Source organism: Hyphomicrobium sp. (assembly GCF_019744875.1).
Classification (GTDB): domain Bacteria; phylum Pseudomonadota; class Alphaproteobacteria; order Rhizobiales; family Hyphomicrobiaceae; genus Hyphomicrobium_C.
On record NZ_JAIETU010000017.1, the window covers coordinates 1 to 113,066 of the forward strand.

The following is a 113,066-nucleotide window of genomic DNA, read 5'->3' on the forward strand; positions in this document are numbered from 1 at the left end:
TCCTCGTGGACGGGTACGTAATCGCGGCCGTCGGCAGTCTTGGCCGGGTTGGCCGCATAAGCGGGCTTGCCGTCGGGGTCCTTCCAGTAGAGAACCCGACGCTTTGCTTGCGGCATTGTGGCAGCAGGCTCAACCTGAGACGCGCCCTCGCTTATCTGCAAGGATGAGGAATTAGGCCAATGCCCCTTGCCGATCCGGTACCCGACCGCGGTCGGCACCAAAACGATCAAAAGACCTGCCAGCACGAACACCAACTTGCGCATGGGTAGGTCCTCAGTCCTTCGCGGTGAAGACGACGGTGCCCTGCACGGTTTCGGGCTCGCTCTGTATCTTGGCCTGAAGCTTCAGGGCCCAGCCGCCGGCCATCGTGAAGTCAGCCCGGAATTTGTAGACGCCGGGCTCGCTCTCGGTCAGCGGCTCGATCTTCGTCGCCATGCCCTCCATGTTCTCAGGAGACATGTCGAGCCGCGTTCGAAAGATGATCGCGTCCTTGACCGGGGTGGCGCTTGGTTTGTGGACGAGCCGAACAGCGATTTCGCTGCCAGGACCGTTGTGCACCTCGGCCTTGATCGCCTCGAAGGCATAGTCCTGAGCCGCTGCGAAAGCTGCCATGGGGCTGGAAGCCACCATAAGGCCAGCGAGCAGCCGCGCTCTGATGTCGGTTCTCATCTCAATCTTCCCTGATTATGTAAAGGCAACGGCGATGCGCTGCGCACGCGATCAGCAGCGGACGCGCTCGGAAAGCGGCCGCGGACTCGCGCGATTGATCAGGAGATTAGACGATGGGTATGGGTGGGGGAGGCCCAGCTACAAACGGGTTGTAGGCATCTGCATCCCAGAGGAGGACTTGCGCACTTGCACCCTGCACAAGCTGCGCAGTGTCCGGTAACAGGGCCGCACCAAACGGCACCGAGCACTTGACGGAGCAGCCTGCCATGGCACCCGTGCAATCACCCTTGCAGCACGGGTTATCCGCGCCCTGATCATGCATTGGACAGGGCTGAGCGAAGGCCTGCTCAGTGGCCAAAGTCACGCCAATGATGGACCCCAGGGTAAACCCCACGGTCAGCAGCAACACAGCGATGGCGCGCCTTAACGACATGAAAGACTCTATTTGTGCCCCTGACATGATGGGGTAGGGACGTGGTTTCGTCAATTCCGGAGTTCATTCACTTAAGAGCATGGATTGCCTGAGTTTTACGTTCCATCTTGAATTAGAAGGATAACATTCATTTTTCAGCAATCTCACAGCGCCTATCGAGCAGGTCCGGGCCAAATGCGAGCGACCAATCGGCGCCCGCAATGGAAAGCGGAACGGCCACAGAGCCACTAAGTGACCACGGCGAGGCTGTCGCCAGCCATGGCTGCAGGAGGACGATAGCCCTCCTGCCTTGTTTGTTACATTTCACCGATAGCGGCTGGATGATCGGTAATGATCATGCCGCGTATTGGGATGATCTTCGTGGAAATCTCCGTGCAGATCTTTAAGAGCTCGATGATAGGCCCGGTGTTCTCGCCTGCTATAGAACCCGTCCTCGTGGGCGCGCGCATGGGTTTCGCCAACGCCGCTGTGGAACTGGTAGTGCTTCCGGTGATTGCGAGTATGCCTGTCATAGTCGTCGTGCGCGAATGCAGACACAAGGGGTGTGGTCACCAACAACAGCAATACGCTGCTTGCCAGAATAGTCTTGTTCATGAATTTATCTCCTTTGCTCGACTGATCGTTCCGGCGCGTCGCACACACTTACTGCCGGTGTGCCCACCGGTTCCCGCAGTCAATCTGCCAGCAAAGAAGAGCGCACGTGAAGCAGACCCGAACGTTGCGTTCATACGCGGTTCAGGTCGATGTCTGGCACAAACGCTCGTCGAGCGTGTGAAGAGATTTGGTTGGCAAGTGAGTGCTATCCGTCGGCTAACGGACATGTGTGGCAGTTGGAGGCCCCGTGGCAGTTCAGAAGGCAGCCTTTGTTCCGCGTAATCAGAGCCGAGCTTCCGAATGCGGCTATCGTCTCCTCGGCCATCCCTCCACATTGATCTCCCGCATCACTGCACAGCTGATCTCAGTCGGCAATTTGCACTCGCCGAGTACGCACGCTCGATGCTTTACCAATCAGCGGTTACGTCCTGGGTTTCGGTAGTTGCGGTACCTGCGGCGTTACTGGACACCCTACACTGAAGATGCCCGGTATGCAGTGCCCAACCTTGTGGTGAGCCTGCGTTACTACTTCAAATCCCGTGACCGTTAGCGTGCTCACGAGAAAAGTGATCTTTAGAGTTTTCAGCATTGCCTATTACTCCCGAGTTTTTGAATGACTTGGCCGCGCAGACTTGAGCCGCGCTGCGCGCCAGGCCCGCAGCTTGGCCACGGGCCTGGCGTACCGGCAGCTACTTGCGTGGCGGCTTGGGCAGCGTCGGACCCGGCTGCGGCGCCGGTATCCATATTGTGCAACCACCCTTCGTGATGGGCATTGCGCACTGCTTACCTGGCTGATAGTGCGCCTGCGCCAGCCCGGCGGAGCCCGCAATGGCCACCGAGGCCAATGCCAAGGCAACGGCTAAAGATTTCAGCATTGTTGTTACTCCAGAGTTTGGAAGGTCTTCACTCGCCGCGCAGCGGCGAGCTGCGCAGCGTCAATGCCGAGCGTCGCCGCTCGCATTTTTCATGTGTGAAGGATCAAGCTCGAGGAGGCGGAGTAGGGGGCTGCCAATTGAGCCCGTCGTGCAAGTATGGCACGCAACCACGCAGCGCGTAGCGGGTTAGGGCCAGACCGAAGGTGAAATCGGAAGCCGGGGCCGGTTGCACGCAGTGCGTAGCGCACATGTTCACGGGGCACCGGATTCACGGGGCACCGGACGTTGACGTCGCAACAGAAACATTCTTGATCGGTCAGCGGTGTCGCGTCGGCCGCATTTTCCATGGACGTCATCGGCACCATGCGCATTCCATACGCAGCTTGCACCGGCGCCAGAGCGAGCCCCGCGCTGATAAAAACAGCAAGGATGGTGCGAACGAGCTTCATGCGCACTGCCTCGGCGGGCGCGGATCCAGCGCCCCAGAGTAGAGATAGTCTCCGCCACGCGCGTAGGCAAGATCACGGCCGCAATCTCGCGCCTGCGAGACGTGCAGTATGATCTCATCCTTGCCGCGGTTGATCGTTTTGCGTCGATGCTGAGCCTGGAGCGACTGACAGAACGGGAGAGAAGGCGCGGCATCCGGGCACTGCGTTTTGACGATCTCCCAAACGAGCACTTTTCAAGCGTATCCGTGATGACGGTCAGGCCCAGACCGGCGAGGATGGAGCGAACCAGCGGGCGGGTTTCCATGCCGTTGGGCCAGTGAATGCTGGGCCAGTCTTTCCGTGACGGGCGAGGCGGGGTTTTGGTGGTCGCTAGGATGATTCCTGCTGTCAACGGTTGATGGACGATCCGTAGAGGTAGTGCTCACAGCCGGGCACGGCGCAAAGGCAGCGGCCCCAAAAGGCACAGTGCTGCCAGCCGGCCATACAGGCCTGGGATATGGCGAGTTCGTAACGATCATGAGAAACGCGCTTGCCATCGTGCGCGCCGTTTTGCGGCCGCCGTAGCTGTGTTTGATGAGATTCATGCGGCGGCCTCCCCGGCGGGTTTCGGGTCAAAGCCTGGAGCTTGTTGTTGATGGCCACGATCAGCGGCGTATGCGGTGCGGCGGCGCGCCGGCCGCGGGAGGGCTGACGGAAATCGCTGGAGGTCAGAAAATCCTTGACGGCCGGAGAGCGCGTCATCGGAGCAGGCGCGTTGGGGAACAATGCGGCCAGCATATCGGCGCGTGTGGCAGCAAGCTCGTTGAGGACGAGCTTGGCCTGCAGGGCGTGCGCGTGAACAGCCAGCATGCCGGTTCCGGCTGAGGGTTCGAGCACTTTGTCCGTCTCAGTGATGGCGGCGGCCTCGGCGGTGATGAAGGCGAGTTCGAGGGGTGTGGAGAATTGCTGGAAGGCCTGGCTGTCTTCCGAGCGGCGGGTGTGCGTTGGGATGAGATCGGCAAGGGAGCGCAGCATCGGCAGAATATTGCGCGGCGCGCCGGCGCCTTGACGCATGGCGGGAAGGTACGTCTGCAGGAAGATGATGAGTGCGGCTTCGCAGGCCTCGCACGCATCCTTCCATTGCCATAGGCCTTCATTGTTGTTTGCCTGAAATACGCTACGCATCGTATCGCGCAGGGCGTGGGTTTCGATCTTGGTCCCCTGCTCGAGGAGCGGGACAAGCAGCTGGGCCGCCTCAAGGATGCGGGTGCCTTTGGCTTGCGCGGGGACGTGTGTGTTGGACTGGGTGCGTGCAGGGCTCTCCTGAAGGATGTTGGATTTTTGCATGATGGCTCCATCGTTGCGGTTTGAGCCGCTGGAGCTGCCTTGCCCTCTGCAAAGCCGCTCTGCGGCGCCGCATGCGATGCCATCCTCTTCTTTTCAGGGAGCATGTTGGGATGGGGCCGGCGGGTCCGCGTCTTGTGGCGAAGAACCAGCAGGGATTATTTTGAGGTATCTGTACGATTAGAGAACCCGTCGCAAACGACCAAGGCAGGAGCAATGCACAAAATACGCGCGGTGGCAAAGTCGACCAGAGATATTGACCACATAAGCTCTACAAAATCAGAATTCCACTAAGTAAAAAACATCTGCACGCCGTGGGTGCCGAGGGAATAACCTGTCCATGCGTGAAATGGCTCGCCCTCCGCAATCCCGGATTGGAGTACGTAACAATGTGGAACGAGAAAAGACAACGCCGCAATAAAGCGAACTACGAAGTTGTTCTGGTCGGGCTGCAGGATCTCTTGCAGCCGGAATACACACTTTTAGTCCGGGTCGCCAAAGCTCGGCGTTTTCAATCTTTTCTGTGCAACTGGGCATTCTCCAGCAATACCTGCCGAGAGCATGCCAATTCGCAGCGGGCCGGTTAACGTGAGGTTGCGAAGAGGAGGTCCCGCGGAGTCGAGCCGGCGTTAGCCGAGGCAGTGCAGGATGAACAGTGTCTGGCAATCCTTGCATTCGCAAGTTCTGACATCTCCGACGATGACGCTGATCATTGCAGGACCGTTACAAATTATTGCGCCGTTGATGCCGATCAACCATTGGCAAGACGATGCTTGCTATGAACCGGACAAGCGTGCGAGCAGATCGCTTGTTTGACTGCCTGAATTATCGGAGGGGCGAGGTGCCGCAAGCTTTCAAGTACGGATATGGTGTCGTTTCCACAGCGCCAGCGCGCCAGCTCCGCGCCCAGTCAGTGGCCACAATCTAAGTGTTTCGAAGTGCCTTCTAGGATCCCAACTGTAGAGGCCTCAATGACTGGCTTGAGAATCTGTGCGGGCAAGGGGTGCGTCGGGGGTAACCGAGAAATGCGAGCCAGCTCGCCCGATAAAATGGCAGCGATCCGAAGTCCTGCTTCGATTGCAACCGCAGTATCAATTCTTCTCGGCAACACGTCTTCGGCTGCGCCCGCGCAAGTCGGCGCAGATCGTGAACAGCATCATACTCAAGTTGCTCCTCCGCCGGCCGCTGGATCTGAGCTGGCACCTGCCGACAAAGGCAATAGCCCGTCCGAGATGCCAAAAGGTGGAATGTTCGGGGATGGCACGATGGATAGCGGCATGATGCAGTTGATGCAGCGCTGCCCGATGATAGGCGGGAAGATAGGTAGCGGTGAAGCTGCGGCCCACTCCCGGAGACGCATTGCCTTCCTTAAGGCCGAGCTTGCCATCACAGAAGCCCAGACCGGCGTTTGGGACACTTACGCTGCCGCACTCAGGAAGAACCTCGAAGGCAAGCGGTCAGCGCGCGAAGTCAGGAAGAAGATGATTTATGCCAAGTCGCCGGTCGGGCGACTCGAGCTGCACGTCACGGCCATGGAAAGCAGGGTTGGGGCATTGAAGGAGATGAAGCCGGCACTCGCGGACCTAATGCCGTGCTGAGCGATGACCAGAAGAAGACGGCACACGAGCTGCTCATTGGCATGGACTGCATGATGTTAGTCTAAAGGGAGAGCTCAAATGTGGAGAGATGAAGGTATGAAAGCTCTCGACCTCAAGGGCCGCAAGGTCCTGGTCGGTGTTGCAATTGCCGACTGTCTTGCCAGGTGGGCCGCCAAGCACTTTCGTCAAGCCTACCTGAGCGACAAGGCCAGACCGCATGCCTCGCGCTGGCCGCAGAGATCTTTTTTCGCCGTGCGAAGTGTCCCACGTAGCGGCCATGGTCTTTCACTGAGGGCAGGCCGGTCGAAGGAGAGCGAGACGGAGTACTTCGGACAGAGGTGGTGTGCGAGCGGCATCGATGATCATGGTCCATTTTTGTGAAGCGATTGGCTTACAGGCCTACGAAAATAGGGTGTGTCCCTCGGCTAAAGGAGCGAAAGGATGAAGACTGTCAATCTGCATGTGGGAGATCTTCTTTCGCCTCTCGGAGCCCATGGCGTTGAGAGGCAATTGACAAAGCTGGCCGGTGTCAGAGCGGCGGCTGTCAACTCTGTTTCCGGTTGCGCCACGGTCACATACGACGAGCAACAGATCAATGTGCCTGCAATAGAGCAGGCTATCGAGCGCTGCGGTCACCATTGTGTTGGCGCGTTGGACCCGAAGCATCTATGCGAGGGTCGCAAAACAGCTCGCCAAGAATTTGCTCTAGGGAAGAAACACGACGACCATACGCATGGTGATCACGACATGCAGCGTGAAAGCCGCCAAACACAGCACGGCCACGCTCCCGCGAACGATCTCGGGCAAAAGCGACTCCCTGATCACGATGGCGGTCATGAGAAGATGGACGCTATGTCTCATGAAATGGGGCACGGCGCCGGCATGGATATGCAGGACATGGTCCGCGACATGCGGAACCGGTTCTTCATCAGCCTCATCTTCACCATTCCTATCTTTGCTCTTTCGCCGATGGGAATGGAGATCGCGCCATTGAAGCCGCCATTTGGCCTTGAGCTCAATCTCGTCCTGTTCTTCCTGGCGAGCGGCGCGATCCTCTATCCGGTATGGCCTTTCCTCGTCGCCGCCTACCGGGCGCTGAGGAACGGCGTCCTCAACATGGCGGTGCTGGTCGTTCTCAGCGTCGGCACGGGCTATCTGTTCTCTGTCGGAGCGACCTTCTTGTTCGATGGTGAGCAGTTTTACGAAGCCTCTGCCGTGCTGCTCGTCTTCATTCTCCTTGGACACTGGCTTGAGATGCGTGCCCGCGCCGGGGCCTCGGCAGCCATCCGCGCTCTCTTGGATCTTGCGCCGCCAAAGGCAAACGTTTTCCGGGGTGGACGCGAAGTTGAGGTGCCGACAGCGGAGGTCGCGGTGGACGACATCGTCGTGATCCGCCCCGGCAACAAGATCCCGGTAGACGGGAAAGTCATCGAAGGGCGATCGACGGTCGATGAGTCGATGCTGACTGGTGAGTCGATGCCGGTCGACAAGAAGCCCGGCGACACGGTCATCGGCGCCACGATCAACAAGAGCGGGACTTTCCGCTACACGGCCACCAAGGTCGGCGCCGATACGGCGCTGGCGCAAATCGTCAAGCTGGTGCAGGAGGCGCAGAACTCGAAGGCGCCGGCACAGCTGCTCGCGGATCGGGCCTCCCAATGGCTTGTGCTTGCAGCAGTCGTTATTGGGCTTCTCACCTTTGTGGTCTGGTTCTGGTGGATTGGCCAGCCGCTTCTTTTCGCACTCACGCTTACGATCACGGTGTTCGTCATCGCGTGTCCGGATGCGTTGGGACTCGCGACGCCGATGGCCGTCATGGTCGGCACGGGGCTCGGCGCAATGAACGGCATCCTGTTCAAAAACGCTTCCGCACTCGAGGATGCAACCAAGCTCGATGTCATCGTCTTCGATAAGACCGGAACACTCACGATGGGGAAGCCTGAGGTGGTCGAGATTGTCACGGCAAGTGGGACCAGCGAGCAGCTGGTGCTGGCAACAGCGGCCTCGGTCGAGGCTGGCTCAGATCATCCGCTGGCTCAGGCCATTCTGCGGCGAGCGGAAGGCATTGCGACAGCAAAAGCTGAAAGCTTCGTCAATCTCGAAGGCATGGGCGCCAAGGCGATGATCGCGGGAGCGGAGGTGTTTCTCGGCAATCGCCGGCTGATGGATTCCCAGAAGATCGATGTTGGACTTCTCAAGCCCGACGCCGAACGGCTGCAAGGCGCGGGTCGGACCGTTGTCCATCTCGCTAGCGACACGAAGATTCTTGGTCTCATCGCCATCGCCGACGCGCCGCGCCCAACTGCGACCGCAACCATCAAGAAGCTGCAGGAGCGCGGTGTTCTGGTTGCCATGCTGACCGGCGACAACAAAGGAACAGCGGAGCGCATAGGCCGCGAGCTCGGTATCGACATCGTGCTTGCTGACGTACTGCCGGGCCAGAAAGCGGCGAAGGTCAAGGAGCTGCAAGCGCAGGGCAGGAAGGTGGGCATGGTGGGTGACGGCATCAACGACGCACCGGCACTGATCCAGGCCGACGTCGGCTTCGCGATCGGCGCGGGCACGGACGTTGCCCTGGAAAGCGCCGATGTCGTTCTGATGAAAAGCGATCCCTACGACGTCGTGGGCGCGATCGAGCTGTCGCGTGCCACCTTGCGCAAGATGCACCAGAACCTCTGGTGGGCCGTTGGCTACAACATCATTGCCTTCCCGCTTGCTGCGGGGATCTTCTACCCGTTCCTGCTCAGCCCAGAGATCGCCGCACTCGCAATGTCGGGCAGCTCGGCACTGGTCGCGATCAACGCGCTCATGCTCAAGCGCACAAAGCTGTCGGGTATCAAGCAAAGCAGCAGCCCAGCCCCGATCCCGGCTTTAGAAGAGGCCCGCGCATGATAGATGCGCGGGCAGAACCGCAGTTTTCTGCCCCGGCACTGGCAGCGATGCTCCTGGCCGTGTCTACGGTCTCGGCAGGCTACGGTATCGTGTTGCCGATCTTGCCTCTGATGCTCCAGGTCATCGATGGCCCAAACGCAGCCGTCGAAATATCGCGGCATACCGGTCTTCTGACGGGCCTTCACGCGCTTGCCCTCTTTCTATTTGCGCCTGTCTGGGGACGCCTCTCGGACCAGTATGGGCGGAGGATAATCTTGTGTATTGGTCTTTTCGGCTTCGGCGCGAGCCTGCTTTTGGCTACCCTAAAGCTAAGTATTGGCCTGCTTTATGTTGAGCGCTTCGTTACCGGTGTCTTCGCGGCGGGGATCACTCCGGTTGCGTCGGCCGTGATCGCCGATCAAGGCGGAAGCGATGAATGGCGTGCGCGGCGCATCGCGTGGGTGAGTATGGCGGCGATCTCGGGTTTCCTGCTCGGGCCGATGCTCAGTGGCTTTCTAGCAACCCTCTCGAAGGCAACGTCCTCAGGAGAGAGCGTTCGATCGTATGAACTTCCATTCCTCGTTATTGCCGGCGTTGCCCTGATCGCGGCCACAACGGTCCATTTATTCGTGCCGAATAAGGCGACAGAAGTTTCAGCGAGCGCAGAACGAAAGCGCCCATCCAGCTCTTCAGGAAGCACCCAAACTCTCCTGCCCCTTCGCGCGATTAGCTTTCTGGTTGCGGCGGGAGTCGGCGTGTTCGAGGTCGGTCTTGCGCTGCGCGGCAATCAAGAACTCGGCATGGCGCCTGCGCAAGTCGCAATGATGTTCGCGGCGTGCAGCCTGGTCATGTTCGTAGTCCAGGCCGTCGTGTTCTTGCCGAGGGTCAAGCCGGCCTGGACCCGATGGCTTTTTGCACCGGCCCTCGGCGTCATGGCCCTTTCGCTTCTGCTCGTTCCACGCATGACCGGATTCGCGCCTCTCCTTGCGACGGTCGCCGCCGTGGCCGCCAGCGCTGGAATCCTGTCTCCGGTCCTCACTTACTGGACCTCGCTCGAGAGTGGCAATACCAAAGGTGCCGGGCTCGGAAAGCAAGCAGCCGTCGTGAGTCTCGGGCAGGCGCTCGGCTCCGTCGCCGGCGGATCGCTTTATACGATTGCGGCCTTACCCGCGGCACCATTCGTCGTGACCGCGATCCTGCTCGCGGGTGCGGCCGTTTCAGGGTTTGGATTATCTCGACACCTTAAGGATGACCACGCGCCGCCGAGCGGCGTCGCGCCTCGCGAAGGCTCGTGCGTCTCAGCGGCGACCCCTAACTCGGAACGATAACAAACGGGAGATCCTTCCATGCCCCAGTCCAATGTTGTTCTTTGCGCTCCCGTACGTACGGCGATCGGAACCTATGGCGGGTCATTGAGGGGCATCGCGGCCTCGGACCTCGGCGCGGCAGTTATCAAAGAGACGCTTGAGCGCGCGAAGTTGAAAGGGTCCGATGTGGACGCTGTCGTCATGGGGCAGGTCGTCCAGGCCGGCTCCAAGATGAACCCGGCGCGTCAAGCCATGCGCGCGGCAGGCCTACCCGTTGAAGTGCCCGCCATGACTGTGAACCGGGTCTGCGGCTCGGGCGCCCAAGCGATTGCTTCGGCTGCCCAGGAGGTCATGCTTGGCCACGTCTCATGCGCCGTCGCAGGTGGCATGGAGAACATGGACCAAGCGCCGTACCTGTTGCCAGGTGGTCGCTGGGGCTACCGCATGGGGGACGCGCAGGTTTACGATAGTATGCTCCGGGACGGCCTGAATGACGCCTTCTCTGACCAGCATTCCGGATGGCACACCGAGGACCTTGTCGCCAAGTACCAAGTTACGCGTGAGGCTCAGGACACATGGGCCCTCAGAACACAGAAACGGTTTGCCGAGGCGCAAGCCGCCGGTCGGTTCGCGGACGAGATCGTATCCATGGAAGTGTCAGGCTCAAAAAAACCTATCGTTTTCGATAAGGACGAGCACAATCGGCCCGATACGACGGCGGAGTCGCTGGCCAAGCTCAAGCCCGCATTCCGCAAGGACGGCACGATCACCGCCGGGAACGCCCCCGGTCTCAACAGTGGCGCAGCCGCTCTGGTCGTCGCCGACCGCAAATGGGCTGAAAAGCGCGGCCTAGAGCCGTTCGCTCGCCTCGTGTCCTACGGCGTTGGCGCGGTGGATCCCGGCATGTTTGGTCTCGGGCCCGTACCCGCGGTCCGGCAAGCGCTCGAGCGCGCGGGCTGGCGCGTCGGCGATGTCGAGCGCGCGGAAGTGAACGAGGCCTTCGCCGCCATCGTGATCGCGTTGATCAAGGAGATCGGTCTGCCTGAAGACATCGTCAATGTCGAGGGCGGCGCCATCGCCCATGGTCATCCGATCGGGGCAACCGGGGCGGTCCTGACAACGCGGCTTCTTCATGCGATGCGCCGCGACGGCATCAAACGCGGTCTCGTCACGCTGTGTATCGGTGGCGGCCAGGGCATAGCGCTGGCACTCGAACGGTCATGACGCGATCTCACCGGGAACTACAAGGTACCCAATGTTCATGAATCGGCGCGTTGTCCTGGTGGTTGGCTCGTTGCTCGGAACAGCTCCTTGCGGTGGCGCTGCGAGTGCGGCGGCCGATGGCCTATACCAGAGTGCTTCGGGGGTCGCGGCATACCTCGGTGTGGTTCCCGCAGAGATCACCAAGGGTCACGAGCCGACCCAGCCTCAGGGTCCGATGCACGGCGGAGTGAGGGATGGCGGGTATCAGTATCACCTCGTGGCCGCAGTATTTGACGCCAGCAGCGGGGAAAGGATTACAGACGCCACTGTAACTGCGCAGGTATCGGCACTAGGCGTCGGGGGCCCCACCAAGGCGCTCGAGCCCATGACCATCGCGGGGGCCATTACTTATGGTGCTTACTTCAACTTGCGAACCCGCGACCTCTACATAATCGTGCTCGCGATCAAGCGGCCGGAGGCCGGGCAACCGATCACTCTCAAGTTCACTTACGACCATCGCAATCGCTGAGATCCGCGGCAGACTCCGCTGAAAGCCGCTCTCGTTTCAATTGGAGTTTGAGAGGATGACTCACACACCGAAAGACGATGACGTGGATTACGAGGGAGCCTTTCACCGCGCTCAGATCGAGCTCGTGAAGTTCCAGAAACACGTCATCAAGCACGGGCAGAAGGTTCTCTTGATCTTCGAGGGCCGCGACGCCGCTGGCAAGGACGGAACGATCAAACGTATCGTCGAGCACCTTAGCCCGCGCGAGACGCGCGTCGTTGCGCTCGGCGCGCCCTCCGATCGCGATCGTAAGGCCTGGTATTTTCAGCGTTATGTTGAGCATCTCCCCATAGCCGGCGAGACAGTTCTCTTTAATCGCAGCTGGTACAACCGCGCAGGCGTTGAGCGCGTAATGGGTTTTTGCACCGAGCAGGAATATGAGGAGTTCATGAAGACCGTGCCGATGTTCGAGCAATTGCTCGTGCATTGCGGCTTCACGATCCTCAAATATTACCTCGACATTGGTCGCGAGGAACAGGAAAAGCGCCTAACGCGCCGCAGGAAGGACCCGCTTCGTCAGTGGAAGCTAAGTCCGATCGATGCCAAAGCGACAAAGCATTGGGAGCACTATTCCAAAGCTCGGAATGCGATGTTCTCGCAGACCCATGGCGTGCTTACCCCATGGATCATTGTGCGGGCAGACGATAAGCGAGCGGCAAGGTTGAATGTCATCCGCGATCTTCTTTCGCGCTGTGAGTTTCACGGCAAGAACCGTCATGGGGAGTTGCCGGATCCCAATCTCGTGTTTCTGTTCGATGAGCGCCATCTGAAGACCGGCATGATAGCGGAATGAAAAAAGGGGTTCGCTTTTGCGCCAGAACAAAGATTCGTCTCGAGCCCTGATGTCCACCTACATTAGGCTGCTGCGCGTTTATGGATAGGAGAAGGGGGCCATGAGCCTATTTAGCGATCGACGAGTGCTCGGAATCGGTCTGGCCATTCTAGCTCTTGGACTTGCAACGTGGGGCGGACTGTTTGGCTTTCAATCCGATGACAGCGGCGTCATCGTCCTGCAGGGCAACGTCGACGTCCGCCAGGTCAACTTAGGATTCAAGGTCGCTGGCCGAATTGCCGATATGAAGGTCGATGAGGGCGATCGGGTCGACGCCGGCAAGATCGTCGCCTCGCTTGACAAGTCCTACTTTGCCGACGAGGTGCGCCTGGCGCGTGCTCGGGTGGCTGCTCAAACCGCCATCGTTACGAGGCTCGAGAATGGTACCCGGCCTGAGGAGATTGCCCAAGCACGTGCCGTCGTCGCCGAGCGTGAGGCCACAGTCGCGCTAGCCGAGGCGACGCTGAACCGGCAACAAGACCTCGCGGGTCGTGGCGTTTCTCCCCACCAGCGGCACGATGAGGCGACCGCTGCGTCCGAGCAGGCGCGAGCGGCGCTTAAATCGGCGCAGGAGACCCTGAAGCTCGCCGAGATCGGACCGCGACGCGAGGACATCGATGCAGCCAAGGCACAGCAGGAGGCCGAGAATGCGGCGCTCGCACAGGCGGAACGCAGGTTGGCCGACGCCGATCTGAGTGCCCCGAATGAGGGCGTGGTGCTGACGCGTGTCCGCGAGCCTGGCGCCATCGTCGGTGCGGGCGAGACGGTTTATGCTGTGTCTATCACCTCACCCGTATGGGTGCGCACCTATGTTGCGGAGCCTGACCTTGGACGCATTCTCCCCGGGATGTCTGTGGAGGTGCAAACGGACGGGGGGAAGATCTATCGGGGGCAGATCGGCTTCATCTCGCCAGTCGCCGAGTTCACGCCAAAGTCGGTCGAGACCAAGGAACTGCGCACGAGCCTCGTCTACCGGCTCCGTATCGTGGTCGAGGGAGATACGGCGGGACTTCTCCAAGGAATGCCGGTCACGGCTCTGGTGAAGAGTGGGAAGGAAAGCTGAGCCATGAGCGAGGCACTCGTCCAACTCAATCGGCTCGTGAAACGGTTCGATGGCATGCCCCATCCGGCGGTCGCCGAAATCACGACCGCAATCATGGGCGGAGGGATCACGGGGCTTGCGGGCCCGGACGGCGCGGGCAAGACCACGCTGCTTCGCTTGATCCTGGGTTTGCTCAAAGCCGATTCGGGCACGCTCAGCGTCTGCGGGCGCGACCCTCTCTCGGAGGCTGCCGAGGTGCGCGATCTCGTAGCCTACATGCCGCAGCGGTTCGGCCTCTATGAGGATCTGACGGTCATCGAGAACCTGACGCTCTATGCCGACCTCCGCGCTGTTGTGGGTGAAGAGAGGCGCGCGGCCTTCGAGCGACTTCTTTCCTTCACAAACCTTGCTCCATTCGGGGGCCGCCTCGCGGGTGCGCTTTCTGGAGGCATGAAGCAGAAGCTTGGGCTGGCCTGCGCGCTCATTCGGACTCCGCGCCTGCTGCTCCTCGACGAGCCGAGCGCTGGCGTCGATCCAGTCTCGCGCCGCGAGCTCTGGCGCATGGTTCGGACGCTCACCGATGAAGGCATTGGCGTTGTCTGGAGCACCGCTTATCTCGACGAGGCGGAGCGATGCGAGCGGGTGCTCCTAATGAATGACGGCAGGTTGATCTACGAAGGCTCGCCGTCTGGGCTCACAAACCGCATGGTCGGGCGCAGCTTTCACGTCCGCAATGCCGGAGAGGGGCGCCGGGGGGTTCTCGCCTCCGCCGCCAAGATGCCCGGCGTCATCGACGGCGTGATCCAGGGCGCAAACGTTCGCATCGTCATGGCGGCTGGGGCGGCACCGCTTTCGGCCGAAGACTTCAAAGGCGTGTCACAAGTTGAGGTCACCCCAGTGCCGCCCCGCTTCGAGGATGCGTTCGTCAACCTCCTTGGCAGTGCCACCCCTGCCGTGTCTCGCCTTGCCGCGGGTACGCGTCGAGCGAAGCCGGATGCGGGCCCAGTGGTGGAGGCTAAGGAGCTGACCCGCCGGTTCGGTTCTTTTACGGCAGCCGACCGGATCTCATTCTCGATCGGCAGGGGCGAGATCTTCGGTCTGCTAGGGCCAAATGGTGCCGGGAAATCGACGACATTCAAGATGCTGTGCGGCCTCCTGCGCCCGACCTCAGGCGAGGCGCGTGTCGCTGGTCTCGACGTCGCGGTGCAGACGTCCGCAGCGCGGAATAGGCTCGGCTACATGGCGCAGAAGTTTTCGCTATACGGAGACCTTAGCGTCGCCCAGAATCTCGCATTCTTCGCCGGTGTCTATGGCCTTGCTGGCGCAAGGCGCCGGCGCGCCGTCGAGCGGGTGACGGAAGCATTCAGTCTACAACGGTACTTGAACACAAACGCGGGAATGCTGCCGGCCGGCTTTAAGCAGCGCTTGGCGCTTTGCTGCGCGGTCATGCACGAGCCGCCGGTCCTTTTTCTCGACGAGCCGACGTCGGGCGTCGACCCGCTGACACGTCGGGAATTTTGGGCCCATATCAATGCATTTGTGCAGAGCGGCGTCACGGTGATGGTGACGACGCATTTTCTCGACGAGGCCGAGTATTGTGATCGCATTGCGCTCGTTTATCGTGCGCGCGTGATTGCGGCCGGAACTCCGGACGATCTGAAGGACAGCGTACGGACACACGCGCTTCCCGACCCAACGCTTGAGGATGCATTCATCGCTCTCGTCGAGGCTGACGACAAAAAGGTGGCCGCATGAGCGTGCCGGAGGCCGCGTCCGCAGATCGCCTTCGCCGCATCATTGCGCTGATCCGCAAGGAGACGCGCCAGATCCTACGTGACCCGAGTACGGTCATCATCGCGATTGTCCTCCCTCTGACCCTCCTCTTCCTGTTCGGCTACGGCGTGTCCTTCGATGCGCGGCGTATCGAAATTGGCCTGGTCATCGAGGATCCCACGCCGGAGACGGGCAGCTTCACGGCCTCGCTCACGAACTCGTCCCTCTTTGCAGCGCGCACGGCTCGTGATCGGCGTAACTTTGAGAGTGACCTCGTCGCCGGACGGATCGATGGGATCGTCGTTCTTGGATCCGCCTTTTCCGCGCAGGGCGCGCGCGGCGACCGCGCGCCCATCCAGGTCATCGTCGACGGCAGTGACCCGAACAAGGCGACCCTGGTGCGCAACTACCTCCAGGGTGCCTGGGGCAACTGGCTCATCCAGGAGGCGATCACGCGCGGCGAGCGCATGACTTTCCCGATCTCAGTTGAACCGCGTGTCTGGTTCAACCCCGAGATCGCCAGCCATCACTACCTCGTACCGGGCTCGATCGCGATCATCCTGATGCTGATTGGCGCGCTCCTTACGGCGCTCGTGATTGCGCGTGAATGGGAGCGCGGCACGATGGAGGCGCTTCTCGCGACGCCCGTAGGCATCATCGACCTCCTGGCAGGCAAGCTCATTCCCTATTTCGTTCTCGGCATGATCACCATGGCCCTAGCGACCGGCACGGCCCTCTTCCTGTTCGGTGTTCCCTTCCGTGGCTCGTTCTCCGTGCTCGCGCTCATGACGGCCGTGTTCCTCACCACGGCATTGGCCCAGGGCCTTTTGATCTCCACGCTGGCTCGCAATCAACTCGTCGCAGCCCAGAGCACGCTGATTTCGGCGTTCCTGCCGAGCTTCTTTCTGTCGGGCTTCGTGTTCGAGATCGCCGGCATGCCCTTGCCGCTCCGGATCATCTCTTATGCAGTTCCCGCAAGATACTTTGTCTCCGGCCTTCAAACGCTCTTCCTTGCCGGCGACGTGTGGAGCGTCATCTGGCCGAACCTCGCCGGGATGGCGGTTATTGCCGTCGTCTACATCACCTTGACTGCCGTCAAGACCAAAACAAGGCTCGATTGAACCATGCGTTCTTCCCTGTGGTCGCTGATCGTCAAAGAGCTTCTCGCCAATTGGCGCGATCGTCGCAATCGGATCATCCTCCTAATTTCACCGATGATCCAAGTGCTGATCTTTTCCTTTGCCGCGACGCAAGAGGTTAAGAACGTGACGCTTGCCGTGTTGGACGAGAACCGTAGCGTCCTGTCGCGCGAGCTTATCTCGCGTTTTGAGGGCTCGCCCCAGTTCTCGCAGGTCATACGCCTCCAGGGTGTGACCGACATTGCGCCGACAATCGACTCTCGCACCGCGCTCGCGGTCCTGCACATCGGGCAAGAGTTTTCCCGCAATCTTTCGGCCAGGCAGCCGGCTAAGGTCCAACTCATTCTCGACGGCCGCAGTTCGAACGCGGCGCAAATTACCCAAGGTTACGCGGTCGAGATCATCGATCGTCTGAATGCGGAGATCGCCCAGGGAGCCGGCCTTCGCGGTCCGCCTAGCGTTGTGGTGGCGCGCACATGGTTCAACCCCAATTCGGATACGCTGTGGTCGACGGTGCCTGGCTTGTTCGCGGTCCTCACGACCACCGTTGGCATGATGGTATCCGCCCTATCGGTCGCGCGAGAGCGGGAGCTCGGGTCTTTCGAGCAACTCCTCGTCTCACCCCTGACGTCGTTGGAAATTCTCGCCGGCAAAGCCTTATCGGCGCTGCTAATTGCTATCGCCGAAACCACCATCATCATGGTGATCGCCATGTACGTGCTCGGCGTCCCGATGGAAGGATCGATGGTGCTACTCTATGGCGCGATGATCGTTTATCTCCTCTCCATCATAGGAATCGGACTGTTCATTTCCTCACTGTCCTCGACCCAGCAGCAGGCCATCATTGGGGTCTTCATGTTTCTCGCTCCAGCAATACTTCTTTCCGGATATGCCACCCCTGTCTCGAACATGCCGGACTGGCTGCAGACGTTGACACTCGTGAACCCGGTTCGGCATTTCGTTGTCATCGCGAAAGGCGCGTTCTTGAAGGATCTGCCTATCGACGTGATCGCGGCTCACCTCTGGCCGCTGGCCCTAATTGCAGCGGCGACACTTTCCGCTGCAACCTGGCTCTTTCGGCACAAGACAGCGTAGGTGTCTTGGGATTTGTCAGAGCGCGGTCGATATCGGTGCGCCTCAGGTAACTCGCGACATCCATCGGAGACCCCAAGTCTGGACAAGCGCGTGGAGGTGAGGCTCTATGTCGCCAGCGCCCAACGCTGCCAGCGGACGGCCAGTCTATTGGGGCAACAAGCTCCGCAGCGACTAACACGGGCGAGAACTCTGCATGTGTTTTTCGGCAGAAGCCAGCTACACGGCCGCCGCGGTTCTTCTGCCTGCCGGCGGCTTCGCAATCCAGAGAGCGTACCATACAAATCAAAACTACCTGCCGATCGCCGCGCTGCCGCTGTTCTTCGGCTTACAGCAGCTCTTCGAGGGTCTCGTCTGGACCGGCAACGCCATCTCCAGCGACAGCATGGTCCAGCGGTACTCATTGGCTTACATGTTCTTTTCGTGGCTAGCCTGGCCTGTCTGGGTTCCGTTCTCGACATACTTCCTGGAGCCATGCCGCCGACGATACATCTATCTGATCTTCGCCATTATGGGCGGCATGCTCGGCGCCATGCAATACTTCCCCTATTTCGCGCATGACGGATGGTTGGTAACAAAATTCTTTCCAAATGCGATCAGCTATCAGGGGGCTGTGCTCTTTGACTACATTGTGCGGCGCGAATTCACGTATGCGATCTATCTCTTCGTAATCATCGTCCCGCTCCTGTCATCTTCGGATCGGCACGCTCAGCTTTTCGGCGTTCTGATAGCAATTGTAGTGGCCATAACGTACCTATTTTTCAAATTTGCGTATATCTCGGTATTCTGCTTCGGCGGGGCCCTGATGTCGCTTTATGTTGTTTACATGGTTCTTGACGAACCCGGGCCTGCGAGGGACACCGAAACGGTACACTGAAAAAATCGCCTACGGCTCGCGATCCGCCTTGTCCGCAATCTACATTGGGCGGGATTTAACTATCCGCACGCCTGAGATGAAGGTGACGAAGTGGGGCTGGATTTTGGTCACGCTTTACATGGGGCCGGTTGCCTTCATCGTGTACTGGTTCTCTGGGTCATTGGCAGCAGGCGCAGTCACTCGGAGACTGGACACTGGTCGGATGCACGGTGTCCCCAGCCTTCGAATTTGCGGGCTTCGAACTCGCCCCTGACGGCTTTGAACCGCCACATTCATAGCCTTGCGGGCGCAAGAGCCACACTTGCCGCGAACCCGCCCGGCACACACGAGAAGTTCATCCTGCCGCTCTGGAAGCAGGCGGTCGGCTGATATGCCGATGTCAATGCCGATGCCAAATTTGAGAGAAGGTATCGGCTGCCTGGTGACGACAGATGATTTGGCATTTCGGCCATTGAGGCCGACTGGACCGTGAGGAGGTCGATCTGTAGCATTCTCTACGCTGTCGAAAACGTAACCGGATTTGGTAGTCATGAGCATCGAGACGCAGCACGAGATCGAACGACTCAACGCTGACTGCACGTGCATCACGCTCGATCGGGAGCAGCTTTGCCGAGCCTTCGAGCAAGTTGTCGGGGACCCGGCCTTTTGTCACGACCTCGCGGTGACTCATCCGTTTCTGTTATCCGCACAGCCGATGTTTCTCTCCGCCGCTCATGCTGAGCGCATGCAGGAGATCATCAGCAGCATCGAGGCTGTCGCGAGCCGACCATCGTACCAGTCAGCCGTTTTCGAACATGCGCCCGAGATCGCTCGGTTCCAGCCGGGTCCCGTCGGCGTTTTCATGGGCTATGACTTCCACCTGGAGCGCGACGGACCAAGGCTCATCGAAATCAATACCAACGCCGGTGGGGCATTGATCAATGCCTACCTCTTGCAGGCACAGCGCGCTTGCTGCAGAGACATGGCAGTGGGCGCCGCCATGCATTTCAACCTGAGCGCGCTCCTCACCAAATTCATGTCCAACTTCGAAATGGAGTGGCAACGGCAAGGTCGCGCGGCTCCGCTCCGCTCGATCGCGATCATCGACCAATCACCGGGGCAGCAATATCTATATCCGGAATTTGTGCTGTTCCAGCGGCTATTTGAGGCGCACGGCATTGCAGCCGTCATCGCAGCGCCCGAGGATCTATCGCATTGCGACAATGCGCTGTGGTGCGGAGAAAAGCGCATCGACCTCGTCTACAACCGGCTTACGGATTTCTATTTCGAACAACCCGAGAGCAAGATGTTGCGAGCGGCCTATTTGGCAGGCGATGTTCTCGTGACACCTTCGCCAAGGGTTCATGCTCTTGTTGCCAACAAGCAGAACCTCACCCTTCTAACGGACGAGAATACGCTGCGGAAATGGGGTGTGGCGGACGGCGTGATCTCCACCTTGCTGCGCGGCATCCCCCAGACGGTGCTGCTAACGCCCAACAACGCCGACGCGTGTTGGACTCGCCGCAACCAGCTATTCTTCAAGCCGAGCGCGGGTTTCGGTGGTAAGGCGGCCTATCGTGGCGACAAGATCACGCGCAAGGTGTGGAGTGACATCCTGAATGGGCCGGCGCCCTATGTGGCCCAGGAAATAGTGCCGCCCAGTGCTCGGACCATTGCTATCGATGGCGCGTTGCGGACGATGAAGGCCGATTTGCGCAGCTACACCTACGACGGCAAGGTGGAGCTGGTTGCCGCGCGGTTGTATCAAGGCCAAACCACCAACCTTCGCACTCCAGGCGGCGGCTTCGCGCCGGTCTTCATCGGTGACGGCGCCCCGGCAAAATCATGTCGATGAGCGAAGGCACAAAGCGCGGATTCAATTGCGTCGGCACAAAAGCCCTACTAGCGGGAATTGATGTCAGCGTTCGATCGCGTCGGGAATTGGTGCGCGGTCAAATCAAGAGTCGCGAGATGGCTTGGACGGCCATCATGCCGAAATCGCTGCTGAGCCCTTCGCGGCGATCAAGCCAACGAAATGTTTGAACCTCATTTCATTTTTCAAACGTTCCGCGGATGAGTTCCACCGAGGGCTACCTCAAGTATGTTTTCTGATTGCGACATCGCCCCGCCATTCAGAGTGTGCGAGTGCTACCAGTGCCCAGCTCATCCAGAATTGGGCAGTCTGGGCGGTCATCACCCTTACAGGCGTCAACGAGGCGGCTCAGCACGTCAATAATCGTCCGATGTGCTTCCATGCGGGTCGTGACGGCCTTCTGGTGGCGCTCGGCCAGGACTCGAACTTTTCGGCTCGGTCGCTTCGTATCGCGCCAGAGCCCAAGCAGCTCACCGATCTGCTTGATGGCGAAACCAAGGCTTCGGGCGCGCTTGATGAAGCGCAGCTCGTGCACGTTGCGCTCGTCAAAGACCCGGTAGCCATTCGCGCCCCGGCCGGCCGGGCTCAGCAATCCTATGCTTTCGTAATACCGGATCAGCTTAGCTGAGACACCGGAAAGGCGCGCCGCGTTAGCGATACGCATCGTTAGAGCCTCCAAAGTTCGCGATTGACCTTCCAACCGCTGGAACGTCTAGCGTCGCAGATGGTGGCCGTTCCGTCAGCGCATCGAACGCTGCAATAATTTGTAACAAAACCAGGGGCGAGCGTCTGATTTGAATCAAATGCGTGGTGGCTTGTACTTGGGTACAAATCGGTCTGAAGAAAACAAGAGTCAGCGCGCAGGCGAGTGTTTGCAATCACCACCAGATGCACACCGCCCGCCATTTAGCGAGGAGCAAGCATGACAACCTTCATCCGTGAGCCCGCATCGGCGACGTACTCGGTGCCTGTTCCCTTGGTTGCGGTTGGCCTAAGTCTCAGCCTGTTTTTCGCCATTACATTTGTCCTTTGCGTCCTTTTCGGGCTGCTCGTCTCAGAGCGGGGGGTACACGAGCTTTTCCCGACAATCTTTCCCGGGTTCGTTTGGCTGACCGGACCGGGGTTTCTCATCGGCCTTGTCGAGAGCTTCTTTTACGGCTGGTACGCGGCGCTTCTTTTCGGGTGGCTGTTCAACTTCTTCGCGTCTAAGCGCGTGTAACAGGAGACTCTCATGGCCGTTGCAAGGAAGAAATCCGCATTCGAGACGCCCCGACCCACATTGCCGGTTACGTCCCCGGCGTATCACGCTGGTGTGCGCTCGTCGCACATGGGGCGGGATAAAGAGCAGCCGGGTAAAGAAGCTTTCAGCGCCGCCCCGTCTTTGTGGAACTCGGCCCTACCGTCTCCCTTCGACGTTCTCGCCTATCAGCGCGACGTGCTCGAACGCACAATCCTGTTCTTCGATACCTTGCGCCGGCGCGCAAACAACATGCTTGACCACGAGCGAGCGGGCCTCCCGCCTGTCCTCAACTTTAAATATGAGATGTTGCTTGACGCGCGTCAGTTCGAGCGCCCGGCGAACTATGCGCTGTTACGCATCACCGAGGTGGGCGAAGACTGCTGGGACGATTGCGTCGACCCGGCCAAGCCACCGGTGATTGTCTTCGATCCGCGGGCGGGCCATGGCCCGGGCCTTGGTGGCTTTAAGCGCGAGTCCGAAGTCGGCGTGGCGCTGCACACCGGCCACCCGGTCTATTTCGTCGTGTTCTTCCCCGAACCCTCGCCCCATCAAACGCTCTCCGACGTGCTCGCCGCGCTCCGCCGCTTTGTTGAAGACGTGGCCGCTCGCCACGACGGCAAGGCACCGGTGCTTTACGGCAATTGTCAAGCGGGTTGGGCAGCGACGTTGCTGTCTGCCGACTGCAAGGGTCTGGTTGGGCCGGCAGTTCTGAATGGATCGCCATTGTCGTACTGGGCCGGCGAGGCTGGCGTAAACCCGATGCGCGTTATGGGTGGTTTCGTTGGCGGTGTCTGGCTGACCCATTTCCTCGCCGATCTCAATCAAGACCGTTTCGATGGCGCATGGCTCGTTCAGAACTTCGAGAACCTCAAACCGGGCAATGCCGTTTGGGACAAGTACGCCAATCTGTTTACCAAGATCGACACCGAGACCGATCGCTTCCTTGACTTCGAACGCTGGTGGAATGGCTTCTACCGGCTGAGCGGGGAGGAGATCGTATCAATCGTCGAGGACTTGTTCATTGGCAACAAGCTGGAGCAGGGGCAGGTGCGGATCGACGACCACTGCACCGTCGATCTCACCACCATAAAGAACCCGCTCGTGATCTTCGCCTCCTACGGCGACAACATCACGCCGCCGCACCAAGCACTCGGGTGGGTCCCTGCCGTCTACAAGAATACTGACGCCCTGAAGAAGGCGGGGCAGCGCATCGTCTATCTGACCAACCCGCACGTCGGGCATCTCGGCATCTTCGTCTCGGCCAGTGTCGCCCGCTTTGAGCACCGCGCGATTTTGGAAAACCTCGCCGAGATCGAGGCGCTCCAACCCGGCCTCTACGAGATGAAGATCAACAATCCGACGGGCGACCCGGATTGTGAGCGAGAGCAGTACTCCGTGCGCTTTGAGCCGCGCAACGTTGAGGATCTGCTCTTCGACTATCCGCGCAAAACGTTCGAGCGCGTGCAGCAGCTCTCGGAGCTTAACGAGACATTCTATCGCACGTTCATGAGGCCCTGGGTGCAAGCCATCGCCAACCCGTGGCTCGCGCAGTCAATACAGTGGCTGCATCCCATGCGGATGAAGAGCTACCTTTGGTCGGAGCAATTCATGCCCTGGATGGGCGCCTTCGCGGTGCTCGCAGACGCGGTCGCCAAGAACCGGCATGCCGTTCCGGACGATCATCCGCTGATGGCGCAGGAGCGCAAACTGATCGCTGAGATCTCAGCCTTCTGGGATACGGCACGCAGGATCCGCGATGCCGCGCAGGAACGGACGTTCACGAACATATACGGAGATTGACATGGTTCCGGCTCTGCGAGCTTTTCTGAAGGGGATCGTGCAAGAAGGCACGCTTGAGGTCGAGACGGCAGCCGGTACGCGGTTCGCCGTCGGCGACGGAACGGGTGAGGCTATTGCGATCCGCTTCACGGACCGGGCCGCCGAGCGTCAGATCGTCCTCAATCCGGCACTCGCGTTCGGTGAGCTCTTCATGGACGGCCGCCTCGCCGTCACGCAGGGCTCGATCTATGACGTGCTCGCGCTCGCGTCGTCCAATCTTGCTCTACGGGACCCGCCCGGGATCGCCAAATCGCTCAGCAGGCTTCGCACCGCGGTCCGCACGCTCAAGCAACGGAACAACGCGCAGCGCGCCAAGCGCAACGTTGCGCACCACTACGACCTCGATAGCCGCCTCTACGATCTCTTCCTCGATCCGGACCTGCAGTACTCCTGCGCCTATTTCGAGCGCTCGGACCAAAGCCTGGAAGATGCGCAGACCGCCAAAAAGCGCCATATCGCCGCCAAGCTCCTCGCTGAGCCCGGACATCGTGTTCTCGACATCGGCTGCGGCTGGGGCGGTCTCGCGCTGTATCTCGCCGACCTCTGCGGTGCTGGGGTGACGGGCGTCACCCTCTCCGAAGAGCAGCTCGGAATCGCAAAGGGGCGCGCTCGAGAGCGCGGACTCGACACACGTGTCAAGTTCCGCCTGCAAGATTACCGGGCGGTAGCAGAACAGTTCGACCGGATCGTATCTGTCGGCATGTTCGAGCATGTGGGCGTCGGCTACTACAGCGCCTTTTTCAGCAAAGTAACGGAAATCCTGGCCGACGACGGCGTGATGCTGCTCCACTCGATTGGACGCGTGGACGGGCCAGGCGCGACCAATCCTTGGATGGAAAAATATATCTTCCCCGGAGGCTGTGTTCCCGCGCTTTCTGAGGTGCTCCCCGCCGTAGAGCGCGCGGGTCTTGTCGTCACCGATATTGAGATCCTGCGTCTGCACTATGCGGAAACTTTGAGAGCATGGCGGGAGCGCTTTCTCGCCCGGCGCGAGGAAGCGAAGACGCTCTATGATGAACGCTTTTGCCGCCTGTGGGAATTCTACCTTGCCGCCTCCGAATGCGCGTTCCGCCACTCGGGCCTCATGGTCTTCCAGATCCAGCTCGTCAAGCGTCAGGAGTCGGTTCCACTGACGCGCGACTACATTGGCCAGCGTGAGGCGGCGCTGAGGGCCAAAGAGTGTTGCCAGCCGGGCCTGAGGATCGCCGCCGAGTGAACACGGACCTTGGAAAGTTGGAGGATTGACATGGAATGGCTTGCCAACAACTGGATCATGATTGCGCTTGGCATCGCGATCTTTGCCTTGCACGGGCTCATGCGTGGCGGACATGGCCACGGAGGAGGACACAGCCGCCACGGTCAGCGACCTGACCGGCGCGACACGGAACCCGCCCGAGAAGGAGCAGAGCTGTCGGCGGGAACCAGTCACGCGGGACACGGTGGCGCCCCCGCGCCTGAACGAGAGAAGCGGCACCGTCACGGATGCTGATCTCAATCTCTTTACAGCGCAGAACTGAAACATGAGGAGACTTGATATGTCGAAGCCCACAGTCGCGCACGAGCACTCGTCACCTAAGTCGAAAAGCCACGCCTGCTGCGGCGGAGATCATACGAAAGCCCGAAAGGCGCAGCCGGGTCAGACTGAACAGGCCGTGCCGTCCAATGATCCCAAGCATGAGCACGCCCATCAAGCAGGCGGCCACTCGGGCTGTTGCGGCGGTGGCAAGGCGAGCAGGTAGCTGACGGCGTGTATTGGCGCAGGAGAATGATCATGATGAAGCCTATAAAGCGCTTGTCGATCGCGACGGCAGGTGCAGGTCTCTCAGTGGCTTTGGTCACTGGAGCACTCGCGCAAGAGCCTGCGGATCCTCACCATCCGCAGAGCGCTCCAGCGGCTAGCGCTGCCGATCCTCCGTGGCACATGATGCAGGGTGGGCCCGCACTGGGAGGGATGGGCGGCAACTGTCCAACGATGGGCACGGTAATGTACGGCGAGGACGTGCCCTCTTACAGCGAAGGCCGCCTGGCATTCCTCAAGACTGAACTCGTGATCACCGACACACAAGAGAGTCTCTGGGACGCCTATGCAGGCGCGCTGAGGAGCAATTTCGAGAGCATGCATGACATGCGGCGGACGATGAAGACCCGCATGTCGGACATGACATCAGTCGAGCGGCTCGACGCACACCTCACAGCCATGCGCGGAAGGGTCAAGGCTCTCGAGAATGTCAAATCGCCTTTGGCCGCTCTCTACGCTGCGTTGAGCGCAGATCAGAAGAAGAAGGCGGATCAGCTTCTCACGCAAATGGGTTGCATGATGTGACGCCGGGCACTGGCGTTACTGCGCCAGCGTTTGCGTACATCAATCCAGTTGACCTGAAGGTCGTTTCCGAAGCTTTCGATGCTCACAGGAGGTTCACAGTGGCTTGGAATGTGCGTCGATCATTCTCGGAGTGGCTCGAAAGAGCCGAACAGGACCCTTCTATGAAGATGACCGGTATCGGAGGCGCGGTGTTCCTCGCGCTCGCTATGATGGCGCTTCTTATCGCGCAATACTGAAGTCGGGTGAGTTGCTCAGCGCCAGAATGGCATTCTGGGATGCGAGTACGATTGGGCAGAATTTACAAGGAAGAGCGAGCGTGGCGGCTCAGAGTGGCGCAATTCTGGTCATCAACAGCGGTTCGTCCAGCGTGAAGTTCGCGCTGTTCGCCGCACACCAGCAGTTGCCGCGACTTAACTCGGGCGCACTCGAGCAGATTGGGCTCGTGCATGGTCGCTTTTACCTTAAGGATTCGACTGGAAAGACCCTTTTCGAACAAGAACCCGTGCTCGAGAACCACAAGGCAGCCCTCAAGCTTCTGATCAAAGCGGTCAAACAGCAACTCGCTGGTCGCCCGCTGTGCGCCGTCGGGCACCGCGTTGTGCACGGCGGTGCGGACTGCGATTGTCCGCTCCCGATGACGAGAGAGCTTGAAACGCGGCTGCAGTGGCTCATCCCGCTTGCGCCCCTGCATCTACCTCACAATCTCGCCGGCTTGGCCGCCGTGCGGGAGCTACAGCCGGACCTGCCCCAGATCGCCTGCTTCGACACGGCCTTCCATCACAGCCTGCCTCGGATTGCCAAGCTCACAACCTTGCCGCGCGAATTTCAGGACGCGGGAATCCAGCGATATGGATTTCACGGCCTGTCGTACGAATATGTGGTCGATGCACTCCGCAAAGACGGCGTGGACGTCGAGCACGAGCGCATAGTCGTTGCACACCTCGGAAACGGCGCCTCCTTGTGCGCGCTCCGAAACGGACGGAGCGTAGAAACCACGATGGGTTTCAGTACGCTCGCGGGCTTGATGATGGGTACGCGCTCCGGCGACGTCGACCCTGGTGCCGTCCTTCACCTTCTGACGGCAAAGGGTATGAGTGCGGACGAGGTGCAAAAGCTGCTCTACGAGCGCTCGGGACTCCATGGTGTCTCTGGAATCTCAAGCGACATGCGCGAACTCCTGAGCCGTCGCGATGACCCCGCGGCGCGCGAGGCGATCGATCTATTCTGCTATCGCGCCCGACAGCACCTTGGAGCGCTGACCACGGCGCTCGGCGGCCTCGACCGTTTTGTATTCACCGGTGGTATGGGCGCGAATGCTCCTGAGATCCGGAGTCGCATCTGCGAAGGGCTCTCCTATCTCGGCATAACTTTAGATTCCAAGGCTAACGGCGCGGGAGCCAAAACGATCTCGGCTCCCGGGGCCGCCTTGACAGTGCAGGCCTTGCTCTCGGACGAGGAATACATGATCGCACGCCACGTTTTACGCGTGACGACCGGTCAGCTGGCGAAAGTGGAGGCATGACGCTCATGAGGCACGCGCACAAGCTCCAAGAGCTCATCGATCGGAGCAAGCTCGTGCAGCCTATTCGGGTTGCCGTCGTGAACGCGGCGCAAGGGGTACTGCTCGAAACGCTGCGCGAGGCAGTCGACCTCGGTTTTGTCGAACCGACCCTTATTGGCGAGTCTAAAGCCATCTGCGACCTTGCAGCTTTGGCCGGGATCCGCGACGCGGCGGATCGCGTCATGGAGGCGAAGAGCGACACTGCGGCGGCCGCGGCCGGTGTCACGCTTGTTCGCGAGGGAAAGGTCGACGTCGTCATGAAAGGGCTTATCCACACCGATACCTTCATGCGTCCGCTCCTCGACGCGGAGCATGGCCTCCGCTTGCCCGGACGTCGGGTGAGCCATGCGTTCCTGTGCGACATTCCCTCGTACTCAAAGCTCCTGGTCATTACCGACGCTGCGATCAACATCGGGCCAGATCTCAACGCCAAAGCACAAATACTACAGAATGCCATCGATCTCTGTCATATGCTCGGTGTCGAGAATCCGAATGTCGCCGTGCTGTCGGCTGTCGAGACGGTCAATCCGGCGATTCCCTCGACGCTCGATGCTGCCTCGCTCACGCTGATGGCGCAACGGGGCCAGATCACCGGTGCGGTCGTTGACGGTCCGCTCGCATTCGACAACGCGATTTCGCTGAGGGCGGCCAGGGAAAAAGGGATTACGTCCGCGGTCGCCGGCCACTGCGACATCCTGCTCGTGCCGGATCTCGTTTCCGGAAACATCCTGGCGAAAAACCTAGAATACCTCGCCGACGCCGTCGCAGCCGGTATCGTACTCGGACTGTCCGCGCCGGTAGTGCTGAACTCGCGTTCCGAGTCCGTGCCTGCGCGCCTCGCTGCCCTCGCGCTGGCCGCGCACATCCATCACCGAAGTGCAAAGATTGTCGGTCCGAAGGCCACTCCCGTCGAGGGGACACTGCAATGCGCGCCACAGCCCGAGTCGGCTTGTTGTCCGCTGCCACGGTGAAGTCATGCAAAAACTGACGCCAGCAATGGATAAGCAGGGCTCGGATCACGGGGATCCGCCGCGCTTCTCATTCGATCGCCCGCTGCACGCGGCAATTGCACGCGCAACCGCGGGACAGTCTCCCGCGGCCTTGGTTCAGGCTTACACCGATTGGGCGCAGCACCTGCTGTTCTCGCCGGACAAACAGATTGAACTCGCGGAGGAGGCTTTCCAAAATTGGATGCATTTTCTGCAGTACTGCCCCGAGGCCGTTCTCGATCCAGACTGCGAGGCGTGCGTCGAACTCACGCCGAATGACAAGCGATTCGCGGGCGACGCTTGGCACAGTTGGCCGTTCAACGCCATCTCGCAGGGCTTCCTGTTGACGCAGCAATGGTGGCATCACGCGACGATCGGCGTGAAGGGCGTCTCCGCCCATCATGAGGACATCGCATCCTTCGTGGCGCGCCAAATGCTCGATGTGGTTTCGCCCGCGAACTTCCTGCTCACAAACCCCGAAGTGCTTGAGACCACCTTTCAACAAGGCGGCATAAACCTCGTGCGCGGTGTCATGAACTTCTTTGAAGACCAGCAGCGTGTTGTCGAAGGAAAGAAGCCTATCGGTGCAGACGCATTCCAAGTTGGCCGCGACGTTGCGGTCACGCCGGGCAAGGTCGTGGCGCGCAACGGCCTGATGGAGCTTATTCAATACGCGCCTGCGACGGACAGGGTCTATCGCGAGCCGGTCTTGATCGTGCCGGCCTGGATCATGAAGTACTACATCCTCGACCTTTCGCCGGCCAACTCGTTGGTCAAGTTCCTGGTCGACCGGGGGCATACTGTCTTCATTCTCTCTTGGAAAAATCCGACCGGGGAGGAGCGCGACCTCGGTATGGACGACTACCGCAGGCTCGGCGTGATGGCCGCCCTCGAGGCCGTCTCAGCGATGGTCCCCGGCCAGCTGATTCACGCCGCTGGGTATTGCCTAGGCGGCACGCTGCTCGCCATCGCCGCGGCCGCCATGGCCCGCGATGGGGACAAGCGGCTCGGCTCGCTATCACTGCTCGCGGCCCAGACCGACTTCACCGAGGCGGGCGAGCTGATGCTGTTCATCGACGAGGCCCAGGTGAGCTTCCTCGAGGATATGATGGCCGAGCAGGGCTATCTCGACACAAGACAGATGGCCGGCGCCTTCCAGCTGCTGCGCTCCAACGACTTGATTTGGTCGACAATGGTGCAGAGTTACCTCAAGGGAGAACGGCCACCAATGTTCGACCTTATGGCGTGGAATGCCGATGCCACCCGTATGCCCTACCGCATGCATTCAGAATACCTCCGCCGCCTGTTCCTCGACAATGCCTTGGCAACTGGACATTTCGAGGTCGACGGTCGGCCGGTTTCCTTGCGCGACATTCGAGTGCCAATCTTTGCCGTGAGCACGATCTCGGACCACGTAGCACCCTGGCGATCCGTCTACAAAATCCAGGCGCTGACCGACGCCGATGTGACCTTCGTTTTGTCGAACGGGGGGCACAATGCCGGGATCGTCAATCCTCCCGGGCGTCCCAACCGGAAGCACCAGATTGCGACGCACATCGAGAACGAAAACTATGTGGCACCGGATGTTTGGCAGCAGAACGCTGTCCACCACGATGGCTCCTGGTGGCCGTGCTGGCAGGGTTGGCTGGTGAAACACTCTTCGGCTGATCGCGCACCGGTAGGGACGATGGGTGCGCCTTCAAATGCACACGCGCCTCTAGCCGATGCGCCTGGCACCTATGTGCTGAGCTCCTGAGCGCAGCAGAAATCCGAGACAAGAGGAACGCACACAGTGGAAAGCATCGATCTCAAGGGACGAAAGGCGCTGGTCGTCGGAATCGCAAATGCCGATAGCCTCGCCTGGTGGGCTGCAAAGCACTTTCACGGCGCCGGCGCGGACCTCGCAATGACCTATCTGAACGACAAGGCCAAGCCCCACGTGGCGCCACTTGCCGCCGAACTCGGTGCTGAGATGCTCTTGCCCTGTAACGTCGCTATGCCGGGTCAGCTCGAGGCTGTCTTCGATGCCGTCAAGGCGAAATGGGGCCGCGTCGACGTTGTTTTTCATGCCATTGCGTGGGCGCGGAAGGAGGACCTCCACGGGCGGCTGACCGACTGTTCGGCCGACGGTTTCGCTGAGTCGATGCTGATCTCCTGCCACTCCTTCCTGCACATGGCGCGACTTGCCGAGCCGCTGATGGACCAGGGCGGCAGCCTCATCACGTTGAGCTACTACGGAGCCGAGAAGGTGGTCGACCACTACAACGTCATGGGTCCCGTGAAAGCGGCGCTCGAAGCTTCGGTGCGCTACCTTGCCCACGAGCTCGGACCGAAAGGCATTCGCGTCAACGCCATCTCGGCAGGACCCATCAAAACGCGCGCGGCCTCAGGTATCGAGCATTTTGACGAACTCCTCACGGAGGCCGCAGCAAAGGCTCCACTGCGACGCACCGTCGATGCGTGCGAAATCGGACGTGTCTCTGTGCTGCTCGCTAGCGACTACGGAGCCTCCATCACGGGCGAGGTCCTGCATGCGGATGCGGGCTTCCACGTGGCCGGCATGGTGTTCCACTGAAGGGTGGGCGGGATGATCAGGGGCAAAACACCGTTTGCGGAAAAGCGCTTGATCTTCACGACGTACAAGCCCACGTGCACATGCTGGCTACGCCATTTTTCCCCTCCTGTATGTATGTTCTGTGGCCGAATAGGTTGAATAAGTCGAATAGGAGAGAGACATCATGCACCACGATCTTTCGAATCAACACTCTGACGCAAGAGGCAGTTTCTGGACCTCACGCGGCGGCCTCGTCCTCCTCGCATTCCTGGTCATTGGTGGGACGCTTCTCTTTACCGAGCATCGAGCTCACGTCCTCGGTTATCTGCCGTTCCTATTCCTTCTCGCCTGCCCCCTGCTGCACATGTTCGGACACGGAGCCCATGGTGGGCATACCGGTCATGGCACCGGCAATCAGACTGAGGCGGATCCACGAGGATCGACGGGAACAAGGGGTTTATCCAAGGGAGAGAAGTCATGACCGAGCAAGCACCTGCCTATGGATTGTGGAGCCTGGTCTTCATAAACTCCGTAATCTTCATCTTCTTCGCCTTCACCTTCTTCAAGCCGCAGACGCCGCGTGACTGGCGCTCCTTCGGTGCGTTCAGCGCATTTCTCGTTGCGCTGTTCACCGAGATGTACGGCTTTCCACTCACAATCTACTTCCTCTCTGGGTGGCTGCAGAGTCGATTTCCTGACATCGATTGGTTCTCGCACGATGCCGGGCATATCCTCGAAATGCTATTCGGTTGGAAGGCAAACCCGCATTTTGGACCATTCCACCTCCTAAGCTTCGCATTTATCGGCGGCGGCTTCATTCTCATCTCAAGAGCCTGGGCGGTGCTCTACGAAGCGCAGAAGAGGCGCGTGCTCGCCACGACCGGTCCCTACACTTATGTGCGCCATCCTCAGTACGTCGGCTTCATCATGGTGATGTTCGGCTTCCTGCTCCAGTGGCCGACCGTCCTTACGCTGCTCATGTTCCCGGTTCTGGTGTGGATGTATGTGCGCTTGGCGCGCGAGGAGGAGCGTGAGGCCATCGCGGAGTTCGGTGATACCTACCGGAGGTATATGGAGAGCGTGCCAGGGTTCATGCCGAAGCTCGATCGGCTATTCGGCTATCGCAAAGGCGAGGGAGCGTGATCATATTCCACAACGACAAGTCGCAGTTGATTTAGCCGCCGGGCAATGCAACGCGAAATTATCGGTTTCGCTGCCGTAACGCCCTTCGAGGCGGTTCGATGATCACTATCGAGCAGGTGCCGCTGACCGGCACGGACGGCGCGTCAGCACGAGCAGATGCAAAACAAGAGTAAGGTGCAACATGACAGCAGTTGCGAATAGACAAAACGCCAAGAGCGTCCTGGGTGGAACAGCGGGCTTTATAGCCAGACACGGAGCACCGATCGCTTTCGCCGGATTTCTTTGGTACGTACTCTGGTGGGGTCACTCACCAGACCTGCGGACCGTAGATGCCGCTATGTGGCACGTTTCGGGGATTGGCATCGTTGCCCTCTTCTACGTCGCGCTACAGGCACGCTCCGTTCTTACCCAGCCGCGAAGTGGTGTAGCGCACGCAATGATTGAGATCTTAATCTCGCTGTTGCCACTCTTTGTAGTTGTCTACGCATTCGTGGACTGGATGCGCGGCGCAAATGCTCTTTCCGTGTTCCAGACCATTGTTATGGTACAGGCCATAATGGCAACCCTGATCGATGTCGTCATCTTTACTTTGTTCTCGCTCAAGCTCAACAAGCTGTCGATTCAAGCTCTTCACGCTCAGAATTTTTGAATCCTGCTTGGGCCACCGCAGACAGGCAACGAGGGCTCTCAATCCTCAACTGGCAGCGAGAAGTGCAAACACAGACAATGTGTTTACGCTGACCAGAAGTCGCACTGCGCTGGGCCCATCGGAGCTGTCGAATGTTCAGCGTCCATAGTGGCCATGAGCGCCGGCAACGCTCGTCGAACGGTCAGCGGGCGGTTGTGCGCCGGGGATGAACTCGGCGAATTTTTTTTGCAGCGGCTCGCCGGGGCGTGCGGCGTGCTTCACCTAAAATATGCATCATTTTACATAAGATACATTATCACACTTTGCGATAGAATATATTACGAATGTGTATGTTTTCACTTTATTTGGCGCGCTATTTTTTATTTTAAATGGCACATAGTTTATGGTCTAGCGAAGGACATTACGTCACGCGACCCCATATAAAAGCAAAAGCGCGCAATGATTGGCAATATTCCTTGCGAGGAATATGGGGTTGCGATAGATTCGTTACAGTACTTTGGGGGCGCGCGATGACAGATATCAAAAACAAGGTGATTCGGGCGGTGAAGCTCGGTGATAGCGACACAGGGCGCATCATCGGTCATTCGCTCAAGCGCTTGCGTGAGCTTGCGGGCGTGACCCAAGAAGAAATGGCTGAACGCCTGGAGATTGGTCAAGGGTCCGTATCCAAGATCGAGCAGCGTGGGGATGTCCACTTGCTCTCCTTGCAGCGCTATGTGGCTGCGCTCGGCGCTACCCTCAGGATAGAGGCGGCGTTCCCGGCAACACGGGAATATGCGAATCAGTTCAATCTGGCGTTTGACCCGAACACGCCCGACGAGAATCAGCTTGTGTTCCCGATCTTTGGGGACGACGTGTTTCCGCGGCAGCGGGACGTGGTGCTGAGTATCCGGCCGCAATACTCGACGAGAATCCTGGAGGGTCGGAAGACGGTGGAGCTCAGGCGGCGCTTTCCGCTGTCGGCACCGCGCGGGACTATTGCATACATTTATTCGACGTCGCCCGTGCGCGCGATGGTGGGACGAGCGGAGATCGCGGACGTGATCAAGCTCCCGGTCAAGGACATCTGGCGGCAATACTCCAAAACTGCCTTTATCAAGCGGCCTGATTTTGACGCCTACTTTGAGGGTGTGGACGAAGGTTTCGCGCTTGAGTTTGCAAATGCCCGCCCCTTCACCCGCCCGTTAACACTTTCCGAGCTTCGCGATCGGTTCGGCTTTGAGCCGCCGCAGTCCTTCCTCTATGCGACGCCGATCCTGAGAAAGGCCCTGCATGACGAGTTCCCAAACGTATCTGATTGATACGAACGTCATCATCGGCCTTGAGGACGATCTCGCCGTTCAGCCCGCCTTCTCAGCCCTGCTCTCGGTTGCCGCCAAGCATAAGGTTGATGTCCTTGTCCATGAGGCGGCCAAGGATGATCTCAAGCGCGATCGCAATACGCGGCGGCGCGACGTGTCGCTCAGCAAGCTTGACAAGTACCATATCCTAAAGAAGGTGCGCGGCCTTACGGCGGCTGATCTCGAGGCGAAGTTCGGGCCGCTTGCAAAAGCCAACGATGTCGTTGATGCGACATTGCTTGATGCGCTTGATCGTGGCGCCGCGGATTTCGTTGTCACACAAGACCGGAAATTGCACGAGCGGGCGCGGCGGCATAGCCCGGAGCTTGGGCGGCGCGTGCTTTTTGTTCCCGACGCGGTTCAGCTCCTTAAGACGACCTATGAGCCGAAGAGCGCGCCGATCCGCTACATCGAGGAGGTCTCGGCCAACGAGATTCCGTTGGATGATCCCATCTTCGATAGCCTGCGGCAGGGGTATCCCGATTTCAACAAATGGTGGACCGAGAAATGCGTGCGGGAGCGGCGGCCATGCTGGATTGTCGATGACAATGGTCTCGCCGGGATCGTCGTCATCAAGGATGAGACGGGCACCAAGACCGATGCGACGATCAAGGCCGCCAAGATCCTCAAGATATGCACGTTCAAGGTAAGCCCGGACAAGCGCGGGGTGAAGCTTGGAGAGCTGTTGCTGAAGAAGGCGCTCTGGTTCGCGCAGGCCAATGGTTACAAGCTGGCCTATGTGACCACGTACGAGGATCAGGTCTCGCTGATCGACCTGCTGGAATATTACGGTTTTGCCCATACGGCGACCAAGCCGGACGGGGAGCTCATTTATGAGAAGTCCTTCTCTGCGGCGAAGCTCGATCGGGTCGACGGCTTGAGTGATTTCGAGCTCGATCGCCTCAACTATCCCCGTTTCCTTGTGGGGCCGGACGTGCGTGCTTTCGGGGTGCCGATCGTCGAGGACTATCACGATACGCTCTATCCCGATCTCAAGCAGGATAGAGGACTGTTCGATTGCGCGGGTCAGCCGGGGAATACGATTCGTAAGGTGTACTTGTGCCGCGCTCAATCAAAGCTGGGGCCCGCGGGGTCACTGCTCTTCTTCTACAAGAGCAAGTCCAAAAGTCCGCCGTCACAGGCGATGACGGCCCTTGGCGTGTTCGAGGAGGTTCAGAGCGCGACATCGACCAAGGAGTTAATGCAGATGACGGGCGGACGGTCCGTCTACAGCGAGGCAGAGCTTGCCGCCTGGGGTGCCAGCGCGGAGCGCCCGGTCAAAGTTATCAATTACCTGCTGGCGGGGTACATCGATCCGGCGATCAGCTACGCCGATCTTCAGAAGGCCGGCATCATCGGGGGCCATCCGCCGCAGTCGATTTTCGAAATCAGGGGGGCGAAGCTTGCCGATCTCCTGAGCCGCCTGCGCCTTGGGTTTGCGACATGACGCAGACGGTCGTTGCACTCGTCGGGGTTTCGGGGGTCGGCAAGTCAACGGTGCTGCGCGCCGTTGCCGAGACGCTTGTGTTTCAGCATCTTCAGGCCAGCGCGTTGATCAAGGACGCGCGCAATGCGCTTGAAGCGGGTGCGGTTGGGCACGACGATCTGCGCCAGGTCGATATCGGGGACAATCAGGCGCTTTTAGTGGAAGGATTTCGGGCGGCCCGCGATTTGGCGATGGGCACCGTCATTTTGGATGGCCATACGGTTATCGATACGCCGAACGGTCTGGTGAGGATTGAGCCTTCAGTTTTCGGGGCGCTTGGCATCCAGAAAATCGTACTGGTGGTGGACGGTCCGGATGCCATTCTTCGGCGCAGGGCGGCGGACACGACCCGCAAGCGCCCTGTTCGATCGGCCGCTGAACTGGACAAGCATCAAAACGAAGCCTTGCTCGCGGCGTACGCAGCCGCGTGCTTGCTCGGAATACCCCTTCATGTGTTTCCGATTTCAGATCTGGCAGGCATTCTGAGCGTGATCAGAAATGATCGAGATTGAGCAGGCGCGTTCGCGGCCCTTTGACCCGCTCAGGCCGATGATTATTTGCCCTGCCTTTCGGCGATGAACGTAGCAAAGGGTCGAATATCCCCTGGGCGTGCTCGATTCCGTCGGAGCCATCACAAAGAGAGCGAAGAGGCCGGGAGCCATCGGCGTGCTGCGGCGTGACCCAATGTGCGTGAGACCGCTGCGAAAGTACCTTCCGGCGAGAGCCAGCGCGGCTGTCCGACGAAAGATTGAATCAGCGCAAGTTCTAGGGCGTCGGGTGGCCGGCCCTCCTGGACGTTGAACTCCGTGATGAGTTGATCGAGTGTTCCGGCGAAGCCGCCGTACAAATGGATCGTTGCGCGGTCGAGGGAACCAAGCTCGAGAACAACTTCCTGCTGCCCGTTGCCGTAATCGCCAATACCGGAATAATAGCCGGTGATCTCCGACTTGCGGGCTTGGGCACTCTCTAGAAACACAGCATCGGCATAGAGGGCTGCGATGTTGGCGATGACCTGATGAGGCTCGGGCGCGATCTGAAAGATGATCCCCCGCTGATCGGGCGGAGGTATGCCGCCCTTGAAAGTCTGCACAACATCCAAGGAGAGCGACCATGCGGCGATCGTTTCCGGGAGTTCGTTGTCAATGAGCAGTTGCCAGGTGCGGTCTTCTTTATGGGATTCCTGGCGGTAGCAAAGAGCCGGCGGCTGTCGGTATTGTGCGGGAAGGCTCAGGCATGCGGCTTTGAGAGCGTTGCCGCGCCGGATTTTTTGGTTGTGATCGCCGCCGCGCTGCCAGTCGTTGCGGCTTGAAGCAGGATCAGGGTAAAAACTGGGTGCTCGGTCATGCCTGCGCGAATTTTATCAGGGGTTCAAGATCGTGGTTGTCGGCGGCTTTAAGCGCGTCAACATACGCGGTTCTCGCTGCGCTCGTCTCGGCGAGGGAGACGGCGCCCCACGTGAAGGGCTTAGCACCGAGTCGCTTGCCCGCAATGTCCGCGATCAGGCGCGTGCTTCGGCCGTTTCCGTTGACGAAGGGATGAACCAGGACAAGGCGGTGATGCAGCCGTAAGGCCAGTTCTGCGGGCTCGTAGGCCTTGTATTCGATCCAGGCCTTTGCATCGTCGAAAGCCTGATGGACGGCGACCTCAATCTCGTGAGGCTTGGTATTGCCGATGTTGACTTCATGGGTACGGTAGCGTCCGGCCCAGCTCCAGACGGTGCTGAACATACGGCTGTGCAGTCCGATCAGGAACACAGGGGTGAAACAATCCTTGCGACTGTTCATGCCCCAGCGGCGGCCATGCGCCACGTTCGTGGATTCGAGCTCATTGAGCTGGGCCCGCGAGACGGCGGCCACGCGCAGATTTGCGATCTCGTCCGGACCGAGCGGCGTAGCGTTGGGCGGTTGCTCAAAGAGGTTATCGCTCATCGCGCCACAAATCGCGTTCGGAGATGTAACGCGTTGCATAATCGCGAATGCGCTGATCGTTGAGTGGTGTTTCCTGATCCTCAAGCTGCATGGAGCGCTCGACAGCGGCGAGTTCCTGGCGGGCGAGCGCGTAGGCGCGCCGAGAGACGGTTTCCTCGAGCGGCGTTCTGGGGACAAACGCATAGACAAAATCACAGCCCAGGGCATCGGCGGCATCGCGCATCTGAGCGAGTGTCGTTTCGCCGGTGATCTCGCGCGCTTCGAGCTGAGAGACGCGCTGCTTGGCGACCTGCAGCCTGTTTGCGAGGACGTTTTGCGACATGCCGAGGGCAGAACGCACAGTGGCGATCCAGCCGAGCGGAGGCTTCGGCATCTGCCTCAGGGGCAGCAGAACCGCGCGCTGGGCATCCAGGGCATCACGAATAGTGCGAAGCGTTTCCTTCAAGGTGTCATCCAATCACTTGTCAACATAGCATATACTGACAAGTAAATAATAGTCAAGATAATTGACAATGACAAGCGTGTCAATGTCAATCGATCTTCATGCCTTGGAAGCGGGCAAGGGCTATCGTCGCGTTCACGATCACTCTCAGGGCAATATTCGCTGTGCAGCGAATAGGCCGTTAACGACGAATATACAACCGTATGCATTGATACAAAAGGGAAAATCATAATCTATGAGCATGGCGTCCGTCCTGTTGTTCTTATTTTGTTCTTCACTTATGGTTCCCCTTTGGGTACCGAAAGGAGAAGGACGATGAAGGAAGGGCAGCGGCTACATGAAGTTTTGTTCGACGAGCTCGAGCGGCAGCGCGTCTTCGCTGTGGATGTGGGCCGGCTGACGGCTGCCGTTCTCAAGGCGCTTGAGATCACCAGCACGACAAGCGAGATGCGGCGGCCTTATCAGCGCTGTGTCAACGGGGCGTGTGAGTAAGGGCGCATGCATAAGCTGCCGGAGCGCTGGGACGATTTCATGCGCTATGAGATCATGCTCACACCGCGGGCATCGCACCGCAAGCCGGTGTCCCTGCCCCGCACATTGCAAGACGTGCGGCGGTGTCATCTATGGCTTTGGGCCGGATGCGGACGGAGCGGTTGCCGCGCAGTTCTGTCGATGCCGATTGCGCCCCTGATCATCCGGTTCGGGACGGAGGCCGATCCGGAGCGCGTAGCGGCCGTGATGCGCTGTTCACAATGCGGCTATCGGGGAGTTCGGCTGAACGAGCCGAGCGGTGCGGGCGGCGATATGAAGACGATCTATGAACCACGGCGCTGGACCGGGAAGCAGGACTGGCACCCGGCGCTGGGAGCCTTTAGCGTGGACACCATGTGCAATCTCTATAGCCAGACCAGAAGCCGTGAAGCGGTGCGCGGGTTGTTCCGGCTTTCCGACAATCGCTGCGGGGAGATCAATGCGCAGCCCTCGATTTTCCCGAAGAGCGTAGCGCCTGTGGTGCGGCTTGCCCCCGATGGGGAGCGCGAACTTGTGCCGATGATGTGGGGCTTTCCCCTTATCCGCAAAGGGTATGCACCCAAACCTGTAACCAATGTCAGGGACGACACGGTGCTGACCTCGCCGTTCTGGCGGCCGAGTTTTGAATCGCGGCGCTGTCTTGTGCCGGCGAGTTCGTATTGCGAACCGGACGACAAGTCCCCGGCAGGCTGGCACTGGTTTGCGTTGACGCCGCCGGAAGAGCGGCCGCTTTTTGCCTTTGCCGGGATATGGAAACGGTATTCTGGCCCGGTGAAGAAGGATGGGCCGAGCATTGAGATCGATGTGTTTGCGTTTATGACGACAAAGCCCAATGCGCTCACCAGCACCATCATGCACGACCGGATGCCGGTTCTTTTGAGCGAGCCTGAAGAGTTCGACACCTGGCTGAACGGGTCGCCTGATGCCGCATACGGACTAGTGCGCCCTTATGATGCTGCTCGCATGTGCATCGTACAGTCAGGCAGCGAGAAAGCGGATCGCCTCGGAGAGCGGCGGATTTCTGCGGATATCGATTGAAACGGTAAGGCGTTGAGTTTCTGGATAAAATTCGTATATAATTGATAGGTAAAGGCTGCGCCGGACGAATCACGATATGTGAGCTTATCGGGCCAGTTGGAAAGCGGGATGCGATGGCCAAGGCCGACCAGATCAAGCGCCTGATTGGGAGTTTCGGGCGGCCTTCCGAATTCAGGGCCGCGGCGCTCAAGATTATCGAAGAAGAGCAGCGTAAGGGCCATATGCCACTTGCGGCGAGCCTGAAGCGTGTTCTCGATGCGAGTGTCCAGGTTGAGGAAGGCTCCAAGCGGGGCTTGACAGCGCTGTCGAATGCTCCTGAGAGTGCCGTCGATCTCGTCGAAATCCTGGAACCTGCGCGGTCTCTCAAGCAGGTGGTTTTGTTCGCGGAAGCCCGCTCGGCGATCGAACGCGTCCTTGAGGAGCAACGCCGTGGCGACGAACTGCGCCAGCACCGTCTGCCCGTCCGGTCAAAGGTGCTTTTGCACGGACCGCCCGGTTGCGGAAAGACGCTGACGGCGGAGGTTCTGGCGCGCGAGCTGGGCTTGCCGCTCTACGTTGCCAAGATCGATGTGATTATTTCCTCCCTGCTCGGCCAGACGGCAAGCAATCTGCGGCGGTTATTCGATTTCGCGGGCCGGTCTCCGTGCGTGCTTTTCCTGGATGAGTTCGACGCTGTCGCGCGAGCGCGCAGCGATTCCAGCGAACACAACGAGCTTCGCCGTGTGGTCAATTCGCTGCTTGTGATGATCGACCGGCATCAGCCGCGCGGGTTGTTGGTTGCGGCCACCAATCTGCATGAGTCGCTCGATACGGCGATCTGGCGGCGATTTGACGAGATTGTCGAACTTGATTTGCCGGACAGCCGGCAGATCGAGGCGATGCTTCATTTGCAATTTAAGAATTACCAGACGAATTTCGATCTAGGTGAGCAGGTGTCGAAGCTTGCCGGGCAGTCCTTCGCCGATATCGAACGTATTTGCCTCGATGCGATCAAGAACGCGGTGATGAAGCGCCGCAAGATCGTAAGCGAGACGGAGTTTGCGGCAGCCGTGAAGCACGCCAGCAAGCGCAGACCGTCAAGGCCTCACAAATGAAAGCCTGCCCACACGTGAACCATGCCGGCCTATGACCACCTCCCCCTTCTGCGATATGTCCGCGACGAGCTGAGGCGCAAAAAGCCAGGCTTCTCGGTTCCGATCACCCGCAATCCCGGGACGCACGGCGCCAAGCTTCGAACAGAGCTTGAGGATGTGATTCAAAGCGCGGCAGCGGCCCCGCGGGTCGAAGGTGTTGATCCGGCGCTGATCCTTAAAGTGGAGTTGGTCGGAGCCGTCGAAGAAGATGTCTGGCGCCGGAATGGCTTTCAGGTCCTAGCGCAAAATCCGGGCAACATTTACGTGCTGTTTGCGACCGACACCGAGCTCAAGGACTTCAAGGCGAAGTTGAATTCGTTTCAGGGCGGGGCGCAAGGCACGGTCAATGCGCCCTTTGCCAGCCTTTTCAACACGATCGAGCGGGCGAGCGGGATAGAGCCGAGTGATCGTCTCGGCTCACGGCTCAAATTGCAGGGGCTGTCGGGGCCGGGCGACATCGACGGCCGAGAGTCCTTTGTGATCGATATTGAGATCTGGGACGCTGAAACGTCGTTGGACCGACGGGTGCGGGTCGATCGAGTGGTCAAGCATATTGAGAAGGCAGGCGGCGAAATTCTCGGCGCGCCCTATATCGGCGATTACGGGCTTATTCTGATCCGGGCCAAGATGAAGGGTACGGTTCTCAAGGGCCTGTTGGAGCTTACGGACGTGGCCGCCGTAGACGTCCCGCCGATACCGGATTTAGGCGAGGATAGCCTTGAGGACATTGTCCTCGGCACGGCCCCGCCGGTTGGGTTTCCGGCAGCGGATGTGCCGCTTATCGGGATTATTGATTCAGGCCTCAACGCCCATCCGTTTCTGGACGGTCTTGTCGCTGAACGGCTCTCGGTTCCGGCCGATCTGGGCGGTGCTGACACTAGCGGCCACGGCACACGCGTTGCCGGGATTGCGGCCTACGGCGATGTCCGGGAATGCATCGATCGCAATACCTTCGCCGCGCCCGTGCGCATCTTGAGCGTGCGCGTCGTCAACGACCAAGGGGCGTTTGACGACAAGCAGAAGGTACCGGAGCAGATGCGCAATGCCGTAAGGCTTCTGGCGGAGCGCGGTTGCCGCATTATTAACATCTCTCTGGGGGACTCGGCCTTCATTCCCTATGACGATGGCCGCGCCAGCCCCTGGGCCGCCGAGCTGGATACGCTGGTGCGAGAATTTGGTGTTGTGATCGTTGTCTCGGCCGGCAATCAGAGCCGGCGCGCGCCTGGCTGGGGACAGCCTGAGCAACTTGCGACAGCCTACCCTGGCTATCTCCTCAGTCCTCAAAGCCGCCTGATCGATCCGGCCTATGCGGCGAATGTGATTACCGTTGGCGCTTTAGCGCATGGAAACGGACTGCGGGTCGACGAATTTGATGGTGTTGGAGTGAGAGCGATCACGGCGGCGGAGGAGCCGTCCCCGTTGACACGATGCGGGCCGGGTATCAATGGCGCTGTAAAACCTGACTTCGCGGATCTCGGCGGGACCTGTGTTTACGATGGCGGTGCGGCGCGTGTGGTCACAGGCGCGCACTGGGAGAGTGCCGGCATGGCGACGTTATCGCCAAACTATCGGCAGGCTTTGTTCACAGCTGCATCTGGAACGTCCTATGCCGCACCCCGGCTTGCTTTCAAGGCGGCGCTGATCGCCGCGCGCTTTCCGCATGCGTCGAGCAATTTGCTGCGCTGTCTACTGGGGCTTTCCGCAAACGTCCCGCCCGCGAGCGTCGCGCGGCTGACACCGCCAGCGTACAAGAAGAAAAAACCCCTGCATAAGGACGTGCGCAAGGTCGTCGGGTACGGCATAGCCGACCCGGGCCGGGTGCTGGCCTCAGACGACAACCGTGTGGTTTTCTACGCCGATGGTCACGAGATGCTGTTGGACCAGATGGCTCTTTACGCCATCCCGATGCCAGCGGCGTTTTATGAGACGAAGGGGCCGCGCTCGATCCGGGTGTCGTTGGCGTTTGATCCGCCCGTCCGGCATACGCGCCTCGAGTATCTTGGGCTGCGCATGAGCTTCCAGTTGATCCGGTATCTCAGTCCGGATGAGATCTTCGAGCAATATCGCAAGCGAGAGGACAAAACCCGGCCGCCCGAGTTTGAGAAATCAAGCTTGTGTCCGGTGGATCCAAGCGTGCGCGCACGCGAGACCAGCACGTTGCAGGTGGCTCATATGAGCCTGGCCAAGAATTTCGATGCGCGGAACGAGATGTTTCATCTGGCGGTGTTTACGCATCGGCGCTGGGCGGGGGAAGACGATGTCTTCCGGCAGCGTTACGCGATCGCGGTCGAACTCGCACACGAAGATTGCAAAACGCTTTATCAGACGTGCTCGGAGCTTGTGATAGAGCTTCAGCAACGTGTGGATCTCAACGCTTAGATCATCAAAGGGGTTGGAAGCTCTGCCGTTTTCCGAGGCATGGTCGGAAATAGTCTATCGTAGGGGTGCATCCGCCGGCGCCATCGTTCCCCCTGCCCACCGGATTGATCTCTGCTCGCAGCAACGAGAGAGGCAGCGGATGTTATGCTACCCATCTCTTTTCAAACTCGAGCTCGTTCGTCGCAGTGGTCACGGCTTTAAAACCCCGGCAGGAACGGTGTTGCGCCGTGATTTGAAAACGACGCATCGATGCGGTCGATGGCGCTCCGCAACTGCTGCGGGCTCATCAGAAGCATGCCATCCTGATATCCAAACTCAGAGGGCGGCGCGGGCCGGGAATAAACTCTCTGCAATTCACGACGACAATCGTGAAGGACATCCTCAGCCGGTCGCTTTGATCGCTCCGGATGCAAGTCTCCAATGTCCACCATCGTCACGCCCTTCTCCGTCCATACGTTCGCGATATTCCGGGCTGGAACCCACATCCTGGGACCGAGCTGAACGAGCGCGTGCCGCGTCTGCAGATCTGCCAAGGTTGTCGAGCTAAGCGTCTCAACCCTTCTTTCCTGCCAATAATCTTCTCGCGCCTGACGACGATGCACACAAAAGCAGGTCTCTTGACCATCCACCCACTCGTCGTCCCAATACAGATGAGAAATATCGGCGATATCAGTTGGGTAAATTGATTTCTCGTCAGGCTCTTCATCGTCAATAGAATAAAATACGACTTCCTCCTTCTCGGCAATCTTCATAATCAACTCTCGTTTCTTGTTATTTTTTATAAATGTTATGTATATTAACATATGCGTTTTTAATATTCAAATATTTCAATGCAGAGTGATCTTTCCGGTGGGCCTGCAGCAACTACATTTCTTCATTGTTTTTGGCGAACTCCACCTCGTCCGTTTTCGGAACTTGATCAATCTCGATCTTGAGGCGCTTGTCCGCCGGACCCCGCCACCTTCTGCTGGAATGATGAGCTTTAATTCGGTCGAGGCATTGCTGGCTTTGTTCGGGCGGAGTTCTATCGGTTAGGTGTCGAAGTCCTCTGCAGCACACAGGTATGGATAGATGGTCCATTCGCCACTCGGGGAGAGCTGCACAGGCTGGCCGTTTTCATCGATAACGGTGAGATAGATTGCGGCGCGCTTTACACGGTAGTGTTTGTCGTAGGGAAGCAGCCGGCGCACGGTTTCATAGAGTCCATCGCGCAGCTGGGACATCGAGAGCGGCGCATCGTCTTTGCCGGCGAGCTTGATTTTGAGAGGATCGGAAAAAGAAGCCGATGATCTGCGCGGAGATGTGGAGCGGGAGTGTTTTTTGGGGAAGCTTGGTTTCACATGATAAGTGTGCCGTATGCGGGTCCTGATGAAAAGAGTGCACACGGGCGTATGCGCAGTGTCAGCGGCGGGTAGGTGGCGCGCCATGCGGCGGTTGACCCTCAATCAGCAGCAGCGATAGGGCGCGGTGCAGGGGATATGCTGGAGGCACCGCCGTAAAATCCTCATGACTGCAAGGATTTTTCATTCCTAGAGCCGGAAACGCCATAAATCCTGACGAACGTAAGGATTTATTGAAAAATCGCGAGTTCTATGCTATGATCCTCAGGAGCGTGAGGATTTGGCATGAAGATTAAACTGCAAAAAGCCAGCGATATAGGACCCGTCGTGCGGGCTGTGCGCAAAGCGCAGCGCATCCGGCAGGATGACATGGCCGGATCCATCGGGGTGAGTGAGAACTTCCTCGCAAAGGTCGAGCATGGCGGCGGCAACGCCCAGTGGACAAAGGTTTTCCAGGTCTTAGAGGGCCTCGGGATCGAGCTTGTTTGCGACATTCCGGATGACGCTGAAGACTTTCTTGCGGGCTACATGAGGGGCGGCTCATGACTGCCCGGAGTTTGCACGCGTCCATCAACGGATCGCAGGTCGGCACGCTGGCCGAGGAGAACGGGGTCTGGTCCTTTGAGTATGCCGGATCGTGGCTGAGTGTCGCCGGCCGTTACCCGCTAAGCTCGTCGCTGCCTTTGCAAGGGCCTAGGATAATCGATGGATCAACGCAGCGCCCGGTGCAGTGGTTTTTCGATAATCTGCTACCCGAAGAAGGGCAGCGGCTGCTTTTGTCCAAGAGTGCGAAGATTCGAGAGGCTGATGCGTTTGGCCTGCTGGAACATTACGGAGCAGAGTCGGCTGGGGCCTTGACGTTGCTGAAGCCAGGAGATCCCGAGTCGACAGAAGGCACATTGAAGAAGCTGAGCGACAGGAGCCTCTCACGCCGGATCCAGGACCTTCCGAATGTGCCTTTGACGCAAAAGGCTGGCAAGCGCATGTCGCTGGCCGGTGCGCAGCACAAACTGGCTGTGGTGATAGAAGGCGGCGCCCTCTACGAGCCCGTGGGAGCGCGTGCCTCAACGCATATCCTCAAGCCCAATCACCCGGACGAGGACTACCCGCACTCGGTGATCAACGAGTGGTTTTCAATGCGTTTGGCAAAGGCCATGGGTCTGGATGTACCGGCTGTTGAAAAGCGCTACGTTCCTGAGCCTGTATATCTCATCGAACGCTTCGACCGCGAGAGAGTGGACGGCCACTGGCAGCGCCTGCATGCGATCGACGCCTGCCAGCTTCTCAATCTGGACCGGAGCTATAAATACATCCAGGGCAGTATCGAGACCTTGGCCAAGTTGGCCGTTTCCTGCCGCGGTCCGGCCGTGGTGCGCACCAAGCTGTTCCAGTGGCTCGTTTTCAACGTGCTGATCGGGAATAGCGACGCGCATCTCAAGAATTTGAGTTTTCAGGTAAGCGCGTCCGGGGTGAGCCTCGCGCCGCATTACGATTTGCTGGCAACCGGTCTCTATGAGTCACGGCTCTACCAACAAAAAAATTGGCCCGACAGGACGGAGTTGGCCTGGCCGATCCTTGAGGCTCAGCGGTTTTCGGAACTGAGCTTCGATGGGCTCAGGGAAGCTGGACACGCTCTTGGTTTGCAAAAACCGGCCGCGGAACGTCAGATCAGGCAGCAGCGCGATAAGATCGCCGATGCAGCCTTAGCGCTCTATGAAAAGACACTCGAAGAAGATCCGGTTCCAGCCCAAGCAGAGCAGCGCTGCGTACGAGGAATCGTGCACTCCGTCATCAAGCCGATGGTGAAGCAGCTATCCTAGCGCGGGCCCTATCAAAGAAGCTTAGCGATTAGAAGCAGCGATGAAATGCGCCGTTCCGGGAGAATGTTCGCCAATCGTGTCAAAACCAAAAAAGAAGCCCCGTCCTTCTTATGCGGAAAGCTGATCTAAGCGCCGCAGCCCTTCCCCTTTGCCGGTATATCCGCTGCGTCATGGGCGCAGGTGATAAGCGTATTGGGCGGGGGCTGGCCGCTGCAGGCTGAAAGGGCCATGGTGGTGATCAGCAGCATAACGCAACGCATCGGTAATCTCCCAACTGAAAATTTTTCTGTAAAGGGACGTTCCTGATCTGCCGATCCAGGAACACGGGGGCAGGCATATGTGTGCGGAGCGTTAGCACCTGGGTGGGCGATCAAAGTGGGATTGAGAGCATGTTGCCGTGGTGTTTTCCGATCTGCCGAAGGATGCCAAACCCGTGTCATAGTGGAATGGTGGAAGCGAGGCGGATTGGGCGTTACGGTGCAATTATTGAATAAGGATGCACAGGTTTATAGCCTTCGGGGGCAGAGGCATCGGCAGATGAGGCACGCACGTTAGGTTTAGAATCAGGGCAGTGGGGTTGATGGGGCTGAGGGAACTTGTTCTGGCGGACTTGAAGCGGGCGCAGCGGTTGATTGCGCTGATCGAGGATGATTTGGACCCGCAGTTTCGGATAGCGTCTCCGGAGGGCGATTGGTGGATCGGGATAACGCTTTCCACTGACGCCAAAGAGCGGAAGCGACAGCTCGGCATGGTGTCCAGGTTCATGGCTTGGAAATTGGCGCCGGCGTTTACACAGGCGGTTGAGCTCGAGGAGCCGGCTGCGGTTGCATGCGTGGGGTGCAGCCACGAAGAGACGGTTGGGTATTTGTCATTGATCGAACGCAAACCGTTGCGGTTTTCGGAGCCGATCGCGCTTGCTGCCGATCAGATTGGGGATGAGATCTCGGCCCTGTTGCCGCGCGGAGTGGTTTCGCTGACGCAAGTAGAGATCGATGAGTTGAAGCGATATTTCGCGGCGGACGGAGCCTTTCCGGCGGTCCACATTACATCGGGCGAATTGGAGCGGAATAGCGGATGGCACCGGGGTTCTTGTTGCTCTTATCAATGGCGGTGGCTGGGCTGCTAGGGCTTGGATGGTGGGCCCCTGCTCTAGGCGGTATTGCTCTGCACCTGGCGGTCGCGCCCAAATACGGACGGCTGTTTGGGTTGGCGCGGGATGTCGGCAAAGAGCGCACAGCGGCTGGTGTGTGGGCGGTTTCCGTTCTGCAGGCGCTGATTGCGGCGAGCGCGGCTTATGCCATGGGCCTCGCATTCGCTTGGGTGGGATCGGAATTGAACCGAATATGAGATCGGCGCGCGCTTTTCGTCATGGGGTAATGTAAATTTTTGGAACGGCAATAATAGAATGTAATTCGTTTTATCAAAGCGCGGGGTGGGCATTACGTGGATGTGCTCGTTGGCTGAGGAGCGCTGAATATCTTCCTATTGAGTTTTGTGACATAATTCCCCATACATAATTTTCATATTGTCTAGGCTAGTTGGAGTACCCAAAAAATTGACCGCATATTTAATGAAAAAATTATCCGACGGAACAACACAGCGGTACATTTTCGATGAGCTTCACCTTGAACAGTGGCATCGCGACGGGACGCTCCACTGCGAGGATGGGCCGGCCGTTGAATACCCTAACGGCGACAAGGAATGGTGGCGTGATGGTAGCCTTCACCGTTATGATGGGCCCGCCGTTGAAAAGGCCGATGGCACAAAAGAATGGTACCACTATGGGCAAATTCATCGCAAAGCCGGGCCGGCGGTAGAGCACTCCGATGGCAGTAAGGAATGGGTTCAGAACGGATTCCTTCATCGGGAGGACGGGCCGGCGGTAGAGCGCGCCGATGGCACCAAGATGTGGTGCCGGAATGGCAAACTGCATCGCGAGGATGGGCCGGCTATAGAATACCTAGATGGTACCCAGCACTGGTTCCTTGACGGCGTGCTCCAAAACGAGCAGCACGCAAATTCCTGCGCCATGGCGCATCCGTCGCAGACTTTCGACCCATAGCTCTTGTGGTGTCCGCCCGGAGTGGAAGCGTCGAGCGCATCAAAGCTATTCGTTGGCCCTGCGCCGGGAAGCCTTGTTGAACAAGGTGTTCATGAAGTCAGGCTTGCGCTCGGGCTTAGGAGCGCCTGTGGGCGTTGAAAGGTTCGATGGGTTGTTTTGTGGCGCCTGGGCGGACAACGCATCAGCGGGGGCTTTATCGCCCGTAAAGATGGCCATCAATTCGGGGGCGACCGACAGGGCTTGTTTGGCTCGGGTCATCGCCACGTAGAACAGGCGGATCTCGGGGTCCGCGCTGGATTTCCGCGTTAGCATGGGCTGGGTCAGGAAATCCCGGCACAAACGTACGCTGTTCCATTCGCAGCCCTTGGCTTTGTGGGCGGTGCCGATCGTGATCTGGGCCTGGCCGGGCGAGGCGGCGGTGTGGGCGATGGCCTGTGTCAGGGCATCTTCGCCGTGCTCGTTGACCAGCTTGACGAAGGCCGTGAGATCCTGGCCCTCCTCCGAGCCGGCGAAGCCGATCACAGTATCCCAATCCTTGAAACCGAACAGGTCCGGGCTCATGGCAGCGCGTCCGCTCTTGAGAGCGGTGACGTCGATCAGCATGCGCTTGAGTTCAAACGTGCCGCCGAGGATGTAAGGGGACTTTCCGGCGGCGAGGACGGCAATGGTTTCGGCCATGACCGAGGCGTTGGTTCTGGCCAGCACGCAGTCGGGGGCCCTCTCTTCTTCTTGGAGGATTTCGGTCGTCAGCGCCGGGTTGCCGCGCAAGGTTTTGCGCTCGCCAAGCGTGGAGAGGACTTTGCTGGCTTCGGAAGCCAGAGCATCGCCGAAGCGGAACGATTGGGTGAGGTAGGTGTTGGCGCCGCCCTTCAAGGCTTTCATGGCGTTGAGGGCGTTGCGGAACTCGTAGATCATCTGCCAGGGGTCGCCGACGACCACGAGCCGGCAGTCCTGGGCGCGCAAGGTTTCGAGGATAACGGGGTTGGTGTCCTGAGCCTCATCGAGAAGAACATAATCAAAGGGCAGCCGGGGTTTTCCGAGCGCCCAGAGTTTCAGATAGCCGTCATGGCCGAGTGCGATCGGGTCTTCGGGGTGGGTCATGCGGTCCCATAGATCGGCGGCGCGTTCCGCAGCGTATTGGCGGGTGGAAACCAGCAGCGCGGGCGGCAGCTTTTCGATTCGCTGATAGTGCGGAACGTGCTCGGGTAGGACTTCATCGTCGGCGCTCTGGCAGAAGCGAGCGACGGTACGGGCGAGGAGATGCGCGTGCTGGATCGGCGTAAGGGTGACATTGCCCGAGATTTTGAAGTCTTCGAGCTTGAGAAGGTCGGCCAGTGCGGCAGGTGACATTTTGCCCTGCATTTTTTCGACCGAATAATCGCGTTTGGCTTGGATGGCGCGCCAGGCCAGAGAATGCGTGGTGCGGCAATCGACAGTCTTGAAGCGTTTTTGCGCATGGAGCGCGATCTGGCGATTGAAAGCCAGGTACAGGCCGCGCTCAGAGCTGGTTTCGGCCAGGAGCTGCAGCGTGGTGGTTTTGCCGGCGCCGGCGAAGGCAGTGATTTTCAGCAGGCGGTTGTGCTGGAAGGCCTCGGTGGCGGCGCGCTGTTCGTCGGTCGGGGTCATGAGGCCTGCTCTATTTGATTGGGTTTGTCGGGTGAGTTCCAGAATTGGTCTTAGACAACGGGTGATCTGATTAAAGGGCGCGGCTAGATATCGTGATCGATCAAGGAGAGCGGCGCATGAAAGATCGCAGACGCGCGGGCGCGTTGCCGGTCGATGATGCGATTAAAGATGGTAGAGGGGGTCCTAGGCCCCTGCTCCGCATAGAATGCGCGGGCGATGATCTTGTCGCCGTGGAACACCTCGACGATGCGGCGCAGATCCAGCAGCGCGAACCAGTATCCATCCGGCGTGCCGATAGTCATGGGCATGTCAGTCCAGCTCCAGCTCGGGGATGTAAAGGGGTGCGCGCTGCGGACGGCGTTGATTGGCCTGGCGGCGAAGGCGTTCAAGGAAACTGCCGGGGGCCCCGTCCTGCTGCTCACCGAGAAGGTGTTGGGCTCGGCGAGCGTTTTCGCGCAGAAGCGCGTGGGCGCGGTCCAGCCTGCCTTTGGTGCGCTGATCGCCGTCGTGGAAGTATTCGGCGCTGTCCTGGTTATCTGGCGCGATGTAATGCCCGAGCTCGTCGTAAAGATCGCCAACCAGCAGGCTCAGGCGGATATGTCGCGAGAGCAGTGTTGCTTCGGGCGGTGCGGCTTTCTCGAGAAGTTGCGGCTTGACCAGGCGGTCGAGGACAGGATGGCGCTCGATCGGCGGCAGCTCGAGATAGGTGCGCAGGATGCCTCTGACTTTTTCATTGGTGCTCATGGCCGGGGCTCCCAATCGCTGTGGTTTTGCGCTGTGAGGGCTTTGACGATGGGGCGCACGGCATCGGCAAGCCGCATCCAATGCGTTTGCAGCGAAGCCTGTGGCTCGCGATCGGGCGGCTGCGGATGATCGGTTATGTTTTTCATGATTCGATCTCCGGGGCGATGAAGGGCTGGGCGTGCCAGGTTTTCGGCCGGATGACGTTGTGCGGCGCGCGGTTAAAGAGCGGCGCGTGCCGGGGGCTGCGCTCGGCGATATCGGTGAGACCGGGCGGGATCAGCACAAAGCGCAGCTGCGGGTTGCCGCGGGCAAATCCGACGAAGCGATCGACGTGCGGTTTGACGTCGGACAGCGGGATTGATTTCAAGTTCTCGTCTTTGACGGGAATGGCGTAGGAGCGGCCCTGCAGGCCGGTCGCTTGTCCATCGATGGCGCCGTAATGCTCGGAGGCGATACGGGCAGCACCCGAAACGTGCAGCCCCGCTAAATTGCTGGCAAATACGAAAATGGCAAAAGGAGGAATAAATGGAAACTCGGAGTAATTCAAAGCGAAACCTTTCTTTCTATCCATGGTAGCAGAAATGTAAAGCCTAAGCGAATTTCCACACTGCTGTATGCGGCAGCTATTCAGAACTTTTGGAAGATCGAAATCGAAATTCAATCGCAGGGCGCGCTTACGGCGTGTTTTTCTCGGAAGCCTGTGTGACGCTTGCGCTGCGTCCTAGCGGGTGTGGGGCGACCCCGCGGGCTGACTACTCTCTCTCTGCACCCCCGGGGCCGCTCCGCATTGGCTCAGGCGGAGCCTTTTCTCTGATGGCGCGCAGGAGCGCGGCGTGAAAATTTCTGCGGGCGGGGCTGATTTTGTGGGCCGGCTTTCTCAGGTTGGGAGGATTGGGCGATGCTGCCGTGACCGGAGCCAGGATTTCGATGAGCTCACATGACGAAGAGAAGGCGTTTCTGGAAACCAGAGTTGACGAAGTGGTCAAGAGCACGATGGCGGCTTGGATACAGGCCTTCAGGTTCCATCGCTGCGTGGCCTGCGCGGTCCGGGATATCGAAGAAAAGCTTGAGATTATCTGGGAGGCGGAAGCGCCCCGTCTGGGTGAATGCCTTGAGTTCTGCGAAGACGCCTCAATGGTGCTGCGGACGGTCGGCCCGCGCGAAGTGGTGGGCGGGGGTGGTTTTTCAGGTGTCGGGCCGGGGCCGGGCAAAACCGCTGATTTGAGCCTGCTGCTCGATATTTCGGTAAGTTTGGGGGAAGCGTGGGACGCGGCGATGCTGGTGCTGGGGTGCAAGGATTGCGCACGCGCACGGATCCGGGCGCAGGTCCAAAAGTCCGGCAACCAGGCGCGCGCGCATATTCCGGTGGGTAGCGGGCGACAAGGATATCAGCGCGTCTGCAAGCGCTGCCGGACGGATGTGCTGGGATTGGTCTAGGAGGCTGGCATGGGTCAGGACACTCTGGCGGCACGGGCGGCATACGACAAGGGCGCGGAACGGGTCTGGTTTGCGGCAGTCGAGCTCTATGGCTGCAAAACCTGCGCGGCGGCTGCCGTTCAATCTCTATTTCGGACGACGGGTGAGGAGATGGGAAGCGACGATCCGAATTGCGGGCTTTCCTACGGCGATGAGATCGAAGTGAACGTCAAAGCGCATTCCGGCTCGCCGGTGCGGAAGGTGATGGGAGATCGGGGCCGCGGGCTTGAAGAGCAGCTTGCGATGGAGGTGAAAGCGACGTGGCTGTCATTGCGCCAGGTGATGAGCTGCACCCATTGTCTGAACGCGACATTCTTGTTCGACATCTGGATGATGCACGACGGGATGTATTGGGTCATCGCTGAAAAAACGGAACCGCGGGCGGTCGTCTGCCAGGATTGTTCTGTCGCCGGCAACGGTCAGGTTTAGGAGTAGAGGTTCATGGCAACGCTGAGAAGCTCGGCCAGCTGGAAGAGATCGCGGGAGCGTAGGCGGGCGCGGGCGGCCCCTGCTCCCGAGCTGCATCCTCCAGGATTCTCGGGCGGGAAGCCGCAGCTTCAGGGCTATCGGATCGAGCCGCGCAGCGATGTCGAACGCCGGTTCCTGCGCGATGTGACGAAAGCGCAGGTGCGCGGAGAGGCGCGCGGCATACCCGATATGATGCGCAGTGACTGGGACCGGACGAAGCTGGCGGAAGCGCGCTGGGTGCAAGGGGTTATCGAAAAGCGCCCTGTGAAGATCGCGTCGATCGAGCGGTTGCGGTCGGTAAAGCCGGAATTTCAGGCTGCCGTGCGGTATGTGGTGCGGGCTGACAAGCGCCAGGAAGCCAATGCCACGCGCGCCAGGGCAGACCTGGAGCGGCCCGGCGACCCCGGGCCCGCCCCTCACACCCCCCCTCCTTCTTCCGGGGGCTCTGCGCAGCGGGAGGAGCGGCAGGAAAGCGCGTTTATGGCTGGGCTCAGGGCACGGGCAAAGGAAATTGCGGAGCGGGATGATGCGCTGCCCTCGCGGGGCTTTGAGCGTGAGCGCAGCCGGGAGCGGTGATTATAGATTGCCCAGATCGGTGAAGCGAGTGAACGCCGGTTCAAAGTTGAGCTTGATGGTGCCGATTGAGCCGTGGCGCTGCTTGGCGATGATGGCTTCGGCGACATTGGCGGCCGCTTCGATGGCTTGCTGCCAGTTCAGGTGGTCGTCCGTGCCGGGCTGGGGCTCGGTGCGGGCGAGATAGTATTCTTCGCGGTAGACGAAGATGACGACATCGGCGTCCTGCTCGATGGAGCCTGATTCCCTGAGATCGGAAAGCAGTGGGCGCTTATCCTCGCGCATTTCGGGTGCGCGGGACAGCTGTGACAGGGCGAGAACGGGAACATCAAGGTCTTTGGCGATCTGCTTCAGTCCGCGGGTGATTTCGGACACTTCGGCCACGCGGTTATCGCTGTTGCGGCGGGATGGCGAGTGCATCAGCTGCAGATAGTCGATGACGATCAGATGCAGGCCGTGGGTACGTTTGAGGCGGCGGGCCCGGCTTCTGAGCGTGGCCAGCGAAAGCGTTCCACTTTGATCGATGAAGAGCGGCAGCCTGTCGTTGGATTGGGCGGCTTCGATGCAGGCTTTGAGGGCATTCTGGTCGATAGCTCCTCGGCGGATAGAATCGCTGGGCAGCTTGGCCTGGTCGGCCAGGATGCGGGTGGTCAGCTGATCGCCGGACATTTCGAGCGAGAAGAACGCGACGATACCCCCCTGCTCGCCTGCGGTTTCGAGGCGCGCGCGGGCGGCGTTGTAAGCGATGTTGAGGGCGAGAGAGGTTTTGCCCATCGACGGGCGGCCCGCGAGAATGATGAGATCGGAGCGTTGCAGGCCGCCTAGTTTGCGGTCGATGGAGGGAAGCCCGGTTGTGATGCCGGAAATGCGGCCGGATGATGTGATGGCGCGTTCCGCTTGCTCTAGGGCCGAGAACGAATAGTGGGAGAACGGTTTCAGGCCGTGGCTATCGGAGCCGGTTTCCGCAAGTGCATAGAGGCGCTGCTCGGCCTCTTCGATGATTTGTGTGGGGGTAGCATCGATATCTTGGCCGCGCGCGGCCAGTGCCATGTCGTCAGCGAGATCGAGGAGACAGCGCTGCTGGTGGCAGGCGCGAATGGTCTTTGCGTAGTCCTCGGTGTTGATCAGGGAGATGACGTTGCCCGCAAGGTCGGCGAGATAGGCGGCCCCGCCCAGCTGTTCGAGGTCGGGATCGGCCTGGAAGAATGATTTCAGCGTCACGGGAGAAGCGTTCTGGCCCTTGTGCAGGTAATTGCAGATGGCATCGAAGATGCGACCGTGAACGGGGGTATAGAAATGCTCGGGGGTGATGACGTCGGCGATGCGGTCGTATCCGTTGTTATCGATCAGCAGTGCGCCAAGCAGGCCCTGCTCCGCCTCGATATTGTGCGGCAGCGGTAAGGAAACGGCGGTGAGGTCCTGATTCTGAAATCGGGCGGGGGATAAAACACGCGACATGGATTTTAGAGTATCAGATTCTTCGTGTAATAAAATTGGAAATTCCGGAAAAAACGAAACGGCGGTTATGAGAAATGCATTTTCGGCATTCCCACCCTGTCAGCATTTTTTTGAAAGATGCCACGCGCGATGCAGCGGCGGCATAGGGAAAGAAAAAAGGATAAATAGAGGGAAAAGAATAGGCAGACTCGAATCCGGCTCGACTCTGAGGAAACGTGCGGTGTTCCGGGAATGGCATTGCAGCGTCTACCTATCACACTGGAGGGTATTGCAGCTTCCACCTCCCATGTTGGAGGCGTGCGCCGAATTGAAAAGCGAGGCATTGCAGCGTCTACCTTCCATGTTTGGCCCCTATTGCAGCGTCCACCTACTGAGTTGACAGGGGCAAAGTGCGGGTCGGAGAGGTAGGTTTTTGAGTATTGCAGTCTTTGCCTACCAACCATTGCAGCGTCTACCCACCTATTTGGAGGGGGAAATGCAGCCTCCGCCTACCATGTCAAGAGGTGGGTTGCGCTCTATTGCAGCTTCCGCCTACCACGCCGGGGCGCAAGCTGGAAAATGGCAGAAAAATGTTGAAATCCGTCTATGTGGCGGCGTGCTTGGTGTCGCGAGGGGATTGCAGCTTGCGCCTACCATGATTTGAGGAGCGCAGGTTTTGAATCTCAAACAGGGATTTTGGAACGGCGCGGGCATTGAGAATATGCGCTTTGGAGGGGTATTGCAGCCAGCGCCTACCACCTCTGCGAAGGGTCGGTGATGGAATTGCACGATCTGCCTACCATGGTAGGCCGCGGTTTTCGGGTTCATTGCACCATCCGCCTACCATCGTAAGCGCAACCGGAATCAACGCTGGGCAAGCTTGGTGCGGGCGTCGCGTGCGCGCGCGTTGGCTGCCTTCATCTCGGTGACAAAGTTGGAATGGGGCGTAAGGGTGTAGAGAACGTCTGTGATGGTGCGGCCCGCATTGCGCTTCTCGGCTTTGTAGAAGTGGAGGACCTCCTGCTCGACAAGCTCGGCCAGGGCGCGTTCGAGGGTTTGGATGTTAGAGGACGTGCGGTTGTGGTGCAGGAGCCCGCTGTCGCGGGATATGGTGGAAAACAGGATCTGGTACGGCGTGGTGATGGAGGCGTTTGTGTATTCGTGGCTGAGGCGCTTGTGCAGCCAGCGGGCCATCGGCGAAGAGAGCTGCATCAGGACGCGGTAATTGAACTGGCGGTAGGTCAGATTGTTGATGGCGTGGCTGAGGAGCGCCGGGAGGCGGGCGGTCCACATGGCATCGGGGTCTTCAAGCCAGTCTGAGCGCTTGACGCGCGTCATGTCATTGAGGATGGGCGCGGTATAGGCGGTTTTCCGGTTGCCCTGCCCTTCGATCTCCACCTCGAGGACGGTTCGGGTGAGGATTTCGAGCGATTGCTTGATCTCCTGGATAGAGCGTGTCTTGCCGCGGGCTTTGAGCTCTTTGCGGATCATGTTGAGGGAGAAACGCACCCAGCTTTCCTTGTTGGTGACGTCGTGCAGGCCGTAGTGCTGATCGGAGAAGATTTTCTTGATGATCTCCTCGACCAGTTCTTCGTCGGCGCTCGGGAAGAAGTCCTGGCGGCCGTGCTCGGTTTCGATGTTGGCCGGCTGCAGCGACATGGTGCATTTGAAGGTTGGGTTGTCTCCTTTGGGCGCGGGATGATAGTGAAAATCGTGCTTATGGACGGGGAGTCGTCCGTTGTCGTCGCGCAGCATGTTCTGGGCGCGAGCGCTGACTGAATATTTGGGGATCGCATCCCAAAGCTCAATTGAATTCGAGAGATCGCGGGGGTTGCCAAAGAACGTGGCGAAAAGGTCGTATTGTGGACTTCTATCGGGGGAAGGAAGAACTTTCTTGTTGGGCGCGACAATGGAATGAGACGATTCCAGCATAAATTTATTGTGAGAGATTTAATCAGGGAAGGTCAATGCGTTAGGGGAAGTTATTCGCAGCAATAAGCAGAGTCATTGGTTTCTGCTCGAATGATGCGGGTTGTTTTTGCCGCGAAGGCGGCGGCCATCTTCGATCATGTCTTCATCGTGGACTGTAAAGCCGGTGGCGCGAAGTCCGGCCAAGAAAAGATGATTGAGGGAAACCCGGCGGCGTACGGTTTCCATTTTCAATTCCATCATCAGGTAATCGGGAACTTTTACGCGGGCCTCGCATGGTGGAGGTTTGACGTGCAATTGCTCGGTCGTCGGCGGCTGTTGGATGGCCTGGGAGAAGGATTTCTGAGCCCCCTCCTCCGCGGGATGGAGCGTTGGTTCATGATCTGGGAGGATTGGCGTGGTGGTAAGGGCGGGTACGCCTTTGGCCTTTGCGATGCGTTCTAATTGATCGTCGAGGTCGAGATTGAAGGGCTGGAACGGTTCTTTGGTCATGGGTTCGGTCGTCATGCGGCTTGGGATGAGGTTGTTGCGGTGGCGCCCAGTATGCCTTCGATCTCGGCGAGAAGATTATTGATTTCGAGGCCCGCGCCTTTGGTGGGTTCGGCCTTGGTTGGCGGCACGCCGTTGAGGAACATCTCGCGGTAAGCGGTGCGCTCGACGGTAACGGTGCGGAAGATTGGCATACCCTTGCGTTTGAGTTCGGAGAACACGAAATCCGTGACGTGTGTGCGCAGCGGGTGCATTTTGGTCAGGAGCATCCGGTATGGAATTTTGCGGGAGGCGGTCTCCTCGACGTCCTTGACGTCATGCGAGATGACAATCGCTTCGCGAATGTCGGGCTCGGAGGCCTGCGCCGGTATGATGACCAGATCGGCGCGCGCAATGGCTTTGAAGAGATTGACTTCGCGGGCCCCTGCCAGATCAATCAGGATATGATCGAAGCCGTCGTTTGCTGTGAGATCGCGCAGTTTGGCGGATATGTCTTGCGCCGGAAGCGCTTCGACGGTGAGGCCCGGGATTGTGACCTTGCTGGCCCATCTATGGATGGTGCGGTTCTGATCGAGATCGAGAACAACGACGCGTTGACCGCGGAGTGCGAGGGCAGCGGCTAGGGAGGCGCAGATCGTCGATTTCCCGACGCCCCCTTTTGAGGATGCAAAGACAAGAATCATAAAACTGGTGGCCAGCTCCTTTTCTGGTTTGGCGGGTGCGCCTGAGAAAACTTGAATATGTCGAGCGACATAAATGGATTATATCACAACAAATAAATTGGCAAAGTGTATTTTTGGCAAACCGGACAATTGCACAATGGGTAAAAGTGAATAGTGGCAAATAGAAATAAAGGAAAACAGGCAAAAGGGAAAACGGGTAAATAGGCAAATAGGAAAAGCTGCAAAGAGTGGGAGGGGTGCGGCGCAGGGTGGCGTGGGCCGCTTGTGGATGAGAATCGCTTAACACCAGAGCTTGCGGTTGGTGGCTAAGGGGCAAAAGGGCAAAGAGGCAAAGCGGCTGTATGGAATAGGGGGAACAAAGGCAAAGGGGCATCGGGGCAAAGCGGCAGGCGGTGAAGTGATATCGGGTGATGAGAAATCGGTGCTGCGGGCGAAGGCTGTATGAACTGAGGGGTCAAGCCATGGAGCGGGCGCGGTGGTGCGCACAGTAGGGGCGGCCCGGAGTCTTGGTGCGGCCGCAGAAATGAAAGTCTGCTTTGCGGGGGTCGCCTTCAGGCCAACAGCATTGGTCTGGTTTGAGCTCGCCTAGGCGCGGCGGGTTGTTCAGAACAAGCGGATCGAGGGGCGGAAGCTCAGACGCGCGCTTCGTCTTAAAGGGTTTCGGCTGGCAGCTTGGCGCGGCGCGGGTTTTTGCAGTGGAGGATCGGCGGCCGCACCGCCGCTGGGGGCTGGCACTGGTGGCGGACGCGCGTGCGGTGGATGGATTGGATAGTCCGAGGCGATGCACTTTCCCGAGAATCGCGTTCCGAGTCACGTTGCCCAAGAGGGTGGCGATGGCGGAGGCGGGCTGGCCGAGGGTCCAGAGTTTTTTGAGGTCGATAATTCGTTCGGGGGTCCAGGTGGTCATGGTGCGGTCTCCTTAAAAGGTGAAGGCCCGCTTGGTGGCGGGCCTTGTGGGTTGAAAGCGGTTGCGAGCGATCAGTGCTTGCGGGCGAACTCGACGGAGATTTCCATCTGTTGGCCGGTGAAACTGATGGCGAGATCGCTGATCATCAGGGGCGAAGGGATCGGCGTGTCGGACAGGGCCATGAGATCGGCGTTGTTCAGGAATTCGCAGCCGTCATCTCCGCCCCAGGTGTTGTTCTTGGTGCGCCACCAATCGTCAAAGGGCATGGTGCGCGGATCGCATTCCCGGGCGTAGACGATGATTTTCTCGCCTGCCTGATGATGGATGCCATCGGTGGTGTTGGGCATCAGGTAGATGCCGTGATCGCCGACAATGAGAAGGCCGGGTCCGAGATCTTTGCCGTAAAACGGCCTGGTGGTGTTCGCGGTTCTGATTTCTTCGAGGGCCTTGAGAACCTCAGGCCAGGGGAAGTGTAGTTTCATGCTGCTCTCCTTTTACGCCCATGCTGGGCGCCTGAAGGCAGAGCATCTCTGTCATTTTGCGGCAGCGGCCGCGACGTCCGGCTCGCCTGTCGGACTGGTCATGGTGCCGAAGTGGCGGGCGATGGCGGCTTCGACGGCCAGGTAGAACGGGCCTGTCCAGTCGCGTATCCAGGCGGGCGCGGTGTCGAGATCGAGCAGGGCATCGGTTTGGTCGGTGTCGTCGCGGAGATCGAGGGCTTCGGCCCGGGTCATGGCCAGCACGGCAGCAGTGACATCGATGTCGGTTTCACCGGGCGGATCGATGGTGACGGCGTGATCGTTGATCCAGACTTGCGGGACAAAGGTTGCGAAGATTTGGTTGGCTGGCTGCTGCAACGCATCGATAATGTCATAGATTTCTTCGACGTCATCGGCGACGCGTTGCAGGCGCCTAAGGGCGTCAGCCGTATCGGTCGGGTATTCGAGGTCGGAGAGTTCGAGCATTAGGAAGGTGAAGAAGGTATCGCCGCAATCGTCGAGCTTTTCGCGCCAGTTCGGTTCGTTGAGGATCCAGGCGAAATCGCCGTCAGCATAATGGATAGCGGCGTTTCGCTGGAACTGGTTGAAGGAATTGTCTTGGGTGGGATTGGTCATGAATGCCTCCTAGTGTTGGGTTTGCAGGGCGTAGACCCGGCACGGAATGGTGGTGTTGACGCCGTTGTAGGCGCAGGCGCTGTCATGATGGAAAAACCAGACTTCGCCCGGCTTGGTGCGGCCGGTATCTATGAAGATTTCGCGGGCGATGCCGCTGTCGAGGCCGCCGGAGTGGCTGCAATAGCCGTGGCCGAAATAGAATGATCCGGTGCCGCTGGTCGGCTGGATGCGGTCTGGCCAGACATGGGCGATGCGGCGGAGCTCGCCGGTTGGGAACTGGATGAAGTCGGCGACACGTGGGCCGGGTGCTTTGTGCCAGGCTTCGAGGCGGATCTGTTTGATTTCTTCATCGACGTTGTCGAAGGCAGGCTTCATGGGGAATGCTCCTTGATTATGGGTTGGGGGTCAGGTGCCGGGCTGCTCGTTGAGCCAGGTCGCGGTTTCGCGCACGTGGCGCTCGAAGTCGTCGAAGGCAGCCATCAGATCGTCCAGGGCCCCCTGAACGGAATTGTCGATATCGACGTAAGGGGCGGCGAATTCAGTGAGGGCTGCGCGGTAATGGCTGAGCGAATTTTGGGTGCGGGCCAAAAGAACCTTGGGTTTGACGCCCAGGCTTTGCGCGCGGGAAGGGAACAGATCGGCCATGGTTCAGCCTCCGGCCATGACGGCCGTCACACGCTCGGCGAGGGCAGGGGGGTCATCAAGAAGGGCGAGGGCGGCGAAGTGATTTCTTCCGCCGCTGTAATCGCGGCGACCCTTGCAGGTGCGCATGAGAATGCCGGATTGGGCGCCCATACAGGATTGGGAAACGCTGATGTAGACGCGCTCGTGGTGAAGGGTGATCTCGCCCGAGACGGCGATACCGGCCTTGTTGCTGCGGAGGTCGAAATCGGCCTTGGGCCAGCCAAGCTGAGCGGCCAATAGCTTTAGCCGATTATTAGCGGCGCGGTGGAACGCGGCTTTCTGACAATCGTCGTATTGGGTGGGTCTCAGCCAATCGAAGGGCTTGGGTCGTTTGGCGGCGCGCGTTGATTCAGCGAAATCTAGCATGGGTCTTCCTTTGGATTGCGGGAGGCGGGATTTCACCCTCTCTCTGAGAGGGCTTTGCCCGATCACTCGCATCCGAAGACCTGCTTTCCCTTTGCGCTTTATGCGATTGTCGCCATCGCGGCCCGGGTTAGGCTTTAAGATGGTTCAGGGTCGTGCCCATTGTCCTGCTCGCGGCACGGGGAAGGCGCGGCGCGTTCTCTGGAGCGGCTTGCGAGCCGTTCCATGAAAGGTTGAGGCGCAGGCTTGTCGGTGTGAGCAGGCTGGGTCGGTGTGTGTTTTTCACGATAGTGCGTGGTCGAGATTTCCCGCCACTGCTGGCGCAGCCAGTCGGTTTCCCATTTTGAAAGCTGCCTGTTGCGGGCATGGAAATCCGACAGCACTTTGTCGGCGGTGGCGAGGGCCTCACGCTTGTGATCGTGAACCGATCGGAGCGCCTGGCGCAGCACGGTCTGGTGGGATCTGACGACGGCTTTCAGCGTACCCTGGTATTCGCGGGCCGCGAGTTTGTCGCCCGATGGTGCTTTTTCGGCGTAAAGCCGCCTGACCTCACGATAGTGCTGGTTGAAATCCTTGTTGACGCGGGCGCGCACGGAGGCGGCGCGGTGTTGGGCGGCGCGGGAAATCGCGATGCGAGCAGCGATATGCTCGTGCTTCACTTGGTCGGTGAGCTGCGCGGTTTCATGAACGTCCTTTTCGATGCTGCCGATCAGCCGCTTGGCAGCTGTCAGACCCTTGTCTGCGCGCATGCTTTTGGATTTGGCGGCGGGAGAAGGCGCGTTGGCGTTGTTGGCTTTGCGCCGCAGGGGATCGGCTTCGATGACCTGATCGGGCAACTGGCGCGCGGTGCGCTGGATGATGAATTTCTCCAGCAGCCGGCGGTCGACGTTGCGCGAGAAGGGGAAGGCGGATTCGATCTGGTATTCGAGATGGTCGAACATCTCGGCCATGAATCTGCGCTCCTGCGCCTTGTCGTAGACCGCATCGTAGGCGGCCAGAAGGTGATGCATGAGCTTGTCGGCCTTGCGCGCGTAGATGTCTCCAAGATTGCGGCCGGGCGAAATGTCGATCGGATCGAACGGGGCTTCGCCGCGGGTGAGCAGGAGAATTTCCGCGGCGTGTTTGGCGTGCTCGTAATTTTGGCCGGGCAGAATGATCTCGAGCTCGTCGCCGAAGGGCGGAATGATTTCGATGTCGTAGAGGCGCAGCATTTTCATGTGCAAAGCACTCGGGTGAATCGGTGTTTCTAAGGTTTTGTTGTGATCCTCCTGTGCGTTTATCAAGGCCCGGCGATCATGTGACGTGGAACGATGGGTCGAAGTCATTCCATCGTGTTTTCGGGCCCGTTGTCGTGGCTGACATTGAACGACGGGGCGATCGATAGGCTGTGCTGCGGGATCGGCAGCCTGAGAAGATGGCGGCGGCGGATCTCGGCCTGGCGGATGCGCCAAAGGGTTTGGGCGGGGCAGACGTCTTCCTCGGGGGCGTTGACGTTGGCAATGCCGCGGGCAGAAAGCAGGGCGTCCATCTGTTTCGGATTCTCGCGCAGCCACTGGCCCCAGAGCGCGGTGTAAATATCGCCCAGCTCATCGCTGTTGGTGGCGTTGCGGCCTTTGGCCAGATCGGGCGTCAGGCCCGTGGCGCCGTTTTCGAAGATCTTGGCAGCGGTGAACGCTTCGTGGATGGAGCGGCCCTGATGGCTTTGAAGGCGGGCGGTATAAGGATTGAAATCGCCGCGGCCATGGGGGCCGGTTTCGAGATAGGGCGGCTCGCCGATGACGTTTTTGGGTTCGGGCACTTTGGTGTGGGATGGCGCCGCATCAGGGGCACGGGCCTGAGAAGCAGGCGCAGCGCGCGCGATCAGGCCGCGCACGACGTTTTCGGGGCTGACGTTGCGCGGAAGGTTTGCGTTGTTGAGGCGGTCGCGTTCGACCTTCGGCAGCTGCAGGAGCTGGCGGTCCTTGCCGACGGTATAAACCGGGATTCCGGATTTGAGGGCGCGTAGCGCGATCGTTGTCGCGCCATAGTTTCCGGCATCGCCCGGAACGCCCGGGTCGTCAGGCTTGCCAGGGGCTCCGGGCACGGCCGGCTTGCCGAGAATGGTGAGTACGGCGTCGGGATTGAATTCTTTCATCATCTGGCCGTTGCGGATGTGCTTTGCGAAGCGCCCGTGGCGTTTTCCGTCGGGCGCATAGCGGCGCACGGTGATGCGCAGGTGCTTGGCGACTTCATCGGCAACGCTATCGACGCCCTTGGCGGTGCCGTGGGCGATGACGGTAGGCTTTAGCTGGGCGATGGCGGTCTTGACGGCGTGATAGTCGTCGTAATCGCGGGCACCGCAGACAATGAGGCGCATGGCTAGTTCCTTTCCCATGCAAAGGGTGTGTCTTTGTCGACGTAGAATGCGTGCAAGGCGCGCAGGTAGCGGATCTCCGACAGCGCTTCCCGGTCGACGTGGTAGAGGCGGCGGAAGGGCAGGCGGCAAAGCGCAGCGATGCTCGCCATGGGGCTGCAGATGAAAGTGTTGTCGGGGGTGTACGTTTTCAGGAGCGTGTTGGCGGCGACGATGCGGACATCCAGATCGGCGGCGATGCGATCTGCAAGTTTGCGGATTTTGCGTCTGCCGGGGTGGCGCCGCGGGATGCGCCGGCCGGTTCGGAAATATCCGGCAATGGCGGGAAGACGGCCAATGCCGATCGATGCATCGGCGCGGGGCGATGCGATCGGGGCGGGTGCAACGGAGGTTTGCCCGGTGGTTTGCTGAGGCGTGCTGGTCATTGGTGGTTCTCAGGTTTCGGGGTGTTGCGAACATGGGGGAGACGGACGATTGGGCACGTCCTGGCGCGTTTTATTTGCGATCCATTCGCGGACCTCGCGTTCGAGCCAGACGGTGCGATTTTTCCCGAGCGAGAAGCGGGGGGGAAAGCTTTTTGCGGCTTCAAGCCGGTCCAGATGCGTGCGTGAATAAGGAACCAGACGCCGCAGCCGTTTTAGGTCGAGGAAGCGATCGTGAATGGTAAGGATTGGAGGGACGTCGCCAGCTCGAGCGTTGATCTTTGCTTGCATCCAGCCAACGACTTCTTCGGCGGACCAGACCGATGTGCGGGGGCTTAATCGGATGCGGGCGGGAAATAGCCCGTCGGTCTCAAGCCGCAGGATGTTCGGATAGGAATAGACGACGAATGCCGAAATGAGATTGGCGTGAATGAATAAGGTTGTGGGGGGCGACAGCGCTTCAGTTGGCGAGATTTGATGTGCGTTGCTCATAAAGAGCGTTTTGAGAAGCAGATCCCCGTCATCAAGTGCTTTAAAAAAAATGGCCCCCGGCTGGATTGTGCGCGGGGGCCGAAGGGTCAAGGAGTGTCGAAGGGCAGAAGTAAGGTTTCGTCTTCTTCTTCGGTCTGGTGCTCGATGATCGTTAGCAGTTTGTCGGCCCAGCTTTGTAGCGCTTTTTGTCGTTGCTCGGTGTAGCGGTATAAATCGTAGATGGCGGTGACGTCACCGCTTTGGCTATGGTTGATAATCCGCTTCTGGATGTCCTTAGGAACGTCCAGGCTTCCCAATTGCGTGGTGGTGGTGCGGCGCAGGTCATGGATCACCCAGTGATCGATTTGTGCGCTGGAGTTGATGCGCCTTTTGGCCCGGTTGATGCCGGCGAACGGCCGGCGTGGGTTTGTTTTCGAGGGGAAAACATAAGGCGAGGGCGCCGGGCAATAGTATGGATAGAGGTCGCGAAGTGAGGTTTCCAGCGTGCCGGCGGCCTGATCGCGTGACAAGGCCGTCATGCGCTTGATCTCCGAAAGAATCATGAGAGCAAGCGTAGAAATCGGAACAATGTTGGGCTCGCCATTTTTGGTGCGCGATCCGGGGATAGTCCAGATTGCTTCGGCAAAATCAAGTTCGTCCCATCGCATGCCGACGACTTCGCTTCGGCGCTGGGCTGTAAGGATTGCAAGCTGGGTAATTGGGCCAAAGGGATAGCCTTCGGCCTTGGCAGCCTCCCACACTCGGCGGATCTCGTGTTTTGTGAGAAGGCGCGTCCTCTTTTTGGCCTTGGGCGGCGAGGGGAGGTCTTCGGACGGCGAGACCAGAATGTAATCAGAGGCTCTGCACCATTTAAAGAAGGTCTTGACGTATTTTTGGGCGTGCCGGGCGGCGCTGTACTGACCGTTTGCCTTGGCGCGGTCAATGACGGCAATCACCTCGGACTTCTTGATGGAGCAAACGGTTCTGTTGGCCCACGGGCGGTCGTAATGCTTAGTCAAGACGAAGCGATATTCGTTGATAGTGCTTTGCCGAGCGTGTCCGGGGCAATGGACCTCCAGGTAGGTTTTGAGGGCGGTTGTGAAAAGAACGGGCTCGACGCCTTCAGGCCGGTTGTTTGCAACGGCCGTTGGCGGGGCTGCGGCCGGAGTGGACGCATCCTCTGTGGGCTGCGGGTCTGGCGTGGGGTTGGGGTCGATGCCAGCCTTCACAAGGATACGTGCCTGGTCGGCCTTCAAACGGGCGTCGGCAAGTTTGACGTCGGGATAGCGACCGATGGTCATGCGGAATGCCGAGCCGTTCAGCTCGTAGCGGTAGTAGAAAGTCTTGACGCCTTTGCTGCTGACGCGAATGCCAAAGCCTTGGCACTTGGCGTCCGGGTACTGGGTGGAAACCTGAGAGGGGGTCGGGAGGGCCCGGATAAGAAGGTCGGTCAGGATGGTTCTGGACGTCATGGTGAGAGATCTCCATATGCTCTAAGAGCGTTCTGGTGAAATCCCGGTAGAAAAATCTAGGACGGCAACTAGGACGGTTCGTGCGAGGTGCTCTCTTGGTGGCTTATGTGGCCGTATGAGAATGAAATCGACGTTTCCCCTGGTCTTTCAGGTTGTTACCAGTGGTGGGTTGTCAGTTGGATGTGTGCGTATGTTAGGTTGGTAACAAATCTGGGGGACTGGGGGTCGGAGGTTCAAATCCTCTCGCTCCGACCAAATCTTTTCACGGGCTGAGCCTTACCTTAGTCCGCCATCCCCCAAAAATCCTCTAGCCACCACCTAGCTACCACAATCTTGCAGGCTCCCGAAAAAAGTTGAGGGAAACTGTGGGTCGGAATCGATCTGCCTGCGAACGTCGGTAGATGAGTATCGCTGAAGGTGCTTGCGGCAGCATTGCCGAACAAGGGGTGCCAAGGATCCGTCTGTGCAGGCTTGGGGGCAAACATGGGACACTTCGATATTGGTCAAGTTTGCCTCAACGGTCACGAAATTACAGGCAACTACAAGCCCGGCTCAGAATTCGCCGAGGACTATTGCTCTCGCTGCGGCGCGAAGACGATAACGCAGTGTCCAAAGTGCCAGACGTCGATCAAGGGGTACTTTGACTACGAAGGCGGCGTCATCGCTATCCCGACATTTGATGTCCCAGCTTACTGCTACAAATGTGGAGAACCCTTTCCTTGGATATCAAGGGCTATTCAAGCCGCGAAGGAGTTGACGGACGAGATTGAGGGTTTGAATGAAACGGAGCGCATCAAGGCAGGAGAAAGCCTTGTCGAGATCACCAAGGATACAGCTCAAACTGAAGTGGCAATCGTACGGATCAAGAAGTTGTTGGCAAAGGCCGGTCCCGTCATCGGCGATGGCCTAAAGCAGATCATTCTTTCCATCGCGACGGAGGCAGCCAAAAAGCAAATGGAGCTATGAAGTAGCCCGATTGGTACTCCTGCAAGGGATGGAAGCCGAAGGGCCGAAACGCTGCCGAGCGTCTTGCCGGAGGCAAGCACAAAGTGAGCGAGGGCGGGGTCAGCGGCTCGGAGCGCGACAGCCCGGCCCGCGCGGTCATGCCGGAGGCATGCACTTAATCCGCGCGGGTGCAGCCAAACCCAGTCGGGTAAGCCGCCGATCTCCGCCATGCCCCACAGGCGCGACACGCGCGGGTGTTGCAGCACCGTCACGTCACTCCCATTGCGCGCAATCTCATGTTGCCAACCTACGCACCCCTGTTAGCTATAAGGTGGGGGAGACAAATTCTTGCACCTGCGCGCTGCCACGACCTTGGTGTTGCTTGCCGTGCTGGCTCTGCGCAGCCTGCTGCCGGCCGGCTATATGGTGCAGGCAGCGGATGCCTCGAATGGGTCGCCGTTCGAGATCGTGATCTGCACGGGCTCCGGGACGCAGCTTCTCAAAGTCGATGCCGACGGCAAGCCCGTTCCGTCCAAGCCGCAGCACGTCGACAATGGGCTTTGCCCGTTCGCTGCGTCCGGTGCGGCAGCCCTCGCGTCCGCAGAGCCCACGCCCCTCGTCGGCGAGGCGGAGTATGCCTCCGTAACCTACGCTCTGGCGGTGGCCTTGTTCGCCGAGACCCCGAAGCCCGGAGCCACATCCGCGCGCGGACCGCCGTCCTCCGCATTGATCTGATTTACTCCGTCCATCAGTGACACCTGCGTCGCGGTCCCGAGTGGAAGCGCGCGCCTGTCATTCGCGTCAGATACAATGTGGAATCTCAAAAATGTGCGCTTCCAAGCGGCCGCAGGTGTTCGCCCGGCCAATCCCTGTCTCTATTCGCCCTGCAACGTTCGTCGCCGTCTCGACGCTGGCGTTGTTTGCTACGGCCTCGGCATCGAACGCCCAGCAGACGACCACTGAGCTGCCGGCGCTGACCGTCACGACGACGAAGGCAAAGTCCAAGGTCACGCCAAAGTCCAAGCAGGCAAACCCTGTGAGCGCCGAACCCAACGCTGCGGACGTGAGTGACAATTCTCAGTCCAACGACGACAGCGCATCGACTGGGATCTCCGTGCCGCTCACTACGACGCAGATCAATCGGCAGGAGATCCAATCGAAGGTTCCGCAGACCAGCGACACGGCCGAGCTGCTGCGCGACGCGCCGGGCGTCAGCATCTTCAAGGCTGGCGGCGTGTCGGGGCTTCCCGTCATCAACGGCCTCAACGACGATCGCGTCAAAGTGCTGCTCAACGGCATGGTCGTGTCGTCGGCCTGCGCAAATCACATGAACCCGCCGCTCTCTTATGCGGATCCCTCGCAGATCGCGTACGTCGAGGTTGTCACGGGCGTGACGCCTGTCTCGAAGGGAGGCGACAGCCTGGGCGGCACGGTCATCGTGGAAACGTTGCCGCCCCATTTCACCGGTGCCGGCGAAGGTGTGCACACGGCGGGCAGCGTCTCTGCGTTCTATCGCAGCAATGGCGATGGCGTCGGCACGGCCGTGACGGCGCACGCGGCAAACAACACCGTCAGCGTGAACTATGCCGGCGCCTGGACGCGATCCGGCAACTATGAGGACGGACGCGGCAACGAAGTCTTGTCGTCCGAATTCGAGGCGCAGAACCACTCGGTGCAGCTCGCCGTGCGCAACGGCGGAGATCTGTTCACCCTGCAGGGTGGCTTCCAGAACATTCCGTATCAGGCCTACGTGAACCAATACATGGACATGGTCGAGAACAAGGCCTGGTTCCTGAATGCGCGTTATGTGACGAGCTTGGATTGGGGCAAGCTCGATGCGCGGGTGTTTTACCAGAACACCAGGCACGCGATGGACTTCCTTGAAGACAAGCAGCCGGGCACGATGCCGATGCTCACGGAAGGCCAGGACGTGGGGTACGTCGTCAAAGCTGAAATCCCGCTGTCCGAGCGCGACCTGCTGCGCGTTGGAAACGAGTTCCATCATCAAGGTCTCGACGACCGCTGGCCGCCCGTGCCGGGCTCCATGATGATGGAGCCGGATACCTATTGGAACATCAACGGCGGCACGCGCCAGCGGCTGGGCACGTTCGTCGAGTGGGAGCGGCAATGGGCACCTGCCTGGTCGACGCTCCTCGGCGTGCGCAATGATATGGTCTGGATGGATACGGGTGATGTCCAGGCCTATTGCGCGATGGGCATGATGTGCGAGCCGGATGCGTCTGCGGCCGCCGCATTCAATGCGCTCGACCGCTCGCGGACCGACGCCAACTTCGACGTCACCGCGCTTGCGCGTTACACCCCGTCAGCGACCGAAAACTACGAGTTCGGCTACGCGCGCAAGACACGGTCCCCGAACCTCTATGAGCGCTACACGTGGGGCCGTGGTGAAATGGCCATGACCATGACCGGCTGGTTCGGCGATCTCAACGGATACGTCGGCGATCCTGACCTCGATCCCGAGGTCGCCCACACCGCAAGCTTCACTGCGGGTTGGAGCGGCGCGCGCAAGGGCTGGGAGTTCAAAGCCACCCCGTACTACACCTACGTCGAGGACTACATTGGCGTTCGCAAAATCGGCGACAGCATGATGATGCCCGACGTCGTCTTTCTGCAGTTCGCAAATCACGACGCCGAGCTATATGGCCTCAACTTGTCCGGCAGTCTGTTGCTCGCCGAGTCGAGCCAGTTCGGTCGCTTCGCGCTGACCGGCGTCGCCAGTTACGTGCATGGCGAGAACGCCGACACGGGGGTCAGCCTCTATCACATGATGCCGTGGAACGGCAGGCTGGCGCTGACGCACACGCTCGGCGGATGGACGAATTCCATCGAGGTCTATGCAGTTGCCGGCAAGCACAACGTCGACACCGTCCGCAACGAAATGGAGACCGGCGGCTACGCTCTGCTCAATCTTGCGACCAGCTACGAGTGGGCGAACGCACGGATCGACCTCGGCATCAAGAATGTGCTGGATACGTACTTCGAAGATCCGCTCGCGGGGCACTATTACTTCGCGTCGCCTCGCGACAATGTGCCGGGCGAAGGCCGCTCCTTCAACGCAGGCCTCACAGTGAAGTTCTGATGCGATAGTCGGGGCCAGCCCGTGAATGCCGGCTGGTCCCGATGAGCCCTCTACTGCTGTAGCGAACGCTCTGATCCGCCAGCGGCCAGCGCCACGGCCGTGGTCTCGGCGGCTTCTGAGGCGGCCTGGACGTCCGGACGCACGCCCACACCGCCCCAATTGCCGTGGGTGATCGGGTTCTCGGCTCTGCCGACAGGGACGACGACAAACAGATTGGAGCCAAGCTCCGCCAGCCCGCCCGCATTGGCGCCACCACGTGTCGTCGTGCCGACAATGGTCGCACGCTTCAGCGCTTGCAGGTCGTAAGCGAAGGCTTCGGCGGCTGAGTAGGTTTGAGAGTCGACGAGGACGTAGACGGATTTGTCGACGTACTGAACCGGGGTGGGCGATGTCTGAAATGCCTCGGTCCGGAATGTCGTCGTTCCGCGGTTTCGCCAGATCAGACTGCTCATCTCGACGGGGCGTTGCGGATCGAAAAAGAAGCTGGCGAGATAGGCCACCGATGCGGGATGCCCGCCGCCGTTTCCGCGCATGTCGACAATCATCGCCTTTGTGTCGGCAAGGCTCCGCATCGCTTTGTCGGCCGCCGGATTGAAAACGTCCGGAGGCACGAACCTCGCGAGGCGGAGATAGCCGATGTTTCCATCGAGCAGCTTCACTTCGAAGCCCGCCTCGTGCGGTACCGCCGGTTCTGGCTGGTTGGCAAAGGGTGAGCCGAAGATCAAACGCATATGGCTATCTTCTGTAATGGCCCGCAGTTGGGTCGTCACGAGCTGCGCGAATTGTGCCGGATCGGTCACCTTCGCGTAGGCACCCTCCGCCAACGCTCTCTCAAGCGCGTCCGCAGCCGCAGATCCTTTTTCAGGGAATACATATCCCTCGCGCAACTCGACGGCGACCGCGCCGATCGTTTTGCCAATGACGTCTTGCGTCAGCGGCCCGGTTTGCTCGGCGCTTGGGGGCGTGCCGGAGCGCGCTGGTGATTGCGCCGCGACGATGGTTGCGGCCGCAGCAACGCAGGCGAGCTGGAGCAAGACTTTTCGATAGGACACATGCAACTCCCTTTGGCGCGGATCGAAGCCCAATGCGATGATTTCTAGGCGCGACAAAGGCCGAACGCCTCCCCGCCCACACGTCGCAAACGTTCTCGAAATCACCGCGACGCAAATGCGCGCCGCGCAAGGACTAGACACGTCGCCCTGCGACGAAACAACGTGCGCGCCCTTGCCCGAAGTCGATAACGGGACGGTATCAATGCGCCTACGTAGAGGGGGGAGAACGCGAGGTTCGCACTGACCTCGAACTAGCGTTCGGCTTCCTCCTTGCGCGCTCTGATGGGTGAAGCCTACCGACAGAAATTTGCCGGACGCATCGGAACGCTGCTGCGCTCCGATGCGTCCGGCGCATCACGAACAAGGCGCTACGCGCGCCGTATCATTCCCAGACGTTGGGGATGTCCGTCTTGCCCTTCAGCTCCTTCGCGTTCTTGCAGAAGGACTCGTCCTTGGCCTCGCCCTCAGCGAGGAACAGGCCGTACCGCGTGCCGAACTCGATCAGGATGAAGGCTTGCCGCGCGTCGAGGGTCTCTGGCGCGAGGTCCTCCTTGGCGGGGGTCGTCGCTTCGTCCAAGGCCGCGGTGAACTTGTTCTGGTCCAGCTCAAAGCCTTCGCAGACGCGCACAGCTGCCGCCTGGAAGGCGAGGTTGTTCAGCTTGGCGAACTGCTGCGGCGAGAGAACGGGCTCCTGGCCGAGAAGCGCACTCGTCCAGGCGTCGTCGAGGCGATGGGACTTTTCATCTGCCGAGGAGACTGAGACCGTCGAGAGGGTCACCGCGAGCGCGAGAGAGGCAATAGTGAGAGACTTGATCATGGTTCTTGCTCCTCAACGCGCGAATACGGACCAGGTCCACTGCGGATTGTACCCTCCGCCCATGGTGTAACAGGCGCGCTGGCTCGTGTAGCAGATGACGCCTGCGCTCGGAGTAAAGCTGTCCGTGGGAGGGGGCGGCGCGGGAGCGACCGGTACGTAGACGTTTCTGTCGACAATGACTTTCCGCGGCGAGAGCGCCGAGACGATCGCGCCGCCGATGAGAGCACCGCCGATGGCAGCGCCTACCCTGCCGTGATCGCGTGCTGATGCCGGCGTGGCCACCACGGTGGCGGCGACAATGCCTGCCAGCGAGAGCAACGATGCTGTCCTGGCCAATAGCCTACTCATTAGGTGTCTCCTTGTTCAGACGCAACGAATTCAAAGTATGAGCCGGTCCCGCAGCAGGCATTCGCCAGCCTGAGTCCGATGGTGGTGAAAGGCATGAAATGGCGCGAAACAGTGAGCCATCCATTGAAGCGTCAACATTGATCCAGCTCAACAGGGATTGCTGTCCTAGGCGAGGCCGGCGACACGATCAGCTCACGAGCTGGGACATGATGACGAAATCTTTCCCCGTGCGCGTGTCCGCATGGGCGGGGAAATCCGTTGTCACGAGAACGAGGCCTGGATGCCACCTCTCCTGCAGCGCGTCGAGGGCCGACTTCCCAATCGTGATCCTTTGAATGACGCTCGCGTCGGTCTGCGCGACGGCTCCAGCCGCCTCCGCCTGATGAGAGATGCCTTTCCATGTCATGCCCGCGCCGCTCGCCCCAGTCAGCACGAAAACATTCGATCCGAGAGGCTGTTCGGGATTGCGCAACGCGATCTTGTCCTGAGCGACGATGTCGCCGCCCTGGAAGACGATGACCGACAGGTCGGCTCTGCTGACCACGACCGATACGGGTTTTGAAAAGTCGTCGACGTCGGCCTGCCACGGGTTTTTCTTCGCTTGCACGGCGGCGACCTGGACAGCGTCGAGCTCCTGCACCGCATCGCCCGAAAGCGCGAGCCCCGGATGCGTGATGTCGAACGGCGTGGATGCGGCGCCCGCCACGATGACGGGCGTCCCGACATGCGTCACGCCGAACAGGACCTCCGAGAACTTCATCGGAAGGCGGATGCAGCCATGCGACGCCGGATAGCCCGGCAGGTTGCCGGCATGAAGTGCCACGCCCGACCACGTGATGCGATTCATGTTCGGCATCGGCGCATCGTCATAGGTCGAGGAATGGTGATCCTTGTCTTTCTGCAGGATCGTGAACACGCCCGTAGGCGTGGTGTGCCCTGGTTTGCCTGTCGAGCATGTCGAGACGCCGATCCGCACGCCGTTGCGATAGACGTGCACGAGCTGATCTGGGATCGAGACGATGATGGAGACCGGCCCCTCGGGCTCCCGCTCCGGATGCCAGACGAATTGGCCGGGCTTCAGTTGGTGGATCTCTTCGGCCGTCTGCGCGTGGGCAATCCGCAGCGACAAACCGGCCGCGAGCCACGCTGAAGAAGCAGCCACGATGCGCTCGATCACGGCGCGACGCGTCAGGTCAGTCACGGCATTGCCCCATCGTAGGCTTGGTATTCGGAGCCGGGCGGCCCCTGCGCGCCGGATTCAACATCGACGAGAATTGACATGTCAACGTCCGTCGCGGACCGGTGGACGGCGAGGGCGTCGCGCGCATCGCGCCATGATCCGCTGGCAGACCAAGCGCAACTCCGGCGGGTCAGCTCTCGGTCGGGAACCACCACATCGCGAACGAGCCGCCGAGCGCCGCCGCAATTACGAGCCCGAGCAGCACCGGGCTCGAAAGTCCGGTGGCGATGGCCGTGAACAGCACCGAGCCCCACGCCATCGCGAGAGCGAACAGCTTGACCTCGAACCGAATGGTGCGCCGCTCCTCGAAGCGATGGGCTTCGGCCAGAGCCTGGCGGAGCACGGGAATGCGCGACAGGCCGTGCATCAGGCGCGGGCTCGAGCGCGCGAATGCCCAGAGTGCCACGAGCAGAAACGGCGTTGCCGGCAAGCCGGGCAGCATGGCGCCCGCGATGGCCAGCACCGTCGCGACGCATCCGATGACGAGATAGCCGAGTCTGAGCACGCGCGGTCCAGCAGGGTTTCGATCCGCGAGCACGCTAGTGCGGCGGGCCGGAAAGTGGAAACTAAAAATCAGCAAGCCAGAACTCAGTGAGCCAAAACAAGTGTCATCCGGCGGCGGCGGCCAGACACAGAGGTGTCGAGAGAGGGAGGCGTAAAGCGGCACGAAGGCATTTCCGCCAGCCGCGGGGATGATAAGCTGGCGCCAGGGAACGGGACGCTCAGGGGGGATTGCATGTGGCCGCAGAGTTATGACCCGTTCGGCAACATGCTGGCCTCGACCGCCGTCGCCGCGATACCGGTCGTCGTGCTGCTCGGCGGCATCGCGATCCTTGAGCTGCGCGCCCATATCGCGGCGGCTTTGGGGCTCGTGGCGGCGCTGCTGGTTGCGATTGTCGCTTATGGAATGCCCCCGCAGATGGCGGGCCTCGCCGCTGCATACGGCGCCGCGTTCGGCCTCTTGCCGATCGGCTGGATCATCCTCAACGTCATTTTTCTGTATCAGCTTACGAGCGAGAAGGGCGAGTTCGCCATCCTGCAGCGCTCCATCAGCGCCATCAGCGACGACCGCCGCCTCCAGCTTCTGTTCATCGCCTTCTGCCTGGGGGCGTTTTTTGAAGGCGCGGCCGGCTTCGGCACGCCCGTTGCGGTCACGGCCGCCATGCTGATCGGTCTCGGCTTCACGCCGCTGGCCGCGTCCGGCCTGTCGCTGATCGCCAACACCGCGCCGGTCGCATTCGGCGCGCTCGGCACGCCCGTCATCGCGCTCGCCGCCGTCACCGGTCTGGATCTGCTCGATCTCAGCGGCATGATAGGCCGCCAGTTGCCGTTCTTTTCCATCATCGTGCCGTTCTGGCTCGTCTGGGCCTTTGTCGGATTCCGGAAGATGATCGAGGTCTGGCCGCCGATCCTCGTCGCCGGCGCCTCGTTCGCCATTCCGCAGTACCTCGTATCGAACTTTCACGGCCCCTGGCTCGTGGACATCGTGGCCGCGCTCGTGTCGATGGCCTCGCTCGCCGCGTTCCTGCGCATCTGGCAGCCGGCGAACCCAATGACGGTGGTGGCGGATCAGCCCGCGGCCACGCCATCCTCCGCCGCAAAGCCCGTCCTGGCCGCGCTTCCTCCGGCGGCTGTGCGGCGCGCCTGGACGCCGTGGGTCATGCTCTCGGTTTTCGTGTTCCTGTGGGGAACGCCGCAGGTGCGCAGCGCGCTCGATGCAATCTGGACGGCCAAGATCCCGGTCGTTGGATTGGACGGACAGGTGCAGAAGATGCCGCCCGTCGTCGCCGCGCCGCATGTCGAGCAGGCCGTCTACTCGCTCAACCTTCTCTCCGCGACCGGCACCGGCATCCTGCTCGCCGCCATTCTCGCCGGCTTCTTTCTCGGCTACCGCCCCGTCGAGCTGCTGCGCCAGTATGCGCGCACGCTCTGGCTGGTGCGCTACTCGCTCGTCACCATCGCCTGCATGCTCGCCATCGGCTTCGTCACGCGCTACTCGGGCACCGATGCCACGCTCGGCCTGGCGCTCGCGAACACCGGCTGGATGTATCCGTTCTTCGGCACGTTGATCGGCTGGCTCGGCGTCGCGCTCACGGGATCGGATACGGCTTCAAACGTGCTGTTCGGTGGCTTGCAGCGCGTCACGGCCGAGCAGGTCGGCGTTCATCCCGTTCTGATGGCGGCCGCCAACAGCTCCGGCGGCGTCATGGGCAAGATGATCGATGCGCAATCGATCGTTGTCGCTTCCACCGCCACGCGGTGGTACGGGCACGAAGGCTCGATCCTGCGCTTCGTCTTTTTCCACTCCGTGGCGCTCGCCGTAATGGTCGGCATGCTGGTGATGGGACAAGCCTACGTGTGGCCGCTGACGCTGCTCGCGCCCTAGCTCCGGGCCTTCGGGCGGAACATTTCGTGGATCGGAGGCGTTTTTCTTCCGATCGACGAATGACCGTCCGAGAAACGGAGGAATTCAATGGCCGACCGCAAAATCGTGAGCCCCACGGAGGCGCGTCAAGCGACCCCGCAGAAGGCGAACTATCGCGTCCTCACCCGGTCTCTTTTGATCGCGGTCGTCGCCGCTGTGGTCGTCTACGCGTACTTCTATATGCAATCTCCGACTTGAGCCGCGCGGGCATGCCGTGAGTGGCGCTGGAAAAGTGGCTGGAAAAGCGGATGCGCCATCGGTGCGTAGGCGGAAATTTCAGTCGACACCTCTGAAAACTGCATGATTAAGTCACGTCTCGAACAGTCGGGAGTGACGGTGCGTGAGCGGACCTGAAATTGCATTGCGCGTGGTGGGAGCGTTCTACGTTTTCGCAGGCTACGTCGCGACGCGTGCCATGCTGATGTCGGTGTTCGTCGATCGCGCCATCGCGGCCATCGGATCGACCAAGCCCAAGCGTGCGGAGACGGTGCGAAATTATTGGATGCTCAGCGCGTCCGCGATCGTACTTGTCGGCGGGGTTGCGCTCATGGCGTTGCTCGACATCGCAGCCTGGCTGTTTGTTGCGTCAGCCGTCGGGCAAGCGGCCTATCTTTACGTCCTCGCGCCCCGTTATCTCGATGCAGAGGATCCGCCTGACGAAACCGGGCGGCGGCAGACGACCAACGCCTTCATCATCTATCTTGGGGCGACCGCAGTCGTCATATGGGCGCTGTCTGCCGGCAAGCTTCAAAGCCTGTCGAGCGCGCATCCCGCGGTGCTGATCGCGGCCGCAGCCGTGCTCGTGTTCTACGTCGGATATGTCGCCCGGTCGCTCAGCGGCTTCGGGTCGTCGCCGCAATCAGCAAGCAGCATGCTCCCGCCGGATGACGAGACCGACTGGGAGTCTTCGCCAGGCGCTGATCCATCCGGCTCCCACAGGATCAAGGTCATGGCGGACTATGGCACCCACGCCCTGTGGGCGCTCGATGAGGACGTCTACGGCGACATCGATCCGAATGTCCTCGATCTCTCACCCGAGCTCACACGCGATCTGATTGCCTGGGCGGACGCGTTTTCGGCGTCGCTCGATCTCGACGATCCGTCCGAAAGCCGATGGACGGACGATGAGCGCTCAGCCCACGAGGCGATGGCGCGCCCGCTTGCGATCCGCCTCGCGCGCGAACGGCCCGACCGCGTGATCTATGTGATGGATCCTCACGTGGGCGTCGTGGAGGTTAAGGCGGACGAGGAGCTGCCCCCGTCCGCCGGTGCCGCTACGGCGTGAGCCGCAGGTCATGCTGAGGTCAAGCGCACTAAGCTCAGGCGGACTGTGCCTGCGGCGCGATCGTCGCGTCGCCCTTGGCCGATTTCACCGCCGCTTCGAGATGAGCAACGAGGCCGTCCTCGAGCCCGAGCGTCGCCGCCAGATAGCGCAGATAGGCCTGCTCCGCCGGCGTGTCGGCTTCGATGGCAATGGCGGACGCGAGATAGACTTCGCTGCGCACCTCCGGCGTCCGCGCAAGCGAGGCGAACTGCTGCGGCGACCATGGAGTTGCGATCTCGCGATCGAGGAACTGGCTCTCTTCGGCGTTGATGCCGGCCGCCCCGAGCCGCCCCACGATGCGCTGGCGCTCGGTCTCGTCGATCAGTCCATCCGAGAGCGCGGCCGCGATCATGGCGCGCAACAGCAGCAGCGCATGTTCATCCTGGGGCGGTGCGCCCGGAAGCGAAGCGCCGCTCTGGGCCGCGGCAAGAAACTCCGCGGCGCGCGTGCCGATCAGCGGCTTGCCGTCGCGATAGTTCGTATAGGCCTTGTAGGCCAACCCGCCGAGCGCGGCGGTCGCGCCGAGCTTGAGCACGTCTCCCGCAATCTCGCGGCCGTCCTTGCTGCCGAGCACCATCGTGGCCAACGCGCCCGCAACCGCGCCGCCGAGAATGCCGCCGCCCTGGCCGCGCAGCATGCCCTTCGCCTGTTCGATAAGGTCTCCAGGCGCGCCGGGTTGCGCGCCCGCGCCGAGCCCCGCTGCCATCCCGGCTCCCGGCCCGCTCCGCGTCGCCGGCACCGAGCCGGATCCCGCTTGGTCCTGGGCCGCTCCTCCAAGCCCGCCCATCACCAAATCAAGCAGCTTCGCGGTGTCGATCATGGTCCTCTCCGGATCGTTTGTCTGTGCGGGTGCAGATGGGGGAGGGTGCCGGAAACCTCAAGGTGCGCTGCAAAAATTGCAGGCGCGCGCGGCGCTCGCGCGCTATCGAATTTTCCAAAAGGCCCGATCATGGCTTGTCTCGGGGCAGCGTCACGGGCTTTATGACACATCCCACCCGCAAGACCCCTCAGTATTAAGACCTCCGAGCTTCACGATGCGCCCCCCTAATGCAATCGACTTTTGGCGTGGCGTCGCGCTCGTCATGATCTTCATCAATCACATTCCCGGCATGGATTACTCGATCCTGACGATGCGGAACTATGCCATTTCGGATGCGGCCGAGTTGTTCGTGTTCCTGGCCGGGTGCTCGCTGGCGTTTGTCGTCAACGGGCGGTCTGAGAAAAAGACGTTGAGCCATTCCGTCTCGCGCCTGCTGTTGCGTGCGTTCGAAATCTGGCAGGCGCAGATCGTCACGATCTCCGTCGCCGTAGCCATGCTCGGCGCGGCGGCGCTCTATTTCAACGATCCCCTGTTTTTGGAATGGCACGGCGCAGGCCCCGCTTTCGTCGACACGGTTCGCGCGTCGATCGGCATGGTGCTGCTGACCTACCAGATCGGATACTTCAACATCCTGCCGCTTTACGTCGTGCTGCTGCTGATCGCGACGGTCGCCGTCGTCATCGCGCGCGCTTCGATCTGGCTCGCGCTGGCCGCATCGATCACGCTCTATGCCGCCACGCTCACGCTTCAGCTCCGTCTGCCGAGCTGGCCCGCTGAGGGCGCATGGTTCTTCAATCCGTTATCTTGGCAGTTGCTGATCGTGCTCGGCTACGTCGCCATGACCGTGAAGCGCGAGCATCCTCGCGCCGAAGAGTTCCTCAAACGCGCCTGGCCGTGGGCGACAGCGCTGATGCTGTTCGGAACGGCTGTCGTGTGGGTGGACTACCGGCCCGACCCCATGGCTGTGCCATTTCCGCAATATTTGTTTCTGTTCGACAAGGAGTACCTGTCTCCCGCACGCATCGTGAGCATGTTGGCGATCGCAATTGCCTTCTACCCCGCATTTCCTTTACTTTCGCGGCGTATAGGACCTGTTGTGCGCTACTGCAGCAGATTGGGGCGCAACTCGCTGGCCGTGTTCTGCATGGCATCTTTGCTGGCGCTTGGCGGACAGATCGCCCGGTACCTGGGTCAACCGACGCTGCTGTTCGATACTGCAATTGTTGTGATCGGTCTCGTTGTGTTGGGGGTGACAGCATGGATCGCCGAATTCCGGTCGTCTTCGGCCTAGCCTGCGCGCTGGTCGCAGGCACGCACCTCGATGAAGCGCGCGCGAATAGCCCGAGCAGGCTGCCCGCCGCGATTCCGCTTGCCGCGCCGGCCGTTCCGCCTCCCGTCCAACCCGCGCGCCGGCCGATGATCCGCGCGGACCTTCCGGACGCGTCCGTCGAATGCAAAGTCAAAAGCCCGTCATACGAAGGGCGCTCCGCGTTGCGGTCCGTCAGGCGCGCGTTGCTGCAAAAGCGCCCGGTGCGCGTCGTCGCGCTCGGCTCGTCGTCCACCGTCGGTGTTGGCGCGTCGTCGCCGCTCGCGAGCTACCCGGTGCGCTTGGAGAACGACCTTGAGGGTGTGATCGAGGGCCTCTCTGTCGAGATGTTCCCGCGCGGCCAATCGGGTGAGGTCGCGGAAGGCGCGGCGGAACGCCTGAAGGCCGAGGTCGCGGAGTTGAAGCCGGACCTGATTGTCTGGCAGGTGGGCACGAACGATGCGGTCGCGCGCATCGACTCCGAAGATTTCGGACAGCAGTTGCGCGAGACGCTGGCGTGGCTTGCGTCGCACAACATCGACGTCGTGCTGATCGATCCGCAATACGTCGAACGCCTGTCGAAAGATGCGCGCTACGTGAGCATCGTCAACGAAATCGCGACGGTGGCGAGCGAGATGCGCGTGCTGCTGGTCAATCGATTTGACTCGATGGCCGATCTCGCGCGCCAGCATCCCGGCACGTCGTATCTGTCATCCGATCGATTTCACCTGAACGATCTCGGCTATCGGTGCATGGCCGAATACGCCACGCGCGCGATCGTGTCGGGCATCCTGCAGGCCGACGCCGAGAACGGCGCCGGACACTAGCGCGCCCGTGGCTTGAGGCCGTGGATCTGAGATCGTGTGTTTGAGGCCGTTCGTCTGAAGGTGCGCGCAGCACCGCCGGGGAGGGGAGGCCAATGAGGCCTCCCGCAGCTTAGCTAAGCCGTCTGGACCATCACCATGATGATCACGGCGGACGCTACGAGGAAGAGGTCGAACAACTTAAGTCCCGTAGGCATATCGTATCTCGCATTGTGAGTGAGGTGCGTGAATGACGCGCGCGGGCCTGGCCAGTTCCAGTCCAGCTCAGGCGACGGGCTTCAGTTCGGTGTAGTCGTTATCCTGCACCGTGGGGGAGCCGGTCAGGGATACGCGGTTAACAGGACGCTCACGGGACGCCGGGACCGCCAGCGGGCCCGGATCGTCGAGGTTGGTCATCGATGTGATGACGCGGATATGGGCGAACCCCTGCGAGTACGCAGCAGGCAGACGCAGGGCAGACTCGTTTTCGGCATTGAAGTCGATCATCGGGTCCTCCGTCAGCTTCTGTTAGGGATAGTGATCAGGCTGGCTTGTAAGCACCAACCTGCGGTGAATGTTCCCATGTCGCAATTGGCTTCAGTACGTAGAACGAGCCCGTAGGGAGTATTACGTATCTCTAAAATGTTGAAATCGCTGAATAATGGGTGTTATCCGCGCCTCAAGGGGCTTGCTGCGCGACCAAATTTGTAAGGTCGGAAATGATCGATGATCGCCTTTATCGTCGTCTTGCCCTCGGGTGCCTCTTCCTCGTGGCCTATGTCGCGCTCGATTACGTGAGCTATGTGAAGCCCTATCGCGGTCTCGGCATCACGCCGTGGAACCCGCCTCCCGGGCTCAGCATCGCCGTCGTGTTTCTGGGCGGCTGGTTCTATGCGCCGTTTGTGCTCATCGCCCCCGCGTTGGCCGATGCCGTGGTGCGCGGCTCCGCGCTCGGCGTGGGGCTGGAACTCGGGCTTTCGCTCGCCGTCGGCGCCACCTATGCCGCGGGCGGCTTCGCGCTCCAGCACATCGCGACGTTCGATCCGCGCTTTCGCCTCGTGCGTGACGCTCTGACGTTGATCGGCGTCGGCACGGCAGCCGCGCTCGTCGCGGCCGCCGCGTATGTCGTGATCCTGCTCAGCGCCGGCGCCATTTTCCAGAACGAGGTGATCGTGGTCGCCTGGCGCGCCGCGGTCGGCGACATCATCGGCATCCTCGTCATTGCCCCGCTCGTGCTTCTCGCCGTCACCTATCGGCCGTGGCCGCGCTTGGAGCCGCTGGTCGTGGCGCAGTTCGTGGCGCTCATCTGCTCGCTCGGCGTGGTGTTCGGCTACCAGGACGCGACCGCGTTTCAGCTGTTCTATCTGTTGTTCCTGCCGCTGCTCTGGATCGCGCTGAGTTACGGACCGCCGGGTGCCGCGGTCGGTCTTCTGCTCATCCAGGTCGGCCTGATCATCGGCGCAGAGATCCGTTTCGGGCCCGATCCCGGCCTCGGCGCGCTGCAGGTTTTGATGACGGCGCTGACCATCACAGGCCTGATCGTCGGCACCATCGTTGCCGAACGAGAGGACGCCGCCGCGCGTCTGCGCGATCAGCAGTCGGCCATCAACCGGGCCCTGCGCATTCGTTCCGCCGGCGAGGTAGCCGCGACCATCGCCCACGAAATCAACCAGCCGCTGACGGCGCTCACGACCTACGCGGGCATTGCCGCCAAAGCGATGCAGGACGGCCGCCTGGACCTGCTCGCGCGCGCGGTCGAAAAAATCAAAAGCGAGAGCGCGCGCGCCAACGACGTGCTGCAAGGCATCCGCGAGCTGCTGCGGCAGGGCACGCTGACGAAGCGCCCCGTGGATCTCAAGGCCAAGCTTCTGGAGCTCGATGCGCTGCTCGCCGAGGATCTGCAGAAGAAGGGCATTCGTCTCGTGATCGGCATAACGCCTGATTTTCCGGTCATCCGTGCGGATGGCATCCAGTTGCAGCAGGCGATACACAACTTGATCGTGAACGGAGCCGAGGCCATTCTGGCCGCCGGCCGGTCCGGTGCGATAAAGGTACATGTCACGCTCTCGTCTTACGACGAGGCCGAAATCGAGGTACAGGACGACGGCCCTGGGTTTCCGCCCGGCTTCAACGTCAACGAGCCGGCGCCGTTTACAACCACGAAGCCGGAAGGATCCGGCCTGGGGCTCGCCGTGGCGCGCTCCATTTCAGAGGCGCACGGGGGAAGCCTCGTCATTGCAACCTCGCCGCGCGGCGCGCGCGTCCTGATGAGGCTGCCGATCGAAAGGGAGGATGATGAGCAAGACCGTCAGCGTGATTGACGACGAGGCATCGGTTCGCGACGCGGTCGCCATGCTTCTCGAAACGCATGGGCTGAACGTGTCTTGCTTCGAAGGCGCAAGCGCGTTCCTTGCGGCGCCCTTTGCCGCCGGCTGCATCGTCAGCGACGTGCGCATGCCGGAAATTTCCGGGCTCGATCTGCTGCGCCAGCTTCAGAGCGCCGGCGATCCGCGCCCGCTCCTGCTCATGACGGGCCACGGCGATGTCGAGCTGGCCGTGCAGGCGATCAAGCTCGGCGCGTTCGACTTCGTCGAAAAGCCCTTCAGCAACGAGCGCCTCGTGGCGAGCGTGGAGCAGGCGCTGATCGCTTCGGAATCGTCGCTCAAGTCGCGCCTCGAGCTCGAAGACCTCAAGGGAAAGTTCCAGTCGCTCTCCGATCGCCAGCGCGACACCATGCAGCTTTTGGTGCAGGGACTGTCGAACAAGGAAATCGGCCAGAAGCTCGGCATCAGCCCGCGAACGGTCGAAATTCATCGCACCTGGGTGATGACCAAAATGTCCGCGAGGTCGATTGCCGATCTCGTGCGCATGAGCATGGCGCTCGGCCTCGAATAGCAGGACCGTATCGCAGGACTGGCGCGGAACTACCGAGGGAGCGAACGGCGCATCACTCTGGAAAATTGCGATATTGTAAGTCGTGAGCCTGATGTGAATCGGCCAAAGTGCGCGTCAACGATCAACGGTGACAACGATCGAAACAGTGCCGCCGGGCGAGGGAGATATCATGCAGAGACGCGCTTCGTTTCACATCGCCCTCGCAGGGTTGTTGACCGCGATGGCTGCTGCGGGACCTGCGACAGCCGACCAGACCGGCTTCGCCTCGATGCACGATCAGGTTCGCGTTGGCGGCAAGATGTGCATGACGGATCACTACCACTACGGCAGCGGACAGGGCGCTACCAAGGCGGCAGCGCAGCGCGCCGCCATCGGCTCGTGGCAAAGCTTCACGGATTTCGAGTACGGCAGCGATTGGGCGCGCTTCAGCAAGGCCGTCGGCAAGCGTCAGAGCTGTTCGCAATCCGGCAGCGGTTTCGATTGTCAGGTTGAGGCGCGGCCCTGCCGCTGACGCCGTCAGCTAGCCGCCGAGCACCTTGCCGGGATTCAGAATGCCCTTGGGATCGAGCGCGAGCTTGATGCGCCGCATGACATCGATCTCGACCGCGCTCTTCACGCGCTGAAGCTCTTGCGCCTTGAGCTGGCCGATGCCGTGCTCGGCCGAGATCGATCCGCCGAACGCGACCACGACATCGTGCACCGCGCGCGACATCGGCTCCCAGAGCGCGATGAAATCCGCGCGCGCCATGCCCGGCGGCTGAGACACGTTGTAGTGCACGTTGCCGTCGCCGAAGTGGCCGAACGGAACGGGCCGTGCACCGGGACAGATGCGCTCGACGACAGGCCGGGCCGCTTCGATGAACGCGGCGAGGCGCGCGACGGGCACCGAGATGTCGTGCTTAATCGATCCCCCTTCGCCCTTCTGTGATTCCGACGCGGCCTCGCGCAGCCGCCACAGCTCTGCCGCCTGGGCGAGCGAGCCCGCGACTGCTGCATCGCTCGTAAGCCCCGCGGCCATGGCGTCCGCCAGGATGGCGTCGAGCAGCGGCTGGGCGGTGCCGGCGGCCGTGCCCGAGATCTCCACGAGCGCATACCAGGGCGCGGCCTCCGCAAGCGGAAGGCGCGTCCCCGGAATGTGGCGCGTGACGAAGTCCATGAGGTCGCCGCACAGGAATTCGAAGGCGGTCATGGCAGTGCCCGCACGCGCCTGGGCGAGCTGGAAGAACGGCAGCATCGCGTCGAGGCGCGGCAGCGCGACGAGCGCCACGGCGCGCTCGACGGGCAGCGGAAACAGCTTTAGCGTCGCCGCCGTGATGATGCCGAGCGTGCCCTCCGAGCCGATGAAGAGATCGCGCAGGTCGTAGCCGGTGTTGTCCTTCTTGAGCGCCCTGAGGCCGTCCCACACCGCGCCGTCCGCCAGCACGACCTCGACGCCGGAGACAAGCGCGCGCATCGTGCCGTAGGCGAGCACGGCGACGCCGCCCGCGTTGGTCGCGAGGTTTCCGCCGATGGTGGCGCTGCCTTCCGAGGCGAGGCTGAGCGGAAAGAGACGGCCAGCCTCGCGCGCGGCCTGCTGCACGGCATGCAAGGTCGCCCCGGCCTCCACCGTCATCGTTTCACCGGCCGGGTCGATCGCCCGGATCCGCGTCATGCGCGTGAGCGAAATCAGGATTTCGCGTCCGCCCTCGCGGGGGATCTGCCCGCCGACGAGCCCCGTGTTGCCCCCTTGCGGGACGACACCGACGCCTTCAGCATGGGCAAGCGCCAGCAGTCTGGAAACTTCTTCCGTGTTTGCAGGCTTTACGATGAGCGGCGTTCGCCCCACATAAAGGTCGCGCCATTCGCGAAGATATGGGGCCTGATCGTCGGGAGACGTGATGGCATGCGCGGGTCCCACGATCTCCGCGAAACGCCGGATGAGGGCGTCGTCGAGTGCGGCGGAGCGATCTTGAAAGGACGTCATGGTCGAGCTGCCAGAAGTCGGAAAGAAAGAAGTCGGAAGAAATCGGAAACGGAAGCGGCCGCTGCAACGGATCGGCCATCGACACGTCCCATATCAGGGTTTGGCGCCATGACGCAAAAATCGCGGTTAATGCACATCATGACCAGGGCCGTGCCGGCACTCGTTATTGCGCTGGCTGCGTTCGTCGTCGTCCAGACCGGCGCGACGGGATCATTCCCGGAGGCCGCAGCGCAATCGTCCTGGAAGCCGTCACCGGCGCCGCTTCGAACGCCGCCCGGCGCTGCCGCGCGCACACCCACGGTGCGCGCCATGCCCGCCCCGCGCGAAGTGCAGAAGCCGCGCCTGTCTCCGGCCCCGCGCCTGTCGCCCGCGCCGGGTGCGGGTGCCGCCACCAGCTCCGGCATCAACCGGCCGAACCAGGATTGGAATTGCCGCGCGAGCTGCGGCTCGCAGTGTCAGCTCGTGTCCTGCTCGGGGCTGAGCGCAACGGAATGCACGCGGTCCCGCCAGCAATGCCGCGTCAACTGCACCTCGCGCTGCTGACGCCCTAGGCTGAGGCCCTAAGCCGGCCGGGGCGCTGCCGCGCGGCGCAGCCGGTCGTTGATTGCTTCACCCAGCCCGCGCTCGGGGATCGGCATCACGGCGATGGCGCCCGTGCCCGTGCGGTCGAGCGCGCGTAGTGCTGCGAACAAGGCCGCTGCCGCCTCGACCAGATCGCCGCCAGCGCTGAGGTTGAGCACCGGATTGGCCGTGTCGGGCACGTCCGGCCCGAAGGCCAGCAGAGCTTCGCCTGGCCGCACGTCGCGCGCGTTGAGCCGCAACATCGCGTTCGGCGCGTAATGGCTCGTGAGCTGTCCGGGCGCCGTCGGATGCACGTCGTCGCTCTCGGGGCCGCGTGCCAGCGGCGCACCGACAACGGCCTCGATCGCTTCGCGCGCCACCGCGCCGCTCCGCAGCAGGATCGCCGCGTCGCCCCGCCCGTCCACGATCGTGCTTTCAAGCCCGTGCGCGGTCGCTCCGCCGTCGAGGATCATCGCCACGCGCTGGCCGAGATCCTCCTCCACATGCTCGGCGCGCGTTGGGCTGACGCGTCCGCTGCGGTTGGCGGAGGGCGCGGCCAGCGGACGGCCCGCAGCCGCGAGCAACTGTTGGGCGATTGGGTGAGCCGGCACGCGCACCGCGATGCTGGTGAGCCCCGCCGAGACGAGATCCGAAATTCCGGCCTCCGCGCGGCGTTCGAGCACCAGCGTCAGTGGCCCCGGCCAGAACGCGACCGCCAGACGCCGCGCGAGCGGGGTGAACTCGGCGATTTTCTCGGCCGCCGCCAGATCCGGCACATGAACGATGAGCGGGTTGAAATGCGGGCGCCCCTTGGCTTCGAAAATGCCGGCCACCGCCCGCCCGTTCGTGGCGTCCGCGCCGATGCCATAGACGGTCTCCGTCGGGAACGCGACGAGCGCGCCGTCCCGGATGAGGCGGCCTGCTTCGTCAAGAGCTGCCGCATCGGCCGTTCGGACCGTCATGAGCTGTGACTTTCGCTAGTGTGATGATCGAGAAATTCGCCATATCGAGCAGCCAGGTTCCGAGCGAATTTCTCGATCTGAATCACACTAGCAAGCCTATGGTCCTAGTGTCCCTTATGATTCCGAAGTTCGCACTGGGACCTAGCTGCAAACTCGAGCGAACTTCGGAATCGGGACACTAAGAATTATGAACAGCGGGCGCTTCGTCCCTGCGTCGTCCGTTGCGCCGTCGGGGCTTCCGCTCGATGATGCCGCACTGCGGCCAAACCCTGATTCGCCGGATGCCGGAAAGGACATGCCATGAGCTACGAGGCTCCAGTAGACGACATCCTGTTTGCACTCAAGACGGCCACCGATTTTTCCGGCGACCAGCGCGGTCTGGACGAGGATACGCTGCGCGCCGTGCTCGAGGAGGCCGGCAAGTTCGCGGCCGAGGAATTGGCGCCGCTGAACAAGGCGGGCGACAAGACCCCGGCCCGTTGGGTTAACGGCAAGGTGGTTGCCTCTCCCGGCTGGAAGGAGGCCTACGCGGCGTTCCGCGCGGCAGGCTGGAGCGCGCTGCCCTGCCCCGAGGAGTTCGGCGGTCAGGACCTGCCCGAAACGGTCGCGATGGCCGTCTGCGAAATGTGGAATTCGGCCAACCTCGCGTTCGGCCTGTGCCCGCTGCTGACGCAGGGCGCCATCGACGCGCTGCACGTGGGCGGCTCGGAGGAGCTGAAGCAGCTCTATCTGCCCCGCATGATCAGCGGCGACTGGACCGGCACGATGAACCTCACCGAGCCGCACGCAGGATCGGATCTGAGCGTCATCAAGTCCCGCGCCGAGCGCAACGCGGACGGCACCTACCGCATCTTCGGCACCAAGATTTTTATCACCTACGGCGATCACGACCTTACCGAGAACATCGTCCATCTCGTGCTCGCGCGTCTTCCGGATGCGCCGGCCGGCACGCGCGGCATCTCGCTGTTCGTTGTTCCGAAGCGGCTGGTAAACGCCGATGGCACGCTCGGCGCCGAGAACGACGTCGTCTGCGCCGGCCTCGAACACAAGCTCGGCATCCACGGCAGCCCGACCGCCGTGATGAAGTTCGGCGAGAAGGACGGCGCCATCGGTCACCTCGTTGGCGAGGAGAACCGCGGCCTCAACGTCATGTTCATCATGATGAATGCCGCGCGCCTTGCCGTTGGCATCCAGGGCGTCGCGATTGCGGAGCGCGCAACGCAGGTGGCGATCGCCTACGCCAAGGAGCGCCGCCAGGGCCGCACCGTCTCCTCGAAGGAGCCCGGCATGGTCGCGATCGCCGCCCATCCCGACGTGCGCCGGATGCTGCTCACGATGAAATCGCTGACGCGCGCCGCCCGCGCGATCTGCTACGCGACCGCCAGCGAGGCCGATGCCGCGCGCCACGGCGAAACGGAACCCGACCGCCGCGCCGCCGCCGACCGCGCGGCCCTGCTGACGCCCATCGCCAAGGCGTTCTCGACCGACATCGGCTGCGAGGTGGCCTCGCTCGGCATCCAGGTGCACGGCGGCATGGGCTTCATCGAGGAAACCGGCGCGGCGCAATACTATCGCGATGCGCGGATCCTTCCGATCTACGAGGGCACCAACGGCATCCAGGCAATCGACCTGATCACGCGCAAGCTGCCGCTCTCGGGCGGCCATCTGGTCAAGAAGATGATCTCCGAATACGAGACCCTGGCGCGCCGCATCAAAGGCGTCGAACGGCTCGAAATCGGCCGCATGGGCCAGCGTCTGGCGTCGACGGTGGTGGCGCTGACGGAGGCGACCGACTGGATGGTGGAAGCGATCGAGCACACGCCCAATCTCGCTCTAGCAGGCGCCACACCCTATCTGCGATTGTTCGCCCTCACGGCCGGCGGCCACTATCTGGCCAAGGGCGCGATGCAGGCTCTGGAGCAGGGTGGCCCGCACGCCATGGAGTCCGTTGGGCTCGCCCGCTTCTTCGCCGAGAACATTTCGGTGGCGGGGCCGGGGCTGGCGGCCATGGTAATGAGCGGCGGCCAATCGGTCATCGGCGCCCTGCCGGAGTTGACACCGGCGTGACGCGCCGGACCCGGCTGACGAAATTTGATTGGCCTGCGCGGCTGGAGACGGAACGAGGACGATCGATGCGGCGCATGCACGGCCTGGCCGGCCTTCTCATGATCCTCGTCGCCGCGACTGCGCCCTGGATGGCGGATCAGGCGGCTGCCGGCTGGCTGTCGCGCATCGTGCGAGGAGCCGGCGAAACCAGTGGCGGCGCGACCCTCGGCAAGGCCGGCAAGCTGGGACTGGGCCTCGGTGCGCTCGACAATGCGGCAGCCCACGTCGCCGCGCTTCCGAAACTGGGCAAGGGCGCGGCGCTCGCCGCCCACATCACGCCCGAAGGTCATTGGAAGTTCGCCAACCGCGAGGGGCAGGTCTTCACCGCCGCAACGCCGGATGAGCTTGCGCGCGTCGGCGCCACGCTGGCTCCGGAAGCCCAGGCTGGCGAGAAGCTCGCGCTGTACCTGAGCGAAGACACCGTCTTCGCCAACCGCGCCGCGCTGAAAGACCTGCCGGACACCGCCGACCTGCATGTCGTCGTCGACAAGAGCGCCTACCGGCTTCGTCGCGGCGCGACGCTGGCCGACGTGGTCGCCGAGGTTCGCCCGAACATCGCGCTCACCCTCACCGATCGCGCCCTGTTCGAGGAGGCGATCCACCGCCTGGCCCGTCCCCTCAACCGCTCGGATATCCGCGTTCTGGCGCTCGAAACCGGCGGGCCGCGCAACCTGTCGTCCGTCCCCCGTTTCGACCCGGCGACGAAAGCCGCCCTGGTCGACCAGGTCGACCCGTCGGCGCTGGAGAACGCGCTGGCCGGCCTCAAGGGGCAGACAGCCGTCATCTCCGGTCGTGTCGAAGGCGGCACGCTCAAGTTTCGCCCGTCGAAGGGGCCCGAGCAAAGCCTCGATATCGCGGCCCTCGTTCAGTCGGCCGAAGCAGCCGACGTCAATCTCGTCGTCATCGGCGCGGGCGCGTCGCACCAGCCGGGCGGCCGCAACTGGCTCTGGCAGCGCGTCGCGGTCGCCGGTCTCGACGATGCGTTGCAGCGCGCCACGTTCGCCGATTTTCTGGCGTCCCTCGGAGACGGCGCCAGCGAGCTGATGCTCAAGGCGTCTCCCGGCTCGCACGGGCGTGTCGTCCTGTCGGCAACCCCTCAGTCCACGTCCACCTTGCCGCTCGGCGACACGCTCGGCGAATGGATGGGAGAGATTACGGGGCACGTGGCCGTCAAGTCGGTGGAGGTCTTCGCCCGCGACTCCGAGCGGGAGCGTGAGCTGGACAGCCGCATCATCCCGGGCATTCCGAGCGGCATCCAGATTGCCTACCTGAGCGCCGCCGTGCTGGGCGTGCTGAGCCTGCCGGTGCTGCTGCGCTGGTGGTCGCGCATCTGGCCGCAGGAACGCCGGGAGGAGTATGCCGGCCGGGTCGGGTTCTACGCCGCGAAAACGGCGCGGTGGCTCGCGTTCATCATGTTTTTCCTTCCCGCAGCCGGCATTCCGGCGTTCGCCTGGACGTGCCTTCTGATGTTGCGCGACACGATCACCGCGCCCTTCCGCGCCTTGGGCTGGCTTCGCGCCCGTCTCACGCAGCCGCGCGCTTGACCTGTGTGCCAGCCGTCAAATTGCTGGCCACGCGGGTCGCCTTGGCTATCATGGCCTCAACAAAAAACTGAGGAAGCGCTCGAGGCCTTGAAGCATGGCGACACTGCTGCTGACCCATCCCGCGTTCGTCGAACACGACACAGGACGCGGACATCCCGAACGCCCCGATCGCATGCGCGCGATCGACAAGGTCCTCGCCCACGAAAGCTACAACGCCCTTGAGCGCGCCGAAGCGCCCATACGCCTCGACGTGGAGGAAGAGATCCGCCGCGTGCATCCCGCCGATCATCTCGCCAAGATCAAGGGCGCGGCGGAACTGGCGAAGAAGAGCGGCAAGAGCGTCTACATCGACGGCGAGACGGTCATGTCGCTCGGCACGTATGAAGCCGCGATCCGCGCCGTCGGCGCCGGCCTCGAAGCCGTCGACGAGGTCATGAGCGGACGCGTCGCCAACGCCTTCTGCCAGGTCCGCCCGCCGGGCCATCACGCCGAGGCGGATCGCATCATGGGCTTTTGCATGTTCTCGAACGCCGCCATCGCCGCGCACTACGCGCGTGCGCGCCACGGCGCCGAGCGCGTCGCCGTCGTCGATTTCGACGTCCACCACGGCAACGGTACGCAGGACATCTTCTGGTCCGACAAAGACCTGTTCTACGGCTCGACCCACCAGATGCCGCTGTTTCCGGGTACCGGCGAGCTTTCCGAAACCGGCGTCGGTAACATCTGGAACGCCCCCCTGCGGGAAGGCGACACGGGCGAAACGTTCCGCGACGCCTTCACGAACCGCATTCTGGGCCCGTTGCACAATTTCGGCCCCGATCTGATCGTGATCTCGGCCGGCTTCGATGCCCACAAGCGCGATCCCCTCGGCGGCCTTCGCCTTGTGGAAGCGGATTTCATGTGGGCCACCGAACGGCTCGGAAAGGTCGCCGAAACCCACTGCAAGCGCCGCATGGTGTCGATGCTGGAGGGCGGCTACGATCTCGATGCGCTCGCAACTTCGGTCGCCGTGCATGTCCGGACGCTGATGGACATCGGCAGCTAACGGGTTGATTTCATGAGGTGAATGAGTTCGTGCGCGCTGCCGCTCCAGGCACTAGATTCGCCTCAGGGAATCACAAGGCCGAGACGGAATGAACAAACCGCCGAGCAAGAACGCCGACATCAAGGAACTGAGCTTCGAGCGCGCTTTGAAGGAGCTGGAGACCATCGTCAGCCGCCTCGAGCGCGGCGATGTCGAGCTCGAGGAAAGCATCACCATTTATGAGCGCGGCGAAGCTCTGCGCGAGCACTGCGACCGGCTGTTGAAGCAGGCCGAAGCCCGCGTCGAGAAGCTGACTGTCGGCAATGGCGTGCCGCGGGGCCTTGAGCCGCTCGATCCGGAGTAAGAGCGTCCGGGCGTTTGGCTGGAGCGCGGCTAAGCCACGCAGCGCTTCGGCATGGCCCGCGCAGCGCTCATGCCGGCGCGAAGGCGCGCTTCGGATCGGGAGGTTATCCCGTACTGTTCCGCTTGCTGTACGTTCTGCCGCAGCTATCGCCCGTATTTGCCGGACATCCGCCCTTCATCCGCCGCACGTTAGGCGCTAGACTGTCCGGTGAAAAATGTGGCTGCGCGGCTTTGAGCCTGGAATTTCGGCAGCCTCCAGACCCATGGACAATGCCCGATCGTGAGTAAAACTCCGCTTCTCGACAAGATCGTTACGCCTGAGGATCTGCGTCGGCATCCCGAGACCGAGCTTCGTCAGATTGCCGACGAGCTGCGCCATGAAACCATCGAGACCGTCTCGGTAACGGGCGGGCATCTCGGCGCGGGCCTCGGAGTCGTCGAGCTGACGGTGGCGCTCCACTGGGTGTTCGACACGCCGCGCGACCGGCTGATCTGGGACGTCGGCCACCAATCCTATCCGCACAAGATTCTGACCGGCCGTCGCGACCGCATTCGCACGTTGCGCCAGGGCGGCGGTCTGTCCGGCTTCACCAAGCGCGCGGAGAGCGACTACGATCCGTTCGGCGCCGCGCATTCCTCGACATCGATCTCGGCCGGCCTCGGCATGGCGGTCGCGCGCGATCTCAAGGGTGAGCAGAACAACGTCATCTGCGTCATCGGTGATGGCGCCATGAGCGCGGGCATGGCCTACGAGGCGATGAACAACGCCGGTGCCCGCGACGAGCGCCTGATCGTCGTCCTGAACGACAACGACATGTCGATTGCCCCGCCCACGGGCGCGTTCTCGTCCTATCTCGCGCGCGTCACGTCGAGCGGCACGTACCTGCAACTCCGCGACTTCGCCAAGCAGCTTGCCAAGCGGCTGCCGAAGAGCTGGGAGCGCCGCGCCGCGCGCATGGAGGAATACACGCGCCACCTCTGGCAGGGCGGCATGTGGTTTGAGGAGCTGGGCTTCTATTACGTGGGCCCCATCGACGGCCATGATCTCGATCAGCTTCTGCCCGTGCTCAAGAATGTGCGCGAGACCAAGCAGGGCCCGATCCTGGTGCACGTCGTCACGAAGAAGGGCAAGGGCTACGCGCCCGCCGAAGCGTCCGATGACAAGTACCACGGCGTGGCGCGCTTCAACGTCGTGACCGGCGCGCAGGTCAAGCCGAAGCAGAACGCGCCGAGCTACACGCGCGTGTTCGCCGACAGCCTGATCGCCGAAGCCCGCAAGGACAAGCGCATCGTCGCCATCACGGCTGCGATGCCGGACGGCACGGGCCTCGATCTGTTCGGCAAGGAATTCCCCGACCGTACCTTCGATGTCGGCATCGCCGAGCAGCACGCCGTGACGTTTGCCGCCGGCCTCGCCACCGAAGGCCTGAAGCCGTTCTGCGCGCTCTACTCCACGTTCCTCCAGCGTGCCTACGACCAGGTCGTGCACGACGTGGCGATCCAGCGTTTGCCTGTCCGCTTTGCAATTGACCGCGCCGGCCTCGTCGGTGCCGATGGACCGACGCACGCCGGATCGTTCGATCTCGCCTATCTCGGCTGCCTGCCCGACTTCGTCATCATGGCTGCGGCAGATGAGGCCGAGCTCGTGCACATGGTCGCGACGGCCGCCGCAATCGACGACCGCCCGTGCGCGTTCCGCTATCCGCGCGGCGAGGGGCTGGGCCTCGATCGCCCCGCCGAGGGCGTACCCCTTCCCATCGGCAAGGGACGCATCGTGCGCGAAGGCACGACTGTTGCCATTCTCTCGCTCGGCACGCGTCTGGCCGAAGCGATGAAGGCCGCCGACCAGCTGGCCGCCATGGGCCTCTCGGCGACCGTTGCTGACGCGCGCTTCATGAAGCCGCTCGATCGCGAGCTGATCGCGCGTCTCGCCAAGGAGCACGAGGTTCTGATTACCGTCGAGGAAGGCTCGATGGGTGGCTTCGGCGCCCACGTTCTCCACGAGCTGGCGGACTCGGGCGCGCTCGATCGCGGCCTCAAAGTCCGCACCATGGTGCTGCCCGATACGTTCATCGATCACGATGCGCCTGCGCGCATGTACGAGCAGGCGGGCCTCACCGCCTCCGGCATCGTCGGCACCGCGCTCGCAGCCCTCGGGCGCGACGCCCTCGCAAGCCGCGCCTGACCGGTTGCCCGGGCTCTGCCAGGGAGCGCGGCACGGTGGGTGGGCAAATCGCAACGCGGCGGGAAATCCGGATGAAGGTCACAGTCGTGCGGATCCACGGCGATCGCGGCGCCCGCGTCCGATGAGCGCCTCTGACGTCCCCGCGCGATATCGGCCCGACATCGATGGTCTGCGGGCGCTGTCGATCCTTGCCGTCGTTCTGCACCATTTCGACGTGCCGTTTTTCGGCGGCGGCTTCGTTGGCGTCGACGTGTTCTTCGTCATCTCCGGGTATCTCATCACTAGCATCGTGCTGGCCGATATCCGCAAGAACGCGTTCAGCTTCCGCCGCTTTTATGAGCGCCGCGCGCGCCGCCTGCTGCCCACGCTGTCGATTGTCCTTCTCGCGACGTTCGCGCTCGCGGTGGTCGTTCTCACGCCTCAGGACGTCCAGATTTTTTCCAAGAGCATGTTCTACACGCTGATCTTCGCCGCAAATCTGTTCTTCGCCGAGCAGGGCGGTTATTTCAGCGCGTCGCTCGAAAACGCACCCCTGTTGCATACGTGGTCGCTCGCGGTCGAAGAGCAGTTCTACATCGTCTGGCCGATCGTTCTCTTGGCGCTTGCGCGCGTTCTGCCGCGGTGGACGTTGCCCGTGACCGCGGTTCTGATCGCGCTGTCGTTCGGCGCCGCACTGATGCTCGGCGACAGCCACGGTTCGGGAGCGTTTTTCTATCCGCACACGCGCGCCTGGGAGCTTTTGGCGGGATGCAGCCTCGCGATGGGCGTGCCGCAGGCGCGGCGCGGCCTGGCAGAGGGCGCGAGCGCTCTGGGGCTCGGTCTGATCCTGTTCGCGATCTTCTCCTACGACGACCAAACGATTTTTCCAGGTCTGGCGACCGTCGCGCCCGTGCTCGGCGCAGCGCTTGTCATCTGGTCCGGTGCAACTACGGCGACACGCGTGAGCCAGGTGCTGGCGTGGCGGCCGTTCGTGTTCGTGGGCCTCGTCTCGTATGCCTGGTATCTGTGGCATTGGCCGCTGCTCGTGCTGTATCGCTACCGCGTCGAGCGAGCCTTGGACCTATCCGAAACCACCGGCCTGATCCTCCTGTCTTTCGCGCTCGCCGTCGCATCGTGGCGCTTCCTCGAGCAGCCGGTGCGCCACGGCGCATTCTGGAAGCCGCGCCCGTTCGCGGTAGGGGCGGCGTCTGCTTCGGTTGCGATCCTCTTGGGCATGGCCGCGTCCGGCTTCGCCACAGAAGGCTTCATCGCGCGATATCCGGTGGCGATGCAGGAGCTGACGCGCAAACGTCTGGCCAGCCGGGTCGAGGACACGGCGTGTCCGCGTCAGACCGCGGAGGCCCTTGATGCGGGGAGTTTGTGCCGGGTGTGGGACGCGGGTGCAGAAGCCCCATCCGTGCTCTTGTGGGGCGACAGTCACGCCAGCGTATTGCGACCCGTGTTCCGCGACCTTGCGGGTGCCTCGAACGTCTCGGTGACGTACGTCGGAACGCCGGCCTGTCCGCCGCTGATCGGTGTCGGCCGCAATCGGGGCAACGGTGCCGAGGCCTGTGAGAAAGTGAATGCGGCCGTGGCCCGCCTGCTGCAGCAGGGCGGCTTCAGGGATGTCGTGCTCGCCGCGCGATGGAACTACTACGCGCTCGGTCATGACGCCGGAGATCCGGTTGACAGGAGCCACTTCCTCCGCGACGCCCAGACGGTCGAAGCCTCGCTCGAAGAGAACAGGGCCGCGATCACGCGCTCACTCGCTCCCACCATCGCCGCCATTACCGCGTCCGGCGCCCGCGCCTGGATCGTCATGGAGCCGCCGTATGTCGGCTACGACGTACCCAATCGCATGGCGCGCACGATGATGCACAGCGAGCCGCAGGATCGAATGTTCGCAATCGACACTGCAGAGAATGTCAAACGCAGCCAGTTCATCCGCAGCGCCATCGATGGCCTGCCTGTGACAATCCTCGATCCGGCCGATGCGTTATGCGAGGGGCAACGATGCCTGGCTGTCGCTGGCGGAAAGCCGCTCTACTTCGACGACAACCATCTCTCCGTCTACGGCACCGACCGGCTGAAGCGGCTGCTCGGCGAAGTGTTTACGGGAAATCGGGGAACACCGAGCCGATAACGGCCCCAGGAGTGTTCGGCGCGAACTACTGCGCGTGGAGCAGGGCCGCTTACTCGATTGCCGCCAGCACGGCGCCCGCGCACATGGCGGCCATCGCGGCGGCGGCGGGCCTCCCGTAGCGCCCGCCCGCCACGCGGACTTCAGGTGACAGCCGCAGATAGAAATCTCGCGCCAGCGGGCGCACATGGCGGCGCAGCTCCGCGACGCCGCGCCCAACGTGGGTCAGCGCCACGGCGTAGTCGTCGATCGCGACGCCCGTCTCGGAGCGCGCCCACTGGCGCTTATAGCCGTCTGAGGGCGCCAAGAGATCGTACCGCGAAAAGCCCTGATCGAAGGCCCATGCGATGGTGCGGAGCATCTGCTCCTGCCCCGGGCTGAACGCACTGAGGTTCGGGTCGTAGGCGCCGAGGTACGACACGTACGTGTCGCGTTCGCAGAAGCCCACTTCGATTGCGGTGTGCTTGTCGCCGGCGCGCAGCGAGGTCACGACGGCAGTACCCGAAGCGACCGCCGAACGGAGCATCTTTTGCCAGGTGCCGGCGTCGAAAACCGGGCTCGAAATGCCGCGCGCTTGAAGCCACTCGCGCTTCCAGGCGACCGCCGTGTCGAACGCATCCGTCGCTTCCGTACCGAACAGCACGTCGAACGACAGCGGCCCGTGGGCGGCCTCGAGCTTCTGGCGCCGCTGGCGGCGGTTGCGCCGCGTCGGGCTCGAGAACGACGCGTCGTAGGCCGCGAACGTCTTGTAGGCGTTGAGGTCGATGTAGAGCGCCGTCTCGCGCGCGTTCTGGGATTGGCCGTGGACGCCGAGCGCATCGTAGAGGCCGCTGTCCTCGCGGACCTTTCGCAACAGCAGGATGTCGAGACCCACTTTGCTGAGCGCGTTGCACAGCGACGGCATGTCGTCGGGCGAGATCGCCCAGCCGACGGTGTTCGTATATTGCGCCAGCGGATAGACGAGCGGCACGGCCGCGCGCGTTCCGATGATGCGCTCGCGCCGCAGCGGCAGCAGCGTCATCGTCAGGCCGTCTCGGCGGATCGACGCGACCAGCGGCTCTCCGCCTTCGCGGGTGATGGCCTTGGCGGCCTGGCGCACGAGGTCGAATTGTTCGAACGCGCCCGCGCCGCCAACGCGCATGCCGACATCGTGCCACACCGGCTCGAGGGCCAGGATAGCGTCATAGCCCGATACGATTTCGATCTCGCTCATGGCGAAACGGCGGCCTCTGCAACGCGGCGCAAGCTGTGCGGATTTCCGCGCGGACTATCCACCACCAACGGTTGTGATTGCGTTAAATGAGGCCTCAATCGAGGCTTGCGACGGTCCCGTCGGGGCGAATCCCGAGTTGGGGCGCGATGCGGGCGATCACGCGCCCGGCAGTCGGCGCGGCGTTGCGGCCGGCCAGCACTTCGCCCGCCGTATCCGCGGTGCCCTTCGGCTCGAATATCAGGATCAGCACGAGGTACTTCGGTGCGTCCATCGGGAACGCAGCCAGGAACGACGAGACGACCGCCTTTTCCTGGTAGCCGCCGCGTCCTGGCATTTCCGCCGTTCCCGTTTTTCCGCCGACGCGGAAGCCGGGCACGTCGGCCCTCCGCCCCGTGCCGCCCTGCTCGGCGACATTCCGCCGGAGCAGTACGCCCATCGCCCGGCTCGTGTCCGCGCTGATGACGCGGCGGCCTGCCTCCGGAGGCGGCGCGCGCCCGCTCAGGTAGGTGGGCGTGACGGTGGTGCCGCCGTTGAGGAGGGCGGCGGTCGCGGCAGCAAACTGGATCGGCGCAACGGCGATGCCATGCCCGTAGGAAACGGTGATCTGCTCGACGCGTCCGAACTTCGGCGGCAACTGGGGCGCGGCCACGGGGCCGACCTCGGTGCGCATCGGGCTCATCAGTCCGAGCGACTCGAGAAACGCTTTCTGCCGCTCGGGCCCTTCACCGAGCGCGAGCAGGCCCGCGCCCACGTTCGAGGAGTGGAGGAACACTTCCGACACGGTGAGCGGCCGCCCCGACGCGTGCAGATCCTTGATGGTGAAGCGCCCCGCGGTGAGCGGCTGCGTCACGTCGATGACGGTGTCGGGCTTGACCCGCCCGCCGTCGAGCGCCATCGCAACGGTCTGGATCTTGAAGATCGACCCGAGCTCGTAGGTCGCCCCCTGGATCTTATCGAGGCGGCTCGGGTCGAGAATTTCACCGGAACGTGCGGGATCGACGCCGGGCAGAGACGCGGCCGCCAGCATCTCGCCGGTGCGCACGTCCATCACGAGCCCAGCCACGCCTTTCGCCTCGTACCGCCCCATGGCCGCGGTGAGTTCGTCTTCGAGCGTGTGCTGCACGCCGAGGTCGATGGTCAGACGGACGGGCATTCCCGTTCTGGGCGTGCCGCCGTGCGCAGGTTCGACGCCCACGGTTTCGTCGATGGTGCGCTCGATGCCGCCCGAGCCGCGATTGTCGATGTTGACGGACCCGAGCAGATGCCCCGCCAGCCGTTCGAGCGGGTAGGCGCGCCTGAGCTCGGTGCGGAAATCGAGCCCGGGCAGACCGAGATTGTGGATGTCCTGTGCGACCTTGGGCGGAAGCCCGCGGCGCAGCCAGATGAAGCGGCGGTTGCGATCGGAAAGCGTGCGGCGCAGGTCTCCGGCATTGAGCTCCGGTAACGCCAGCGACAGGCGCTCGGCGACATCGTCGACGCCGCGCACGAGCAGCGGGTCCGCATAGAGCGACGGCATCTCGATGTCGGTCGCGAGCAGCCGTCCGGCACGGTCCACGATGTCGGGCCGCGCGAAGCTCTTGGCCATCGGCTCGGTCAGGCTGGCGACGATTTCCGGACGCGGCGTTGCGGCCAGCCGCACGAGCTGGCCCGCCACCGCGACGAACATGAAGCCGATGCCGACGATGACGAGGCGCGTTCTGGGTTTCGCGACGGCGCGGCGGTTGACGTCAGCGCGATGCGGCTGTGCGGAGGGCGCGCCGGATTGACGGCCGCGCCGCCATGTGCCGCGCCAGCTCGCCTTCTGATCTCCGCCGCTCCTCCCCTTCGCGCCGCTCATGTCTGCCCCCGAGCGCCTTTAGAATTCCATCAGTCTTCCGAATGGAAGACCGACGAACGATCCGCCAGGGCCGCCATGGCTCTAGCGAGAGATGGTTCCGGTCTGGATCGTCGCGCCCGGCACGGTCTCGACGATCTGTCCGTCCGCAGGTGGCGCCAGCCCCTGTGCGCGCGCCAACGGCTCGATGCGCGCCGGTCGCAGAAGATGCGCCCGCTCCGCCTTGAGCACGGCGATATCGGAGCGCGCCTGATCGGCCTGGCGCTGCTGCTGGGCCACGCGCGCCTCGAGCTGCTTTGTCTCGTAGGAGAGCCCATACAGCAGGAACGCGCTCGAAATCGCGAGGAACGCGGCTGAGACGGTGACCGGATGCATGAACGATTTCCCCTCACACGCTTTACTGACGGAACGGCGGAAATTCAGGCTTTCGCGCCCCACGCGGGCGCGTCAGTGCGAATTCCGACGCGCAACCGGGCCGAACGCGCCCTGGGATTGGCGTCCGTTTCCATTTTGTTAGGTGTAATGCCGCGAGTGTTAACAATTCGGAAACTTGGGGCGTGAGACGGGGCAATCGGGGCCGGCGCATAGCGTGAGGCGCCCTCGGTCTTGCCGGAGCGCTCCTGCAGGAAGCGCTTCACGATCCGGTCCTCGGTCGAATGGAAGCTCACGACCAGGAGCCGCCCGCCGGGCTTCAGGATGCGCTCCGCGGCGGCGAGCGCCCGCTCCAGCTCCCCCAGCTCGTCGTTGACGTAGATCCTGAGCGCCTGGAACGTGCGCGTGGCGGAGTGCTTCTCGTCGCCGCGCGCCCGCCCGAGCACGCGCTCCACGATGTCGGCGAGCGCCTTCGTGGTGGTGATCGGCGCATCGCCCCGCGCCTTCACGATGGTGCGTGCAATCGCCCGCGAGCGCCGCTCATCGCCGAGTTCGAAGAGAATGTTGGCGAGGTCTTCCTCGTCCGCCGTGTTGACGATGTCGGCAGCCGAAGGTCCGGACTGCGACATGCGCATGTCGAGCGGCCCGTCGCGCATGAACGAAAACCCGCGCGCCGGATCGTCGAGCTGCATGGAGGAGACGCCGATGTCGAGCACCACGCCGTCGACGGCCGGATGTCCCGCATCGGCCGCGGCCTGCGCCATGTCGCTGAAGGTCGTAGGAACGAGAACGAGGCGCCCGGCCATGTCCGCAACCAGCCCCGCACCGTTGGCGAAGGCGGTCGGGTCGCGCTCGATGGCGATCACCCGGCAGGGCGCAGCCTCGAGAATGGCGCGGGTATAGCCGCCCGCGCCGAACGTTCCGTCAATGTAGGTTTCGCCCGCCGTCGGCTGGAGCTGCTCCAGCACATCCGAAAGAAGCACGGGAATGTGTGCCCGCACGTCCGGGTTCACCGGTTCCCCGCCGGTGCTCCTGGGCGTCATTCCCGTGCCCTCTCGTCGTCACCGCCGCTGCGGTGAGCGCTCCCCGCGCCGAAAAGTTTTCTGTGTTCCTGGGCTTTTTCCCGGGCTCGTGCGCGCCGGTCCTCGAAGGCTTGAGGGGCCCACATTTGAAACTTGTCGCCAAGGCCGACAAATGTGACCTGATCTTGAAGACCGGCATGACGGCGAAGGCTTTCAGGAACGACGATACGGCCGTCCCCATCGATGCCGAGAACCTGGACGTCGCCGTAGAGTGCGACAGAGAGCTCGTCTCGCTCGTCCGAATAGTCCGGCAAGCCCGCGAGAAGCCCGTCGATTTTTTTCGCAAGTCTCTCGCCGCCAGCATCGAGGGCCGGAGCATCGATCGAGGGGTAGCAGTAGATTCCGCCGGAGCTGTATCCGTCACGCTCGAGAACGGCGCGGAAGGGTGCTGGGATCGAGACACGCCCTTTGGCGTCGATCTTGTTGGTGAATGTCGAGACAAAGCGGTCCATCCCCTTCTTCGAGCCTCGCTTCTCAACGCAACAAGACGTGCTTCCGGGAAAACAGGCCGCGGGGTCATGGCGGAGCCATGGAACGAGCCCGGGGGCAGAAGCACGAACGACCAACAACGCTTGCCAAAATCTTCGGATGACGCGGGGGGATTGCCCCCGAATTGGGTGCCCGCGCCCGGGGCTGGGCCGTGGCGGTCGCTCGTGCTTCGGCCCTCTCTCGAAGCAGGCGCCAACACCACGGGCCCGTGCCCGGTGCGGTCGGGCAAATATGGGATGCCATGGTTCGGTATGGGCGTCAATGGATCGTTAAGGATTTACGGGGGTTCGCATGGCATTTTGCTCAGCATTCGTCGTGCCGCGCTTATCTCTAAAAATGACAAAAGCTGGGGTTAGAGGGATGCGATCGAGACCGGGTTGGCGGTTGAGGCATCGGGGAGATCGGGCCATCGGCGACGGAGAGGGCGCGGGGATCGGAAGCAGCGACGGACAACGCCGGCGGGCCATGCGCCAGCGTGCCATGCGCCGCCCGCTGACATCCCGCCTGCCGTGGGCCGGCATCGCCGTCGCGCTGGCCCTGAGCCTGAACATGAGCCTGAGCCCGATTGGACCGGCTGGCGCCGAGCCGGCCGTGGGCAAGCCGGTCGCCCCGCCTGAAACCGGCGGTGAGCGGATCACCCTGACCCCAGAGGGCAAGGCGCCTGTCTCGTTGCATTTCGCTGAGCAGGGCGCGGGCCCTCCGCTTCTCCTGCTGCATGGCCTGGGCGAGTCGAGCTTCACCTGGCACGACGTGCTGCCCGCGCTCTCAGCCCAGTTCCGCGTCGTCACGCTCGACCTCAAGGGCTTCGGCCGCTCCGACAAGCCGAACGACGAGGCTTACGGCGCCGACGACCAGGCCGCACTCGTCGCGAGCTTCATCGTCGCGCGTGGCCTGGAGAACGTTACGCTCGTCGGCCATTCTTTCGGCGGCACGGTTGCGCTCCGCACGGGCCTGGTGGAGGGCCTGCGAGGGTCAAGCCGCATCGCACGCATCGTCGTCATTGGCGCGCCGGGGCTCCCCCAATCGACCGCGCGCTACCTCGACCTCGTGAAGACGCCCGTGATCCCGGACACGCTGGCCGCTGGTCTCGCGCCCGAAACCCTGGCTCGTCTGCTGCTCAGCGAGGCCATGGGGGGCGATGCCAAAATCGACGATGCCGACGTCGAAGGCTACGCCGCCCCCTATCGCGACCCGGACGCCCTGCGCGCCTTCTTCGCCACGGCCCGCGCCATCGTCTCCGAAACGGATGCCAAGGCCGTCGCGAGGCGATACAAGTCCATCGACGTTCCCGTGCTGGCTGTCTGGTGCCGGAAGGATCCCATCGTGCCCCTCAAGGCGGGCCGCAAGCTGGCCGCCGCGTTGCCGCGCGCGAAGCTCACCATTCTGGAGGGCTGCCACCATCTTCCGCAGCACGAGCGGCCCGATGAGCTGGTTCGCCTGATTGAGAAATTCGCCGATGGCCCGCGCGCGCCGTAAGGGCCCCCTGCGGGAGAGGCTTGAGCCCGCCTCGCAGATGAACTAAGGCCGTCGAAGACCGCGAACGAGGAGAAGATATGAGCGACATTCGCTGCGTGTGCGCGATTGGATTGAGCGGCCAGCTCGGCCTCCATGGCGAGCTTCCGTGGGAAGGCGATCCGCGACCCGAGTTTCGGGCCGACGTCGAGCGCTTTTTCGACCTCACGCGCGGCCATGTGCTGATCGCCGGCCCGAAGACCATCGGCGCCGTACCGGAGTTTGCAGCGAAGCAAATGACGCTGCGCGTCGCCCGCTCGAGCGAGAAGCCCGAGGACGTGCTGGCGCAGTACGCCGACCGCGTCGTCTTCATCGGCGGCGGACCGTCGCTCTGGGATGTCTACGCGAAGTACATCATGCACTGGGACATCACGCGCCTGCCCTACGACGGCCCCGCCGATCGCTGGTTCGATCCGAAGTGGCTGCTGACCGGCAAGGGCCGGCCTCTCTAGGGCAGCATCTACCGCTTCTGCTCTGGGCCAGAAGCGGACTCAATCGGCAATTGTTTTCTTCATGTCAAACGCGACGATACCGTCGGATTGTGTTCGACTGGGTTGTCGCTCACCGACGAAGTGGAAGTCCGAACTGCCGTCGAGCTTGATTCGAAAGCTCTGAGCAAAGGACAGGCAATGGGCGACAGCTTCGTGTTCGCGCACGCCGCGAAGTATTTGCCGAACGCGTATGATATTTGGCTTCCCCAAGTGGGATTTGGTATCGAGTTCAAAGTCCGATACTCCATTTGGCCATCTCGACTCGCGCAGACGGGGCCAATGCTGCGAAAGCAACTCCTGCCGGCTATCGCAGGAGATGTGAGCCGTAAACTCCACCGTATAGTCTGCACACAATTGGGGAACATAGGGAACGCCTACAACCGGTCGGGCCGACCTATGAAATCGTTCGCGTTGGTCTAAAGGCTTGCGCGTCAGATCATCCAATCGAAGCAAGACGCCCGACGCCGGGTATCGGCGCATGTCAAGCTGATCCGGTTGGTTCCAGTAGAACGCGCATATCGTGGCCTCATCTGGATCATCCACGAGTGCAGTGGCTGCGCTATTGTATCCTTGCCAGGACGTTCCGAACCATCCCGAGAGAGCGCTCAACTGCTTCAATGTCGCGTAGGCCGCCAACGCCGGGTCAGCGGTATCGAGATAGTTGAATGCCTCAATCTTCCAGATTCCTTCGGGCATGATGTCGTATCGGCACCAGCCCTCGACGTGCAGTCGATGACCGAGCACACGCTCGAGCTCCTTGAGCGGGCGAGCAGTCACTTTACGCTTTTGGAATGCCCCGATGTGGACGTCTATATCCCACCACGCGACCACGCGTTGAGAGGACGAAGGCTCAGGATTTTGGCCGCTGCTCGTCATCGCTGAGCGAAATTGCTCGTTAGGCTATTAATTCTTCAACGGTCCAGTAACTTGCCGCCATAGGTAAAGTCACACCAGCTTAAATCTATAGGGCGGCTAACCTTTGGTTAAATGGAGGTTTCTCCGACTTCCGCCAAGAGTCAAAATAGACGGGCAGTAACCAATAGATGGAAGAGGTTGGCCGGGACCGGTCGTGAGGTGCCTCGGCATCGAGATCGGCGACGCGATCGAAATCGCCGGGAAGATCGATATCTGAGCGACTGACGCCCATTCCCCGATTTCGGACAAGGTCGGCGGCGCTCTCGCGTCGCCGATTGCATGATGTCGACGTCTATTGGGACTTAGCTGCTAAACGGCGCGCTCGCCTGCCATCGGCCACAAATTGCAGGATGCATTATTTGCCATGCGAGAACCGTGAGGCGAGACTCACGTCTCCCGCCGGTTCAGAAGCACAACCACGGTCCTAAGCAGGTCGCTGGCGTCCCGCCCTTGCAGGCCATCTGCGAGGAGTGGCACTCGATCATCGCCGATCCTGAATCGCAGGTGGTCTTCACTGGCCCCTTGGGTACGAGACCTCGCCCGGCGATCGTATTCTTGAGAGCGTTTTCCGAGAACAGCACGGCGGCATCGTGCGTGAAGTTGTTACCAATGGCCGCGACTCTCGTGCAATCGGCGGCCTGTGCCGTCACCGAAAAAGCCCACAGCGCAACTCCGGCTACCAAGCCCAACTTGAGACTCTGCATTTGCTCCCCCCTGTCAAATTCCAGGCCACTTCGAGGCTAGTCCACTGTTTGCCAGTTGCCAAGTGGCGGGCATCCAGGCGTGTCCTCTGTGAGCCAGGGCAACTTTTTTTGAGCCGAGGCTATGGGTCCTCGGTGCAACCACGCGTTTAGGTGGCAGCTCGAATTTTGGATAGCGCTACTCCGCGACTTCCTGGGCGGCGTGAAGGGAGACGATGCCGTCGACCTCATTCGCCGCGGAGCGCTTGAAGCCCTTGCCCTTGTTGAAGATGATGAGGTCGTTTCCTGCCTCATCGGCGAAGGCCATGCGGCCATCCGTGTAAACGCGCCAGGCTACGACCTTCGCCATCACCGGGAAGGCCGCAGCGCATTTGCCGCCATCGTCGAAGAATGTCAGCTTGTAGCCCTGCTCGACCGTGTCCTCGAATAGGGCAACAGTGCAGCGGTCATCGGCCTCGTTCGCCATGACGCCGACATCACCCAGCATCTCCGCCACCGTGCCGGGCGGCGCAAGCTTTTCGGCGGCGCCAACAGGTGCAGCGGCGGCAACAAGCAGACTTGCGGTGATAAGGCAGGCTCTCATGGCACTCTCACGTGGTTGTGCTCGGCGCTCCGGCATGAGCCGCGATTGGGGCGGAATTTGTTCGTCATCCACCATCGTCTCGCATGCGACACGTCGCCGAAACCGGCGCGACGTCCGTCGCTCCCCGCGCCAAACGGTGACCTTCGGAGCTGTTAGCGCCTCGGTCTCACTAAACCCAGAATTCACGTTCGACCAGAGGTCAGGCACTGATTACATCCGGCGGACGATTGCCCGCGCTCTCTGTCAGGCGTGCCACAGATGCTGCGCTCGCTCAGGTCCGCTATGGGCCAGCAGCAGTCATTAACTTCCGCACGTCCCGGCATCTTGCGCGCCAACTTCGCGTGGTATTGCTGCGTTTGGTAGTTCGCCAGATGCATCTGCCAGAATCGCAAATGTAAATGCGGTGCGATTCCTATAGGAAGCAGAAGGAATTTGCGCTTTGAATCCCGAAAAGCTTACTAAGTGGGCCAATGCCTGCTTGCGGATAAACCACCTCAACACACTCGTAAAGCGAGAGATTGAGGGCGGTGCCCTCGATCGTGCACATGATCTTAGCGAGCGGGCACGGACCGCAGCATGGACAATGTTCAACGAAATGATTGAAGCGGGCGCTTCAAAGCCAGGAGGCTACTGCGAACCCGACGCGAGCCCTGAAAAATCAAACTGACCTCGTCTTAGGTCTGCTACTTGCAGCGGGACAGTCACGTGGACTCAAATGGCTTTGAGTTGTCCGCTTCGGGTCAGAAGCAGCCATCTCGATACCCGCCCGATCAATCGTCGTCGCACTCGATCTTTTCGCGGTAATGGCCGCGCCGCCATTTGCGCTCGATCTCGCAGTTTGCCGGATAGACCGGCTCATCGGCGACGTAAGCGCCGTAGTAGGGGATGTAGACCTCATCGGATGAAGACCCATACGGGTCGCCGTACACATCCCGGTACTCGCCGCGCCAGTGGCGGTGCTCGTAATACGCGCCGTCGTCATAGTCGTCATCGTACCAGTCTCCACCCGCGATGACAGGCGAAGCGGCGGCGGCGAGCAATGTCAGAACTGCCACGATGCGTTTCATGTGACCATGCTCCCAAAAAAGCAGAACCGCAGTTGGCTTGATCAAAGTCCCGGATGCGGGACCTGTCAAATCAACTGCGGCTCTATGGTGCACGACCCTGTTTCAGGGTCCCAGTGCTGCGCCTGGATCCGAGTGCTGCGCCTGGATTAGTGGCGCGGACCCTTGCACTTGATGCGCTCGTAGTAGTCGCCGTCCTTCTCCCATTCGCGCTCGATCTTGCAGGGACCGTCGCGGAACTCCTCCTTCACATCCCGGCCCATCGGACCGTAGTGGGCGCTGATCCGGTCATAGATTCCAGGGCCGCCGGGGCCGCGCTGGCCGACCGGCTCCGAGAAGCTGTCGTCGCGGGCCATGAGCGGGGTTGCGACGAGCGCAAACGCAGCGGCCAAAGGAAGGATCGCTTTCATGATTTACTCCTGTGAGACGTGAGGTGTGGGTTGGGCCCCGACGTTGGTCTAACGCGTGGCGCCCGAAATGGTTTGGCGCCTCTGTTGAGCACCAAAATAGCAATGGAATACAATGATCTGTCGAAACAATGTCATCCGTTTCGACCAATCGCCGCAGGTGAGAAAAGTGCCAGCCGGCCTGTAAGCCGGGTTCTGTCGCGAACGGCCATTCATCTGGGACGCCCATTGCTGGACGCCTCGAGCAACCAACCCGGGTGACGGGCGTGAAGACGCGCCTTCGTGCCGGGTTTCCCCGCACGTGGCCACCCCTATTTGGTCTTGCTCCGGGTGGGGTTTGCCGTGCCGCTCCTGTTGCCAGTCGCGCGGTGCGCTCTTACCGCACCGTTTCACCCTTACCGCGCTGGGCCGAAGCCCGGCGGGCGGTTTGTTTTCTGTGGCACTTTCCCTGGGGTCGCCCCCGGCGGCCGTTAGCCGCCACCCTGTCTCCATGGAGCCCGGACTTTCCTCCACCGCCTCTCGGCGGCAGCGGCCGTCCAGCCGGCTGACAGGGGCACATAAGGGCGCTTATGCCCGCCGCGTCAAGGCGGAAGGCGTCACAGAGCATGCAGCCGACAGAAAGGCGCTCAGGGCGCTATCGGCTGGCGCTGGCGGCGGCGCTGGCTCAGTTCCACCGCGGCTCGCGTGAGCCCATGGACGCGCTTGGCGCGCAGCACGCGCTTCACCGGCTTGTTGCGCTGGGTCATCGGCTGCAGGAGAAGCGGCGCGGCGCTCGCCGATCCGTTGAGATGGGCTGCCCCGTTGACCGTATCCGCCGCCGCAGCGGCTGGAGCCGCCGTCACGGCAGCCGCCTCGGTCGATTGCGCAGCCCCGGCCATGCGCTGCCCGATCATGATCAGACGCGCGACGCGCTCGGCGGCATTCTGCAGGTACTCGCGCGATTTCAGGATCGCGACTTCGAGCGGCATCGGGTTGGCGGTCGCCGCGCCGAGACCGTCGATGCCGTGCTGGAACACGCCGTTCGCGTCATCGGAGAGCCCGCCGCCGATCGCCACCACCGGCACGCCATGACGGCGCGCGCATTGAGCGACGCCCGCCGGCGTCTTGCCGAAGGCGGTCTGGAAGTCGACGCGGCCCTCGCCCGTGATCGCGAGATCGGCGCCCTTCATGTAGTCGTCGAGGTTCGTGGCGGCGACGACGAGTTCGACGCCCCGTTTGATCGTTGCGTCGGTGAACGCGAGCAAGCCCGCGCCGAGGCCGCCGCCTGCGCCCGCGCCCGGCTGATCGGCAATGTCACGGCCGAGGTTGCGTTTGATCAGGTCCGCAAAGTGCGCGAGGTTGCGGTCGAGCATCTGCACCATCTCTGTGGTCGCGCCCTTCTGCGGTCCGTAAACCGCCGACGCGCCCTTCTCGCCGGTCAACGGATTGGTGACGTCCGACGCGATGCTGATCTTGATTTTCGCAAGACCCGGATTGACGGAGCGCATGTCGATCGCGTGAATCTCGCCGAGACCGCCGCCGCCGAGCGGCTCGGTGATCGGCGCGCCGTCCTTGTCGAGAAAGAGCACGCCGAGCGCTTGTGCGAAGCCCGCGCCACCGTCGTTCGTGGCCGAGCCTCCGAGCCCGACGATGATGTCTTCGATGCCGCGATGGATCGCGTCGGCAACGAGCTCACCCGTGCCGAACGTGCTGGCGCGAAGCGGATCGCGGTCGCTGCGCGGCACGAGCGGCAGACCCGAGGCTTCGGCCATCTCGATGACAGCCGTCTTGCCGTCGCCGAGCACGCCGTAGGACGCGAGCACCTTCTGGCCGAGCGGACCTGAAACGGCGCACTTGATGATCCGCCCGCCCGTCGCGTCCACGAGAGACTGCACGGTGCCCTCGCCGCCATCGGCCATCGGCACCTTCACGTACTCGGCGTCCGGCCACACCCGCTTGAGACCCGCTTCCAGCTCGGAGGCAACCTCGAGCGAAGTCAGGCTTTCCTTGAAGGAATCCGGGGCGATGACGATCTTCATTGGGTTCCCCTCTCGCAGCGTCTTGATATTTGTGCCCGGCTTCGACTTTGGTCGAGCTTGTGTTCACAATGCAACAAACATCCGCCGCGAGGCCAGTGTCCTGAGCCGCGACAGATGCGCTTGCTGATTGTACGAGAGAGCCACAGTTGAAGCCGTTTATGCGGTGAATTCAATTGTCAGGATTAATCACACAAACCGGCCATCTTTGCGGCTTTCGGGGAGCTGGAGCCGCGAAAGGGTGTCCAGGGTCGAGCGGTCCAGGCGCCCGTCCGTGCACGCCGGGCGGAAGTGAAGCTGGAAGGCCCGCAGGACCGTCCTGAGGTCGGCGTCGTAGGGCCCGTCGGGATCGACCTTGTATCCGTAGGCTGCGAGCAGAGCCCGCGCCCGCCTGACGTCCGCCGAGCGGGACTCGAGCGGCGGCCCAATGTTGTCTGCGTCGAACGGCGCCGGCGGAACCCAATGTCCGATGCCCTGCCCGTACAACCACGGCCAATCGAACTTCTCGCCCGGATCGATCTTGCGGCCGGGCGCGACATCCGAATGTGCGAGGAAGCGCTCGGGCGCAATATCATGGCGAAGAGCGAGGTCACGGCAAAGCGCCGCCACCGCCCGCATCTGCACGTCCGGAAATTCGGGGTAGCCGTGCATATGGCCCGGGTTCTGGATCTCGATGCCGATCGACGCCGAATTGATGTCCGTTTCGCCGTGCCACGAGGAAAGCCCCGCGTGCCACGCCCGCTTGTCCTCGGCCACCATCTGGACGATGCGGCCGCCTTCGTCGATCACGTAGTGGCACGAGACTTTGCAATCAGGGCGCGAGAGAACGTCAAGCGCGCGCTCGACCGTCAAAAGCCCGGTGTAGTGCAGGATCACGATCGACGGCGCGAAGCCGGGCCTGCGTGGCTCGATGTTGGGCGAGGGGTGAAGGTCGGCGACGAGAGAGCTGTCGGGCCGTTCGATGACGCTGACGTTCACGCCCGGTCCCCTTGGAGGCGGCGCCCGGCGAGGATCGCTTCATAGGCTGCGTTGATCGCCGCCAGCTTGAGCGTCGCGGCCTTGACGAGGGCCGCCTGCGCGCCGCGCGCAATCAGGCGGTCGGGGTGGAACCGCTGCACGAGATCGATGTAGCGCGTCCGGACTTCCTGCGCAGACGCGGAGGGATTGACCCCGAGCACGTCATACGGATCGTCGATCTCGCGCAGGAACGGCGCCTTGATCTTGCGGAATTCCTCGCAGGTGATGCCGAAGGTGTGCCCGACCGTGCGCAGAAACGCTTCCTCGGCCGGATGCATGATGCCATCCGCGCAGGCGATCATGAGCAGGCATTCGAGCACGCTGATCTTGAGATCGTGATCGTCCTTGAGCATGCGCGCGATGCTCTCGGCATAGTGCTCGAAGCCGGCCGTATCCTGGCTCGCCAGCTGGTAAAGTTGGCGAATGCGAGGGATCTCATGCGGGGCAGGTTCGAAGAAGCGCTCGAACGTCTGGCATTCGATTTTCACCGCCACGCCGTCCGCCTTGGCCATCTTGGCCGCAAGCGCGATGATCGCGGCCGAGAACGCGGCCGTCTGGTGGACGGGCTTCGGACGGATCAGATTGCCGAGGCCTGGCCACCAACGGCCAACGAAATCAGCCCAGCACGCGCGCCCGCCGCGGGGCCGCTCAGGTTCGCTATCAGATGGGAGGCTGTCGAGGGGCATGAAAGACCCATACCTGCTTCTGGGCCGGTGATGAAGGGTGTGATGAAGGGCATGGACTAAATTTCATGTTCGGCAGTTGACCTCGGCTGATGGCACCGATAGCCACGGCTGATCGGGCCACGGAAATGGTTGGGCGAATGGAGCGCGAGCGCGGCGGTTGGCAGTTCTGGATCGACCGCGGCGGCACCTTTACGGACATCGTGGCGGTGACGCCCGAAGGTCGTCTGTCGGCGCTCAAATTGCTGTCGGCCGCGCCGCATCTCTATGCGGATGCGGCCACCGAGGGCATCCGGCGATTTTTGGGTCTGCCGCCCGGAGCATCGATCCCGGCCGGCCAGGTTCGCGCCGTCAAGATCGGCACCACGGTCGCCACCAACGCGCTGCTCGAACGCAAGGGCGCGCCGACTGTGCTCGTCATGACCGCCGGCCTCGAAGATCAGCTCGAGATCGGCACCCAGGCGCGGCCGGACATCTTTGCCCGCCGCATCGTCAAGCCGGACATGCTCTACGGGCGCGTGATCTCCGCATCCGAGCGCGTGCGCGCCGACGGCCACGTGGTGACGCCGCTCGATGAGGCCGCGCTCGCCGCCGATCTCGCGGCGGCACGCGGCGAGGGCTACGCGAGCGTCGCCATCGTCTTCATGCATGCTTACGCGTTTCCGGATCACGAGCTGCGCGCCGAAGCGCTCGCCCGCGAGGCAGGCTTCACGCAGATCTCCGTCAGCCACGCGGTCGCGCCCCTGATCAAGATCGTGCCGCGCGGCGACACCACTGTCGCCGACGCCTACCTGTCGCCTATTCTGCGCGCCTACACGGAAAGCGTCGCGCGCGCCTTCACGGGAGAGCTTGAAACGCGGCTGGTGTTCATGGCCTCGTCCGGCGGGTTGAAGACGCGCGCGCACTTTTTCGGCCGCGACGCAATCCTCTCGGGCCCCGCGGGCGGCGTCGTCGGCGCCGTCGAAACGGCAAGGCGCGCGGGTTTCGATCGCGTCATCGGCTTCGACATGGGCGGCACATCGACCGACGTCTCGCATGCGCACGGCGTCTACGAGCGCACCTTCGAAACCGAGGTCGCGGGCGTGCGTCTCTGCGTGCCGATGCTGCGTATTCACACGGTTGCGGCCGGCGGCGGATCGATCCTCAAGTATGAGGCCGGACGCTTTCAGGTCGGGCCGGAAAGTGCCGGCTCGGATCCGGGGCCTCTCTGCTACGGCCGCGGCGGGCCGCTCACCGTGACCGACGCTAACGTCATGCTTGGCAAGCTCGACCCGGCATTTCTGCCGCGCGTGTTCGGGCAGTCAGGCGACGCGCCGATCGACGCGGCGCGCGTGCGGCAGGCTTTTGCGGATCTCGCGCGGACGATCGGCAACGGCCGCTCACCGGAGCAGGTGGCCGACGGGTTCATCCGCATCGCCGTCGAGAACATGGCGAAGGCGGTGAAGAAGATCTCCGTCGAGCGCGGCTACGACGTCTCTCGCTACCTTCTGAACGGCTTCGGGTCGGCCGCCGGACAGCACGTGTGCCTGATGGCGGAGACGCTCGGCATGAGCCAGGTGCTGATCCATCCGTTCTCGGGTTTGCTGTCGGCCTACGGCATCGGCCATTCGGTGGTCCGCGCCAGCCGGCAACGCACGCTGGAAGTCCCGCTCGACACGGCCGGGCTCGCAGCCGCGCAGGCGGTTGCGCACGCGATGATCCGCGAGACGGCGGATGAGCTTGCGGACCAGGGCGCGCGCGAGGTCGCGCGCTCGGAGACCACGCTCCACCTGCGCTACGCGGCAACCGACGTCGCGCTGCCTGTATCTTTCCCTCCTGGGTCCAAGGAGGGGAACGGCGACACGCAGATTGCCGCGCTTCAGCGCGCCTTCGAAGCGGCGCACGTGCAGCGCTTCGGTTTCAGCTCGCCCGAAAAGCCCATTCACATCGCGATGGTCGAGGTCGAAAGCGAGGCCCCGCGCGAGCCGCTGATATCCGCGCACGAGCAGCCGTCCGCCCCGGCATCCGCCGCGGCACGGACGCGCTTCTTCTCGAACGGCGCCTGGCATGAGGCAGGCGTGTGGCGGCGCGACGAGATCGCATCAGGCCAGACGATCCCTGGCCCCGCCATCGTCGTCGAGACGAACCAGACCGTCGTCGTCGAGCCCGGCTGGACGGCGGAAATGACCCTCGGCCGCGATCTCGTCGTCACACGTCTCGCTGCCGCCTCCGAGAGAAACAGCAAGCGCGTTGACATCGGCGATCGCGCGGACCCGGTGCTCGTCGAGGTCTTCGGCAACCTGTTCATGGGGATAGCGGAGGAGATGGGCGAGGCGCTGCGCGCGACAGCCCAATCCGTGAACATCAAGGAGCGCCTGGATTTCTCGTGCGCCATCTTCGACGCGTCGGGCCATCTGGTGGCCAACGCGCCGCATGTTCCCGTCCATCTCGGCAGCATGGAAAGCGCGGTCGAAACGGTGATCCGCGAGCGTGGCCACGCCTTTGCGCCCGGCGACGTGTACATGCTGAATGCGCCTTACGACGGCGGCACGCATCTCCCGGACATCACCGTCGTGAGCCCCGTGTTTCTGCCCGGCGCGAGCAAGCCGTCGTTCTACGCGGCGAGCCGCGGCCACCATGCCGACATCGGCGGCATCGCGCCCGGCTCCATGAGCCCGGACGCGACGTCGATCGAGCAGGAGGGCGTCTACATCGACTGCGTACCGCTCGTGCGCGGTGGCGCATTCCTTGAACGCGAAACCTTCGATCTGTTGACGCGCGCGCGCTATCCCGCGCGAAATCCGGCCCAGAACATCGCTGACCTCAAGGCCCAGGTGGCGGCCAACACGCGCGGCGCGGGCGAGCTGATGCGGCTGGCATCGGAATTCGGCGCCGATGGCGTCGCGCGCTACATGGGCCATGTGCAGGACAACGCCGAGGAGGCCGTCCGCCAGCTCATCGGCCGCCTCGACGACGGCCACTTCCGCGTCGAGACGGACGACGGTTGGGCCATCGAGGTGCGGGTCACGATCGATCGCGCCCGCCGCGCGGCGAAGGTGGATTTCACCGGCACGTCGCCGCAGCAGCCCACCAACGTCAACGCGCCCGCTCCGGTGGCGCGCGCCGCCGTGCTCTATGTTGTCCGCGTGCTTCTCGACGCGCCCATCCCCCTCAATGCGGGTTGCCTGCGGCCCATCGAGATCGTTCTGCCGGAAGGCTCGATGCTGAAGCCGGTCTTTCCGGCCGCCGTCGTTGCCGGCAACGTCGAGACGAGCCAAGTCATCACGAACGCGCTGTTTGC

At 61.7% G+C, this 113,066-nt stretch carries 110 protein-coding genes, 1 other RNA gene and 2 pseudogenes (1 of these 113 running past the window's edge); 61 read left to right on the top strand and 52 right to left on the bottom strand.

Going from position 1 to position 113,066, the window contains the following annotated elements; all coding sequences use genetic code 11:
- The 4 genes and pseudogenes from K2Y42_RS19630 to K2Y42_RS19645 all read right to left on the bottom strand — a co-directional run.
- A pseudogene (locus K2Y42_RS19630) lies at positions 1-263 on the bottom strand (hypothetical protein); the annotation flags it as partial.
- Between the two features lie 10 nt (positions 264-273).
- Complete coding sequence (locus tag K2Y42_RS19635; RefSeq protein ID WP_291155976.1) at positions 274-669, bottom strand: FixH family protein; 396 nt, start codon at positions 667-669, stop codon at positions 274-276.
- A gap of 736 nt (positions 670-1,405) precedes the next feature.
- Positions 1,406-1,696 carry a hypothetical protein gene (locus K2Y42_RS19640; protein WP_291155978.1) on the bottom strand — a complete coding sequence of 97 codons (291 nt, stop codon included), beginning with the start codon at positions 1,694-1,696 and terminating at the stop codon, positions 1,406-1,408.
- 1,711 nt (positions 1,697-3,407) lie between these two features.
- Positions 3,408-4,346, bottom strand: coding sequence for a hypothetical protein (locus K2Y42_RS19645; protein ID WP_291155980.1), 939 nt, complete (start codon positions 4,344-4,346; stop codon positions 3,408-3,410).
- Positions 4,347-4,732: 386 nt separating this feature from the next.
- Here K2Y42_RS19645 and K2Y42_RS19650 point away from each other — a divergent pair, with 386 nt between their 5' ends.
- The 14 genes and pseudogenes from K2Y42_RS19650 to K2Y42_RS19715 all read left to right on the top strand — a co-directional run bounded on the left by K2Y42_RS19650 (position 4,733) and on the right by K2Y42_RS19715 (position 20,479).
- Positions 4,733-4,930 carry a hypothetical protein gene (locus K2Y42_RS19650; protein ID WP_291155982.1) on the top strand — a complete coding sequence of 66 codons (198 nt, stop codon included), beginning with the start codon at positions 4,733-4,735 and terminating at the stop codon, positions 4,928-4,930.
- Positions 4,931-5,368: 438 nt separating this feature from the next.
- On the top strand, positions 5,369-5,941 hold the full coding sequence (locus K2Y42_RS19655) for a Spy/CpxP family protein refolding chaperone (RefSeq protein WP_291155984.1): 573 nt from the start codon (positions 5,369-5,371) through the stop codon (positions 5,939-5,941).
- Between the two features lie 441 nt (positions 5,942-6,382).
- A complete protein-coding gene (locus K2Y42_RS19660; protein ID WP_291155985.1) occupies positions 6,383-8,833 on the top strand; it encodes a heavy metal translocating P-type ATPase in 2,451 nt (816 codons plus the stop codon).
- Positions 8,830-10,140 (top strand): MFS transporter, encoded by a 1,311-nt coding sequence (locus K2Y42_RS19665; RefSeq protein WP_291155987.1) that lies wholly within the window; start codon positions 8,830-8,832, stop codon positions 10,138-10,140. Before K2Y42_RS19660 ends, K2Y42_RS19665 begins: the two co-directional genes overlap by 4 nt.
- Before the next feature lie 18 nt (positions 10,141-10,158).
- Positions 10,159-11,343 carry an acetyl-CoA C-acetyltransferase gene (locus K2Y42_RS19670; protein ID WP_291155990.1) on the top strand — a complete coding sequence of 395 codons (1,185 nt, stop codon included), beginning with the start codon at positions 10,159-10,161 and terminating at the stop codon, positions 11,341-11,343.
- A gap of 364 nt (positions 11,344-11,707) precedes the next feature.
- A complete protein-coding gene (locus K2Y42_RS19675; protein ID WP_291155993.1) occupies positions 11,708-11,851 on the top strand; it encodes a hypothetical protein in 144 nt (47 codons plus the stop codon).
- 55 nt (positions 11,852-11,906) lie between these two features.
- Positions 11,907-12,683 (top strand): polyphosphate kinase 2, encoded by a 777-nt coding sequence (gene ppk2 / locus K2Y42_RS19680; RefSeq protein WP_291155996.1) that lies wholly within the window; start codon positions 11,907-11,909, stop codon positions 12,681-12,683.
- 100 nt (positions 12,684-12,783) lie between these two features.
- Positions 12,784-13,785: an HlyD family efflux transporter periplasmic adaptor subunit gene (locus K2Y42_RS19685; RefSeq protein WP_291155999.1), complete on the top strand. Its 1,002-nt coding sequence runs from the start codon at positions 12,784-12,786 to the stop codon at positions 13,783-13,785.
- 3 nt (positions 13,786-13,788) lie between these two features.
- Entirely contained in the window at positions 13,789-15,519 is a 1,731-nt protein-coding gene (locus K2Y42_RS19690; RefSeq protein ID WP_291156002.1) for an ATP-binding cassette domain-containing protein, read from the top strand.
- A complete protein-coding gene (locus K2Y42_RS19695) occupies positions 15,516-16,658 on the top strand; it encodes an ABC transporter permease (protein WP_291156005.1) in 1,143 nt (380 codons plus the stop codon). The genes K2Y42_RS19690 and K2Y42_RS19695 overlap by 4 nt, the downstream gene beginning before the upstream one ends.
- 3 nt (positions 16,659-16,661) lie before the next feature.
- Positions 16,662-17,771: an ABC transporter permease gene (locus K2Y42_RS19700; protein WP_291156008.1), complete on the top strand. Its 1,110-nt coding sequence runs from the start codon at positions 16,662-16,664 to the stop codon at positions 17,769-17,771.
- Between the two features lie 193 nt (positions 17,772-17,964).
- Positions 17,965-18,645, top strand: coding sequence for a DUF6629 family protein (locus K2Y42_RS19705; RefSeq protein WP_291156011.1), 681 nt, complete (start codon positions 17,965-17,967; stop codon positions 18,643-18,645).
- Between the two features lie 155 nt (positions 18,646-18,800).
- A pseudogene (locus K2Y42_RS19710) lies at positions 18,801-18,923 on the top strand (cupin domain-containing protein); the annotation flags it as partial.
- A gap of 251 nt (positions 18,924-19,174) precedes the next feature.
- Positions 19,175-20,479 carry a hypothetical protein gene (locus tag K2Y42_RS19715; RefSeq protein ID WP_291156014.1) on the top strand — a complete coding sequence of 435 codons (1,305 nt, stop codon included), beginning with the start codon at positions 19,175-19,177 and terminating at the stop codon, positions 20,477-20,479.
- 277 nt (positions 20,480-20,756) lie between these two features.
- Here K2Y42_RS19715 and K2Y42_RS19720 read toward each other — a convergent pair whose 3' ends face one another.
- Positions 20,757-21,161 carry a MerR family transcriptional regulator gene (locus K2Y42_RS19720; RefSeq protein WP_291156017.1) on the bottom strand — a complete coding sequence of 135 codons (405 nt, stop codon included), beginning with the start codon at positions 21,159-21,161 and terminating at the stop codon, positions 20,757-20,759.
- 258 nt (positions 21,162-21,419) lie between these two features.
- Here K2Y42_RS19720 and K2Y42_RS19725 point away from each other — a divergent pair, with 258 nt between their 5' ends.
- From K2Y42_RS19725 to K2Y42_RS19795, 15 genes are all read left to right on the top strand, one after another.
- On the top strand, positions 21,420-21,716 hold the full coding sequence (locus K2Y42_RS19725; RefSeq protein WP_291156020.1) for a DUF5676 family membrane protein: 297 nt from the start codon (positions 21,420-21,422) through the stop codon (positions 21,714-21,716).
- A 12-nt stretch (positions 21,717-21,728) separates the two neighbouring features.
- Positions 21,729-23,537, top strand: a complete 1,809-nt coding sequence (locus tag K2Y42_RS19730; protein ID WP_291156023.1) for a DUF3141 domain-containing protein — start codon at positions 21,729-21,731, stop codon at positions 23,535-23,537.
- A 1-nt stretch (position 23,538) separates the two neighbouring features.
- Positions 23,539-24,792, top strand: coding sequence for a cyclopropane-fatty-acyl-phospholipid synthase family protein (locus tag K2Y42_RS19735; protein ID WP_291156026.1), 1,254 nt, complete (start codon positions 23,539-23,541; stop codon positions 24,790-24,792).
- Positions 24,793-24,904: 112 nt separating this feature from the next.
- A complete protein-coding gene (locus K2Y42_RS19740) occupies positions 24,905-25,093 on the top strand; it encodes a hypothetical protein (protein WP_291156029.1) in 189 nt (62 codons plus the stop codon).
- Between the two features lie 254 nt (positions 25,094-25,347).
- Positions 25,348-25,899, top strand: a complete 552-nt coding sequence (locus K2Y42_RS19745) for a Spy/CpxP family protein refolding chaperone (RefSeq protein ID WP_291156032.1) — start codon at positions 25,348-25,350, stop codon at positions 25,897-25,899.
- A 316-nt stretch (positions 25,900-26,215) separates the two neighbouring features.
- Positions 26,216-27,421 (top strand): acetate/propionate family kinase, encoded by a 1,206-nt coding sequence (locus tag K2Y42_RS19750; RefSeq protein WP_291156035.1) that lies wholly within the window; start codon positions 26,216-26,218, stop codon positions 27,419-27,421.
- Between the two features lie 5 nt (positions 27,422-27,426).
- Positions 27,427-28,431 (top strand): bifunctional enoyl-CoA hydratase/phosphate acetyltransferase, encoded by a 1,005-nt coding sequence (locus K2Y42_RS19755; RefSeq protein ID WP_366512442.1) that lies wholly within the window; start codon positions 27,427-27,429, stop codon positions 28,429-28,431.
- A 4-nt stretch (positions 28,432-28,435) separates the two neighbouring features.
- Positions 28,436-30,205: an alpha/beta fold hydrolase gene (locus K2Y42_RS19760; protein ID WP_291156041.1), complete on the top strand. Its 1,770-nt coding sequence runs from the start codon at positions 28,436-28,438 to the stop codon at positions 30,203-30,205.
- Between the two features lie 36 nt (positions 30,206-30,241).
- Positions 30,242-31,024, top strand: coding sequence for an enoyl-ACP reductase FabI (gene fabI, locus K2Y42_RS19765; RefSeq protein WP_366512443.1), 783 nt, complete (start codon positions 30,242-30,244; stop codon positions 31,022-31,024).
- A 163-nt stretch (positions 31,025-31,187) separates the two neighbouring features.
- Positions 31,188-31,484 carry a DUF2933 domain-containing protein gene (locus tag K2Y42_RS19770; protein WP_291156044.1) on the top strand — a complete coding sequence of 99 codons (297 nt, stop codon included), beginning with the start codon at positions 31,188-31,190 and terminating at the stop codon, positions 31,482-31,484.
- Positions 31,481-32,146: an isoprenylcysteine carboxylmethyltransferase family protein gene (locus tag K2Y42_RS19775; protein ID WP_291156047.1), complete on the top strand. Its 666-nt coding sequence runs from the start codon at positions 31,481-31,483 to the stop codon at positions 32,144-32,146. Before K2Y42_RS19770 ends, K2Y42_RS19775 begins: the two co-directional genes overlap by 4 nt.
- Positions 32,147-32,327: 181 nt before the next feature.
- The gene (locus tag K2Y42_RS19780) at positions 32,328-32,795 is read left to right on the top strand and encodes a hypothetical protein (RefSeq protein WP_291156050.1); all 468 of its coding nucleotides are present in this window, start codon (positions 32,328-32,330) and stop codon (positions 32,793-32,795) included.
- Between the two features lie 509 nt (positions 32,796-33,304).
- Positions 33,305-34,096 (top strand): helix-turn-helix domain-containing protein, encoded by a 792-nt coding sequence (locus tag K2Y42_RS19785; RefSeq protein ID WP_291156053.1) that lies wholly within the window; start codon positions 33,305-33,307, stop codon positions 34,094-34,096.
- Positions 34,068-35,582, top strand: coding sequence for a GNAT family N-acetyltransferase (locus K2Y42_RS19790; protein WP_291156056.1), 1,515 nt, complete (start codon positions 34,068-34,070; stop codon positions 35,580-35,582). The genes K2Y42_RS19785 and K2Y42_RS19790 overlap by 29 nt, the downstream gene beginning before the upstream one ends.
- Positions 35,579-36,133: an AAA family ATPase gene (locus K2Y42_RS19795; RefSeq protein WP_291156059.1), complete on the top strand. Its 555-nt coding sequence runs from the start codon at positions 35,579-35,581 to the stop codon at positions 36,131-36,133. The genes K2Y42_RS19790 and K2Y42_RS19795 overlap by 4 nt, the downstream gene beginning before the upstream one ends.
- Before the next feature lie 119 nt (positions 36,134-36,252).
- On the opposite strand, the gene K2Y42_RS19800 is transcribed toward K2Y42_RS19795, so the two are convergent.
- The 3 genes from K2Y42_RS19800 to K2Y42_RS19810 form a co-directional block, all read right to left on the bottom strand.
- On the bottom strand, positions 36,253-36,720 hold the full coding sequence (locus K2Y42_RS19800) for a hypothetical protein (RefSeq protein ID WP_291156062.1): 468 nt from the start codon (positions 36,718-36,720) through the stop codon (positions 36,253-36,255).
- Positions 36,721-36,961: 241 nt separating this feature from the next.
- Positions 36,962-37,549 (bottom strand): mobile mystery protein B, encoded by a 588-nt coding sequence (locus tag K2Y42_RS19805; protein WP_291156064.1) that lies wholly within the window; start codon positions 37,547-37,549, stop codon positions 36,962-36,964.
- Positions 37,539-37,994, bottom strand: a complete 456-nt coding sequence (locus tag K2Y42_RS19810; protein WP_291156067.1) for a mobile mystery protein A — start codon at positions 37,992-37,994, stop codon at positions 37,539-37,541. Before K2Y42_RS19810 ends, K2Y42_RS19805 begins: the two co-directional genes overlap by 11 nt.
- A gap of 312 nt (positions 37,995-38,306) precedes the next feature.
- Here K2Y42_RS19810 and K2Y42_RS19815 point away from each other — a divergent pair, with 312 nt between their 5' ends.
- The 4 genes from K2Y42_RS19815 (at position 38,307) to K2Y42_RS19830 (ending at position 43,072) form a co-directional block, all read left to right on the top strand.
- Positions 38,307-38,483, top strand: a complete 177-nt coding sequence (locus tag K2Y42_RS19815) for a hypothetical protein (protein WP_291156070.1) — start codon at positions 38,307-38,309, stop codon at positions 38,481-38,483.
- Between the two features lie 6 nt (positions 38,484-38,489).
- Positions 38,490-39,560, top strand: a complete 1,071-nt coding sequence (locus tag K2Y42_RS19820; RefSeq protein ID WP_291156072.1) for an SOS response-associated peptidase — start codon at positions 38,490-38,492, stop codon at positions 39,558-39,560.
- Positions 39,561-39,673: 113 nt separating this feature from the next.
- Positions 39,674-40,654 (top strand): ATP-binding protein, encoded by a 981-nt coding sequence (locus tag K2Y42_RS19825; protein ID WP_291156075.1) that lies wholly within the window; start codon positions 39,674-39,676, stop codon positions 40,652-40,654.
- 21 nt (positions 40,655-40,675) lie between these two features.
- Complete coding sequence (locus tag K2Y42_RS19830) at positions 40,676-43,072, top strand: S8 family peptidase (RefSeq protein ID WP_291156078.1); 2,397 nt, start codon at positions 40,676-40,678, stop codon at positions 43,070-43,072.
- A gap of 197 nt (positions 43,073-43,269) precedes the next feature.
- On the opposite strand, the gene K2Y42_RS19835 is transcribed toward K2Y42_RS19830, so the two are convergent.
- Positions 43,270-43,824, bottom strand: coding sequence for a hypothetical protein (locus K2Y42_RS19835; RefSeq protein WP_291156079.1), 555 nt, complete (start codon positions 43,822-43,824; stop codon positions 43,270-43,272).
- 279 nt (positions 43,825-44,103) lie between these two features.
- On the bottom strand, positions 44,104-44,412 hold the full coding sequence (locus K2Y42_RS19840; protein ID WP_291156082.1) for a hypothetical protein: 309 nt from the start codon (positions 44,410-44,412) through the stop codon (positions 44,104-44,106).
- 285 nt (positions 44,413-44,697) lie between these two features.
- Here K2Y42_RS19840 and K2Y42_RS19845 point away from each other — a divergent pair, with 285 nt between their 5' ends.
- The 4 genes from K2Y42_RS19845 to K2Y42_RS19860 all read left to right on the top strand — a co-directional run bounded on the left by K2Y42_RS19845 (position 44,698) and on the right by K2Y42_RS19860 (position 48,294).
- Positions 44,698-44,958 (top strand): hypothetical protein, encoded by a 261-nt coding sequence (locus tag K2Y42_RS19845; protein ID WP_291156085.1) that lies wholly within the window; start codon positions 44,698-44,700, stop codon positions 44,956-44,958.
- Positions 44,955-46,232 (top strand): HipA domain-containing protein, encoded by a 1,278-nt coding sequence (locus K2Y42_RS19850; RefSeq protein WP_291156088.1) that lies wholly within the window; start codon positions 44,955-44,957, stop codon positions 46,230-46,232. The genes K2Y42_RS19845 and K2Y42_RS19850 overlap by 4 nt, the downstream gene beginning before the upstream one ends.
- Positions 46,233-46,812: 580 nt before the next feature.
- A complete protein-coding gene (locus tag K2Y42_RS19855) occupies positions 46,813-47,358 on the top strand; it encodes a hypothetical protein (protein ID WP_291156091.1) in 546 nt (181 codons plus the stop codon).
- 429 nt (positions 47,359-47,787) lie between these two features.
- The gene (locus K2Y42_RS19860; RefSeq protein ID WP_291156093.1) at positions 47,788-48,294 is read left to right on the top strand and encodes a hypothetical protein; all 507 of its coding nucleotides are present in this window, start codon (positions 47,788-47,790) and stop codon (positions 48,292-48,294) included.
- Positions 48,295-48,339: 45 nt separating this feature from the next.
- On the opposite strand, the gene K2Y42_RS19865 is transcribed toward K2Y42_RS19860, so the two are convergent.
- The 5 genes from K2Y42_RS19865 to K2Y42_RS19885 form a co-directional block, all read right to left on the bottom strand.
- On the bottom strand, positions 48,340-49,920 hold the full coding sequence (locus tag K2Y42_RS19865) for a UvrD-helicase domain-containing protein (RefSeq protein WP_291156096.1): 1,581 nt from the start codon (positions 49,918-49,920) through the stop codon (positions 48,340-48,342).
- Between the two features lie 83 nt (positions 49,921-50,003).
- A complete protein-coding gene (locus K2Y42_RS19870) occupies positions 50,004-50,228 on the bottom strand; it encodes a hypothetical protein (RefSeq protein ID WP_291156098.1) in 225 nt (74 codons plus the stop codon).
- 1 nt (position 50,229) lies between these two features.
- The gene (locus K2Y42_RS19875; RefSeq protein WP_291156100.1) at positions 50,230-50,664 is read right to left on the bottom strand and encodes a hypothetical protein; all 435 of its coding nucleotides are present in this window, start codon (positions 50,662-50,664) and stop codon (positions 50,230-50,232) included.
- Positions 50,661-50,810 (bottom strand): hypothetical protein, encoded by a 150-nt coding sequence (locus tag K2Y42_RS19880; protein WP_291156102.1) that lies wholly within the window; start codon positions 50,808-50,810, stop codon positions 50,661-50,663. Before K2Y42_RS19880 ends, K2Y42_RS19875 begins: the two co-directional genes overlap by 4 nt.
- The gene (locus tag K2Y42_RS19885; RefSeq protein ID WP_291156104.1) at positions 50,807-51,235 is read right to left on the bottom strand and encodes a hypothetical protein; all 429 of its coding nucleotides are present in this window, start codon (positions 51,233-51,235) and stop codon (positions 50,807-50,809) included. Before K2Y42_RS19885 ends, K2Y42_RS19880 begins: the two co-directional genes overlap by 4 nt.
- Positions 51,236-51,591: 356 nt before the next feature.
- Here K2Y42_RS19885 and K2Y42_RS19890 point away from each other — a divergent pair, with 356 nt between their 5' ends.
- The 3 genes from K2Y42_RS19890 to K2Y42_RS19900 are packed head-to-tail and all read left to right on the top strand — an operon-like array spanning position 51,592 to position 53,184.
- Positions 51,592-52,101, top strand: coding sequence for a hypothetical protein (locus K2Y42_RS19890; protein WP_291156107.1), 510 nt, complete (start codon positions 51,592-51,594; stop codon positions 52,099-52,101).
- A gap of 9 nt (positions 52,102-52,110) precedes the next feature.
- The gene (locus K2Y42_RS19895; RefSeq protein ID WP_291156110.1) at positions 52,111-52,569 is read left to right on the top strand and encodes a hypothetical protein; all 459 of its coding nucleotides are present in this window, start codon (positions 52,111-52,113) and stop codon (positions 52,567-52,569) included.
- A gap of 12 nt (positions 52,570-52,581) precedes the next feature.
- Positions 52,582-53,184, top strand: a complete 603-nt coding sequence (locus K2Y42_RS19900) for a hypothetical protein (RefSeq protein ID WP_291156113.1) — start codon at positions 52,582-52,584, stop codon at positions 53,182-53,184.
- Here K2Y42_RS19900 and K2Y42_RS19905 read toward each other — a convergent pair whose 3' ends face one another.
- From K2Y42_RS19905 to K2Y42_RS19970, 14 genes are all read right to left on the bottom strand, one after another.
- A complete protein-coding gene (locus K2Y42_RS19905) occupies positions 53,185-54,639 on the bottom strand; it encodes a replicative DNA helicase (protein ID WP_291156116.1) in 1,455 nt (484 codons plus the stop codon).
- Positions 54,640-55,482: 843 nt separating this feature from the next.
- Complete coding sequence (locus K2Y42_RS19910; protein WP_291156117.1) at positions 55,483-56,373, bottom strand: hypothetical protein; 891 nt, start codon at positions 56,371-56,373, stop codon at positions 55,483-55,485.
- A gap of 249 nt (positions 56,374-56,622) precedes the next feature.
- Positions 56,623-57,039 (bottom strand): hypothetical protein, encoded by a 417-nt coding sequence (locus K2Y42_RS19915; RefSeq protein WP_291156119.1) that lies wholly within the window; start codon positions 57,037-57,039, stop codon positions 56,623-56,625.
- Between the two features lie 11 nt (positions 57,040-57,050).
- On the bottom strand, positions 57,051-57,719 hold the full coding sequence (locus tag K2Y42_RS19920; protein WP_291156122.1) for a ParA family protein: 669 nt from the start codon (positions 57,717-57,719) through the stop codon (positions 57,051-57,053).
- A 454-nt stretch (positions 57,720-58,173) separates the two neighbouring features.
- Positions 58,174-58,626, bottom strand: a complete 453-nt coding sequence (locus tag K2Y42_RS19925; RefSeq protein WP_291156124.1) for a GcrA family cell cycle regulator — start codon at positions 58,624-58,626, stop codon at positions 58,174-58,176.
- 71 nt (positions 58,627-58,697) lie between these two features.
- A complete protein-coding gene (locus tag K2Y42_RS19930; RefSeq protein ID WP_291156127.1) occupies positions 58,698-59,108 on the bottom strand; it encodes a DUF3085 domain-containing protein in 411 nt (136 codons plus the stop codon).
- A 51-nt stretch (positions 59,109-59,159) separates the two neighbouring features.
- A complete protein-coding gene (locus tag K2Y42_RS19935; RefSeq protein ID WP_291156129.1) occupies positions 59,160-59,741 on the bottom strand; it encodes a hypothetical protein in 582 nt (193 codons plus the stop codon).
- A 9-nt stretch (positions 59,742-59,750) separates the two neighbouring features.
- Positions 59,751-60,116 (bottom strand): hypothetical protein, encoded by a 366-nt coding sequence (locus K2Y42_RS19940; protein ID WP_291156132.1) that lies wholly within the window; start codon positions 60,114-60,116, stop codon positions 59,751-59,753.
- Positions 60,117-60,146: 30 nt separating this feature from the next.
- Positions 60,147-60,386 carry a hypothetical protein gene (locus K2Y42_RS19945; RefSeq protein WP_291156135.1) on the bottom strand — a complete coding sequence of 80 codons (240 nt, stop codon included), beginning with the start codon at positions 60,384-60,386 and terminating at the stop codon, positions 60,147-60,149.
- 3 nt (positions 60,387-60,389) lie between these two features.
- Positions 60,390-60,791 carry a hypothetical protein gene (locus K2Y42_RS19950; RefSeq protein WP_291156138.1) on the bottom strand — a complete coding sequence of 134 codons (402 nt, stop codon included), beginning with the start codon at positions 60,789-60,791 and terminating at the stop codon, positions 60,390-60,392.
- Positions 60,792-62,109: 1,318 nt separating this feature from the next.
- Positions 62,110-63,144 (bottom strand): DUF2493 domain-containing protein, encoded by a 1,035-nt coding sequence (locus tag K2Y42_RS19955; RefSeq protein ID WP_291156141.1) that lies wholly within the window; start codon positions 63,142-63,144, stop codon positions 62,110-62,112.
- A 2-nt stretch (positions 63,145-63,146) separates the two neighbouring features.
- Entirely contained in the window at positions 63,147-63,566 is a 420-nt protein-coding gene (locus K2Y42_RS19960; protein ID WP_291156144.1) for a hypothetical protein, read from the bottom strand.
- Positions 63,567-63,575: 9 nt separating this feature from the next.
- Positions 63,576-64,145: an AlpA family phage regulatory protein gene (locus K2Y42_RS19965; protein WP_291156146.1), complete on the bottom strand. Its 570-nt coding sequence runs from the start codon at positions 64,143-64,145 to the stop codon at positions 63,576-63,578.
- Positions 64,142-65,506 (bottom strand): site-specific integrase, encoded by a 1,365-nt coding sequence (locus K2Y42_RS19970; protein ID WP_291156148.1) that lies wholly within the window; start codon positions 65,504-65,506, stop codon positions 64,142-64,144. Before K2Y42_RS19970 ends, K2Y42_RS19965 begins: the two co-directional genes overlap by 4 nt.
- Before the next feature lie 483 nt (positions 65,507-65,989).
- Here K2Y42_RS19970 and K2Y42_RS19975 point away from each other — a divergent pair, with 483 nt between their 5' ends.
- The 3 genes from K2Y42_RS19975 to K2Y42_RS19985 all read left to right on the top strand — a co-directional run bounded on the left by K2Y42_RS19975 (position 65,990) and on the right by K2Y42_RS19985 (position 69,551).
- Positions 65,990-66,472, top strand: a complete 483-nt coding sequence (locus K2Y42_RS19975; protein WP_291156151.1) for a DUF2321 domain-containing protein — start codon at positions 65,990-65,992, stop codon at positions 66,470-66,472.
- A 327-nt stretch (positions 66,473-66,799) separates the two neighbouring features.
- The gene (locus K2Y42_RS19980) at positions 66,800-67,186 is read left to right on the top strand and encodes a DUF2946 family protein (protein WP_291156153.1); all 387 of its coding nucleotides are present in this window, start codon (positions 66,800-66,802) and stop codon (positions 67,184-67,186) included.
- A gap of 91 nt (positions 67,187-67,277) precedes the next feature.
- On the top strand, positions 67,278-69,551 hold the full coding sequence (locus K2Y42_RS19985; protein WP_291156156.1) for a TonB-dependent receptor: 2,274 nt from the start codon (positions 67,278-67,280) through the stop codon (positions 69,549-69,551).
- A gap of 50 nt (positions 69,552-69,601) precedes the next feature.
- Here the strand turns inward: K2Y42_RS19985 and K2Y42_RS19990 are convergent, their stop codons facing one another.
- From K2Y42_RS19990 to K2Y42_RS20010, 5 genes are all read right to left on the bottom strand, one after another.
- Positions 69,602-70,636: a S41 family peptidase gene (locus K2Y42_RS19990; RefSeq protein ID WP_291156159.1), complete on the bottom strand. Its 1,035-nt coding sequence runs from the start codon at positions 70,634-70,636 to the stop codon at positions 69,602-69,604.
- Between the two features lie 349 nt (positions 70,637-70,985).
- The gene (locus K2Y42_RS19995; RefSeq protein ID WP_291156162.1) at positions 70,986-71,420 is read right to left on the bottom strand and encodes a hypothetical protein; all 435 of its coding nucleotides are present in this window, start codon (positions 71,418-71,420) and stop codon (positions 70,986-70,988) included.
- 12 nt (positions 71,421-71,432) lie between these two features.
- A complete protein-coding gene (locus K2Y42_RS20000; RefSeq protein ID WP_291156165.1) occupies positions 71,433-71,768 on the bottom strand; it encodes a hypothetical protein in 336 nt (111 codons plus the stop codon).
- A 187-nt stretch (positions 71,769-71,955) separates the two neighbouring features.
- The gene (locus tag K2Y42_RS20005) at positions 71,956-72,969 is read right to left on the bottom strand and encodes a L,D-transpeptidase (protein WP_291156168.1); all 1,014 of its coding nucleotides are present in this window, start codon (positions 72,967-72,969) and stop codon (positions 71,956-71,958) included.
- 169 nt (positions 72,970-73,138) lie between these two features.
- Positions 73,139-73,513, bottom strand: coding sequence for a YbaN family protein (locus tag K2Y42_RS20010; protein WP_291156170.1), 375 nt, complete (start codon positions 73,511-73,513; stop codon positions 73,139-73,141).
- Between the two features lie 231 nt (positions 73,514-73,744).
- Between K2Y42_RS20010 and K2Y42_RS20015 the strand changes: the two genes are divergently transcribed.
- The 3 genes from K2Y42_RS20015 (at position 73,745) to K2Y42_RS20025 (ending at position 76,718) form a co-directional block, all read left to right on the top strand.
- Complete coding sequence (locus K2Y42_RS20015; RefSeq protein WP_291156173.1) at positions 73,745-75,394, top strand: L-lactate permease; 1,650 nt, start codon at positions 73,745-73,747, stop codon at positions 75,392-75,394.
- Between the two features lie 87 nt (positions 75,395-75,481).
- A complete protein-coding gene (locus tag K2Y42_RS20020) occupies positions 75,482-75,631 on the top strand; it encodes a hypothetical protein (RefSeq protein WP_291156176.1) in 150 nt (49 codons plus the stop codon).
- 142 nt (positions 75,632-75,773) lie between these two features.
- Positions 75,774-76,718 carry a hypothetical protein gene (locus tag K2Y42_RS20025; RefSeq protein ID WP_291156178.1) on the top strand — a complete coding sequence of 315 codons (945 nt, stop codon included), beginning with the start codon at positions 75,774-75,776 and terminating at the stop codon, positions 76,716-76,718.
- A gap of 34 nt (positions 76,719-76,752) precedes the next feature.
- Here K2Y42_RS20025 and K2Y42_RS20030 read toward each other — a convergent pair whose 3' ends face one another.
- The gene (locus K2Y42_RS20030) at positions 76,753-77,577 is read right to left on the bottom strand and encodes a tellurite resistance TerB family protein (protein WP_291156181.1); all 825 of its coding nucleotides are present in this window, start codon (positions 77,575-77,577) and stop codon (positions 76,753-76,755) included.
- Positions 77,578-77,791: 214 nt separating this feature from the next.
- On the opposite strand from K2Y42_RS20030, the gene opgC reads away from it, so the two are divergent.
- Together opgC and K2Y42_RS20040 are read left to right on the top strand one after the other, a co-directional pair.
- Entirely contained in the window at positions 77,792-78,868 is a 1,077-nt protein-coding gene (gene opgC / locus K2Y42_RS20035; RefSeq protein ID WP_291156184.1) for an OpgC domain-containing protein, read from the top strand.
- Positions 78,835-79,710: an SGNH/GDSL hydrolase family protein gene (locus K2Y42_RS20040; protein ID WP_291156187.1), complete on the top strand. Its 876-nt coding sequence runs from the start codon at positions 78,835-78,837 to the stop codon at positions 79,708-79,710. Before opgC ends, K2Y42_RS20040 begins: the two co-directional genes overlap by 34 nt.
- A gap of 261 nt (positions 79,711-79,971) precedes the next feature.
- Here the strand turns inward: K2Y42_RS20040 and K2Y42_RS20045 are convergent, their stop codons facing one another.
- A complete protein-coding gene (locus tag K2Y42_RS20045) occupies positions 79,972-80,193 on the bottom strand; it encodes a hypothetical protein (RefSeq protein ID WP_291156190.1) in 222 nt (73 codons plus the stop codon).
- A gap of 212 nt (positions 80,194-80,405) precedes the next feature.
- On the opposite strand from K2Y42_RS20045, the gene K2Y42_RS20050 reads away from it, so the two are divergent.
- The 3 genes from K2Y42_RS20050 (at position 80,406) to K2Y42_RS20060 (ending at position 83,092) form a co-directional block, all read left to right on the top strand.
- The gene (locus K2Y42_RS20050; RefSeq protein WP_291156192.1) at positions 80,406-82,007 is read left to right on the top strand and encodes an ATP-binding protein; all 1,602 of its coding nucleotides are present in this window, start codon (positions 80,406-80,408) and stop codon (positions 82,005-82,007) included.
- Complete coding sequence (locus K2Y42_RS20055; protein WP_291156195.1) at positions 81,982-82,581, top strand: response regulator; 600 nt, start codon at positions 81,982-81,984, stop codon at positions 82,579-82,581. Before K2Y42_RS20050 ends, K2Y42_RS20055 begins: the two co-directional genes overlap by 26 nt.
- A 169-nt stretch (positions 82,582-82,750) precedes the next feature.
- Positions 82,751-83,092, top strand: coding sequence for a hypothetical protein (locus K2Y42_RS20060; RefSeq protein ID WP_291156197.1), 342 nt, complete (start codon positions 82,751-82,753; stop codon positions 83,090-83,092).
- 9 nt (positions 83,093-83,101) lie between these two features.
- Here the strand turns inward: K2Y42_RS20060 and K2Y42_RS20065 are convergent, their stop codons facing one another.
- Positions 83,102-84,544 carry an FAD-binding oxidoreductase gene (locus K2Y42_RS20065; RefSeq protein ID WP_291156199.1) on the bottom strand — a complete coding sequence of 481 codons (1,443 nt, stop codon included), beginning with the start codon at positions 84,542-84,544 and terminating at the stop codon, positions 83,102-83,104.
- A gap of 108 nt (positions 84,545-84,652) precedes the next feature.
- On the opposite strand from K2Y42_RS20065, the gene K2Y42_RS20070 reads away from it, so the two are divergent.
- On the top strand, positions 84,653-85,087 hold the full coding sequence (locus K2Y42_RS20070) for a hypothetical protein (protein ID WP_291156203.1): 435 nt from the start codon (positions 84,653-84,655) through the stop codon (positions 85,085-85,087).
- Positions 85,088-85,104: 17 nt separating this feature from the next.
- Here the strand turns inward: K2Y42_RS20070 and K2Y42_RS20075 are convergent, their stop codons facing one another.
- On the bottom strand, positions 85,105-86,067 hold the full coding sequence (locus tag K2Y42_RS20075) for an L-threonylcarbamoyladenylate synthase (RefSeq protein ID WP_291156205.1): 963 nt from the start codon (positions 86,065-86,067) through the stop codon (positions 85,105-85,107).
- Between the two features lie 300 nt (positions 86,068-86,367).
- On the opposite strand from K2Y42_RS20075, the gene K2Y42_RS20080 reads away from it, so the two are divergent.
- The 6 genes from K2Y42_RS20080 to K2Y42_RS20105 all read left to right on the top strand — a co-directional run bounded on the left by K2Y42_RS20080 (position 86,368) and on the right by K2Y42_RS20105 (position 95,411).
- Positions 86,368-88,134: an acyl-CoA dehydrogenase gene (locus K2Y42_RS20080; RefSeq protein WP_291156207.1), complete on the top strand. Its 1,767-nt coding sequence runs from the start codon at positions 86,368-86,370 to the stop codon at positions 88,132-88,134.
- 65 nt (positions 88,135-88,199) lie between these two features.
- A complete protein-coding gene (locus K2Y42_RS20085; protein ID WP_291156209.1) occupies positions 88,200-89,717 on the top strand; it encodes a hypothetical protein in 1,518 nt (505 codons plus the stop codon).
- A 94-nt stretch (positions 89,718-89,811) separates the two neighbouring features.
- Entirely contained in the window at positions 89,812-90,762 is a 951-nt protein-coding gene (locus K2Y42_RS20090; RefSeq protein ID WP_291156212.1) for a histone deacetylase family protein, read from the top strand.
- A gap of 88 nt (positions 90,763-90,850) precedes the next feature.
- Positions 90,851-91,105, top strand: coding sequence for an exodeoxyribonuclease VII small subunit (locus tag K2Y42_RS20095; protein WP_291156214.1), 255 nt, complete (start codon positions 90,851-90,853; stop codon positions 91,103-91,105).
- A gap of 279 nt (positions 91,106-91,384) precedes the next feature.
- Positions 91,385-93,289 (top strand): 1-deoxy-D-xylulose-5-phosphate synthase, encoded by a 1,905-nt coding sequence (gene dxs / locus K2Y42_RS20100; RefSeq protein ID WP_291156217.1) that lies wholly within the window; start codon positions 91,385-91,387, stop codon positions 93,287-93,289.
- 121 nt (positions 93,290-93,410) lie between these two features.
- The gene (locus tag K2Y42_RS20105) at positions 93,411-95,411 is read left to right on the top strand and encodes an acyltransferase family protein (RefSeq protein WP_291156219.1); all 2,001 of its coding nucleotides are present in this window, start codon (positions 93,411-93,413) and stop codon (positions 95,409-95,411) included.
- Positions 95,412-95,460: 49 nt separating this feature from the next.
- Here the strand turns inward: K2Y42_RS20105 and K2Y42_RS20110 are convergent, their stop codons facing one another.
- The 5 genes from K2Y42_RS20110 to mraZ all read right to left on the bottom strand — a co-directional run bounded on the left by K2Y42_RS20110 (position 95,461) and on the right by mraZ (position 100,361).
- Positions 95,461-96,621, bottom strand: a complete 1,161-nt coding sequence (locus tag K2Y42_RS20110) for a GNAT family N-acetyltransferase (RefSeq protein WP_291156221.1) — start codon at positions 96,619-96,621, stop codon at positions 95,461-95,463.
- A gap of 94 nt (positions 96,622-96,715) precedes the next feature.
- The gene (locus tag K2Y42_RS20115) at positions 96,716-98,458 is read right to left on the bottom strand and encodes a penicillin-binding protein 2 (protein ID WP_291156223.1); all 1,743 of its coding nucleotides are present in this window, start codon (positions 98,456-98,458) and stop codon (positions 96,716-96,718) included.
- 81 nt (positions 98,459-98,539) lie between these two features.
- Entirely contained in the window at positions 98,540-98,830 is a 291-nt protein-coding gene (gene ftsL, locus K2Y42_RS20120; RefSeq protein WP_291156225.1) for a cell division protein FtsL, read from the bottom strand.
- 44 nt (positions 98,831-98,874) lie between these two features.
- Positions 98,875-99,870, bottom strand: a complete 996-nt coding sequence (rsmH, locus tag K2Y42_RS20125) for a 16S rRNA (cytosine(1402)-N(4))-methyltransferase RsmH (RefSeq protein ID WP_291156227.1) — start codon at positions 99,868-99,870, stop codon at positions 98,875-98,877.
- The gene (mraZ, locus tag K2Y42_RS20130; protein ID WP_291156230.1) at positions 99,867-100,361 is read right to left on the bottom strand and encodes a division/cell wall cluster transcriptional repressor MraZ; all 495 of its coding nucleotides are present in this window, start codon (positions 100,359-100,361) and stop codon (positions 99,867-99,869) included. The genes rsmH and mraZ overlap by 4 nt, the downstream gene beginning before the upstream one ends.
- 502 nt (positions 100,362-100,863) lie before the next feature.
- Between mraZ and K2Y42_RS20135 the strand changes: the two genes are divergently transcribed.
- Together K2Y42_RS20135 and K2Y42_RS20140 are read left to right on the top strand one after the other, a co-directional pair.
- Positions 100,864-101,874, top strand: coding sequence for an alpha/beta hydrolase (locus K2Y42_RS20135; protein ID WP_291156232.1), 1,011 nt, complete (start codon positions 100,864-100,866; stop codon positions 101,872-101,874).
- Positions 101,875-101,951: 77 nt separating this feature from the next.
- Complete coding sequence (locus tag K2Y42_RS20140) at positions 101,952-102,362, top strand: diacylglycerol kinase (RefSeq protein ID WP_291156235.1); 411 nt, start codon at positions 101,952-101,954, stop codon at positions 102,360-102,362.
- A 39-nt stretch (positions 102,363-102,401) separates the two neighbouring features.
- Here the strand turns inward: K2Y42_RS20140 and K2Y42_RS20145 are convergent, their stop codons facing one another.
- The 9 genes from K2Y42_RS20145 to K2Y42_RS20185 form a co-directional block, all read right to left on the bottom strand.
- Entirely contained in the window at positions 102,402-103,277 is an 876-nt protein-coding gene (locus K2Y42_RS20145) for a hypothetical protein (RefSeq protein ID WP_291156237.1), read from the bottom strand.
- A gap of 443 nt (positions 103,278-103,720) precedes the next feature.
- Positions 103,721-104,020, bottom strand: a complete 300-nt coding sequence (locus K2Y42_RS20150; protein ID WP_291156240.1) for a hypothetical protein — start codon at positions 104,018-104,020, stop codon at positions 103,721-103,723.
- A gap of 175 nt (positions 104,021-104,195) precedes the next feature.
- On the bottom strand, positions 104,196-104,600 hold the full coding sequence (locus K2Y42_RS20155; RefSeq protein ID WP_291156243.1) for an AprI/Inh family metalloprotease inhibitor: 405 nt from the start codon (positions 104,598-104,600) through the stop codon (positions 104,196-104,198).
- 770 nt (positions 104,601-105,370) lie between these two features.
- The gene (locus K2Y42_RS20160; protein ID WP_291156246.1) at positions 105,371-105,667 is read right to left on the bottom strand and encodes a hypothetical protein; all 297 of its coding nucleotides are present in this window, start codon (positions 105,665-105,667) and stop codon (positions 105,371-105,373) included.
- Between the two features lie 146 nt (positions 105,668-105,813).
- The gene (locus K2Y42_RS20165) at positions 105,814-106,074 is read right to left on the bottom strand and encodes a hypothetical protein (protein ID WP_291156249.1); all 261 of its coding nucleotides are present in this window, start codon (positions 106,072-106,074) and stop codon (positions 105,814-105,816) included.
- A gap of 165 nt (positions 106,075-106,239) precedes the next feature.
- Positions 106,240-106,619: RNase P RNA component class A (rnpB, locus tag K2Y42_RS20170), an RNA gene on the bottom strand.
- A gap of 78 nt (positions 106,620-106,697) precedes the next feature.
- A complete protein-coding gene (locus K2Y42_RS20175) occupies positions 106,698-108,089 on the bottom strand; it encodes a glycerate kinase (protein ID WP_291156252.1) in 1,392 nt (463 codons plus the stop codon).
- A 186-nt stretch (positions 108,090-108,275) separates the two neighbouring features.
- Positions 108,276-109,064, bottom strand: a complete 789-nt coding sequence (locus K2Y42_RS20180; RefSeq protein WP_291156255.1) for an N-acetylmuramoyl-L-alanine amidase — start codon at positions 109,062-109,064, stop codon at positions 108,276-108,278.
- Positions 109,061-109,789, bottom strand: a complete 729-nt coding sequence (locus tag K2Y42_RS20185) for a TerB family tellurite resistance protein (protein WP_291156258.1) — start codon at positions 109,787-109,789, stop codon at positions 109,061-109,063. The genes K2Y42_RS20180 and K2Y42_RS20185 overlap by 4 nt, the downstream gene beginning before the upstream one ends.
- Before the next feature lie 137 nt (positions 109,790-109,926).
- Here K2Y42_RS20185 and K2Y42_RS20190 point away from each other — a divergent pair, with 137 nt between their 5' ends.
- Positions 109,927-113,066 carry the 5' portion of a hydantoinase B/oxoprolinase family protein gene (locus K2Y42_RS20190; protein WP_291156262.1) on the top strand. The gene runs 511 nt beyond the window's last position, so 3,140 of the gene's 3,651 nt are visible here — the first part of the coding sequence; the start codon lies at positions 109,927-109,929; its stop codon lies off the right edge, out of view.

Coding starts and splice junctions, on each gene's coding strand:
- K2Y42_RS19885 (WP_291156104.1), bottom strand. CDS start 51,235: ATGGATAGAAAGAAAGGTTTCGCTTTGAATTACTCCGAGTTTCCATTT.
- K2Y42_RS19635 (WP_291155976.1), bottom strand. CDS start 669: ATGAGAACCGACATCAGAGCGCGGCTGCTCGCTGGCCTTATGGTGGCT.
- K2Y42_RS19715 (WP_291156014.1), top strand. CDS start 19,175: ATGAGCATCGAGACGCAGCACGAGATCGAACGACTCAACGCTGACTGC.
- K2Y42_RS19755 (WP_366512442.1), top strand. CDS start 27,427: ATGAGGCACGCGCACAAGCTCCAAGAGCTCATCGATCGGAGCAAGCTC.
- K2Y42_RS20155 (WP_291156243.1), bottom strand. CDS start 104,600: ATGAGAGCCTGCCTTATCACCGCAAGTCTGCTTGTTGCCGCCGCTGCA.
- K2Y42_RS19955 (WP_291156141.1), bottom strand. CDS start 63,144: ATGCGCCTCATTGTCTGCGGTGCCCGCGATTACGACGACTATCACGCC.
- K2Y42_RS19735 (WP_291156026.1), top strand. CDS start 23,539: ATGGTTCCGGCTCTGCGAGCTTTTCTGAAGGGGATCGTGCAAGAAGGC.
- K2Y42_RS20040 (WP_291156187.1), top strand. CDS start 78,835: ATGGATCGCCGAATTCCGGTCGTCTTCGGCCTAGCCTGCGCGCTGGTC.
- K2Y42_RS19945 (WP_291156135.1), bottom strand. CDS start 60,386: ATGGCCGATCTGTTCCCTTCCCGCGCGCAAAGCCTGGGCGTCAAACCC.
- K2Y42_RS20070 (WP_291156203.1), top strand. CDS start 84,653: ATGACGCAAAAATCGCGGTTAATGCACATCATGACCAGGGCCGTGCCG.
- K2Y42_RS20095 (WP_291156214.1), top strand. CDS start 90,851: ATGAACAAACCGCCGAGCAAGAACGCCGACATCAAGGAACTGAGCTTC.
- K2Y42_RS19820 (WP_291156072.1), top strand. CDS start 38,490: ATGCATAAGCTGCCGGAGCGCTGGGACGATTTCATGCGCTATGAGATC.
- K2Y42_RS20030 (WP_291156181.1), bottom strand. CDS start 77,577: ATGATCGACACCGCGAAGCTGCTTGATTTGGTGATGGGCGGGCTTGGA.
- mraZ (WP_291156230.1), bottom strand. CDS start 100,361: ATGGACCGCTTTGTCTCGACATTCACCAACAAGATCGACGCCAAAGGG.
- K2Y42_RS19925 (WP_291156124.1), bottom strand. CDS start 58,626: ATGACCACCTGGACCCCCGAACGAATTATCGACCTCAAAAAACTCTGG.
- K2Y42_RS20045 (WP_291156190.1), bottom strand. CDS start 80,193: ATGATCGACTTCAATGCCGAAAACGAGTCTGCCCTGCGTCTGCCTGCT.
- K2Y42_RS19730 (WP_291156023.1), top strand. CDS start 21,729: ATGGCCGTTGCAAGGAAGAAATCCGCATTCGAGACGCCCCGACCCACA.
- K2Y42_RS20085 (WP_291156209.1), top strand. CDS start 88,200: ATGCGGCGCATGCACGGCCTGGCCGGCCTTCTCATGATCCTCGTCGCC.
- K2Y42_RS19950 (WP_291156138.1), bottom strand. CDS start 60,791: ATGCTAGATTTCGCTGAATCAACGCGCGCCGCCAAACGACCCAAGCCC.
- ppk2 (WP_291155996.1), top strand. CDS start 11,907: ATGACTCACACACCGAAAGACGATGACGTGGATTACGAGGGAGCCTTT.
- K2Y42_RS20055 (WP_291156195.1), top strand. CDS start 81,982: ATGAGCAAGACCGTCAGCGTGATTGACGACGAGGCATCGGTTCGCGAC.
- K2Y42_RS19915 (WP_291156119.1), bottom strand. CDS start 57,039: ATGACCAAAGAACCGTTCCAGCCCTTCAATCTCGACCTCGACGATCAA.
- K2Y42_RS19775 (WP_291156047.1), top strand. CDS start 31,481: ATGACCGAGCAAGCACCTGCCTATGGATTGTGGAGCCTGGTCTTCATA.
- K2Y42_RS19640 (WP_291155978.1), bottom strand. CDS start 1,696: ATGAACAAGACTATTCTGGCAAGCAGCGTATTGCTGTTGTTGGTGACC.
- K2Y42_RS19895 (WP_291156110.1), top strand. CDS start 52,111: ATGGGTCAGGACACTCTGGCGGCACGGGCGGCATACGACAAGGGCGCG.
- K2Y42_RS19705 (WP_291156011.1), top strand. CDS start 17,965: ATGTGTTTTTCGGCAGAAGCCAGCTACACGGCCGCCGCGGTTCTTCTG.
- K2Y42_RS19645 (WP_291155980.1), bottom strand. CDS start 4,346: ATGCAAAAATCCAACATCCTTCAGGAGAGCCCTGCACGCACCCAGTCC.
- K2Y42_RS19780 (WP_291156050.1), top strand. CDS start 32,328: ATGACAGCAGTTGCGAATAGACAAAACGCCAAGAGCGTCCTGGGTGGA.
- K2Y42_RS20105 (WP_291156219.1), top strand. CDS start 93,411: ATGAGCGCCTCTGACGTCCCCGCGCGATATCGGCCCGACATCGATGGT.
- K2Y42_RS19835 (WP_291156079.1), bottom strand. CDS start 43,824: ATGAAGATTGCCGAGAAGGAGGAAGTCGTATTTTATTCTATTGACGAT.
- K2Y42_RS19975 (WP_291156151.1), top strand. CDS start 65,990: ATGGGACACTTCGATATTGGTCAAGTTTGCCTCAACGGTCACGAAATT.
- K2Y42_RS20050 (WP_291156192.1), top strand. CDS start 80,406: ATGATCGATGATCGCCTTTATCGTCGTCTTGCCCTCGGGTGCCTCTTC.
- K2Y42_RS19650 (WP_291155982.1), top strand. CDS start 4,733: ATGTGGAACGAGAAAAGACAACGCCGCAATAAAGCGAACTACGAAGTT.
- K2Y42_RS19830 (WP_291156078.1), top strand. CDS start 40,676: ATGCCGGCCTATGACCACCTCCCCCTTCTGCGATATGTCCGCGACGAG.
- ftsL (WP_291156225.1), bottom strand. CDS start 98,830: ATGCATCCGGTCACCGTCTCAGCCGCGTTCCTCGCGATTTCGAGCGCG.
- K2Y42_RS19970 (WP_291156148.1), bottom strand. CDS start 65,506: ATGACGTCCAGAACCATCCTGACCGACCTTCTTATCCGGGCCCTCCCG.
- K2Y42_RS20165 (WP_291156249.1), bottom strand. CDS start 106,074: ATGAAAGCGATCCTTCCTTTGGCCGCTGCGTTTGCGCTCGTCGCAACC.
- K2Y42_RS19930 (WP_291156127.1), bottom strand. CDS start 59,108: ATGAAACTACACTTCCCCTGGCCTGAGGTTCTCAAGGCCCTCGAAGAA.
- K2Y42_RS19760 (WP_291156041.1), top strand. CDS start 28,436: ATGCAAAAACTGACGCCAGCAATGGATAAGCAGGGCTCGGATCACGGG.
- K2Y42_RS20175 (WP_291156252.1), bottom strand. CDS start 108,089: ATGAAGATCGTCATCGCCCCGGATTCCTTCAAGGAAAGCCTGACTTCG.
- K2Y42_RS19700 (WP_291156008.1), top strand. CDS start 16,662: ATGCGTTCTTCCCTGTGGTCGCTGATCGTCAAAGAGCTTCTCGCCAAT.
- K2Y42_RS19850 (WP_291156088.1), top strand. CDS start 44,955: ATGACTGCCCGGAGTTTGCACGCGTCCATCAACGGATCGCAGGTCGGC.
- K2Y42_RS19805 (WP_291156064.1), bottom strand. CDS start 37,549: ATGAGCGATAACCTCTTTGAGCAACCGCCCAACGCTACGCCGCTCGGT.
- K2Y42_RS20020 (WP_291156176.1), top strand. CDS start 75,482: ATGGCCGACCGCAAAATCGTGAGCCCCACGGAGGCGCGTCAAGCGACC.
- K2Y42_RS19655 (WP_291155984.1), top strand. CDS start 5,369: ATGCGAGCCAGCTCGCCCGATAAAATGGCAGCGATCCGAAGTCCTGCT.
- K2Y42_RS19690 (WP_291156002.1), top strand. CDS start 13,789: ATGAGCGAGGCACTCGTCCAACTCAATCGGCTCGTGAAACGGTTCGAT.
- K2Y42_RS19740 (WP_291156029.1), top strand. CDS start 24,905: ATGGCCACGGAGGAGGACACAGCCGCCACGGTCAGCGACCTGACCGGC.
- K2Y42_RS20065 (WP_291156199.1), bottom strand. CDS start 84,544: ATGACGTCCTTTCAAGATCGCTCCGCCGCACTCGACGACGCCCTCATC.
- opgC (WP_291156184.1), top strand. CDS start 77,792: ATGCGCCCCCCTAATGCAATCGACTTTTGGCGTGGCGTCGCGCTCGTC.
- K2Y42_RS20060 (WP_291156197.1), top strand. CDS start 82,751: ATGCAGAGACGCGCTTCGTTTCACATCGCCCTCGCAGGGTTGTTGACC.
- K2Y42_RS19785 (WP_291156053.1), top strand. CDS start 33,305: ATGACAGATATCAAAAACAAGGTGATTCGGGCGGTGAAGCTCGGTGAT.
- K2Y42_RS19870 (WP_291156098.1), bottom strand. CDS start 50,228: ATGCCCATGACTATCGGCACGCCGGATGGATACTGGTTCGCGCTGCTG.
- K2Y42_RS19910 (WP_291156117.1), bottom strand. CDS start 56,373: ATGCTGCGCGACGACAACGGACGACTCCCCGTCCATAAGCACGATTTT.
- K2Y42_RS19900 (WP_291156113.1), top strand. CDS start 52,582: ATGGCAACGCTGAGAAGCTCGGCCAGCTGGAAGAGATCGCGGGAGCGT.
- K2Y42_RS19720 (WP_291156017.1), bottom strand. CDS start 21,161: ATGCGTATCGCTAACGCGGCGCGCCTTTCCGGTGTCTCAGCTAAGCTG.
- K2Y42_RS20075 (WP_291156205.1), bottom strand. CDS start 86,067: ATGACGGTCCGAACGGCCGATGCGGCAGCTCTTGACGAAGCAGGCCGC.
- K2Y42_RS19790 (WP_291156056.1), top strand. CDS start 34,068: ATGACGAGTTCCCAAACGTATCTGATTGATACGAACGTCATCATCGGC.
- K2Y42_RS19825 (WP_291156075.1), top strand. CDS start 39,674: ATGGCCAAGGCCGACCAGATCAAGCGCCTGATTGGGAGTTTCGGGCGG.
- K2Y42_RS20140 (WP_291156235.1), top strand. CDS start 101,952: ATGAGCGACATTCGCTGCGTGTGCGCGATTGGATTGAGCGGCCAGCTC.
- K2Y42_RS19670 (WP_291155990.1), top strand. CDS start 10,159: ATGCCCCAGTCCAATGTTGTTCTTTGCGCTCCCGTACGTACGGCGATC.
- K2Y42_RS19660 (WP_291155985.1), top strand. CDS start 6,383: ATGAAGACTGTCAATCTGCATGTGGGAGATCTTCTTTCGCCTCTCGGA.
- K2Y42_RS19940 (WP_291156132.1), bottom strand. CDS start 60,116: ATGAAGCCTGCCTTCGACAACGTCGATGAAGAAATCAAACAGATCCGC.
- K2Y42_RS20090 (WP_291156212.1), top strand. CDS start 89,812: ATGGCGACACTGCTGCTGACCCATCCCGCGTTCGTCGAACACGACACA.
- K2Y42_RS20115 (WP_291156223.1), bottom strand. CDS start 98,458: ATGAGCGGCGCGAAGGGGAGGAGCGGCGGAGATCAGAAGGCGAGCTGG.
- K2Y42_RS20110 (WP_291156221.1), bottom strand. CDS start 96,621: ATGAGCGAGATCGAAATCGTATCGGGCTATGACGCTATCCTGGCCCTC.
- K2Y42_RS19665 (WP_291155987.1), top strand. CDS start 8,830: ATGATAGATGCGCGGGCAGAACCGCAGTTTTCTGCCCCGGCACTGGCA.
- K2Y42_RS20015 (WP_291156173.1), top strand. CDS start 73,745: ATGTGGCCGCAGAGTTATGACCCGTTCGGCAACATGCTGGCCTCGACC.
- K2Y42_RS20135 (WP_291156232.1), top strand. CDS start 100,864: ATGCGCCAGCGTGCCATGCGCCGCCCGCTGACATCCCGCCTGCCGTGG.
- K2Y42_RS19865 (WP_291156096.1), bottom strand. CDS start 49,920: ATGACCCCGACCGACGAACAGCGCGCCGCCACCGAGGCCTTCCAGCAC.
- rsmH (WP_291156227.1), bottom strand. CDS start 99,870: ATGACGCCCAGGAGCACCGGCGGGGAACCGGTGAACCCGGACGTGCGG.
- K2Y42_RS19905 (WP_291156116.1), bottom strand. CDS start 54,639: ATGTCGCGTGTTTTATCCCCCGCCCGATTTCAGAATCAGGACCTCACC.
- K2Y42_RS19920 (WP_291156122.1), bottom strand. CDS start 57,719: ATGATTCTTGTCTTTGCATCCTCAAAAGGGGGCGTCGGGAAATCGACG.
- K2Y42_RS19880 (WP_291156102.1), bottom strand. CDS start 50,810: ATGAAAAACATAACCGATCATCCGCAGCCGCCCGATCGCGAGCCACAG.
- K2Y42_RS19935 (WP_291156129.1), bottom strand. CDS start 59,741: ATGACCAATCCCACCCAAGACAATTCCTTCAACCAGTTCCAGCGAAAC.
- K2Y42_RS19815 (WP_291156070.1), top strand. CDS start 38,307: ATGAAGGAAGGGCAGCGGCTACATGAAGTTTTGTTCGACGAGCTCGAG.
- K2Y42_RS19725 (WP_291156020.1), top strand. CDS start 21,420: ATGACAACCTTCATCCGTGAGCCCGCATCGGCGACGTACTCGGTGCCT.
- K2Y42_RS19875 (WP_291156100.1), bottom strand. CDS start 50,664: ATGAGCACCAATGAAAAAGTCAGAGGCATCCTGCGCACCTATCTCGAG.
- K2Y42_RS20000 (WP_291156165.1), bottom strand. CDS start 71,768: ATGAGTAGGCTATTGGCCAGGACAGCATCGTTGCTCTCGCTGGCAGGC.
- K2Y42_RS19795 (WP_291156059.1), top strand. CDS start 35,579: ATGACGCAGACGGTCGTTGCACTCGTCGGGGTTTCGGGGGTCGGCAAG.
- K2Y42_RS19685 (WP_291155999.1), top strand. CDS start 12,784: ATGAGCCTATTTAGCGATCGACGAGTGCTCGGAATCGGTCTGGCCATT.
- K2Y42_RS20150 (WP_291156240.1), bottom strand. CDS start 104,020: ATGCAGAGTCTCAAGTTGGGCTTGGTAGCCGGAGTTGCGCTGTGGGCT.
- K2Y42_RS19695 (WP_291156005.1), top strand. CDS start 15,516: ATGAGCGTGCCGGAGGCCGCGTCCGCAGATCGCCTTCGCCGCATCATT.
- K2Y42_RS19745 (WP_291156032.1), top strand. CDS start 25,348: ATGATGAAGCCTATAAAGCGCTTGTCGATCGCGACGGCAGGTGCAGGT.
- K2Y42_RS19985 (WP_291156156.1), top strand. CDS start 67,278: ATGTGCGCTTCCAAGCGGCCGCAGGTGTTCGCCCGGCCAATCCCTGTC.
- K2Y42_RS20080 (WP_291156207.1), top strand. CDS start 86,368: ATGAGCTACGAGGCTCCAGTAGACGACATCCTGTTTGCACTCAAGACG.
- K2Y42_RS19855 (WP_291156091.1), top strand. CDS start 46,813: ATGGGGCTGAGGGAACTTGTTCTGGCGGACTTGAAGCGGGCGCAGCGG.
- K2Y42_RS20160 (WP_291156246.1), bottom strand. CDS start 105,667: ATGAAACGCATCGTGGCAGTTCTGACATTGCTCGCCGCCGCCGCTTCG.
- K2Y42_RS19960 (WP_291156144.1), bottom strand. CDS start 63,566: ATGACCAGCACGCCTCAGCAAACCACCGGGCAAACCTCCGTTGCACCC.
- K2Y42_RS19845 (WP_291156085.1), top strand. CDS start 44,698: ATGAAGATTAAACTGCAAAAAGCCAGCGATATAGGACCCGTCGTGCGG.
- K2Y42_RS19995 (WP_291156162.1), bottom strand. CDS start 71,420: ATGATCAAGTCTCTCACTATTGCCTCTCTCGCGCTCGCGGTGACCCTC.
- K2Y42_RS20185 (WP_291156258.1), bottom strand. CDS start 109,789: ATGCCCCTCGACAGCCTCCCATCTGATAGCGAACCTGAGCGGCCCCGC.
- K2Y42_RS19890 (WP_291156107.1), top strand. CDS start 51,592: ATGAGCTCACATGACGAAGAGAAGGCGTTTCTGGAAACCAGAGTTGAC.
- K2Y42_RS19770 (WP_291156044.1), top strand. CDS start 31,188: ATGCACCACGATCTTTCGAATCAACACTCTGACGCAAGAGGCAGTTTC.
- K2Y42_RS20145 (WP_291156237.1), bottom strand. CDS start 103,277: ATGACGAGCAGCGGCCAAAATCCTGAGCCTTCGTCCTCTCAACGCGTG.
- K2Y42_RS19675 (WP_291155993.1), top strand. CDS start 11,708: ATGACCATCGCGGGGGCCATTACTTATGGTGCTTACTTCAACTTGCGA.